The organism is Amycolatopsis sp. NPDC003865, assembly GCF_053605345.1.
The window spans coordinates 56,167-166,875 of record NZ_JBSGJA010000014.1; the positions used below are offsets into that span (position 1 = coordinate 56,167).

At 71.5% G+C, this 110,709-nt stretch carries 112 protein-coding genes (2 of these 112 cut by a window edge); 48 read left to right on the plus strand and 64 right to left on the minus strand.

Annotated elements, in window-relative coordinates; all coding sequences use genetic code 11:
• Positions 1–152: the 3' portion of a peptidoglycan recognition protein family protein gene (locus ACWEVP_RS29990; protein ID WP_452065919.1), read on the plus strand. Its footprint begins 715 nt before the window's first position; only the last 152 of its 867 coding nucleotides appear in the window; its start codon lies beyond the left edge, outside the window; the stop codon is at positions 150–152.
• Here ACWEVP_RS29990 and ACWEVP_RS29995 read toward each other — a convergent pair.
• The 3 genes from ACWEVP_RS29995 to ACWEVP_RS30005 all read right to left on the minus strand — a co-directional run bounded on the left by ACWEVP_RS29995 (position 141) and on the right by ACWEVP_RS30005 (position 2,738).
• Positions 141–1,208: an alpha/beta fold hydrolase gene (locus tag ACWEVP_RS29995; RefSeq protein WP_452065920.1), complete on the minus strand. Its 1,068-nt coding sequence runs from the start codon at positions 1,206–1,208 to the stop codon at positions 141–143. The two genes, ACWEVP_RS29990 and ACWEVP_RS29995, sit on opposite strands and share 12 nt — an antisense overlap.
• Before the next feature lie 112 nt (positions 1,209–1,320).
• On the minus strand, positions 1,321–2,166 hold the full coding sequence (locus ACWEVP_RS30000) for an SDR family oxidoreductase (protein ID WP_452065921.1): 846 nt from the start codon (positions 2,164–2,166) through the stop codon (positions 1,321–1,323).
• A 59-nt stretch (positions 2,167–2,225) separates the two neighbouring features.
• Entirely contained in the window at positions 2,226–2,738 is a 513-nt protein-coding gene (locus ACWEVP_RS30005; protein ID WP_452065922.1) for a GNAT family N-acetyltransferase, read from the minus strand.
• Between the two features lie 147 nt (positions 2,739–2,885).
• Between ACWEVP_RS30005 and ACWEVP_RS30010 the strand changes: the two genes are divergently transcribed.
• From ACWEVP_RS30010 to ACWEVP_RS30020, 3 genes are read left to right on the plus strand one after another with little or no spacing between them, the layout of a single operon-like run.
• Complete coding sequence (locus ACWEVP_RS30010; RefSeq protein ID WP_452065923.1) at positions 2,886–3,467, plus strand: YbaB/EbfC family nucleoid-associated protein; 582 nt, start codon at positions 2,886–2,888, stop codon at positions 3,465–3,467.
• 15 nt (positions 3,468–3,482) lie between these two features.
• Positions 3,483–3,818, plus strand: a complete 336-nt coding sequence (locus ACWEVP_RS30015; protein WP_452065924.1) for a hypothetical protein — start codon at positions 3,483–3,485, stop codon at positions 3,816–3,818.
• A complete protein-coding gene (locus ACWEVP_RS30020; protein WP_452065925.1) occupies positions 3,815–5,155 on the plus strand; it encodes a hypothetical protein in 1,341 nt (446 codons plus the stop codon). Before ACWEVP_RS30015 ends, ACWEVP_RS30020 begins: the two co-directional genes overlap by 4 nt.
• A 48-nt stretch (positions 5,156–5,203) precedes the next feature.
• Here the strand turns inward: ACWEVP_RS30020 and ACWEVP_RS30025 are convergent, their stop codons facing one another.
• From ACWEVP_RS30025 to ACWEVP_RS30040, 4 genes are all read right to left on the minus strand, one after another.
• A complete protein-coding gene (locus tag ACWEVP_RS30025; protein ID WP_452065926.1) occupies positions 5,204–6,358 on the minus strand; it encodes an acyl-CoA dehydrogenase family protein in 1,155 nt (384 codons plus the stop codon).
• On the minus strand, positions 6,355–8,340 hold the full coding sequence (locus ACWEVP_RS30030) for an acetyl/propionyl/methylcrotonyl-CoA carboxylase subunit alpha (protein ID WP_452065927.1): 1,986 nt from the start codon (positions 8,338–8,340) through the stop codon (positions 6,355–6,357). Before ACWEVP_RS30030 ends, ACWEVP_RS30025 begins: the two co-directional genes overlap by 4 nt.
• Positions 8,341–8,342: 2 nt before the next feature.
• Positions 8,343–9,956 (minus strand): carboxyl transferase domain-containing protein, encoded by a 1,614-nt coding sequence (locus tag ACWEVP_RS30035; protein WP_452065928.1) that lies wholly within the window; start codon positions 9,954–9,956, stop codon positions 8,343–8,345.
• 133 nt (positions 9,957–10,089) lie between these two features.
• Complete coding sequence (locus tag ACWEVP_RS30040) at positions 10,090–10,860, minus strand: SGNH/GDSL hydrolase family protein (RefSeq protein ID WP_452065929.1); 771 nt, start codon at positions 10,858–10,860, stop codon at positions 10,090–10,092.
• 265 nt (positions 10,861–11,125) lie between these two features.
• Between ACWEVP_RS30040 and ACWEVP_RS30045 the strand changes: the two genes are divergently transcribed.
• Positions 11,126–11,716 (plus strand): SACE_7040 family transcriptional regulator, encoded by a 591-nt coding sequence (locus ACWEVP_RS30045; protein WP_452066090.1) that lies wholly within the window; start codon positions 11,126–11,128, stop codon positions 11,714–11,716.
• Between the two features lie 46 nt (positions 11,717–11,762).
• The gene (locus ACWEVP_RS30050; protein ID WP_072476527.1) at positions 11,763–12,263 is read left to right on the plus strand and encodes a hypothetical protein; all 501 of its coding nucleotides are present in this window, start codon (positions 11,763–11,765) and stop codon (positions 12,261–12,263) included.
• Here the strand turns inward: ACWEVP_RS30050 and ACWEVP_RS30055 are convergent.
• The gene (locus ACWEVP_RS30055; protein WP_452065930.1) at positions 12,260–12,817 is read right to left on the minus strand and encodes a TetR/AcrR family transcriptional regulator; all 558 of its coding nucleotides are present in this window, start codon (positions 12,815–12,817) and stop codon (positions 12,260–12,262) included. The genes ACWEVP_RS30050 and ACWEVP_RS30055 overlap by 4 nt on opposite strands.
• Positions 12,818–12,891: 74 nt before the next feature.
• On the opposite strand from ACWEVP_RS30055, the gene ACWEVP_RS30060 reads away from it, so the two are divergent.
• The gene (locus ACWEVP_RS30060) at positions 12,892–13,632 is read left to right on the plus strand and encodes an SDR family oxidoreductase (protein WP_452065931.1); all 741 of its coding nucleotides are present in this window, start codon (positions 12,892–12,894) and stop codon (positions 13,630–13,632) included.
• Position 13,633: 1 nt separating this feature from the next.
• On the opposite strand, the gene ACWEVP_RS30065 is transcribed toward ACWEVP_RS30060, so the two are convergent.
• Positions 13,634–14,260, minus strand: coding sequence for a TetR/AcrR family transcriptional regulator (locus ACWEVP_RS30065; RefSeq protein ID WP_452065932.1), 627 nt, complete (start codon positions 14,258–14,260; stop codon positions 13,634–13,636).
• A gap of 69 nt (positions 14,261–14,329) precedes the next feature.
• Here ACWEVP_RS30065 and ACWEVP_RS30070 point away from each other — a divergent pair, with 69 nt between their 5' ends.
• Positions 14,330–15,208, plus strand: coding sequence for an AurF N-oxygenase family protein (locus ACWEVP_RS30070; protein WP_452065933.1), 879 nt, complete (start codon positions 14,330–14,332; stop codon positions 15,206–15,208).
• A gap of 13 nt (positions 15,209–15,221) precedes the next feature.
• Positions 15,222–15,440 carry a hypothetical protein gene (locus ACWEVP_RS30075; RefSeq protein ID WP_452065934.1) on the plus strand — a complete coding sequence of 73 codons (219 nt, stop codon included), beginning with the start codon at positions 15,222–15,224 and terminating at the stop codon, positions 15,438–15,440.
• Here the strand turns inward: ACWEVP_RS30075 and ACWEVP_RS30080 are convergent.
• The 3 genes from ACWEVP_RS30080 to ACWEVP_RS30090 are packed head-to-tail and all read right to left on the minus strand — an operon-like array spanning position 15,368 to position 18,437.
• Entirely contained in the window at positions 15,368–15,970 is a 603-nt protein-coding gene (locus ACWEVP_RS30080) for a DUF2306 domain-containing protein (RefSeq protein ID WP_452065935.1), read from the minus strand. The two genes, ACWEVP_RS30075 and ACWEVP_RS30080, sit on opposite strands and share 73 nt — an antisense overlap.
• A gap of 53 nt (positions 15,971–16,023) precedes the next feature.
• Complete coding sequence (metX, locus tag ACWEVP_RS30085) at positions 16,024–17,130, minus strand: homoserine O-acetyltransferase MetX (protein WP_452065936.1); 1,107 nt, start codon at positions 17,128–17,130, stop codon at positions 16,024–16,026.
• Positions 17,127–18,437, minus strand: a complete 1,311-nt coding sequence (locus ACWEVP_RS30090) for a bifunctional o-acetylhomoserine/o-acetylserine sulfhydrylase (protein WP_452065937.1) — start codon at positions 18,435–18,437, stop codon at positions 17,127–17,129. Before ACWEVP_RS30090 ends, metX begins: the two co-directional genes overlap by 4 nt.
• A gap of 162 nt (positions 18,438–18,599) precedes the next feature.
• On the opposite strand from ACWEVP_RS30090, the gene rdmE reads away from it, so the two are divergent.
• On the plus strand, positions 18,600–20,144 hold the full coding sequence (gene rdmE, locus ACWEVP_RS30095) for an aklavinone 12-hydroxylase RdmE (protein ID WP_452065938.1): 1,545 nt from the start codon (positions 18,600–18,602) through the stop codon (positions 20,142–20,144).
• A gap of 184 nt (positions 20,145–20,328) precedes the next feature.
• On the opposite strand, the gene ACWEVP_RS30100 is transcribed toward rdmE, so the two are convergent.
• Positions 20,329–20,745 (minus strand): hypothetical protein, encoded by a 417-nt coding sequence (locus ACWEVP_RS30100; RefSeq protein ID WP_452065939.1) that lies wholly within the window; start codon positions 20,743–20,745, stop codon positions 20,329–20,331.
• Positions 20,746–21,040: 295 nt separating this feature from the next.
• On the opposite strand from ACWEVP_RS30100, the gene ACWEVP_RS30105 reads away from it, so the two are divergent.
• Together ACWEVP_RS30105 and ACWEVP_RS30110 are read left to right on the plus strand one after the other, a co-directional pair.
• On the plus strand, positions 21,041–21,922 hold the full coding sequence (locus tag ACWEVP_RS30105; protein WP_452065940.1) for a hypothetical protein: 882 nt from the start codon (positions 21,041–21,043) through the stop codon (positions 21,920–21,922).
• Positions 21,923–21,947: 25 nt separating this feature from the next.
• Positions 21,948–22,370 (plus strand): hypothetical protein, encoded by a 423-nt coding sequence (locus ACWEVP_RS30110; protein WP_452065941.1) that lies wholly within the window; start codon positions 21,948–21,950, stop codon positions 22,368–22,370.
• Here ACWEVP_RS30110 and ACWEVP_RS30115 read toward each other — a convergent pair.
• Positions 22,351–23,043 carry a class I SAM-dependent methyltransferase gene (locus tag ACWEVP_RS30115; protein ID WP_452065942.1) on the minus strand — a complete coding sequence of 231 codons (693 nt, stop codon included), beginning with the start codon at positions 23,041–23,043 and terminating at the stop codon, positions 22,351–22,353. The two genes, ACWEVP_RS30110 and ACWEVP_RS30115, sit on opposite strands and share 20 nt — an antisense overlap.
• Positions 23,044–23,093: 50 nt before the next feature.
• Here ACWEVP_RS30115 and ACWEVP_RS30120 point away from each other — a divergent pair, with 50 nt between their 5' ends.
• A complete protein-coding gene (locus ACWEVP_RS30120; RefSeq protein ID WP_452065943.1) occupies positions 23,094–24,641 on the plus strand; it encodes a PucR family transcriptional regulator in 1,548 nt (515 codons plus the stop codon).
• Positions 24,642–24,805: 164 nt separating this feature from the next.
• Positions 24,806–25,717 (plus strand): zinc metalloprotease, encoded by a 912-nt coding sequence (locus tag ACWEVP_RS30125; protein WP_452065944.1) that lies wholly within the window; start codon positions 24,806–24,808, stop codon positions 25,715–25,717.
• Positions 25,718–25,768: 51 nt separating this feature from the next.
• Here the strand turns inward: ACWEVP_RS30125 and ACWEVP_RS30130 are convergent, their stop codons facing one another.
• Positions 25,769–26,704, minus strand: coding sequence for a zinc-binding dehydrogenase (locus tag ACWEVP_RS30130; RefSeq protein ID WP_452065945.1), 936 nt, complete (start codon positions 26,702–26,704; stop codon positions 25,769–25,771).
• Positions 26,705–26,876: 172 nt separating this feature from the next.
• Here ACWEVP_RS30130 and ald point away from each other — a divergent pair, with 172 nt between their 5' ends.
• Positions 26,877–27,992, plus strand: coding sequence for an alanine dehydrogenase (ald, locus tag ACWEVP_RS30135; protein WP_452065946.1), 1,116 nt, complete (start codon positions 26,877–26,879; stop codon positions 27,990–27,992).
• Between the two features lies 1 nt (position 27,993).
• Here the strand turns inward: ald and ACWEVP_RS30140 are convergent, their stop codons facing one another.
• The 3 genes from ACWEVP_RS30140 to ACWEVP_RS30150 are packed head-to-tail and all read right to left on the minus strand — an operon-like array spanning position 27,994 to position 31,168.
• Positions 27,994–29,103: an acyltransferase family protein gene (locus tag ACWEVP_RS30140; RefSeq protein WP_452065947.1), complete on the minus strand. Its 1,110-nt coding sequence runs from the start codon at positions 29,101–29,103 to the stop codon at positions 27,994–27,996.
• A 45-nt stretch (positions 29,104–29,148) separates the two neighbouring features.
• Positions 29,149–30,498 carry an ATP-binding protein gene (locus ACWEVP_RS30145; protein WP_452065948.1) on the minus strand — a complete coding sequence of 450 codons (1,350 nt, stop codon included), beginning with the start codon at positions 30,496–30,498 and terminating at the stop codon, positions 29,149–29,151.
• Entirely contained in the window at positions 30,491–31,168 is a 678-nt protein-coding gene (locus tag ACWEVP_RS30150) for a response regulator transcription factor (RefSeq protein ID WP_452065949.1), read from the minus strand. The genes ACWEVP_RS30145 and ACWEVP_RS30150 overlap by 8 nt, the downstream gene beginning before the upstream one ends.
• Positions 31,169–31,613: 445 nt before the next feature.
• On the opposite strand from ACWEVP_RS30150, the gene ACWEVP_RS30155 reads away from it, so the two are divergent.
• The 4 genes from ACWEVP_RS30155 (at position 31,614) to ACWEVP_RS30170 (ending at position 37,896) form a co-directional block, all read left to right on the plus strand.
• Entirely contained in the window at positions 31,614–32,636 is a 1,023-nt protein-coding gene (locus ACWEVP_RS30155) for an ABC transporter ATP-binding protein (RefSeq protein ID WP_452065950.1), read from the plus strand.
• Positions 32,636–33,520 (plus strand): ABC transporter permease, encoded by an 885-nt coding sequence (locus ACWEVP_RS30160; RefSeq protein ID WP_452065951.1) that lies wholly within the window; start codon positions 32,636–32,638, stop codon positions 33,518–33,520. Before ACWEVP_RS30155 ends, ACWEVP_RS30160 begins: the two co-directional genes overlap by 1 nt.
• A gap of 96 nt (positions 33,521–33,616) precedes the next feature.
• Entirely contained in the window at positions 33,617–37,363 is a 3,747-nt protein-coding gene (locus ACWEVP_RS30165; RefSeq protein WP_452065952.1) for an ABC transporter ATP-binding protein, read from the plus strand.
• Between the two features lie 50 nt (positions 37,364–37,413).
• The gene (locus tag ACWEVP_RS30170) at positions 37,414–37,896 is read left to right on the plus strand and encodes a DUF4291 family protein (protein ID WP_452065953.1); all 483 of its coding nucleotides are present in this window, start codon (positions 37,414–37,416) and stop codon (positions 37,894–37,896) included.
• Here the strand turns inward: ACWEVP_RS30170 and ACWEVP_RS30175 are convergent.
• Positions 37,893–38,165 carry a hypothetical protein gene (locus ACWEVP_RS30175; RefSeq protein ID WP_452065954.1) on the minus strand — a complete coding sequence of 91 codons (273 nt, stop codon included), beginning with the start codon at positions 38,163–38,165 and terminating at the stop codon, positions 37,893–37,895. The genes ACWEVP_RS30170 and ACWEVP_RS30175 overlap by 4 nt on opposite strands.
• 258 nt (positions 38,166–38,423) lie before the next feature.
• Here ACWEVP_RS30175 and ACWEVP_RS30180 point away from each other — a divergent pair, with 258 nt between their 5' ends.
• The gene (locus ACWEVP_RS30180) at positions 38,424–42,128 is read left to right on the plus strand and encodes a multifunctional oxoglutarate decarboxylase/oxoglutarate dehydrogenase thiamine pyrophosphate-binding subunit/dihydrolipoyllysine-residue succinyltransferase subunit (protein WP_452065955.1); all 3,705 of its coding nucleotides are present in this window, start codon (positions 38,424–38,426) and stop codon (positions 42,126–42,128) included.
• A 60-nt stretch (positions 42,129–42,188) separates the two neighbouring features.
• Here ACWEVP_RS30180 and ACWEVP_RS30185 read toward each other — a convergent pair whose 3' ends face one another.
• The gene (locus ACWEVP_RS30185) at positions 42,189–42,893 is read right to left on the minus strand and encodes a hypothetical protein (protein ID WP_452065956.1); all 705 of its coding nucleotides are present in this window, start codon (positions 42,891–42,893) and stop codon (positions 42,189–42,191) included.
• Positions 42,894–42,948: 55 nt separating this feature from the next.
• A complete protein-coding gene (locus ACWEVP_RS30190; RefSeq protein ID WP_452065957.1) occupies positions 42,949–44,490 on the minus strand; it encodes a S8 family peptidase in 1,542 nt (513 codons plus the stop codon).
• 232 nt (positions 44,491–44,722) lie between these two features.
• Between ACWEVP_RS30190 and ACWEVP_RS30195 the strand changes: the two genes are divergently transcribed.
• Together ACWEVP_RS30195 and ACWEVP_RS30200 are read left to right on the plus strand one after the other, a co-directional pair.
• A complete protein-coding gene (locus tag ACWEVP_RS30195; protein ID WP_452065958.1) occupies positions 44,723–45,241 on the plus strand; it encodes a GNAT family N-acetyltransferase in 519 nt (172 codons plus the stop codon).
• 10 nt (positions 45,242–45,251) lie between these two features.
• Positions 45,252–46,217, plus strand: a complete 966-nt coding sequence (locus ACWEVP_RS30200; protein WP_452065959.1) for an LLM class flavin-dependent oxidoreductase — start codon at positions 45,252–45,254, stop codon at positions 46,215–46,217.
• 3 nt (positions 46,218–46,220) lie between these two features.
• Here ACWEVP_RS30200 and ACWEVP_RS30205 read toward each other — a convergent pair whose 3' ends face one another.
• Positions 46,221–46,901 (minus strand): TetR/AcrR family transcriptional regulator, encoded by a 681-nt coding sequence (locus ACWEVP_RS30205; RefSeq protein WP_452065960.1) that lies wholly within the window; start codon positions 46,899–46,901, stop codon positions 46,221–46,223.
• A gap of 69 nt (positions 46,902–46,970) precedes the next feature.
• Between ACWEVP_RS30205 and ACWEVP_RS30210 the strand changes: the two genes are divergently transcribed.
• Positions 46,971–48,080 (plus strand): FAD-dependent oxidoreductase, encoded by a 1,110-nt coding sequence (locus ACWEVP_RS30210; protein ID WP_452065961.1) that lies wholly within the window; start codon positions 46,971–46,973, stop codon positions 48,078–48,080.
• Positions 48,081–48,089: 9 nt separating this feature from the next.
• Here the strand turns inward: ACWEVP_RS30210 and ACWEVP_RS30215 are convergent, their stop codons facing one another.
• The 4 genes from ACWEVP_RS30215 to ACWEVP_RS30230 are packed head-to-tail and all read right to left on the minus strand — an operon-like array spanning position 48,090 to position 51,401.
• On the minus strand, positions 48,090–48,974 hold the full coding sequence (locus tag ACWEVP_RS30215) for an ABC transporter substrate-binding protein (protein ID WP_452065962.1): 885 nt from the start codon (positions 48,972–48,974) through the stop codon (positions 48,090–48,092).
• Positions 48,971–49,654, minus strand: coding sequence for an ABC transporter permease (locus ACWEVP_RS30220; protein WP_452065963.1), 684 nt, complete (start codon positions 49,652–49,654; stop codon positions 48,971–48,973). The genes ACWEVP_RS30215 and ACWEVP_RS30220 overlap by 4 nt, the downstream gene beginning before the upstream one ends.
• Positions 49,651–50,319: an ABC transporter permease gene (locus ACWEVP_RS30225; protein ID WP_452065964.1), complete on the minus strand. Its 669-nt coding sequence runs from the start codon at positions 50,317–50,319 to the stop codon at positions 49,651–49,653. The genes ACWEVP_RS30220 and ACWEVP_RS30225 overlap by 4 nt, the downstream gene beginning before the upstream one ends.
• Positions 50,316–51,401: an ABC transporter ATP-binding protein gene (locus ACWEVP_RS30230; protein ID WP_452065965.1), complete on the minus strand. Its 1,086-nt coding sequence runs from the start codon at positions 51,399–51,401 to the stop codon at positions 50,316–50,318. The genes ACWEVP_RS30225 and ACWEVP_RS30230 overlap by 4 nt, the downstream gene beginning before the upstream one ends.
• A 92-nt stretch (positions 51,402–51,493) precedes the next feature.
• On the opposite strand from ACWEVP_RS30230, the gene ACWEVP_RS30235 reads away from it, so the two are divergent.
• Positions 51,494–52,900, plus strand: coding sequence for a bis-aminopropyl spermidine synthase family protein (locus ACWEVP_RS30235; protein ID WP_452065966.1), 1,407 nt, complete (start codon positions 51,494–51,496; stop codon positions 52,898–52,900).
• 49 nt (positions 52,901–52,949) lie between these two features.
• Here the strand turns inward: ACWEVP_RS30235 and ACWEVP_RS30240 are convergent, their stop codons facing one another.
• Positions 52,950–54,131, minus strand: coding sequence for an NAD(P)-dependent malic enzyme (locus tag ACWEVP_RS30240; protein WP_452065967.1), 1,182 nt, complete (start codon positions 54,129–54,131; stop codon positions 52,950–52,952).
• 362 nt (positions 54,132–54,493) lie between these two features.
• Between ACWEVP_RS30240 and ACWEVP_RS30245 the strand changes: the two genes are divergently transcribed.
• Genes ACWEVP_RS30245 through ACWEVP_RS30255 form a run of 3 tightly spaced genes read left to right on the plus strand, consistent with a single transcriptional unit; the run spans position 54,494 to position 55,997 of the window.
• A complete protein-coding gene (locus tag ACWEVP_RS30245; RefSeq protein ID WP_452065968.1) occupies positions 54,494–55,099 on the plus strand; it encodes a dTDP-4-dehydrorhamnose 3,5-epimerase family protein in 606 nt (201 codons plus the stop codon).
• A gap of 53 nt (positions 55,100–55,152) precedes the next feature.
• Positions 55,153–55,566 (plus strand): SRPBCC family protein, encoded by a 414-nt coding sequence (locus ACWEVP_RS30250; protein ID WP_452065969.1) that lies wholly within the window; start codon positions 55,153–55,155, stop codon positions 55,564–55,566.
• Positions 55,563–55,997 (plus strand): MarR family winged helix-turn-helix transcriptional regulator, encoded by a 435-nt coding sequence (locus ACWEVP_RS30255; RefSeq protein ID WP_452065970.1) that lies wholly within the window; start codon positions 55,563–55,565, stop codon positions 55,995–55,997. Before ACWEVP_RS30250 ends, ACWEVP_RS30255 begins: the two co-directional genes overlap by 4 nt.
• Here the strand turns inward: ACWEVP_RS30255 and ACWEVP_RS30260 are convergent.
• Positions 55,987–57,597 carry a GMC oxidoreductase gene (locus ACWEVP_RS30260; RefSeq protein WP_452065971.1) on the minus strand — a complete coding sequence of 537 codons (1,611 nt, stop codon included), beginning with the start codon at positions 57,595–57,597 and terminating at the stop codon, positions 55,987–55,989. The genes ACWEVP_RS30255 and ACWEVP_RS30260 overlap by 11 nt on opposite strands.
• Before the next feature lie 136 nt (positions 57,598–57,733).
• Between ACWEVP_RS30260 and ACWEVP_RS30265 the strand changes: the two genes are divergently transcribed.
• A complete protein-coding gene (locus tag ACWEVP_RS30265) occupies positions 57,734–58,390 on the plus strand; it encodes a hypothetical protein (RefSeq protein WP_452065972.1) in 657 nt (218 codons plus the stop codon).
• On the opposite strand, the gene ACWEVP_RS30270 is transcribed toward ACWEVP_RS30265, so the two are convergent.
• Positions 58,387–58,860, minus strand: coding sequence for a hotdog fold domain-containing protein (locus ACWEVP_RS30270; RefSeq protein ID WP_452065973.1), 474 nt, complete (start codon positions 58,858–58,860; stop codon positions 58,387–58,389). The two genes, ACWEVP_RS30265 and ACWEVP_RS30270, sit on opposite strands and share 4 nt — an antisense overlap.
• Positions 58,861–58,943: 83 nt before the next feature.
• Between ACWEVP_RS30270 and ACWEVP_RS30275 the strand changes: the two genes are divergently transcribed.
• Entirely contained in the window at positions 58,944–59,534 is a 591-nt protein-coding gene (locus ACWEVP_RS30275) for an acid phosphatase (RefSeq protein WP_452065974.1), read from the plus strand.
• 1 nt (position 59,535) lies between these two features.
• Complete coding sequence (locus ACWEVP_RS30280) at positions 59,536–60,018, plus strand: N-acetyltransferase family protein (RefSeq protein WP_452065975.1); 483 nt, start codon at positions 59,536–59,538, stop codon at positions 60,016–60,018.
• Here ACWEVP_RS30280 and ACWEVP_RS30285 read toward each other — a convergent pair.
• Positions 60,015–60,485 carry a hypothetical protein gene (locus tag ACWEVP_RS30285; protein WP_452065976.1) on the minus strand — a complete coding sequence of 157 codons (471 nt, stop codon included), beginning with the start codon at positions 60,483–60,485 and terminating at the stop codon, positions 60,015–60,017. The genes ACWEVP_RS30280 and ACWEVP_RS30285 overlap by 4 nt on opposite strands.
• Before the next feature lie 311 nt (positions 60,486–60,796).
• Between ACWEVP_RS30285 and ACWEVP_RS30290 the strand changes: the two genes are divergently transcribed.
• Both ACWEVP_RS30290 and ACWEVP_RS30295 read left to right on the plus strand, forming a co-directional pair.
• The gene (locus tag ACWEVP_RS30290) at positions 60,797–61,723 is read left to right on the plus strand and encodes a diacylglycerol/lipid kinase family protein (protein WP_452065977.1); all 927 of its coding nucleotides are present in this window, start codon (positions 60,797–60,799) and stop codon (positions 61,721–61,723) included.
• A gap of 274 nt (positions 61,724–61,997) precedes the next feature.
• A complete protein-coding gene (locus ACWEVP_RS30295; RefSeq protein WP_072481920.1) occupies positions 61,998–62,252 on the plus strand; it encodes a WhiB family transcriptional regulator in 255 nt (84 codons plus the stop codon).
• A 317-nt stretch (positions 62,253–62,569) separates the two neighbouring features.
• On the opposite strand, the gene ACWEVP_RS30300 is transcribed toward ACWEVP_RS30295, so the two are convergent.
• Together ACWEVP_RS30300 and ACWEVP_RS30305 are read right to left on the minus strand one after the other, a co-directional pair.
• Positions 62,570–64,090 carry a sensor histidine kinase gene (locus ACWEVP_RS30300; RefSeq protein WP_452065978.1) on the minus strand — a complete coding sequence of 507 codons (1,521 nt, stop codon included), beginning with the start codon at positions 64,088–64,090 and terminating at the stop codon, positions 62,570–62,572.
• A gap of 3 nt (positions 64,091–64,093) precedes the next feature.
• Positions 64,094–64,306, minus strand: a complete 213-nt coding sequence (locus ACWEVP_RS30305) for a biotin/lipoyl-binding carrier protein (protein WP_364453189.1) — start codon at positions 64,304–64,306, stop codon at positions 64,094–64,096.
• A 99-nt stretch (positions 64,307–64,405) separates the two neighbouring features.
• On the opposite strand from ACWEVP_RS30305, the gene ACWEVP_RS30310 reads away from it, so the two are divergent.
• A complete protein-coding gene (locus ACWEVP_RS30310) occupies positions 64,406–64,480 on the plus strand; it encodes a 50S ribosomal protein bL37 (RefSeq protein ID WP_098515123.1) in 75 nt (24 codons plus the stop codon).
• A gap of 64 nt (positions 64,481–64,544) precedes the next feature.
• Here the strand turns inward: ACWEVP_RS30310 and rsrA are convergent, their stop codons facing one another.
• Complete coding sequence (gene rsrA, locus ACWEVP_RS30315; protein WP_003059781.1) at positions 64,545–64,865, minus strand: mycothiol system anti-sigma-R factor; 321 nt, start codon at positions 64,863–64,865, stop codon at positions 64,545–64,547.
• Positions 64,862–65,485, minus strand: a complete 624-nt coding sequence (locus ACWEVP_RS30320; protein ID WP_125312718.1) for a sigma-70 family RNA polymerase sigma factor — start codon at positions 65,483–65,485, stop codon at positions 64,862–64,864. The genes rsrA and ACWEVP_RS30320 overlap by 4 nt, the downstream gene beginning before the upstream one ends.
• Before the next feature lie 193 nt (positions 65,486–65,678).
• On the opposite strand from ACWEVP_RS30320, the gene ybaK reads away from it, so the two are divergent.
• Complete coding sequence (gene ybaK, locus ACWEVP_RS30325; protein ID WP_452065979.1) at positions 65,679–66,155, plus strand: Cys-tRNA(Pro) deacylase; 477 nt, start codon at positions 65,679–65,681, stop codon at positions 66,153–66,155.
• A gap of 1 nt (position 66,156) precedes the next feature.
• Here ybaK and ACWEVP_RS30330 read toward each other — a convergent pair whose 3' ends face one another.
• Positions 66,157–66,765 carry an alpha/beta hydrolase family protein gene (locus ACWEVP_RS30330; protein WP_452065980.1) on the minus strand — a complete coding sequence of 203 codons (609 nt, stop codon included), beginning with the start codon at positions 66,763–66,765 and terminating at the stop codon, positions 66,157–66,159.
• Positions 66,762–67,520: an SOS response-associated peptidase gene (locus tag ACWEVP_RS30335; RefSeq protein WP_452065981.1), complete on the minus strand. Its 759-nt coding sequence runs from the start codon at positions 67,518–67,520 to the stop codon at positions 66,762–66,764. The genes ACWEVP_RS30330 and ACWEVP_RS30335 overlap by 4 nt, the downstream gene beginning before the upstream one ends.
• A gap of 113 nt (positions 67,521–67,633) precedes the next feature.
• Here ACWEVP_RS30335 and rsgA point away from each other — a divergent pair, with 113 nt between their 5' ends.
• The 3 genes from rsgA (at position 67,634) to ACWEVP_RS30350 (ending at position 70,453) form a co-directional block, all read left to right on the plus strand.
• Positions 67,634–68,656, plus strand: coding sequence for a ribosome small subunit-dependent GTPase A (rsgA, locus tag ACWEVP_RS30340; RefSeq protein WP_452065982.1), 1,023 nt, complete (start codon positions 67,634–67,636; stop codon positions 68,654–68,656).
• A 102-nt stretch (positions 68,657–68,758) separates the two neighbouring features.
• Positions 68,759–69,646, plus strand: coding sequence for a hypothetical protein (locus tag ACWEVP_RS30345; protein ID WP_452065983.1), 888 nt, complete (start codon positions 68,759–68,761; stop codon positions 69,644–69,646).
• 63 nt (positions 69,647–69,709) lie between these two features.
• The gene (locus ACWEVP_RS30350; protein WP_452065984.1) at positions 69,710–70,453 is read left to right on the plus strand and encodes a hypothetical protein; all 744 of its coding nucleotides are present in this window, start codon (positions 69,710–69,712) and stop codon (positions 70,451–70,453) included.
• Between the two features lie 134 nt (positions 70,454–70,587).
• Here the strand turns inward: ACWEVP_RS30350 and ACWEVP_RS30355 are convergent, their stop codons facing one another.
• Together ACWEVP_RS30355 and ACWEVP_RS30360 are read right to left on the minus strand one after the other, a co-directional pair.
• The gene (locus ACWEVP_RS30355) at positions 70,588–71,079 is read right to left on the minus strand and encodes a DUF6912 family protein (protein ID WP_452065985.1); all 492 of its coding nucleotides are present in this window, start codon (positions 71,077–71,079) and stop codon (positions 70,588–70,590) included.
• Positions 71,076–72,482, minus strand: coding sequence for a WS/DGAT/MGAT family O-acyltransferase (locus ACWEVP_RS30360; RefSeq protein ID WP_452065986.1), 1,407 nt, complete (start codon positions 72,480–72,482; stop codon positions 71,076–71,078). Before ACWEVP_RS30360 ends, ACWEVP_RS30355 begins: the two co-directional genes overlap by 4 nt.
• Positions 72,483–72,516: 34 nt before the next feature.
• Here ACWEVP_RS30360 and ACWEVP_RS30365 point away from each other — a divergent pair, with 34 nt between their 5' ends.
• The gene (locus ACWEVP_RS30365; protein WP_452065987.1) at positions 72,517–73,278 is read left to right on the plus strand and encodes a TrmH family RNA methyltransferase; all 762 of its coding nucleotides are present in this window, start codon (positions 72,517–72,519) and stop codon (positions 73,276–73,278) included.
• 3 nt (positions 73,279–73,281) lie between these two features.
• Here the strand turns inward: ACWEVP_RS30365 and ACWEVP_RS30370 are convergent, their stop codons facing one another.
• The gene (locus ACWEVP_RS30370; RefSeq protein ID WP_452066091.1) at positions 73,282–73,656 is read right to left on the minus strand and encodes an HAD-IA family hydrolase; all 375 of its coding nucleotides are present in this window, start codon (positions 73,654–73,656) and stop codon (positions 73,282–73,284) included.
• Positions 73,657–73,887: 231 nt separating this feature from the next.
• Here ACWEVP_RS30370 and ACWEVP_RS30375 point away from each other — a divergent pair, with 231 nt between their 5' ends.
• A complete protein-coding gene (locus ACWEVP_RS30375; RefSeq protein ID WP_452065988.1) occupies positions 73,888–74,334 on the plus strand; it encodes an Rv3235 family protein in 447 nt (148 codons plus the stop codon).
• Between the two features lie 71 nt (positions 74,335–74,405).
• Here ACWEVP_RS30375 and ACWEVP_RS30380 read toward each other — a convergent pair whose 3' ends face one another.
• The 8 genes from ACWEVP_RS30380 to ACWEVP_RS30415 form a co-directional block, all read right to left on the minus strand.
• A complete protein-coding gene (locus ACWEVP_RS30380) occupies positions 74,406–75,593 on the minus strand; it encodes a cytochrome P450 (protein ID WP_452065989.1) in 1,188 nt (395 codons plus the stop codon).
• Positions 75,594–75,656: 63 nt separating this feature from the next.
• Entirely contained in the window at positions 75,657–78,545 is a 2,889-nt protein-coding gene (gene secA / locus ACWEVP_RS30385; RefSeq protein WP_452065990.1) for a preprotein translocase subunit SecA, read from the minus strand.
• Positions 78,546–78,750: 205 nt separating this feature from the next.
• Positions 78,751–79,431 (minus strand): ribosome hibernation-promoting factor, HPF/YfiA family, encoded by a 681-nt coding sequence (hpf, locus tag ACWEVP_RS30390; protein WP_452065991.1) that lies wholly within the window; start codon positions 79,429–79,431, stop codon positions 78,751–78,753.
• Positions 79,432–80,251: 820 nt separating this feature from the next.
• Entirely contained in the window at positions 80,252–80,893 is a 642-nt protein-coding gene (locus tag ACWEVP_RS30395; RefSeq protein ID WP_452066092.1) for a ComF family protein, read from the minus strand.
• A gap of 43 nt (positions 80,894–80,936) precedes the next feature.
• Complete coding sequence (locus ACWEVP_RS30400) at positions 80,937–82,649, minus strand: LpqB family beta-propeller domain-containing protein (RefSeq protein ID WP_452065992.1); 1,713 nt, start codon at positions 82,647–82,649, stop codon at positions 80,937–80,939.
• Positions 82,646–84,370, minus strand: a complete 1,725-nt coding sequence (mtrB, locus tag ACWEVP_RS30405) for an MtrAB system histidine kinase MtrB (protein ID WP_452065993.1) — start codon at positions 84,368–84,370, stop codon at positions 82,646–82,648. The genes ACWEVP_RS30400 and mtrB overlap by 4 nt, the downstream gene beginning before the upstream one ends.
• A gap of 7 nt (positions 84,371–84,377) precedes the next feature.
• A complete protein-coding gene (mtrA, locus tag ACWEVP_RS30410; protein WP_005150760.1) occupies positions 84,378–85,055 on the minus strand; it encodes an MtrAB system response regulator MtrA in 678 nt (225 codons plus the stop codon).
• A gap of 167 nt (positions 85,056–85,222) precedes the next feature.
• Entirely contained in the window at positions 85,223–85,537 is a 315-nt protein-coding gene (locus tag ACWEVP_RS30415; RefSeq protein ID WP_452065994.1) for a bifunctional 3-phenylpropionate/cinnamic acid dioxygenase ferredoxin subunit, read from the minus strand.
• Positions 85,538–85,702: 165 nt separating this feature from the next.
• Here ACWEVP_RS30415 and ACWEVP_RS30420 point away from each other — a divergent pair, with 165 nt between their 5' ends.
• From ACWEVP_RS30420 to ACWEVP_RS30430, 3 genes are read left to right on the plus strand one after another with little or no spacing between them, the layout of a single operon-like run.
• Positions 85,703–86,488: an IclR family transcriptional regulator gene (locus ACWEVP_RS30420; protein ID WP_452065995.1), complete on the plus strand. Its 786-nt coding sequence runs from the start codon at positions 85,703–85,705 to the stop codon at positions 86,486–86,488.
• A gap of 33 nt (positions 86,489–86,521) precedes the next feature.
• Complete coding sequence (locus ACWEVP_RS30425; protein WP_452065996.1) at positions 86,522–87,358, plus strand: hypothetical protein; 837 nt, start codon at positions 86,522–86,524, stop codon at positions 87,356–87,358.
• Positions 87,355–87,666: an ArsR/SmtB family transcription factor gene (locus tag ACWEVP_RS30430; protein WP_452065997.1), complete on the plus strand. Its 312-nt coding sequence runs from the start codon at positions 87,355–87,357 to the stop codon at positions 87,664–87,666. The genes ACWEVP_RS30425 and ACWEVP_RS30430 overlap by 4 nt, the downstream gene beginning before the upstream one ends.
• Here ACWEVP_RS30430 and ACWEVP_RS30435 read toward each other — a convergent pair.
• A complete protein-coding gene (locus tag ACWEVP_RS30435) occupies positions 87,663–88,631 on the minus strand; it encodes a helix-turn-helix transcriptional regulator (RefSeq protein ID WP_452065998.1) in 969 nt (322 codons plus the stop codon). The two genes, ACWEVP_RS30430 and ACWEVP_RS30435, sit on opposite strands and share 4 nt — an antisense overlap.
• 64 nt (positions 88,632–88,695) lie before the next feature.
• On the opposite strand from ACWEVP_RS30435, the gene ACWEVP_RS30440 reads away from it, so the two are divergent.
• The 3 genes from ACWEVP_RS30440 to solA all read left to right on the plus strand — a co-directional run bounded on the left by ACWEVP_RS30440 (position 88,696) and on the right by solA (position 92,415).
• Entirely contained in the window at positions 88,696–89,145 is a 450-nt protein-coding gene (locus tag ACWEVP_RS30440; RefSeq protein WP_452065999.1) for a hypothetical protein, read from the plus strand.
• Positions 89,146–89,233: 88 nt separating this feature from the next.
• The gene (locus ACWEVP_RS30445; RefSeq protein WP_452066000.1) at positions 89,234–91,288 is read left to right on the plus strand and encodes an FAD-dependent oxidoreductase; all 2,055 of its coding nucleotides are present in this window, start codon (positions 89,234–89,236) and stop codon (positions 91,286–91,288) included.
• Positions 91,285–92,415, plus strand: a complete 1,131-nt coding sequence (gene solA, locus ACWEVP_RS30450; protein WP_452066001.1) for an N-methyl-L-tryptophan oxidase — start codon at positions 91,285–91,287, stop codon at positions 92,413–92,415. The genes ACWEVP_RS30445 and solA overlap by 4 nt, the downstream gene beginning before the upstream one ends.
• On the opposite strand, the gene ACWEVP_RS30455 is transcribed toward solA, so the two are convergent.
• The 3 genes from ACWEVP_RS30455 to ACWEVP_RS30465 form a co-directional block, all read right to left on the minus strand.
• Positions 92,404–93,057: a dTMP kinase gene (locus ACWEVP_RS30455; protein WP_452066002.1), complete on the minus strand. Its 654-nt coding sequence runs from the start codon at positions 93,055–93,057 to the stop codon at positions 92,404–92,406. The genes solA and ACWEVP_RS30455 overlap by 12 nt on opposite strands.
• Before the next feature lie 69 nt (positions 93,058–93,126).
• On the minus strand, positions 93,127–93,882 hold the full coding sequence (locus tag ACWEVP_RS30460; RefSeq protein ID WP_452066003.1) for a hypothetical protein: 756 nt from the start codon (positions 93,880–93,882) through the stop codon (positions 93,127–93,129).
• A complete protein-coding gene (locus ACWEVP_RS30465; RefSeq protein ID WP_452066004.1) occupies positions 93,879–94,454 on the minus strand; it encodes a papain-like cysteine protease family protein in 576 nt (191 codons plus the stop codon). The genes ACWEVP_RS30460 and ACWEVP_RS30465 overlap by 4 nt, the downstream gene beginning before the upstream one ends.
• A 247-nt stretch (positions 94,455–94,701) precedes the next feature.
• Between ACWEVP_RS30465 and ACWEVP_RS30470 the strand changes: the two genes are divergently transcribed.
• Positions 94,702–95,700 (plus strand): hypothetical protein, encoded by a 999-nt coding sequence (locus ACWEVP_RS30470; protein WP_003085563.1) that lies wholly within the window; start codon positions 94,702–94,704, stop codon positions 95,698–95,700.
• 1 nt (position 95,701) lies between these two features.
• Here ACWEVP_RS30470 and ACWEVP_RS30475 read toward each other — a convergent pair whose 3' ends face one another.
• The 5 genes from ACWEVP_RS30475 to ahcY form a co-directional block, all read right to left on the minus strand.
• Positions 95,702–96,127: a YjdF family protein gene (locus ACWEVP_RS30475; RefSeq protein WP_452066005.1), complete on the minus strand. Its 426-nt coding sequence runs from the start codon at positions 96,125–96,127 to the stop codon at positions 95,702–95,704.
• Positions 96,128–96,256: 129 nt separating this feature from the next.
• The gene (locus tag ACWEVP_RS30480) at positions 96,257–96,598 is read right to left on the minus strand and encodes a VOC family protein (RefSeq protein WP_452066006.1); all 342 of its coding nucleotides are present in this window, start codon (positions 96,596–96,598) and stop codon (positions 96,257–96,259) included.
• Positions 96,595–97,038, minus strand: a complete 444-nt coding sequence (locus tag ACWEVP_RS30485; RefSeq protein ID WP_452066007.1) for a type II toxin-antitoxin system VapC family toxin — start codon at positions 97,036–97,038, stop codon at positions 96,595–96,597. Before ACWEVP_RS30485 ends, ACWEVP_RS30480 begins: the two co-directional genes overlap by 4 nt.
• On the minus strand, positions 97,032–97,319 hold the full coding sequence (locus ACWEVP_RS30490; protein WP_400894586.1) for a FitA-like ribbon-helix-helix domain-containing protein: 288 nt from the start codon (positions 97,317–97,319) through the stop codon (positions 97,032–97,034). The genes ACWEVP_RS30485 and ACWEVP_RS30490 overlap by 7 nt, the downstream gene beginning before the upstream one ends.
• 110 nt (positions 97,320–97,429) lie before the next feature.
• Positions 97,430–98,902 carry an adenosylhomocysteinase gene (ahcY, locus tag ACWEVP_RS30495; RefSeq protein ID WP_452066008.1) on the minus strand — a complete coding sequence of 491 codons (1,473 nt, stop codon included), beginning with the start codon at positions 98,900–98,902 and terminating at the stop codon, positions 97,430–97,432.
• Positions 98,903–98,995: 93 nt separating this feature from the next.
• On the opposite strand from ahcY, the gene ACWEVP_RS30500 reads away from it, so the two are divergent.
• Entirely contained in the window at positions 98,996–101,254 is a 2,259-nt protein-coding gene (locus tag ACWEVP_RS30500; RefSeq protein WP_452066093.1) for a hypothetical protein, read from the plus strand.
• Between the two features lie 48 nt (positions 101,255–101,302).
• Here ACWEVP_RS30500 and ACWEVP_RS30505 read toward each other — a convergent pair whose 3' ends face one another.
• The 5 genes from ACWEVP_RS30505 to ACWEVP_RS30525 all read right to left on the minus strand — a co-directional run bounded on the left by ACWEVP_RS30505 (position 101,303) and on the right by ACWEVP_RS30525 (position 105,556).
• Positions 101,303–101,995, minus strand: coding sequence for an LPXTG cell wall anchor domain-containing protein (locus ACWEVP_RS30505; protein ID WP_452066009.1), 693 nt, complete (start codon positions 101,993–101,995; stop codon positions 101,303–101,305).
• A 275-nt stretch (positions 101,996–102,270) separates the two neighbouring features.
• On the minus strand, positions 102,271–103,797 hold the full coding sequence (locus ACWEVP_RS30510) for an amino acid permease (RefSeq protein WP_452066010.1): 1,527 nt from the start codon (positions 103,795–103,797) through the stop codon (positions 102,271–102,273).
• Between the two features lie 80 nt (positions 103,798–103,877).
• On the minus strand, positions 103,878–104,795 hold the full coding sequence (locus ACWEVP_RS30515; RefSeq protein WP_452066011.1) for a cation diffusion facilitator family transporter: 918 nt from the start codon (positions 104,793–104,795) through the stop codon (positions 103,878–103,880).
• Positions 104,796–104,879: 84 nt separating this feature from the next.
• Positions 104,880–105,197 (minus strand): helix-turn-helix domain-containing protein, encoded by a 318-nt coding sequence (locus tag ACWEVP_RS30520; RefSeq protein ID WP_452066012.1) that lies wholly within the window; start codon positions 105,195–105,197, stop codon positions 104,880–104,882.
• The gene (locus ACWEVP_RS30525) at positions 105,194–105,556 is read right to left on the minus strand and encodes a type II toxin-antitoxin system RelE/ParE family toxin (protein ID WP_452066013.1); all 363 of its coding nucleotides are present in this window, start codon (positions 105,554–105,556) and stop codon (positions 105,194–105,196) included. Before ACWEVP_RS30525 ends, ACWEVP_RS30520 begins: the two co-directional genes overlap by 4 nt.
• A gap of 131 nt (positions 105,557–105,687) precedes the next feature.
• Between ACWEVP_RS30525 and ACWEVP_RS30530 the strand changes: the two genes are divergently transcribed.
• Positions 105,688–108,621, plus strand: coding sequence for a BTAD domain-containing putative transcriptional regulator (locus ACWEVP_RS30530; RefSeq protein WP_452066014.1), 2,934 nt, complete (start codon positions 105,688–105,690; stop codon positions 108,619–108,621).
• Between the two features lie 99 nt (positions 108,622–108,720).
• On the opposite strand, the gene ACWEVP_RS30535 is transcribed toward ACWEVP_RS30530, so the two are convergent.
• The 3 genes from ACWEVP_RS30535 to ACWEVP_RS30545 form a co-directional block, all read right to left on the minus strand.
• A complete protein-coding gene (locus ACWEVP_RS30535) occupies positions 108,721–109,272 on the minus strand; it encodes a hypothetical protein (protein WP_452066015.1) in 552 nt (183 codons plus the stop codon).
• A 105-nt stretch (positions 109,273–109,377) separates the two neighbouring features.
• On the minus strand, positions 109,378–110,607 hold the full coding sequence (gene manA, locus ACWEVP_RS30540) for a mannose-6-phosphate isomerase, class I (RefSeq protein WP_452066094.1): 1,230 nt from the start codon (positions 110,605–110,607) through the stop codon (positions 109,378–109,380).
• A gap of 54 nt (positions 110,608–110,661) precedes the next feature.
• Positions 110,662–110,709, minus strand: the end of a protein-coding gene (locus ACWEVP_RS30545; RefSeq protein WP_452066016.1) for a hypothetical protein. The gene runs 1,047 nt beyond the window's last position; only the last 48 of its 1,095 coding nucleotides appear in the window; the start codon falls outside the window, past its right edge; its stop codon occupies positions 110,662–110,664.

The window sequence follows — 110,709 nt, forward strand, 5'->3', positions numbered from 1 at the left end:
CCGACCACGCCGGCATCGGCCACGACCCCGCGCAGCAGCCGGGCTACGACGCGCGGCTGACCTCGCACCGGCGGTACGACGTGCCCGGCGCGGTATGGGCGGACGTCCGCTACAGCGCCGCCGAGCCGTTCGAGATCGACCTAGTCGGCTGAGGCCGCGATCCGGTCGTCGAGGAACTCGTCGAGGTAGCGCCACGTCGTCCCGCGGGCCTTGCGGCCGGTCAGGACGCCCAGGTGGCCGCCGGGCGCCGTCTTGAACCGGACCTCCGGGGCCTTGTCCAGCAGCTCCACCACCCGCTCCACCGACGGCCGCGGCGCGATCGTGTCGTTCTCGCCCGCCACCACCAGCGTCGGGACCCGCACCGACGACAGGGAAATGATCCGCCCGTTCAGGTCGACCTTGCCCTCCGCCAGATCGTTCGTGCGGAACAACCGGTGGTACAGCTGGCCGAACGTCCGCCCGGGATAGGCGTACATGTTGCTCATGAAGTGGTCGACGGCCTCGATCTGGGCGAGGTAGTCGCGGTCGTCGAGGTTCTTCAGGATCGCGATCGGTTTCGTGATCTCCTTGCTGATGCCCGTCGCGCGGAACACGCGGCTGACCAAATAGGACGGTGCGCCGCCGAACGCGCGGTAGATCGGGGTCAGCAGGTGGCCGTTCGTCAGGTCGACCAGCGGCCGGAACGGCGCCACGATCGGGATCGCCGTGAAGTCCACCGGGGAGCCGATCGCGGTGATCGACGCGATCGGGAGGTCCGGCTGGTCGGCGTTCACCAGCAGCGAGAAGATCCCGCCCAGCGACCACGACACCAGGTGCACGTCCTGGCCGCCCGCGTCCTGGCTCACCTTGCGGATCGCGCGCGGCAGCACCTCGTCGATCCAGTGCTCGATGCCCAGGCGCCGGTCGGAGAACGCCACCATGCCGTAGTCGACGAGGTAGGCGTTGCGGCCGCGCTCGACCAGGTGCTCGATCAGGCTGCAGCCGCGGCGCAGGTCGAAGCAGATCGCCGGCGCGGCCAGCGGCGGCACCAGCAGGATCGGCGGCCCGGACACCGGACGGCTGCTGTGCGTCATCCGGTACACCGAGCGGTTGGGGCCCTGGTCGATCAGCACCCGCGGCATCGGGCGCAGGTCGGCGACCCCGCCGTGCAGCACCTTGCCGACCACGTTCGACGCCGCCGCGGCCAATCGTGCGGGCGGTGAAACCATTTCGAAAGCCTCCTGCGACGTCCCCCGGGCACTTCCGGTCAATCTTGCCCGGTCAGGCCGGTGGACTCAACACCGCCCACGTCCAAATCGGACAGTCGCTAGGCCGTCCGAGTTACTCCTGGGACGCTCCCGGAGCGCTTTCCGCCGCGCGCGCCTCGTACTCCGCGCGAGCCGGGGAACGGGCCGCTGAAGCCAAAAGCTGGTCCGCCTTCAACGCACGGGCGAGCGCTTCACCGGCTCGCCGCGGCAGCAACCGGGTGAGCTTCCCCATAGTTCCCACGGACCGGGGCACGAAGACCTCGAAACGAGGTTTGCGCAGCGTGGATACGATGGCGTCGGCCACATCCTCCGGGCGCGAGGACTTGAACAGCTTCGCCTCGCCGAGGCCGGTCGCGAGCTCCGTCCGGACGATCGCGGGCATCACGCACGAGATGTGCACGCCGGATCCGTGCAGTTCCAGGTGCACCGCCTCGGACAACCCGACGACCGCGTGCTTGGTCGCGCAGTACGTCGCCGCGCCCGGGAAACCCGCCTTGCCCGCGAAGGAAGCGACGTTGACGATGTGCCCGGACCGCCGCGGCCGCATCCGCTTCATCGCCTCGCGCGTCCCGTGGATGACGGCGTGCAGGTTGATCTCCAGCTGCCGCCGGGTCGTCGCGTCGCTCTCCGCCTCCAATTCGCTGAGCGGCATGATCCCGGCGTTGTTGATCAGCACGTCGATGCGGCCGTGCCGGCGTTCGACCTCGTCGAGGAACCCGGTGAAGCCGGCGATGTCGGTGACGTCCAGCGGGAGCGCCTCGGCGTCCAGCTCGCCGGCGGTTTTCTCGGCCCGGACCTGGTCGAGGTCGCCGATCACCACCTTCGCGCCCAGCCGGGACAGCGCCGACGCGGTCGCCGCGCCGATCCCCTGTCCGCCGCCGGTGATGACGACGACCTTGCCCGCGAGCTCCTCGGCCATGGCGACTCCTTCGTCTGTTGGCACTGCGTCAACAGTGTCACCCCTGGCCCGCGATCGCGCTACCCCACGCGTTGCTCCAGCACCTGCCCGACCCACTCGTCGACGTGGAACTGCACGGTCGGCTTGAAGCCCTGGCTCTCGTAGTAGCGCTGCAGGTCGCCGTCGCCGCCCGCCCAGCAGTCGACGCGCACGAGGTCGATGCCGCGCCGCCGCGCCTCGTCGAGGGCGTATTCGATGAGGCGCCCACCGACGCGCCGCCCGGTGAACCGCCGCGAGGTGATCAGCAGCCGGACGTACAGTTCCCGCTCGTCGACCGGCGGGACGTGCGGGTCGTGCTCCTCCGACACGATCAGCGCGCCGGCCGGCTCGCCGTCGACCACCGCGATGCGCAGCCCCGGGTCCGCGGCCATGCCCTTGACGCGTTCGACGCGCTTCGGGACGCGGCTCCACGGCTCGGTTCCCCACTGCTTCGAGCTGCCGCGCGCGACGAGCCACTCGACGGCCTCGTCGAAGAAGCGCAGCAGCGTTTCGGCATCCCCAGAATCACCCGATCGGATGACGGTGTTGTCCATGCCCTTGTTTACCGCACCACGCGTACGCGCGGGCCGACTTCGGCGATCCACGCCGCGTTCAGCCGTCGGCTCGGTTCGCGTCATCCGAGCTTCAAAAAGCGCTGATTGACTTTCTCCGTTCCCCACCTCTCCGGCGACGAGGACGAAGTGACCCAGTCTGTGCCCCCGGGCGATCCGTTGGCCGCGTTCACCGTGGAACTCGAAGAAATCCGGGCAAAAGCCGCAACCGCGCAAGAAGCTCTCCGATCCGCCACCGCCAGCGCGCAGTCGCCGGACGGAGCGGTCTCGGTGACGGTCGGTCCGAGCGGCGTGCTGCAGGAGCTCCGGTTCGGCCCCCGCGCGTACGAACGCCCGCCGCAAGCCTTGTCCGGCTTGGTGATGCAGTTGATCGGCCGCGCGCAGCAGAAGGTCTCGGCGCAGGTCGCCAGTGCGTTCGACGGCATGGTCGGCGAGAGCTCGGCCGCCCGTGAGCTGCTGGACGAGTTCCTGCCCACGCCGCCCGAGCCGGACGCGGGACCGCCGCCGGACAAGAGCGACGTGTTCATGCCGGAGCAGGAGGCGGACGACCGGCCGCCGCGGCCGCCGCACCGCCCGCCGCCGCAAGGCCCACCGCAGCAAGGCCCGACGCGCCAAGGCCCCCCGCAGCAAGGTCCACCGCAGCAAGGTCCGCCGCGCCGTCGTCCCCGGCCCGCGCCGGACGAGGACGACGGCGAGAGCAACCCCTGGTAGTACGGAGGAGAACCGGTGGTTTCCGGAGAAGGATTCACGGTCGACCCGGCCGAGCTGCAGAAGTTCAGCCAGTTCCTGTCGGGCACCACAAAGCCCGCGGTGCAGGAGGCCGCGAACCGGATGCAGGCCGCGAACGGGTTCGACAACGCCGCGTTCGGCATCCTGCTCGCCCAGGTCCTCGCCGTTCCCTCGCGGGTCACGATGGCCGTGATCACCGGCGAGATCACCAAACTCGTCGGCGACATCGGCAAGTCCGCCGAAGACGTCAAGAAGGCCGCCGAGACGTACGCGACCCACGACTCGAACACGGCGCAGAGTTTGAGCACCTTCGAAACGGAGCTGGGCAAGTGACCGTCCCCATCACGTCGGCGAACTCCACGACGGGCGCCGGCGTCTTCGACAGCTGGAAGCAGGTCGGCGACTCGATCGGCAAGGTCCAGACCGAACACGGCGGCGACCTCGCGGCCGTCAGCGTCGAGCTCGGCATCAACGTCATCAGCGCCGTGCTCGACACCGTCGCGTTCGCCATGGACCCCCTCGCCAAGCTGATCGCGGCGGGGCTGGGCTGGCTGATCGAGCACGTCTCGTTCCTGAAGTGGCCGCTGGACCAGGTCGCGGGCAACCCGTCCGAGGTCACGAAGGTCGCCAACGAGCTGCACAAGATCGGCGAGTCGCTGCGCAACACCAGCACCGAGCTCGACGAGACGCTCAAGTCGACGATCACCCAGTGGTCGGGCAAGGGCTACGACAGCTTCCTCAAGTCGATCAACGACCGGAAGGGCTGGATCGACGCCAACGCCAAGGCGGCCGACGTCGCCGGCTACATGGTCGAGACCACCGGGGCGTTGATCGGCGCGGTCCGCGCGCTGCTGCGCGACATCATCACGACGATCCTCGGGGACATCATCTCCACGATGCTGATCGCGCTCGCGCTGGCCATCCCCACCTTCGGCGCGTCGATCGCCGTCGGGGTGACCAAGTGCGTCGCGACCGTCTCGGTGCAGGTCGCGGCGATGATGGCGAAGCTCGCCAAGGTCGTCGCCTACGCCGGCCGCACGCTGGCGCGGCTCACCGGGCTGTCGAAGCTGGTCAAGGGCAAGCCGGGCTCCTCCTCGAGCGCCGGGCACGAAATGACGCCGATGCCGCCGCCGGGCACCGCGATCACCCACGACCGTCCCGGCGGCGGCGCGACGCCGAGCACCCGGCCGCCGGGCGACGGCACGACCCCCAACTTCTCGCGGCCGCTGCCCCCGCCCGGCACGGCCATCACCCACGACGGTCCCGGCGGCGGCGCCACGCCGAGCACCCGGCCCCCGGGCGACGGCACCACGCCCAACTTCTCGCGGCCGCTGCCGAAGCCACCGGAGCCGCCGAAGCCGACGCCGCCGAAGTCGCACCTGAGCGACCACGACATCTCGACCATCAAGAAGCACGAGGACTGGCTGAAGACCAAGTTCGGCGACAGCTACAAGAAGATGAAGTTCGTCGACGACTGGCTGAAGGCCAAGGCCCCGGACTACTACCCGATGCTGAAGGCCCTGTCCGACGCCAAGAGCTCCAAGAACTTCGTGGGCTGGGCGGGCAAGGACATCGTGCAGGTCGACCGCGGCCTGACCGACATCCAGATGCAGGCGGAAGCGGCGTGGGCCGAGGAAGACAAGAAGGAACAGCAGCAGCAACCGCAGTGAGACGACGGAGGGGCTCGTCACCGGCCGGTGACGAGCCCCTCCGTCGGTTCAGGCCACGCCGAGGTGGCGAGAGATCAGCATCTTCTGGACCTCGCTCGTCCCCTCGCCGATCTCGAGGATCTTCGCGTCGCGGTAGAAGCGGCTCACCGGGAACTCGTTCATGAACCCGTAGCCGCCGAAGATCTGCGTCGCGTCGCGGGCGTTGTCCATCGCCGCGTTGGAGGCCACCAGCTTCGCGATCGACGCCTCCTTCTTGAACGGCTCGCCGCGCAGCATCTTCGACGCCGCCTGGTAGTACGCCAGGCGCGCGGTGTGCGTGCGGACCTCCATGTCGGCGATCTTGAACTGGATCGCCTGGTACTCACCGATCCGCTTGCCGAACGCGACGCGGTCCTTCACGTACTTCAGGCATTCGTCCACGCAGCCCTGCGCCAGACCCACCGACAGCGCGGCGATCGCGACGCGGCCCTCGTCCAGGATGGACAGGAACTGCGCGTACCCGCGACCGCGCGTGCCGACCAGGTTCTCCGCCGGGACGCGGACGTCCGAAAAGGACAGCTCGTGCGTGTCCGAGCAGTTCCAGCCGACCTTCGAGTACTTCGGCGCCACCTCGAAGCCCGGCGTGCCCGACGGGACGATGATCGCCGAGATCTCCTTGCGGCCGTTCTCCATCACGTCCGTCACCGCCGTGACCGTGACCAGCCGCGTGATGTCCGTGCCCGAGTTCGTGATGAACGCCTTGCTGCCGTTGATGACCCATTCGTCACCGTCCAAAGTGGCACGCGTGCGGGTCGCGCCCGCGTCCGAGCCGCCGCCCGGCTCGGTCAGGCCGAAGCCGCCCAGCGCCGTGCCCTCGCACAGTGACGGCAGCCACTTCTCCTTCTGCTCCTGGGAACCGAAGCGGAAGATGGGCATCGCGCCGAGCGAGACGCCGGCCTCCAGGGTGATCGCGACCGACGAGTCGACCCGCGCCAGTTCCTCCAGAGCCAGGCACAGCGCGAAGTAGTCGCCGCCCATGCCGCCGAACTCCTCGGGGAACGGCAGTCCGAACAGGCCCATCTCCCCCATCTTCGCGACGATGGCGTACGGGAACTCCTCCTTCTCGTACAGCTCGCCGATCACCGGCGCGACTTCGGCGTGCGCGAAGTCCTCGACGGTCTTGCGGAGGGACTCGTACTCCTCGTCCAGGCGGAAGTCGATCACTGCTGCTCCTCGTGGGGCGTCACTACGGCAAGGGTTTCGTCCAGCGCGACCTGGTGGCCGGCCCGGACGGGGAGTTCACTGACGACGCCGTCGATCGGCGCGGTGACCGTGTGCTCCATCTTCATCGCTTCGACGACCAGCAACGGCGTGCCCGCCTTCACGACGTCACCGGCCGCGACCTTCACGACCAGCACCGTGCCCGGCATCGGGCTGGTGACCGGCCCGGCCCCGGCGGCCTCGCCGCGGGACGACAGCACGAACTCCTGCTCCCCGAAGGGAAAGCTCAGGCCGTCGCGCGCGAGCCAGACCGTCCGGTCCGGACCGCAGGCCTGGCGGTAGCGGTCGAACCCGCCGGCGTGCCGGATCTCCAGGACGTCGCCCGCACGCCGGGCCGAGACCTCGACCGGCTCGGCGTCGTCGACTCGGACGACAGCGGCGGACGGCGTGCCCTGCACCCGGACCACGGCGCGCGCGGCGCCGGACTTCAGCCGGAACACCACCCCGCCGGAACCGCCCATCCGCCAGCCGTCCGGCACGTCCCACGGGTCCACGACGGACCCCGACGGCTGCAGCTCCAGGAACCGGTCCAGCGCGGCCGCGACGAAGAACTCCTGGGGCACGTCGGAAGAGACCAGCCCGGCCAGCCGCCGGTCGACCAGCTCGGTGTCGAGCCGGCCCGCGCGGACGTCGTCGTCGGCCAGCAGTCCCCGCAGGAACGCCGTGTTGGTGCCGACACCGAGCAACGCCGTGTCGGCCAGCGCGCGGTCGAGGCGGTGCAGCGCCGCCGCGCGGTCCGGGCCCCAGGCGATGACCTTGGCCAGCATCGGGTCGTAGTTCGAGCCGATCACCGCGCCACGGGTCATCCACGAGTCGACGCGGACACCGTCGCCGGACGGCTCGTGCACCGCCAGGACCGTCCCGCCGGTCGGGATGAATCCGCGCGCCGGGTCCTCGGCGTACACGCGGGCTTCGACGGCGTGTCCCTTGAGGACGACGTCTTCCTGTTTCAGCGAAAGGTGTTCCCCCGCCGCGACCCGGACCTGCCACTCGACGAGGTCGAGGCCGGTCACCAGCTCGGTGACCGGGTGCTCGACCTGCAGCCGCGTGTTCATCTCCATGAAGAAGAACTCGTCGGGGTTCTTCGCCGACATGATGAACTCGACGGTGCCGGCGCCGACGTACCCGACCGAGCGCGCGGCTTCGGCGGCCGCCGAGCCCATCTTCTCGCGGGTGGCCTCGTCCAGCAGCACCGACGGCGCTTCCTCGATGATCTTCTGGTGCCGCCGCTGCAGGCTGCACTCGCGCTCGCCGAGGTGGATGACATTGCCGTGGCGGTCGGCCATGACCTGGATCTCGATGTGCCGCGGCGTGGTGACGAACCGCTCCATCAGCAGCGTGTCGTCCCCGAACGACCCCTTGGCCTCACGCCGTGCCGACTCGATGGCGGCGGCCAGCTCCTCGGGCGCGTGCACCAGCCGCATACCCTTGCCACCACCGCCGGCGGACGGCTTGAGGAGCAACGGGTACCCCACGCGAGCGGCGGCTTCCGCGAAGCCGCCTTCGGGAATGTCCACATCGGACGCGCCGGGCACGACGGGAACACCGGCCTTCGACACCGTCGCCTTGGCCCGGATCTTGTCGCCCATGGCGTCGATCGCCTCGACCGGCGGGCCGATGAAGACCAGACCGGCGGCCTCGCAGGCGCGCGCGAACTCCGCGTTCTCCGCCAGGAAGCCGTAGCCCGGGTGCACGGCCTGCGCGCCCGACGACACAGCGGCGTCCACGATGGCCGGGATGGACAGGTAACTGCGGGCGGCTTCCGCCGGGCCGATGCGCACCGCCGCGTCCGCCTCGCGGACGTGCCGGGCGTCGGCGTCCGCGTCGCTGTACACCGCGACCGCGCGGATGCCGAGCGCCCGCAGCGTGCGGATGACGCGGACGGCGATCTCGCCCCGGTTCGCGACCAACACTGAGTCGAACATCATCACATCCGGAAGACGCCGTAGTTGACATCGGAAAGCGGCGCGTTGGCCGCGGTCGAGAGCGCGAGCCCGAGCACCGTGCGGGTGTCCGCCGGGTCGATCACGCCGTCGTCCCACAGCCGCGCCGTCGAGTAGTACGGGCTGCCCTGCGCCTCGTACTGCTCGCGGATCGGGTCCTTGAACGCCTCTTCGTCCTCGGCGGACCACTCGCCGCCGCGCGCCTCGATCGAGTCGCGGCGGACCGTCGAGAGCACCGACGCCGCCTGCTCGCCGCCCATCACCGAGATCCGCGCGTTCGGCCACATCCAGAGGAACCGGGGCGAGTACGCCCGGCCGCACATCGAGTAGTTGCCGGCCCCGAACGAGCCACCGATGACGACCGTCAACTTCGGCACGCGCGCGCAGGCGACGGCGGTGACCATCTTCGCGCCGTGCTTGGCGATGCCGCCCGCCTCGTACGCGCGCCCGACCATGAAGCCGGTGATGTTCTGCAGGAACAGCAGCGGGATCGAGCGCTTGTCGCACAGCTCGATGAAGTGCGCGCCCTTCATCGCGGACTCGGCGAACAGCACGCCGTTGTTCGCGACGATCCCCACCGGGTGGCCGTGGATCCGGGCGAAGCCGGTGACCAGGGTGGCGCCGTACTCCTTCTTGAACTCGCCGAACCGGCTGCCGTCGACGATCCGCGCGATGACCTCCCGCACGTCGTAAGGCACGCGCGGGTCGGTCGGCACGACGCCGTACAGCTCGGCCGGGTCGACGGCCGGCTCCTCGGTCGGCAGGACGTCCCACGGCCGCGGCGTGCGCGGCCCGAGCGTCGAGACGATCTGCCGGACGATCCGCAGCGCGTGGGCGTCGTCGTCGGCCAGGTGGTCGGTGACGCCGGACTGGCGCGCGTGGACGTCGCCACCGCCGAGCTCCTCGGCCGTGACGACCTCGCCGGTCGCGGCCTTCACCAGCGGCGGGCCGCCGAGGAAGATCGTGCCCTGGTTCCGGACGATCACGGCTTCGTCGCTCATCGCCGGGACGTACGCGCCGCCGGCGGTGCAGGACCCCAGCACCGCGGCGATCTGCGGGATGCCGCGCGCGGACATGGTCGCCTGGTTGTAGAAGATCCGGCCGAAGTGTTCACGATCCGGGAAGACTTCGTCCTGCCTGGGCAGGAACGCGCCGCCGGAGTCCACCAGGTAGACGCACGGCAGGTTGTTGTGCAGCGCGACCTCCTGGGCGCGCAGGTGCTTCTTCACCGTCATCGGGTAGTACGTGCCGCCCTTGACGGTCGCGTCGTTGGCGACGACCACGCACTCGCGGCCGGAGACGCGCCCGATCCCGGTGATGATGCCCGCGGACGGCGCTTCGTCGTCGTACAGTCCGGTCGCGGCCAGCGGCGAGAGCTCGAGGAACGGCGAACCCGGGTCGAGCAGCGTGTCGACGCGGTCGCGGGGCAGCAGCTTGCCGCGCTCGACGTGCCGGGTGCGCGACTTCTCCGGCCCGCCGAGGCGGGCGCTTCCCAATCGTTTGCGGAGGTCCTCGACCAGCTCCGCGTGTGACGTCGCATTGCGGGCGTAGGCCTCGCTGTCCGGGGCAGCAGACGTCCCCAGTGCCGGCGTGTCCATGGGCTCCCTCGAAGTTAGCAGTCGTTAACCGCCGCCTCGATGTTAGCGACCGCTAACGTGGGTGTCCAGTCGCCAGAACGCGGAAAAGGCCACCCCGGCGAACCGGGGTGGCCTCCGTTCCGCGGGAGGAACGTCAGCCGATGGCGCTCCGCAGCGGGGCGTAGTAGCCGCCCGACTGCCCGGCCACCGTCGGGTGGTACGACTCGATCACCGGCCAGGTGAGGCTGTGCAGGTAATCGTCGGCCGAGGAACAGATGTTGTGCCCGACGAAGGACGGCCGGACGTCGACGAACGTCGCACCCGCCGACGCCGCGCGGGACTGGATCACCGAGGCGAGCGTGTCCGCCCCGGAGTTGATCGCGGACCGCTTGGTGTCACTGAGCCCGACCCAGCAGGAGCCGGGCACGGTGTAGAAGCGCGGGTAGGACAGGACGACGAGGCGGGCACCGGGCGCCTTGGCCTTGATCGCGTTGTAGGTGTTGGTCAGCAACGGGGGCAGGGTGTTGTTGACGTAGGTCTTCGCGGTGTTGACGCGGTTGGTGCAGTCCGCGTCGCTGCCGAGGGTGCAGGTCTGGATCACGTCGCTGAAGCCGGCGTCGTTGCCGCCCACGGTGACCGTGACCAGGGTCGCGTTGGAGGGGATGGAATTGGCCTGGTTGATGACGTCGCCGGTCTTCGCACCCGAGCAGGCGAGGAAGGTGAACGACGTGCCGCTGTGGGCGTTGGCCCACAGCTGACCGTAGGCGTTGGAGCTGCGGTAACAGCTCCCGGAACTGCCGTAGCTGCCGGCCCCGACTCCCGAGGAGTAGGAATCGCCGAGCGCGGCGTAGACGGTCCCGGCGGCGTGGGCGAGGCCCGTGACGCCGAGAGTGGACAGGACTACGGCCCCGAGAGCCGTGCTCAACCTCTGCAAAAACCGTCGCGAAAGACGGATCGGAACCCCCATGGGCCACTCCTTTGTGACAGAACCGACCTGAAAATCACAGCAGGTGGAAGCCCCACAAGGAACCCCTAGTTACCTGTAAGTAACCCACTCGGCCCACGCCGGAAGACGGGAACAGTGTTAGCGCTCGCTAACCCGCGGATCCGTTCACGTTCCGGACGCCTCCCGGCGAGGTGGGCACCACAGGGTGTTAGCGCTCGCTAACCTGTCGCTCTACTATGACCGGATGCCGGGCAACTCCATTCCTCTCGTGAACGGCGAGAAGGCGAGCAGGCGCGAGCAGATCCTGGCCGCGGCCGCCGAGCTGTTCGCCCACCACGGGTTCCACGGCGTGGGCATCGACGACATCGGCGCCGCCGTCGGGATCTCCGGGCCCGCGCTCTACCGGCACTTCCGCAGCAAGGACGCGATCCTCGGCGAGATGCTGAACTCGATCAGCCGCTACCTGCTCGACGGCGGCACCACGTGGGCGGCCCGGCCGGGCACGCCGCACGACACGCTGGCCGGCCTGGTGGCGTTCCACGTCGGCTTCGCGCTCAACCACCCGGCGTTGATCACCGTTCAGGAGCGCAACCTCGCGAACCTCACCGACACCGACCGCAAGCAGGTCCGCGCACTGCAGCGCCAGTACGTCGAGGTGTGGGTCAGCGCGATCCGGGAAGCCATGCCGGAGCTGGGAGAACGGCACGCGCGGTCGGCGGCACACGCCGTGTTCGGACTGATCAACTCGACGCCGTACAACCGCCATCTCGGTGACTCGGAACTCGCCGAACTGCTCGCCCGGCTCGCACTGGGTGCGCTCCACGCGGCCGGATGACCGACCCGGATCAAGGTATCCCCACGACCGCCGTCGCTGGTGTTTGATGGGGCACGTGGATGCGGACTGGAACGAGCAGGAGCTCGTCGAAAAGGCTCAGCGCGCGCTGACGGCGTTGAGCCTCGGAGACGACGCCGAAGCCCTCGTCGAGGTCGCGCCGACGGCCGTCGAACCGCAGGCCCGCGCGGACGAGACGAAGGCGTTGATGCTGCTGCTGTTCGGCGAGTGCAGCGCGATGGTCGCCACCCTCGGCGACGGCGGCAGCGCCCCGGTGAAGGTCCAGGTCTTCGACGAAGACGGCGAAGAGGTCTCGATCGACCAGGCCGACCCGCCGGTGCGGACGGCGGTGCGAACGCTGCTGGCGGAGGTCCACGGCAACACCGAGGCCGCGCAGGAGCAGGTCGAGATCGCCCTCGCCAACGCCGCGCCCGACGAGGTGGACAGCCTGGTGCTGCAGGCCCTGCGCTGGACGATCCGGCTGTCGGTCGAATGCCTGGACCGCGACCTGCCGGTGGCCCCCTGGATCTCCGAAGCCGTCTCCGACTAGGCGCGCAGGCCGTCGACGATCACTGACACGATCCGCGGCGCCCGGTCGTCCCACTCGGCTTCCGGGATCCGCGACAGCGCCCCGAGGAGCAGGATGACGTCGGCCGCGTCGACGCCGTCGCGGATCTCCCCGGCGGCCTTTCCGCGGTCCAGCAGCGTTTCGAGCGCCTCGTCGAGCCGGTGGTGCTGGCCGGAGTAGAGGTCCTGCCACGCCGGCACCTCGATCGCCGCCATCACGCCGCGTTTGACGCGCGCGTACTCGACCAGCCGCTCCAGCCAGCGGGAGAGCGCGTCGAGCGGGGAGTGCTCCGCCAACAGGGGTGCCACGGTGTCGACGAGCTGGGTCAGCTCGGCCCGGTACACCTCCGCCAGCAGGTGTTCGCGCGTCGGGAAGTGCCGGTAAAGCGTGCCCTGCCCGACCCCCGCGGCCTTGGCGACCCGGTGCAGCTTCAGGTCGTCGGCCGCCCCGTTGGACTCGCTCAGTTCCGCCCGCGCGGCCTCGACGATCCGGTCGCGGTTGGCGACGGCGTCCGAACGGCGCTCACGACCGGCCACGGCACTCTCCTCGCATAAGTGGACAAGTGTCCGGTAGGCTTAACCGGACAGTTGTCAGTTTAACGGAGGAAGTCATGACCAACGGACTGGACAAGGTCGTCGCGATCACCGGCGCGAGCAGCGGGATCGGCGAGGCGACGGCCGTCGAGCTGGCGTCCCGCGGCGCGGCGGTGGTGCTCGGCGCCCGGCGCACCGACCGGCTGGAGGCGCTCGCGCGCAAGATCCGCGACGACGGCGGCCGCGCGGAAGTGCTGGACGTCGACGTGACCCGGCGCGCCGACCTCGAGCGGCTGGTCGCACTGGCCGTCGACCGCTTCGGCCGCCTCGACGTCCTCGTGGCCAACGCCGGCGTCGCCCGGATCGCGCCGGTGAGCGCGCTCGACGTCGACGACTGGGACGCGATGATCGACGTCAACCTCCGCGGCGTCCTGCACGGCATCGCCGCCGCGCTCCCGGTGTTCCGCGCGCAGGGCCGCGGCCACTTCGTCACGACCGTCTCGACGTCGGGACTGAAGATCGTCCCGGCGCAGGCCGTCTACGCGGGTACCAAGAACGCCGTGCGGACGCTGCTGGAGGCGCTGCGCCAGGAGTCGACCGACGGCGTCCTGCGCACGACGTCGATCTCCCCGGGGTACGTGCGCACCGAGCTGGTCGACTACGTCGAGGACCCGGCAGAGCGCGAGCAGGTCCAGCAGGCGATGGCGGCGCTCGGCATCAGTCCCGACGCCGTGGCGCGGGCGATCGCGTTCGCCATCGAGCAGCCCGACGACGTCGAGATCGGCGACCTCACCATCCGGCCCACCCGGCAGGGCTGAGTCAGGGACGCAGCGAGCGGACGATCGGCGCGAGGTACAGCTCGGCCAGCCGGCGGCGCTGGGCGTCGTCGTCGACCGGCAGGACCGTCTCCTGGGTCAGCACCAGCGACACGACGATCCGGATCAGCAGCTCGGCCATGCCGTCGATGTCCTCCGCGGGCAGCCTGAGCCGGCCCGCCGCGATCTCCGCGTGGAAGTGCGCCGCGATCCGCGCCCGGGCCGCCGCGAACAGGCCGCCCGCCTGGACCGTCAGGTGCGGGAGGATCAGCTCCGGCTCGGTGCGCAGCAGCCGGTTGAGCAGCCGGTGCCCGCGCAGGTACCCCAGGGAGAAGCTCAACCCCTCGATGAGCTTCTCCTCCGGGGTCGCCTGCGCCTCGACGACGGCGTCGACCTTCGTCAGGAACCGCTTCATCTCCCGCTGGATCAGCGCGCCGAGCAGCTGGTCCTTCTTCGGGAAGTAGCGGTAGATCGTCACCCGCGAGAGGCCGACGCGGCGCGCGACGTCGTCCACGGTGAACCGGCGCAGCCCGAAGTCCTCGGCCTGGGTGAGCGCCGCGCCCATGATCCGTTCCGCGGTCTCGTCGCCGGGCAGTTCGGCTTCGAGTGCGTGTTTCAGGAGGTCGCGCATGCACCGACTTTACATCTTGACGGAGATTGTTTCATGCGTTCTAGTGTTAAACGACACAGGGAGGCACGGATGGGTGATCGCGAAGCCACCGCCGAACGGCTGCTCCGCTCGAGCGCCCGGCTCTCCTACGACCCCGACGTCGACGTCCACTGGGCCGCGCCGCTGAACGACGACCAGTTCTTCATCCCCGAGAAGCTGGTTTCCCTGTACGGCACGCAGGTGTGGGACACGCTGAGCCGCGCGCAGCGGATCGAGCTGTCGCGCCAGGAGCTGGTGAACACCGTCAGCGTCGGGATCTGGTTCGAGCTGATCCTCATGCAGATGCTGCTGCGCGCGTCCTACCGCCAGGACCCGACGACCCGGCACGTGCACTACGCGCTGACCGAGGTCGCCGACGAGTGCCGGCACTCCACGATGTTCGCGACGCTGATCGAGCGCGTCGGCGGCCGGCCGTACCGCAACAACCGGTGGCTGCAGCTGTCCGCGCAGGCGCTCCCGGCGATCCTGCACGGCCCGGCGATGTGGGTGGCGACACTGATCGGTGAGGAGATCTTCGACGCGCTCCAGCGCGAACACCTCGACGACGAGTCCGTGCAGCCGGTGGTCCGCGCGGTGATGCGCATCCACGTCACCGAAGAGGCGCGGCACGTCCGGTACGCGCGCGACGATCTGGTCCGTGAGCTGGCGGACGCACCTTGGTGGCGCAAGGAGTTCGCGCGGGTGGTCGTCGCCGTCGGCGCGTTGCTGATGTCACGCCTGCTTTCGCGGCCGCGGCAGTACCTGCGCGCGGGGATCGACCCCGGCGTCGCGGTGACCGCCGCGCGGACCAGCCCGCACCGGCGGGAGACCCTGGCCTTCGGCGCCCGGAAACTCGTCCGGTTCCTGCGGGAGAACGACCTGATCGGCGGCCCGAGCGCGGTGCTGTGGCGCCGCGCCGGGATGCTCTAGCGGAGGGGAAGTCATGGCGCTCAAGGATCTGCTCGCCGCGGGCACCGGCAGGCTCGCCGACCGGATCACCACGGCCGGCGACGAAGCGGGCCACCGCGCGGACGACGTCGCGTGGCGGGTCGCGAAGCTGTCCGACCGCGCGGCCGAACGCCTCGGCGACTACGCGGCCGGCGCGTCGCGGCGGGTCGCGAACCGCCTGGTGCGCCTGGGAGAGCGCGTCGCCGGGCGCTGACGGAGCAGGATCTCGACGACGACCAGGTCGACGACCCAGCCGAGCGTCTGCCCGACCGGGATCAGCGTGGCCGGGTCGGCGTTGCCGAACGGCGCCTGGGCCAGCAGGAGCACCGGAACGAGCACGCGCGAGGTCACGGCGAGGAAGGTCAGCGCGTAGTTCCGCAGCATCCACGCGCGGTGGGCGGCGAAGTCGCGCCGCCGGGCCGCACGGTACGCGAGGACGGCGGTGACCAGCCACAAAACCGCCGCCAGCGTCAGGCTGACCTGCGTCAGCGGACGGCCGGACCACACGGCGACCGGCATGGCGGCCAGCGCCGACGGCACCACCCCGGCCAGGAGGTAGACCCGGCCGAGCGTCCGGTGCAGCCGCCCGCGCGCCCGCACCTTCGGCACGAACTGGAGCGGGCCGAGCACGAGCGCGACGGTGGCCGTGAAGACGTGCGCGACCAGAACCGCGTACTGGACGCCGTCGCGCACGTCGAGCCGGCTGTCGGCGATGTCGAGACCCAGGTACGGGTAGACGAGCACGCCGCGCGGTCGTCCGCCCGGGGACGGCAGGTGGTCGTACGACCGGGGACGTACTAACCCAGCAGCGCCTTCACCAGCGCCGCGATCTGGTCGGTCTCGATGAGGAACGAATCGTGGCCGTACGGCGAGGAGACCACCGACGGCTCCGGCGCCCCGGGGATGCCCGCGGCGATCTCCGCCGACTGGTACAGCGGGTAGAGCCGGTCGCTGTCCACGCCGCCGATCACCGTTCGCGCCGTCACTCGCCCCAGTGCCGCCGCCACGCCGCCGCGGTCGCGGCCGACGTCGTGGGTGTTCATCGACTCCGTCAGCACCAGGTAGCTGTTCGCGTCGAACCGCCCCACCAGCTTGTCCGCGTGGTGGTCCAAATAGGACTCCACGGCGAACCGGCCGCCCCGCAAGGGGTCTTCGTCGCCTTGGTACGCCCGGCCGAACCGTTCGGCCAGCTCCGGCTCACTGCGGTAGGTGACGTGCGCGATCCGCCGGGCGATGCCGAGACCCCGAAAAGGGCCTTCGGGCGACGAGTAGTAGTCGCCGCCGTGGAAGTGCGGGTCCGACCGGATCGCGTGCAGCTGCGGGGCCGCCCAGGCGATCTGCTCGGCCGACGCCCGCGCCGTCGACGCCAGCACCAGCACCGACGCCACCCGCGAGGGCAGCGTCACCGCCCACTCCAGCGCGCGCATCCCGCCCATGGACCCGCCGACCACGGCCGCCCAGCGGTCGATGCCCAGTGCGTCGGCCAGCACGGCTTCCGACGCCACCTGGTCCCGGACCGTCACGACCGGGAACCGGCTGCCCCACGGCTTGCCGTCCAGCTCGGAAGCGGGTCCGGTCGAGCCCTGGCACCCGCCGAGCACGTTCGGGACCACGACGAAGAACTCCTCGGTGTCCAGGGCCTTCCCCGGCCCGATCAGCCCGTCCCACCAGCCCGCGCTGGGGTGTCCCGGCACCCGCGGCCCGGCCGCGTGGCTGTCGCCGGTCAGCGCGTGCTCGACGAGGACCGCGTTGGACGCGTCGGAGTTCAGCGTCCCCCACGTTTCGTACGCGAGGGTGAAGGACGGCAGCACGCCACCGGCCTCCAGCGCGAGCGCGCCGGGGCCGGTGACGAACTGCCGGCGGCCCGGCGGGTCCCCGACCCGCCAGGCACCGGTAACGGTCACAGTTCCGCCTTGGCCGCCCGGAATCCGGCTTCCAGGTCGGCCTTGAGGTCCTCGATCCCCTCCAGCCCGACGGCGATCCGGACCAGGCCCGGCGTCACGCCGCTGGCGAGCTGCTCCTGCGGCGCGAGCTGGCTGTGCGTGGTCGACGCCGGGTGCACGATGAGGCTGCGGACGTCGCCGAGGTTGACCAGCTGGCTGTGCAGCTCGGTGCCGTCGACGAACTTGCGCCCGGCCTCGACGCCGCCGCGCAGCTCGAACGACAGCACCGCGCCCGCGCCGCGGGGCAGGTACTTCTGCGCCGCCGCGTGGTACGGGCTCGACGGCAGGCCGGCGTAGTACACCTTTTCGACCTCGTCGCGCTGCTCGAGCCACTCCGCGAGCGCCTGCGCGTTCTGCACGTGCCGCTCGATGCGCAGCGACAGCGTCTCGATGCCCTGCAGGATCAGGAAGCTGTTGAGCGGGGCGATCGCCGCACCGGTGTCGCGCAGGAGCTGCACGCGCGCCTTCGCCGCGAACGCGCCCGGGCCGAGCGCCTCCCAGTACTTCAGGCCGTGGTAGCTCGGGTCGGGCTCGGTGAAGCCCGGGAAGCGGCCCGGGTCCTTGCCGAAGTCGAACGTGCCGCCGTCGACCAGCACGCCGGCGATCGTCGTGCCGTGGCCGCCGAGGTACTTGGTGGCCGAGTGGATCACGACGTCGGCGCCGTGCTCGATCGGGCGCACCAGGTACGGCGTCGGGATGGTGTTGTCGACCAGCAGCGGGACGCCGGCTTCGTGCGCGGTGTCGGCGACGCCGCGGATGTCGAGGACGTTGCTGCCCGGGTTGGCGAGCGTCTCGGCGAAGAAGAACTTCGTGTTCGGCCGGACGGCGGCGCGCCACTGCTCGAGGTCGTCCTGGTCGTCGATGAACGTGACCTCGATGCCGAGCTTCGGCAGCGTGTAGTGGAAGAGGTTGTAGGTCCCGCCGTAGAGCGACTGGCTGGAGACGAAGTGGTCGCCCGCGCCCGCGAGGTTGAGGATCGCCGCGGTGGTCGCCGCCGAGCCGGACGCGAACGCGAGCGCCGCGACCCCGCCTTCGAGCGAGGCGACGCGCTGCTCCAGCACGTCCTGGGTCGGGTTCATGATCCGCGTGTAGATGTTGCCGGGCTCGGCGAGGCTGAACAGGTCGGCGCCGTGCTGGCTGTCGCGGAAGACGTACGACGTGGTCTGGTAGATCGGCGTCGCCCGCGCGCCGGTGGCCGGATCCGGCGCGGCGCCCGCGTGGATCTGCCTGGTCTCGAAGGACCACGCCGAGGTGTCGTCCGCGCTCATCGGTTTCTCCTTGCGGCTCAAGGGGTCTGATGGACCGAAGCTACTTCGGCCGAACGGAGTACCCAACCGTTCCCACGGTCTGGGAGAGCGGTCTCCTTGTCAGTCGAATCTCTTTGTGTCTAAGATACTTACACAGGGAGATTCACTGACTGGGAGGAAGTCATGACGGAGCGGGTGCAGGTGCTGGTCGTGGGGGCCGGGCTGGGCGGGCTGTCGGCGTCGCTGTTCCTGGCGCGGGAGGGGGTGGACGTGCTGACCGTCGAGCGGCACGCCGGTACGTCGGTCCACTCGCGGGCCGCCGGGCAGAACTGGCGGACGATGGAGCTGTTCCACTGGGCGGGAATCGACCGCGAAGTGCTCGAGGTGAGCCCGCGGGCGTCGCAAGGGCTGCGGATCACCGTCGCGACCAGCCTGGCCGGCCGCGTGCTGCACCGGCTGATGGAGGACGGCAGCGAGTTCGACGTCTCGGCGTCGACGACGCTGCCGGCCGGGATGGCCGGGCAGGACGTCGTCGAGCCGATCCTGCTGGCGCACGCGGAGAAGGCGGGCGCGCGGGTGCGGTTCCGCACCGAACTCACCGACCTGACCCAGGACGACGACGGCGTCACCGCGACCCTGCGGCACCGCGACTCCGGCGAGGAGACGGTGGTGCGCGCGGACTACGTCGTCGCCGCCGACGGCGGCCGCAGCGGCATCCGGGCGCGGCTGGGCATCGGGACCACCGGCCTGGACGCGCTGAGCCACTGCCTCGGCGTCGTGTTCGACGCCGACCTCGGCGACCGCGTCCAGGCCGGCGTGACGGACCTGTTCTACCTGCAGCACGGCGATTTCACCGCCGGGCTGGTCAACACCGACGTGCCGAACCGGTACGTCTTCGCGCCGGACTACTTCCCCGAGAAGGGCGAAAGCCCGGCTGACTTCACCCACGACCGGCTGGTTTCGATGATCCGCGCGGCCACCGACCTGCCGGGCCTGGCGCCGGAGATCGTCTGGACCGGCTCGTGGGAAGTCGCCGCGCGGCTGGCCGACCGGTTCCGCGACGGGCGGGTCTTCCTCGTCGGCGACGCGGCGAAGGTGACGCCGCCGACCGGTGGTCAGGGCGGCAACACCGCGGTCGGCGACGGCGCGGACATCGCGTGGAAGCTCGCCGCGGTGCTGCGCGGCGAAGCGGGTCCGGCGCTGCTCGACACCTACGAGGCCGAGCGCAAGCCGATCGCGCGGATGATCATCGACACGTCGCTGCACAACATGAAGCAGCGCATGCACCCGGACCTCGACGTCTCCGGGATCGGTGAGCCGGAGGACATGCTGAACGCCATCCTCGCGTTCCGCTACCGCTCTGCCGCCGTGCTCTCCGAAGAGCCGGACGACGGCAGCCGCGTCGAGGACGTCCACGCGCCGACCGGGCGGCCCGGTTTCCGCGCGCCCGGTCTCGCGTCCACTGTGGACCTGCTGGGACGGTCGTGGGTGCTGCTGTGCGCGGGCGACGGTTCGCGGTGGGCACCGGCCGCGGCGGACATCGCCGCCGAAACCGGCGTCCGCCTCGAGTGCCACGCGCTCGACGACATCGCCTCCCGCTACGGCCTTTCGACGGGCGGCGCGTCCCTCGTGCGTCCGGACGGCATCGTCGCGTGGCGGGCGAAGGAGCCGGTCGACGACCCCGCCGGCGAGCTGTGGCGGGCGTTGACGGCCGTGCTGTCGCGCTAGTCGCGCGGCTACCGGGCGAAGACTTGCGCCGCCGCTGCCACCGGATCACCCCGGCGGGCCGCGCCGCGTCGAGGAGCCGGCGCAACGGCTCCTCCTCGCGCGCGGCGGCGGCGCGGGCCCGCTCACCCGCCCGGAGCCGGCGTGAGCCGCCCCGCTCGGCCCGGGGCCCCACCTGTCCGGCTCCTCACCGGGAGGCCGGCCGCGGGACGGCGCTCACGAAGTGTTCGTGCAGCTCGCGGACGTGGTCGGCCCAGAACAGCCGCCGGCCGCCGCGGGTCCGGGGCACGGCAAGACCCTTCCGGCTCGCGAGCCGGTAGAAGCCGGGCCCGGCGTCGTCCGCGCCGAGGTCGCGCACGTACGCGCCGAGCAGCCGGCCGCCCGCTTCCTCGAAGGCGGCGCCGGAGATCCGCTCGACCAGGTACGCCATGCCGGCGCGGCCGTCCGCGGTGGTGAAGTCGAACCGGGGGTGGCCGGTGCAGCGGGCCAGCGCGGCGGCGAATTCGCCGTAGGAGATCGTCCGGTCCACCACCGCCCGCGCGATCAGGATCGCCTTGCCCGCCACGACCAGCCTTTCCCATTCCGCTTCAGCACGCCCGTACACCCCGACCACCTCGCACTTTCGAAATCGATCGCTCCGAACAAGCGCGAGAGAATGCCACAAGATCAACCGCCGCACACGTGGGGTCAGGTTTGTTGCGCCGCAACGAGATCTCGCACAACCACCACGTCGTCGGTCGGTTCTTTTCGATCCCTCCGCGTCCACGGCAGGAATTTACGGCGATTGCGAAAATCGGGGGAACGCGCTGGGAAACCGGTGACGTGTGCCATAGAGTCGGCCACCTCCTCGGGCCTGAAATCGATCAGTCCCGCCATTTCCGGAAAAGCCAGGGAGCGCGGTGAGCGGTACCCGAGATCGGTCTTCTTTCGACCTCCTCGCGTGGGTGCTCGGCGAGTGCCGGACCGACCGGGTCACCGGCTCGCTCTACCTCGCGGGCCGTCCCGGCGGCGTGTTCCACCTGCGGAACGGGGCGGTGGTGGCGGTCGACACCCCGGGCGCGCCCGGCGCACACGCGCTGCTGCTGCGCTCGGGCCGGATCAGCGAGGCGGACTGGTCCGCGGTCGTGCGGGCCGGCGCCGACCCGCACGGGGAGCTGCTCGCCCGCGCCGGGATCGGCGGCACGGAGCTGCACCTGATCACCTCGACGGCCGCGCACGACGGCGCGTTCGCCGTGGTGGCGGGCACGATCGACGAGTACGCCGTCGACCACGAACCGCTGGACGTCCCCCTGCCGATCACCCGGGGCATCGACCTGGACCGGCTGCTGGCGGAAACCGCGCGGCGGCTCGACGCGCTCGCGTCGCTGCCCACACCGGTGGCCCCGCACCGCGAGCGCCTCGAGCCGGCCGCGGACCCGCGGACGGCCGCGCTGAACGCCATGCGCCGCGCGATCATCGCCTGCGCCGATGGCCGCCGCTGCGCCCGTGACATCGCGTTCGTGCTGGGGCGCAACGTCTTCCCGGTGACGGTCGAGGTGTCCAGGATGGTCGGCGACGGGCTGCTGGCCGTCGCCGGCGCGGCAGCGGTGGGCGCCCCTCGCCCGCACCCGCAAGTCCAGCCACGCGTCCGCGAAACCGGACCGAGGCCGCCCCTCCCCCGGCGCGAACCCGGCGCGAGCGGCGTCAACGAAAGCCGGTTCGCCGGCTGGCCGGTGCTGCCCCGGCTGTTCACCCGCGCCCGCGCCGGCCCGGGTGCCGCCGAAGACCCACCGACCCCCTGAAACCCCACCCGAGAAGGAGACCGCCGTGCAGGGTCAAGGCCAGAACATGTCGGACCAGATGACCATCATGGTCAAGCGGATGCGGCAGGAGGTGCCCGACTGCCTGGCCTCCGGCGTCGTCGACCTGGCGACCGGCATGCTGCTGGCCGTCGAAACCACCGACGCGCATCCCCCGGAAGTGCTGGACCTGCTCGCCGGCGCAACCCTCGACCTGTTCCAGGGCCGCACCGTCGTGATGATCGAAGACGTCTTCAAGGAACGCCGCGGCGTCGCCAGCCACGAGCACTACTTCCAGGAAATCCTGGTCAACAGCGCCAACCTGACGCACCTGTTCATCCGCAACAACCAAAACGAAGACGTGGTCGCGGTCGTCGTCTGCCCGAGATCGGTGAACATCGGCATGCTCTTCGCCGGTGCCCGCCGAGCGGTCAAGAGCCTGGCGCTCTGACCCCCTGATCGCCTGCCGGGGCGGCGCGTCCGCCCGCCGCCGCCCCGGTAGGCCCGGACGTCGCCAGTACCCAGTGGAAGGTCGCCGGGCCTTCGGGTTCGTGCATGGTCACGGTTTCGTCGACGACGAGGGTGAACCCGGCCGCCGCCAGCAGGCGCCGGTTGCCGTCCGGGTCGTGGCTGCTGAAGAACATCGGCGTGCCGAGCCAGTCGTCCTCGACCCCGTTCGCTTCGCTGCAGCCCAGCGCGGCCAGGAACCAGCCACCGGGGCGCAGCCAGCGCGTGATCCGCGCGAACAGCGCGCCCTGCTCCTCGCGCGGGACGTGCAGCACCGAGTAGAACGCCGTGACGGCGTCGAAGCTCCCGTCCGGAAAGGACACCGCGGCCATGTCCGCCCGCTCGAAGCGCGCGTCCGGGACGTTGCGCCGCGCGAGGTCGAGCTGCGCCGCGGAGAGGTCGATGCCGAGGACGTCGTGCCGCCGCGCCAGCAGCGCCGTGCAGGGGACACCCGCACCGCAGCCGAGGTCGAGGACCCGGGCGCCGTCGTCGAGCCGTCCGGTCAGCCCGGCCAGGAAGCGCAACCGCGGGTCGCCGGTGATCCGAGTGCTCCACTCGAGGTACCGCTCAGCCGCGCTGTCGTAGCCGGATTCGACGATCCGCCGCGCGTCGCTCACCGTTTCGACCCTACCGAGCCGTCCAGCGGTTTCTCGGCCAGAATGGCCCCGTGGTCTCGGTGCGCAGCGTGGTCGACCGGGTGGGGCCGACGCTGCTCCACGCGCTCCAGGTGCCCGACGACTCCCCCGCCGTCGCCGACGTCGTGATCGCCGAGCCCGGTGGCGCCGTCGCCGCCGGCGACCTCGTGCTCGGCGTCGCCACCACCGGACCCGAAGACGCCGCGCAGCTGGTGAAGCAGAGTGCCGAGCAGGGCGCCGCCGCCGTGCTGCTCAAGCCGCCGCTCGCCGGGAAGCCGTCCGTCAAGCGCGCCGCGAAGGCCAGCGGGATCGCGCTCGTCCAGGTGCACGCCGCGACGTCGTGGGCGCAGCTGGTGTGGCTGCTGCGGACGGTCCTCGACGCGCTCGCGGACGAGTCCGAGGACCTCGACCCGGGCTCCGGCGACCTGTTCCGGCTGGCCGACGCCGTCGCGTCCGTTGTGGACGCGCCGGTGACCATCGAGGACACCAACTCCCGCGTGCTCGCCTACTCCGCGCGCCAGGACCTCACCGACCCCGCCCGCGTCGCGACGATCATGGGCAGGCGCATCCCGGACGACGTGCTCGCGCGGTTCCGGTCGCGCGGGGTGTTCCGCGAACTGTCCCGCGGCCGGCAGACGATCTTCGTCCCCGCCCAGCGCGACGGGACGCTGCCACGGCTGATCGTGCCGATCCGGATGGGCGGCGAGCTGCTCGGGTCGATGTGGGCGGTGGTCGCCGGACCGGTGTCCGACGAGCGCGCGGCCGCCTTCGCCGACGCCGCCCCGGTCGTCGCGCTTCACCTGCTGCGGCGCCGCGCGCACACCGACGCGCAGCGCCGCGCGTCGGCCGAGCTGCTGCGCGGGGTGCTCGAAGGCCGGGCGAACCCGCGCAAGGCGATGGCCGAGCTGGACCTGTCCGACGAGCCGCACCGCGTCGTCGTCATCGAGGTGACCGGCGGCGACGGGCGGGACGCCGAAGGCCTGCGGCTCGCCCTGCTCGAACGGATCTCCCAGGGCATCGGCCGCCGCCCGGTGGCGACCGAGCTGGGCGGACTGCTCTACGCCGTGGTGCCCGACCGGCCGGGCCCCGGCGGCTGGGCGGAGCTGCGCGAGGCGTTGAAGTCGACGTCGTCCCGGCGCGGCGGCGCCCCGCGGGCCGCGGCCGGAGCGCCCGGCGAGATCGGCGATCTCTCGGCGTCGCGCCGGCAGGCCGACGAAGCACTCGGCCTGCTGCGCGCGGAGCTGCTCGGCGAGCGCGTGATCACCTTCGACGAGGCCTGGACGGCGTTGACGCTGCACCGCGGCGCGACGGCGGCGGCCGGGGCGAAGGTCGCGGAGCTCGGCCCGCTGGGTGCGCTGCGCGCCCACGACGAGTCGGGCAAAGCCGGTTACGTCGAGACGCTCTACGAATGGCTGCGCCACCCCGGCGACCCGCGCGCGGCGGCGCGGGAGTTGCGGATCCACCCGAACACCCTCCGGTACCGGATGCGCAAGCTCCTCGAACTGGTCCCGATGGACCTGGACGACCCCGACGTCCGGCTGGCCTTGATCACCCAACTGGTGGCGCTGCGCTGGAGCTGACGTTGGGCCGTTCGGCGCAACGCACGTCGTATGCACTACTCCGCATGGATCGCGCCGAACGTACCGATTGTCTTTTCCAGCCGAAAGGTGGTGGATTCCGGCGATCGCCTGACGCACCTTCTTCGCAGCACCCGGGGTAGCCGGGTCGTCGCAGAGGAGTCTCCATGAGCAGTTCGGAGCGGTTCCGCAGGGCCGTCAAGCTGGGCGCGGTGTCCGCGCTCTCCCTGGTCGCCCTGGTCGTCCCGGGCACCACGACCGGCAGCGCCGTCGCGGCGCCGTCGGGCGACTGCTTCACCCCGACCCAGTCGGCCGACCGCAGCAAGGACGGGCACGCCGACAGCCTGTCGCCCGCCGAAGCGGCCCGCGTCGAAGCGGACATGCAGAGCAAGCTCGCCGGCAAGCGGACGGCGTTCGCGGCCGCCGCGGTCTCGATCCCGGTGTACTTCCACGTGATCACGAGCGGCTCGACGGGCAACCTGCCGGCGTCGGCGATCACCAAGCAGATCTCGGTGCTCAACAGCGCGTACGCCTCCAGCGGCTTCAGCTTCTCGCTCGTCAGCACCGACTACACGAACAACTCCACCTGGTACAACGGCATCACCGACGGCACGTCGGCCGAGCGCAACATGAAGAACGCGCTGCGCAAGGGCGGCAAGAACGCGCTGAACATCTACACCGCGAACCTCGGTGACAGCCTGCTCGGCTGGGCGACGTTCCCGTGGAACTACAGCTCCCAGCCCAAGCTGGACGGCGTCGTGATCCTCGACGAGTCCCTTCCGGGCCGCTCGGCGACGAACTACAACGAGGGCGACACGGCCACCCACGAGGTCGGCCACTGGATGGGGCTCTACCACACGTTCCAGGGCGGCTGCTCGGGTTCGGGCGACTACGTGTCGGACACGCCGGCCGAGAAGACGGCGACGTCCGGGTGCCCGGCGAACAAGGACACCTGCACCTCGACGGGCAAGGACCCGGTGCACAACTTCATGGACTACAGCTACGACAGCTGCATGTACGAGTTCACCGCGGGCCAGGGCACGCGGATGAACAGCTCCTGGTCGGCCTACCGCGCCTGACGTCCGGTCCGTGAAGGGCACCCTCGTGGACGGGGGTGCCCTTCACGGCGTTCAGGCCACCAGCAACGTCTTGCCGATCGTCGCGCGGGACTCGATCGCCGCGTGCGCGTCGGCCGCCTTCTCCAGCGGGAACCGCCGGCCGATCACCGGGACCAGCCGGCCCGCCGCCGCTTCCGCCAGCGCCGACTCCGTGAACGCCCGCATCTGCGCCGGGCTCCCGATCGAACGGACCAGGGACACCCCGCTCGCCGAAGCGTCCTCTTCGGACACTTCCGCCCAGGAGCCGGCCGCCAGGCCGTACACCGCCATCCGGCCGCCCGGGCGCAGCAGCCCGAACGCCGCCGTGCCGATCGCCCCGCCCACGCCGTCGAACACGACGTCCACCTCGCCGGCGCGGGCCGTCCAGTCCGGCGCCAGGTAGTCGACGACGACGTCCGCGCCCTGGACGCCGGCCACCTTCGCCGGCCCGCCCGCCGCGCCGACCACGAACGCGCCCGCCGCTTTCGTCAGCTGCACCAGCAGGCCGCCGACGCCGCCCGCCGCCGCCTCGACCAGGACTCGATCGCCCGGGCGCACCCTGGTGGCATGCACCAGGCCGGTCGCGGTGCGGCCGTCGGCGAGCAGCGCCACCGCCGCGTCGAGGTCGAGCGCGGCGGGCACCGGGAACACCGCCTCCGCGGCCACCGCCACGCGCTGGGCGTACCCGCCGGAACCCCCGGTCGACGTCACCACCCGCTGCCCGGCCAGGCCCGGATCCACGCCTTCCCCGACCGCGCTGATCACGCCGCCGACGCCGTTGCCCGGGATCAGCGGCGGCTCCGCGCGGAACGGCCCGGGAGCGCCCGCCCGGAACTGCGTCTCGACGAACGTGGTGTTCGCGAACACCACTTCGACCAGCACCTGACCGGGTCCGGGGACGGGGTCGGGCGCGTCTCCCGGGACCAGCACTTCCGGCCCGCCGAACTCCCGCATCCACACAGCTCTCATGGCGCCACGCTGCAACCTCCAGCGAGGTCGAAGTCAACACACTTGTCCGCTGGGAACCACGAAACCGGCGGAGAAATGTCCGCTCAGCACGATGACACCGCCGTCCGGGTGGTTCACCGTGAGTGCCAACACCGCCTTGCATCCGGACGCAGACCGACCCAGGAGGCCGACCGTGCGTATCGCCGTTCCCCGTGAAATCAAGAAGCACGAGTACCGGGTCGCGCTGACCCCGGCGGGGGTGCACGAGCTGGTCGGCCGCGGGCACGACGTCTTCGTCGAGACGGGCGCCGGCGCCGGTTCGTCCATCACCGACGAGGAGTACGTCGCCGCCGGCGCGAAGGTCCTCGCCACCGCCGACGAGACGTGGGCCGAGGGCGAGCTCGTCCTCAAGGTCAAGGAGCCGATCGCCGAGGAGTACCCCCGGCTGCGCGCCGACCAGGTCCTCTTCACCTACCTGCACATCGCCGCCGACCGCCCGCTGACCGACGCGCTGCTGGCCGCCGGCACCACCGCGATCGCGTACGAGACGGTGCAGACCGCCAACGGCGCGCTGCCGCTGCTCGCCCCGATGTCCGAGGTCGCGGGCCGGCTGGCCCCGCAGGTCGGCGCGTTCTCGCTGATGAAGCCGAGCGGCGGGCGCGGTGTCCTGCCCGGCGGCATCCCCGGCGTGCACCCGGCGCGCGTCGTCGTCATCGGCGGCGGCGTCGCCGGTCTGAACGCCGCCCGCGTCGCTTTGGGCCTCGGCTCGGACGTCGAGATCCTCGACACGAACGTCGACCGCCTCCGCCGGATCGACAACGACTTCGGCGGCCGCATCCGCACGGTGACGTCGAACCGCCTGTCGGTCGAGGAGTCGGTGCTGCAGGCCGACCTGGTCATCGGCGCGGTGCTGGTCCCCGGCGCGAAGGCGCCGAAGCTGGTCTCGAACGAGCTCGTGTCGCGCATGAAGGCGGGCAGCGTGCTCGTCGACATCGCGATCGACCAGGGCGGCTGCTTCGCCGACTCGCGCCCGACCACCCACGACGACCCGACCTACACCGTGCACGAGTCCGTCTTCTACTGCGTCGCGAACATGCCGGGCGCGGTGCCGCGGACGTCGACCTACGGCCTCACCAACGTCACGCTGCCCTACGCCGTCCAGCTCGCCGAGCACGGCTGGAAGGCCGCGCTGCAGGCCGACGCGGCGCTGGCGAAGGGCCTCAACACGCACGCGGGCGTCCTGACCAACGGCCCGGTCGCGGTGGCCCACGACCTGCCCCACACGGCGCTGGAGACGGTGCTCGCCTGAGCTACCCCACCCGAGCGGGCCCCCGTCGTTCTCCGGCGGGGGCCCGCTCCCCGTTCAGCAGCTTCCGCCCGAACGCGATCGCGGGCAGCTCGACCCACTTGCGCAGCGCACAGGCGAAGAGCAGCGCGACGGCGGACGTCGCCGCGGCCTTCGCCAGACCGGTCGGCACCAGCAGGCCGGTCACCCCCGCCGCGCCGGTCTGCGCGAGGTAGAGCGCGTAGGACCGGTCCCCGATGAAGGTGAGGGGACGGCTCGAAAGCAGCCGCCGCACCGGCCCCTGGCCGAGCACGGCCACGAGCAGCAGCGCCGACCCGGCCGCGTAGACCGGCACGACGAACTGCCAGTTCCCGCCGAGCGCCTGTCCGAGTGGCTTGACCGACAGCTGCAGCACGCCGAAGCCGAGCGCGACCAGCACCGCCGCGGCCGGGCTGGTCAGCGGCCGCAGCACCGCGAACCCGCGCGGGTGGTGCAGGACCAGCGCGAGCAGGCAGCCGGCGACCAGCGAGCCGTAGTGCACCGTCAGGCTCGCCCACTGGTGGGACGGCGCCAGCGGCAGCACGGCGAGCACGGCACCGATCGCGCCCGCGCCGATCAGCACCCGCAGCGCGGTCTTGCCGGACTTCGCGAACGACGTCAGCACGAGCAGCGCGGGCCAGCCGAGGTAGAACTTCTCCTCCACGCCGAGCGACCACGAGGTCGGGTACGGCGTGTTGAAGTCGACGACCTCGTTGAGGAACGTCAGGTAGTACGGCATCGCGTCGGCGAGCCTGCTGCTGCCGTACGCCCCGGCGAGCGTGACCGCCAGCGCCGTGAGGCCGAGGAGCAGAAAGTACACCGGCAGGATCCGGAAGACGCGCCGGACGGAGAAGGCGCGCAGCGAGATCCGGCCGGTGCGGTCCTCTTCGCGCAGCGCCAGCGTGGTGATGAGGAAGCCGGACAGCACGAAGAACAGCTGGACGGCGATCCAGCCCTGCAGCCGGTCGACGACGGGGCCGCCGTAGTGGAAGAACACGACGGCCAGCGCGGCGAGCGCGCGCACGCCGGTCAGGCCGGGGAACCACGACGACGAGCGGTATGCGGCGTGGTCGAGGGGCCGCCAGGAGCTGATCATGCGCGCAGCGTCGGGTCCGGACGCTGAACGCAGCCTGAAGCCGGCTTAAGACGTCTTCAGCTCCGGCAGCCGGATGACGAACCGGCTGCCGCCTTCGAGCGTGGCCGTGCCGCCGTGGGCGCGCGCGATGTCCGCGACGATCGCCAGGCCCAGGCCCGATCCGCCGTCGTCGCGGGCGCGGGCGTCGTCGAGGCGGACGAACCGGTCGAAGACGCGTTCGCGGTCGGCTTCGGTGACGCCGGGCCCGTCGTCGGTGACCGAGAGCACGGCCCAGCCGTCCACAGCGGACACCTCGACGACCACCCGGGCCCGCGCGTGCCGCTCGGCGTTGTCGACGAGGTTGCGCAGGAGCCGTTCGAGCCGCGACCGGTGGCCACGCACGACGGGCTCCCCGCGCACCTCGATCTCCGCGCGGCCCGCCGCGACCGTCCGGGCCACTTCGGACAGTGCGACGGGTTCGAGCCGGTCCGGCCCGGCGTGGTCGAGCTTGCCGAGCAGCACCAGGTCGGCGACGAGGTCCTGCAGCCGGGTGACATCGAGCAGGGCGTTGTCGCAGGCGTGGCGCCAGTCGATGCGGTCGGGGTGGGCCAGCAGCACTTCGAGCTGCGTCCGCAGGGACGCGAGCGGGGTGCGCAGCTCGTGCGACGCGTCGGAGGTGAACCGGCTCTGCCGCGTGACGGCCTCGTCGAGCCGCGCGAGCATGGTGTTCATCGTCCCGGCGAGGCGGGCGATCTCGTCCCCGGTGCGCGGATCCGGAACGCGGCGGCTCAGGTCGTGCGCGCCGATCTCGGCGACCTCGCCGCGGATGGCGTCGACGGGACGCAGCGCGCGCCGCACGGCAAGCCACGCGATGAGGCCGATGAGCAGCGCGACGGCGGGGACGCCCACGGTGAGCACGGTGCGCACGGAGTCAACCGCCGCCTGCCCCTCCGGATCGACCTCGGCACCGGCGTAGACGTCGTACGCGCTGTCGCCACTGTCGGCGTGCACGACGTGCAGCGTGAGGTCGTCGTCGAGCCCGGGCAGCTGGGGCGCACAGCCGACGGACGCCCGCGCGGACCGGTCGTACGCGTAGGGCCGCAGGGTGATCTCGGTGCCGGCGGCCAGCGTCATTCCGCGCAGAACCGGGCAGGACGCGACCGACGCACCACTCCGGTCCTTGACCTCGTAGACCGAGTCGCGCACCAGCAGCGCCAGGTCTCCAGGCCGGGCACCGGTGTCGAGCAGCTGCACGATCGCGTCGGCATGGGCGCCGGCGAGCTGGGCGGCGGCGTCCTCCAGCCGGTCCTGCGCCTGAAGCACGAACCAGAGCGAGACCGCACCGAGCGCGACAGCGGAAGCGACGAAGGAGCTCACCGCGACGCGGAAGCGAGTGGCGCGAAGGAAGCTAGGCACCTGCCGGCACCACGTGATACCCGGCACCCCGAACGGTCCGAATGGTCTCGACACCGAAGGGAACATCGATCTTACGCCGTAAGGCACTGACGTGGACTTCGACGAGGTTGGCGCTGACGGAGGCGGCGAAGTCCCAGAGGTTGTCGACCAGTTCGGCTTTGCTGACAACCTGCCCGGGCCGGCTCAAGAGGTAGGCGAGAAGAGCGAATTCCTTACCGGTGAGCGCGATGTCCACGCGGCCGCGCCGACAGGTCCGCCCGGCGAGGTCGAGTTCGAGATCACCCACTTTGAGGACCCCCGCCCGAGTGGCACCCCCACGCCGGATGAGCGCGCGAAGCCGCGAAAGCAGAACCCCGTAGGAGAAGGGTTTGGGCAGGAAGTCATCGGCCCCGGTGTCAAGGGCCTCGATCTCGTCGTCCTCGCCATCCTTGGCGGTGAGCATGAGAACCGGGGTGAAGTCCCCCCGTTCCCGAAGCCGCCGACAGACGCGAAACCCGTTCAGCCCAGGCAACATGATGTCGAGAACAATGGCGGAGTAGGGATGCTCCCCGGCAAGCCAGAGAGCATCCCGCCCATTACGGGCAAGATCAACGGCATAGCCCTCAGCCGCAAGCCCAGCCCGCAGAGCCTCACCAAGCCGCGGTTCATCTTCAACAAGCAAGATCCGCACAAGGCAAAGATGCCACACGGAGAACCCCAGAACCCACGGGAGAGAACCGGCGGGACCCGAGAGGCCGCGAGGGAGGCACCGTGGGGGGTCCGGGGGGCTCGGCCCCCCGGGTAACACGGGATGAGTCGAGCGAAGGGCGAAGCCCGAAGCGGAGACGAAGGGGCGACCCGCTCAACCAGCCTGGGGGTCACTGGGAGCGGGCCGCCGGTACCTAGCTTAGAGGTGTCCGGCGGTCTTCGCTGCACCGGGTCGGCAAGTCGCACGAATTCTTTACCAAGTTGATCTGAGCGTGCCGGGGAATCCTGAGGTCAGGGCGTCGTGGCGGGCTCGGGTCGGTAGCGGAACGTGACGAAGGTCGCTTGCCGCGGGTTCGGGCGTTCCGTGCGCGCGGGTCGCGCGGGTAGGGCAGGATGACGCCGCATCAGCGGGAACGTTAGGGGATGGTATGCACGACGGCAGTGGCCGGATTGTGGTGCAGAACCTGAGCAAGCAGTTCGGCGCGGTGAACGCGGTGCAGAACCTCAGTTTCACGGTCGAGCCGGGTTCGGTGACGGGTTTTCTGGGTCCGAACGGTGCCGGGAAGACGACGACGTTGCGGATGTTGCTCGGGTTGGTGACGCCGACGGCGGGGCAGGCGACGATCAACGGGCGGCCGCATTCGCAGCTGGGGAATCCGGCGCGGGTGGTGGGTTCGGTGCTGGAGAACGAGGGGTTCCACCCGAGCCGGACGGCGCGTAACCACTTGCGGGTGTACGCGGCGGCGATCGGGGTGCCGGATCGGCGTGCGGACGAGGTGCTGGGGCTGGTGGGGCTGGGGAGTGTCGCGGACCGGAAGGCGGGCGGGTTCTCGCTGGGTATGCGGCAGCGGCTGGCGCTGGCGACGGCGTTGCTGGGTGATCCGCAGGTGCTGGTGCTGGACGAGCCGACGAACGGCTTGGACCCCGAGGGCATTCTGTGGCTGCGGAACTTCCTGCGTTCGTACGCGCGGGAGCAGCGCCGGACGGTGCTCGTGTCGAGCCATCTGCTCAACGAGGTCGAGCAGCTGATCGACCAGGTCGTGATCATCAGCCAGGGTGTCACGCGCTACTACGGTTCGCTGGAGCAGCTGCGCAAGAGCCAGCAGTCGCGCGTGCTGGTGCAGCCGGCGGATCCGGGTGCGCTCGTGAAGGCGTTGCAGGAGAACGGCATCACCGGGGTTTCGCCGACGCCGGACGGCCGGGTCGCGGTCGCCGGGTCGAGTGTGCAGCAGATCGGGGACATCGCCGCGAAGGCCGGGATCGCCGTCTACGGGATGCAGGAGGACCACGCCGATCTGGAGCGGATGTTCTTCCAGCTGACGCAGGGTCAGTACGCCGGTGGCGCGCCGGGTTACCCGCCGCAGCCGCAGTACCAGGGTCCGCCGCCGCCCGGCTATCCGCCGTCGGGGCCGCAGCAACAGCAGCAGTACTGGGGAGGACCGCAGCGGTGATGGGCAACCTGATCAAGGCGGAGTTCCGCAAGACGCTCTCGCTGAAGACGTGGTGGGTGCTGCTGATCCCGCTGGCGCTGGTGGCGTTCTGGCTGACGTTCGCGTGGGGCAAGATCACCAACGACTTCGCGGACTTCCTGAGCACCGACAGTGATGCTCGGCAGGTCACCCGGCTGATCGGCCTGGACCCCGGCAGCGTGCCGGTGGGGCTGCTGGCGCTGGCGCACGGGGTGAACATCGCGCAGCTGGTGCCCGGGCTGTTCGGGATCTTCGCGCTGGCGGGCGAGTACCGCAGCAAGACGATCACGACGACGTTCCTGACCGCGCCGAACCGGATTTCGGCGCTGACGGCGAAGATGCTCACCTACATCGGGTGGGGCGCCATCTACGGGCTGGTCAGCTTCGGTGTCTCGGCGATCGCCGTGATGTCGTCGGTGGACTCGGGCCGCTGGCCGTCGGCGGGCCAGTGGCTGGCCGCGCTCGGCGGGACGGTGCTGGCGTCGGTGCTGGTGACGTTGTTCGGCATCGGGTTCGGCGCGGTGCTGCGGAACGTGCCGCTGGCGGTGGTGCTGTTCCTGGTGTGGTTCCTGATCGTCGAGAACGTGCTGGTGATCCTGCTGTGGGGGCAGACGACCCTGCTGGGTGGGATCCTGCCGAACGGGACCGCGAACGGGATCGTCGGCGGGATCGCGGCGGACGCGTTCGGGTTCAACTCGCTGAACCTGCCCGACGACGTCAACTCGGGCGCGCAGCTGTTGCTACAGTACACGGCCGCGGCGCCCGGCGTGCTCTCGTGGTGGGCCTCGGCGTTGATCTTCTTCGCCTGGACGATGGTCTTCTTCGGCCTGGGCTGGGCGGGCAACCAGAAGCGCGACATCACGTAGGTTCACCCGTCCGTGAAGGCCGTCTCGATGTCTTCGAGACGGCCTTCACGGCTTTCCGGGAAATATTTTGTCGGTGGCGGCGCTTAGTGTTGCAACGTGACCACCGCTCCGCCCCGCTCCCGTCAAGAGCTCCCGCCCGTTGAGACCGCCGGCTGGGTTCGCCGGCTGTCCGCCGCGGCCTGGGAGCACCGCGGCATCGTCGTGCTGTCGCTGCTCGCCGCCGTGTTCAGCGTCGGCGTGCAGGCCGCGAGCCCGCTGCTGGTGCGCTCGGCGGTGGACGACGCCGTGGCGGGGCGCACGGGCGCGCTGCCCGGGATCGCCGTCTTCCTGGTGGCGCTGCAGCTGGTCGCGTTCGGCACCGCCTTCCTGCGCCGGTACTTCGGCGGCAAGCTCGCCCTCGACGTCCAGCACGACCTGCGCCAGCGCGTCTTCAACGCGGTCTCGCGGCTGGACGGCGGCAAGCAGGACGCGCTGCGCACCGGCCAGGTCGTCTCGCGCGCGATCTCGGATCTGCAGCTGGTCGTCGGGATCCTCATGCAGATCCCGCTGTCGTTCGGTTCGGTGATCTTCGCGGTGCTGTCGTTCGCGGCGATGCTCTGGATGTCGCCGGTGCTGACGCTGATCGCGCTGGTCGTCACGCCCGCCGTCGGTATCGTCATCGCCCGCAGCCGCAAGCGGCTGTTCCCGGCGACGTGGTCGGCGCAGCAGCGCGCGGCGGACGTGGCGCAGCAGGTCGAGGAGACCGTCACCGGCGTCCGGGTGGTCAAGGGCTTCGGTCAGGAGGCGCGGGAGGTCTCGAAGCTCGAGGGCACCGCCCGCAAGCTGTTCGCGGAGCGGCTTCGCGCGGCGAAGCTGTCGGCGGTGCCGACGGCGACGACAGCGGCGCTGCCCGCCGCCGGGCAGGTCGCCGTGCTCGGCATCGGCGGCGTCCTGGCGTTGAACGGCTCGATCACCCTCGGCACGTTCCTCGCCTTCGCGACCTACCTCGCGACGCTGATCGGGCCGGCCCGGATGCTGTCCGGCCTGGTCGTGCAGGCCCAGCTGACCCGCGCGGGCGCCGAGCGCGTCTACGAGCTGATCGACGCGCAACCGGAGGTCGTCGACTCCCCGGACGCGCGGCCGTTGCCGTCCGGCCCGCTCGGCGTCGAACTCGACGACGTCCGCTTCGGCTACACGCGCTCCGAACCGGTGCTGGCCGGCCTCTCGGTCGCCGCCAACCCGGGCGAGACTCTCGCGCTGGTCGGCACGGCAGGGTCCGGGAAGTCGACGATTTCCTTGCTGCTGCCCCGGTTCTACGACGTGCACGCGGGTTCGGTGCGGGTCGGCGGCCTCGACGTCCGCGACGTTCCGCTGCGGCAGCTGCGGCAGGCGATCGGCGTCGTGTTCGAGGAGGCGTTCCTGTTCTCCTCGTCGATCCGCGAGAACATCGCCTACGGCCGCCCGGACGCGAGCGAGGAGGAGATCGTCGCGGCGGCGCGCGCGGCCGAAGCGGACGAGTTCATCCGCGCCCTGCCGGAGGGGTACGACACGCTGGTCGGCGAGCGGGGGCTGACGCTCTCGGGCGGCCAGCGGCAGCGGCTCGGGCTGGCCCGCGCGCTGATCACCGACCCGCGGATCCTGATCCTCGACGACGCGACGTCGGCCATCGACACCGTCACCGAGGCGGCGATCCACGAGACCCTGCGCTCGGTCACGGCGAGCCGGACGACGCTGCTGATCGCGCACCGGCGCTCGACGCTGGCGCTGGCCGACCGGATCGCGGTGCTGGACGAGGGCCGCGTCGTCGACGTCGGCACCGAAGCCGAGCTGATGGCGCGCTGCCCGCTGTTCCGCGAACTGGTCGCGGGGCCGGGCGACGACGTCGAGGAGAAGCACCGCTGCGAGGGCCTCGACTGCGGCCAGGACGGCGTCACGCCGGCGCTGTGGCCGCGGGACGAGAGCCGCGACGAAGTCGACGACCTGGCCGACGCGGCGCGCTCGCGCAGCGGCAACCCGAACAACAGCGGTTTCGTCGGCGGAGGCGGCGGCCTCGACGTGCCGCCGACGCCGGAGCTGATCGAAGGCGTGCGCAAGCTGCCCGCGGCGGCGGACGAACCGCGGCTGTCCGATGTGGACGTCACCGCGCCCGACCCCGGCTTCCGGCTGGCCCGGCTGCTGCGGCCGGTCCGCTGGCCCCTCGCGGTGGTCATCGGGCTGGTGGCGGCGGACGCGCTGGCGTCGATCGCGCTGCCGGGGCTGTACCAGTTCGGCGTCGACCACGGCGTCAAGCCGGGCATCGAGTGGATGGTGTGGCTCGCCGCCGGGATCGGCGCGCTGGTGATCGCGGCCGACTGGCTGGTCGTGTTCGCGCAGACGCGGCTGACCTCGCGGGTCGGCGAAACGGTGCTGTACGCGCTGCGCGTCCGCAGTTACGCGCACCTGCAGCGGCTCGGGCTCGACTACTACGAGCGGGAGCTGTCCGGGAAGATCATGACCCGGATGACGACGGACGTCGACGCGCTCTCGACGTTCCTGCAGACCGGCCTGGCCACCGCGGTGGTCAGCGCGCTGACGCTGGCGGGCATCACGGCGGCGCTGCTGGTCACCGACGCCGGGCTGGCGCTGTTCGCGCTGGCCATGGTGCCGGTGCTGGCGGTGGCCACGGTGATCTTCCGGCGGGCGGCGTCGAAGGCCTACAACGAGGCCCGCGAGCGGGTCAGCGTCGTCAACGCGGACATGCAGGAGAACGTCAGCGGGCTGCGGGTCGCCCAGGCGTACACGCGCGAAGACCGTTCCGCGGAGGCGTTCGCTTCGCGCAGCGACGACTACCGGCGCTCGCGGCTGCGGGCGCAGCGGTACGTCGCGACGTACTTCCCGCTGGTGGCGCTGCTGTCCGACCTGGCGACCACGACGGTGCTGGTCGCGGGCGCCAACCGCGTCTCGGCGGGGACGCTGTCGGCCGGCGTGCTGCTCGCGTTCCTGCTGTACCTGCAGCAGTTCTTCTCGCCGATCCAGCAGCTGTCGTCGGTGTTCGACGGGTACCAGCAGGCCCGCGTCGGCCTGAACCGGATCGGCGACCTGCTGCGGACGCCGACGTCGGTGCCGGCGGCGGAGAACGCGGTCGCGGTGCCGCCGCGGCTGCGGGGCGAGGTCTCGTTCAAGGAGGTCGACTTCGCCTACGCCGGCACGGACGCGCCGGCGCTGGCGGAGTTCTCGCTGGACGTCGCGGCGGGCGAGACGATCGCACTGGTCGGCGCGACGGGAGCGGGGAAGTCGACGGCGGTGAAGCTGGTGGCGCGCTACTACGACGTCACGGGCGGCGAGGTCCGGATCGACGGCACGGACGTCCGCGAGTACGAGCTGGCCGGACTCCGGCGCCGGATGGGCGTGGTACCGCAGGAGGCGCACCTGTTCTCGGGCACGGTGGCGGACAACGTCCGCTACGGCCGCCCGGAGGCATCGGACGCGGAGGTCGAGGCGGCGGTCCGCGCGGTGGGGGCGTTCGACGGGGTGGCGGCCCTGCCGTCGGGCTTCCTGCAGCCGGTGGGCGAGCGCGGCCGTTCGCTGTCGGCGGGCCAGCGCCAGCTGGTGGCGCTGGCGAGGGCGGAGCTGGTGGACCCGGACGTGTTGCTGCTGGACGAGGCGACGGCGGCCCTGGACCCCTCGACGGAGGCGGCGGTACTGCGGGCAACGGAGACGGTGGCCCGCCGCCGGACGACGTTCGTGGTGGCCCACCGCCTGGCAACGGCGGCGAAGGCGGACCGCATCGTGGTCCTGGACCACGGCCGGATAGCGGAGACGGGGACGCACGAGGAGCTGCTGGCGGCCGACGGCCTGTACGCCCGCCTCTGGGCGCTGGGCTGACCGCCGAAAGTCCGTGGCCGGGCGGCCGGGCCGCTGGGAGCATGGCGGGCATGTTCGAGCAACAGCGAGCCCCCGACCGGCAGATTCGCGCGGCGCAGACCGACAAGACCGTGCGCGTCTACCAGGCCTGCTCACCCGCGATCGCGGACGCCGCGCTCGAGAAGCAGACCGTCGAGCCGGGTGGGACGACGTGGTTCACCCCGTCGTTCCGCCTCGCCGCCTACCTCAGCGGCAACGGGAGCAAGCCCGGCCACGAGCGCATCCTGGCGATCGACCTCAGCCGCGAGGGCTTCGAACGCGCCCTCGCGGAACACGTCGAGTGGGTGCCGGAACGAGATCTCGACCACACGGCGCTGAACTTCCAGGCGATCCGGATCACCGGCGATCCCGCCGGCGAGTGGATCACCGCCATCACCGATGTCACCCCGGTCATCCGGGACATCACCGGTCTGCTCGCCACCGACCAGCTCCACAAGGCGGTCAAACTGGTCCCCCACGAGCCGCCGTTCGAACCACCCGGAGACCCCGGCTAAGGCAGCGCCCGCCACTTCAGGGAGCCCATCCCCGCCGCCTCGACGTCCGGGCGGGATGCCCAGCGGACCGTCCCCGGCCGCACGTGCACCCCGGCTCCGACCAGCCAGTCCGGCTCGTCCGGCTCGACCCACTCCATCTCTTCGAAGTCCGCCAGCGTCGGCCACACGGCCGAGCACGAATCGCACGTCAGCACCACCGCGCCGGACTCCGTCACCAGCGGCCGCACCAGGCCCTGGTCCCAGAACGAAGGACATTCGACCAGCCACATCCCACCAGTGGAACCCGCCGCGGTGAACGGCCCCGCACCGAGGAGCGAACCGGAGGACAAGAGCCCGCGAACCCTGTACCGGGTCCAGCGCTTAAGGTTCCCTTAGCACATCTTGATCGAGTCAGTGACCGATCCCCTAGTGCGCCACGCCTCACACAGGCCGGTTCCATCACATCGCGGTCACCGAGGGGGTTAGCCTGGTAGGCGCATCAGCGGATTCATGATCGAGATCGAGACGGATAGAGGCGAGCCCAAGCCGTGTCCAGCAGCAGCCCTGCGTCGCAGTTCGGCCCCAACGAGTGGCTGGTCGAAGAGATGTACGACCAGTTCCTCGCCGACCCATCCTCAGTCGATGCCGCATGGCACGACTTCTTCGCGGACTTCAAGCCGACGCAGAACGCGCAGGCCAAGGCGGACAACGCCCGGCAGCAGGCCGACGCCAAGCCGGCCACCAACGGCCAGGCGGCGCAGCCGTCGGCCTCGGCCGTGCGGAACGCGGAGTCGGCGGCCAAGCAGGCCGCGCCCGCGAAGGCGGCGCCCAAGCCGGCCGCGAAGGTGGAGCCGAAGGCCGCCCCGAAGCCCGCCGCCAAGGCGGAGCCGAAGGCCGAGGCCAAGAAGGACGAGCCGGAGTCGAAGCAGCTGCGCGGCGCCGCGGCCGCCATCGCCAAGAACATGGACGCCTCGCTGAGCGTCCCGACCGCGACCAGCGTGCGCGCGGTCCCGGCCAAGCTGATGGCCGACAACCGCATCGTCATCAACAACCACCTCAAGCGCACGCGCGGCGGCAAGATCTCCTTCACGCACCTCATCGGCTACGCCATGGTGCGGGCGCTGAAGAACTACCCGAACATGAACCGGCACTACCAGCAGATCGACGGCAAGCCCTTCGCGATCACGCCGGAGCACGTGAACTTCGGGCTCGCGATCGACATGAAGGGCAAGGACGGCTCGCGCAACCTCGTCGTGGCTTCGGTGAAGTCGGTCGAGGACATGACGTTCCTGCAGTTCTGGCAGGCCTACGAGGAGATCGTCAAGAAGGCCCGCAACAACAAGCTGACGGCCGACGACTTCTCCGGCACCACGATCTCGCTGACCAACCCCGGCGGCATCGGCACCAACCACTCGGTGCCGCGCCTGCAGGCCGGCCAGGGCGCCATCATCGGCGTCGGCGCCATGCAGTACCCGGCCGCCTTCGAGGGCACCAGCGAGAAGACGCTGGTCGACCTCGGCATCAGCAAGATCATGACGCTGACCTCGACCTACGACCACCGCATCATCCAGGGCGCGGAGTCGGGCGAGTTCCTCAAGCGCATCCACGAGCTGCTGCTCGGCGAAGACGGCTTCTACGACGACGTCTTCACCAGCCTGCGCCTGCCGTACGAGCCGATCCGCTGGGTCGCCGACATCCCCGAGGGCCCGGTCGACAAGACCGCCCGCGTCATCGAGCTGATCGACGCCTTCCGGATGCGCGGCCACCTGATGGCCGACACCGACCCGCTGAACTACCGGCAGCGCAGCCACGCCGACCTCGACGTCCTCTCGCATAACCTGACGCTGTGGGACCTCGACCGCGAGTTCCCGGTCGGCGGCTTCGCCGGCCAGGAGCGGATGAAGCTGCGCGACATCCTGGGCGTGCTGCGCAACTCCTACTGCCGCACGGTCGGCATCGAGTACACCCACATCCTCGACCCCGAGGAGCGCCGCTGGATCCAGGAGCGCGTCGAGATCCCGCACGAGAAGCCGGACCCCGCGGTCCAGAAGTACGTGCTCTCGAAGCTGAACGCCGCCGAGGCGTTCGAGACGTTCCTGCAGACCAAGTACGTCGGCCAGAAGCGGTTCTCCCTCGAAGGCGGCGAGACGGCGATCCCGCTGCTCGACACCATCCTCGACAAGGCCGCCGAGCACGAGCTCGACGAGGTCGTCATCGGCATGCCGCACCGCGGCCGCCTGAACGTGCTGGCCAACATCGTCGGCAAGCCGATCAGCCAGATCTTCCAGGAGTTCGAGGGCAACCTCGACCCGGGCCAGGCGCACGGCTCCGGTGACGTGAAGTACCACCTCGGCGCCGAGGGCAAGTACTTCCGCATGTTCGGCGACGGCGAGACGAAGGTGTCGCTGACCGCGAACCCGTCCCACCTGGAGACGGTCGACCCGGTCCTCGAGGGCATCGTCCGCGCCAAGCAGGACATCCTCGACAAGGGCGGCGAGGGCTACACCGTCCTGCCGGTCCTGATGCACGGCGACGCGGCCTTCGCGGGCCAAGGCGTCGTGGCCGAGACGCTGAACCTCGCGCTGCTGCGCGGGTACCGCACCGGCGGCACCGTGCACGTCATCGTCAACAACCAGGTCGGCTTCACGACCGCGCCGGAGCACTCGCGCTCGTCGCAGTACGCCACCGACGTCGCGAAGATGATCGGTTCGCCGATCTTCCACGTGAACGGCGACGACCCCGAGGCAGCGCACTGGGTGGCCAAGCTGGCCGTCGAGTACCGGCAGGCGTTCCACAAGGACGTCGTCATCGACCTCATCTGCTACCGCCGCCGCGGGCACAACGAGGGCGACGACCCGTCGATGACGCAGCCGGCGATGTACGACATCATCGACACCAAGCGCTCGGTCCGGAAGACCTACACCGAGTCGCTGATCGGCCGCGGCGACATCTCCGTCGAGGAGGCCGAGGCCGCGCTGCGCGACTTCTCGAGCCAGCTGGAGCACGTCTTCAACGAGGTCCGCGAGCTGGAGAAGCACCCGGCGAAGGCCAGCCCCTCGGTCGAGGAGGAGCAGCCGATGCCGGCCAAGGTGCCGACGGCGATCACCGCCGAGACGCTGGAGCACATCGGCGACGCGTTCGTGAACGTCCCCGAGGGCTTCACGCCGCACCCGCGTGTCAAGCCGGTCATGGAGCGCCGCCATAAGATGTCGCGCGAAGGCGACATCGACTGGGCCTTCGGCGAGCTGCTGGCCTTCGGGTCGCTGGCGATGGAGGGCCGGCTGGTCCGGCTGTCCGGCCAGGACTCCCGGCGCGGCACGTTCACCCAGCGGCACTCGGTGTTCATCGACCGCAAGACCGGCCAGGAGTACGCGCCGCTGCAGAACCTGGCCGACGGCCAGGGCCGCGTGATGATCTACGACTCGGCGCTGTCGGAGTACGCGGCCGTCGGCTTCGAGTACGGCTACTCGGTGGCCAACCCCGAGTCGCTGGTGATGTGGGAAGCGCAGTTCGGTGACTTCGTCAACGGCGCGCAGACGGTCATCGACGAGTACATCTCCTCCGGCGAGGCCAAGTGGGGCCAGCGCTCGGACGTCGTGCTGCTGCTGCCGCACGGCCACGAGGGCCAGGGCCCGGACCACACCTCCGGCCGGATCGAGCGGTTCCTCTCGCTGTGCGCGGAGGGCTCGATGACGGTGGCGGTGCCGTCCACCCCGGCGAACTACTTCCACCTGCTGCGCCGGCACGCCCTCGACGGCATCCAGCGCCCGCTGATCGTCTTCACGCCGAAGTCGATGCTGCGCAACAAGGCCGCGACGTCGGCGACCACGGACTTCACCGGCGAGAGCCGCTTCATGTCCGTCATCGACGACACGACGCCGGACCCGGCGAAGATCCGCAAGGTGCTGCTGACCTCCGGGAAGCTGTACTGGGAGCTGGTGGCGGAGCGGACGAAGCGCGAGGCCGACGACGTCGCGATCGTCCGGATCGAGCAGTACTACCCGCTGCCGAAGAAGAAGCTGGTGGCGGCGCTCGAGCGCTACAGCAACGCTTCGCAGGTCGCGTGGGTCCAGGAGGAGCCGGAGAACCAGGGCGCGTGGCCGTTCTTCGGCCTCAACCTGCCGCGGAAGTTCCCGGAGCTGTTCTCGAAGCTGGAGGTCGTGTCGCGGCGCCCGATGGCGGCGCCGTCGGCCGGCTCGTCGAAGGTCCACGAGGTCGAGCAGAAGGCGCTGATCTCGAAGGCGTTCGACTGATCGCTTGAGCCACGGCGAAGGCCCCCGCACTTCCGGTGCGGGGGCCTTCGCCGTTCCGGCCTACTCGAGGGATTCGGAAGCGGCCTTCGCCAGGCTGTGGGCGTTGCGACGGCAGCGCTCGATGTTCTTGTCCGAGGTGTCCGCGGCCGTCACGATCACCGTCGCGTCCACGTTGCCCTGGTAGAACCGCACGCCGCACTGCATGGTGCCGCTGCTGTCGTAGTCGACGTCGGCCGCCTTCGTCGCCTTCCCGATCTTCTCGGTGATCGGCTTCGCGCCGCGCTCGACCTCGATGTCGTAGCCGGCCTTCGCATACCCGGGGCCGTTGCCCGAGCCCGGCTGGTTCGACTTCGCCAGCATCATCGACACCGTGCCGGACGACGAGCCCGCCTTCGACCAGGAGCAGCTCAGCTGGGACAGCTGGATCTTGTCGTCGGAGGTGGTGGCCGGCTCGGCCGGGGAGTCGCTCGACAACGGCGGCAGGTTGTTCATCCGGCTGCCGACCTCGCTGCAGCGCGGCAGTGACGTGTACCTGTCCGGCTCGCCCGCCGCGGACGTCGTGGGCGGCGCGGCCGTCGAGCGCCGATCGTCCGAGGTCAGGAGGAGGAACGCGCCGACGCCCGCCCCGGCCAGGACGAGCACGCCGACCACGACCAGCACGACCACCAGCGCCGTCTTCCCGCCGGGCTTCGGCGGCGGGTAGCCGGGGTACTGCTGCTGGGGGTAGGGCTGCTGCGGGTACGGGTACTGGGGTCCTTGCTGCACGAACCGGACACTAGGCCATTCGTGCGACCGGGGCGGGCGATTCCGCGCAAACCACTCAGACGGTCAGCGACCAGGTGTCGATGCGCCCGGTGTCGATGGCGGCGACGTCCTGGACCCGCAGTGTCCAGGTGCCGTTGGCCGCCTCACCCGAGACGTTCGCACTGTAGGTCGTGTTGATGTCGTTGCTCGAGTCGTTGCTGGAGTTCTTCAGCCGGTAGGCCGACCCGTCCGGCGCGACCAGGTCGATGACCAGGTCGCCGACGTAGGTGTGGACGATGTGGACCTCCACGGCCGTCGTCGCGGACGCGTTGCGGTTGCAGCCCGACACGCTCACGGCGCTGGTCACGGCGGCGCCGTTGTCGGGGATGGCGACATCGGTGCCGTTGGTGACGGTGCCGCAGGTCGGCGGCGGCGGGGTGGTGCCGGTGCCGGTGTAGAGCAGGACGTTCGGCGAGCCCGAACCCGGGTTCGTCACCTTGCCGGTGGTGCCGTTCGCGACGAGGGCGTCCCGGACCTGCTGCGGCGTCGCGCCGGGGTTGGCGGCCAGGTAGAGCGCCGCCGCGCCGACGACGTGCGGGGTCGCCATCGACGTGCCGCTGATCGTGTTGACGGCGGTGGTGCTGCCGATCCACGACGAGGTGATACCGCTGCCCGGCGCGAAGATGTCGAGGCAGGAGCCGACGTTCGAGTAGCTCGCGCGGGCGTCGGTGGACGTCGTCGCGCCGACCGTGATGCCGGCGGCGACGCGGCCCGGGGATCCGTTGCACGCGTTGGCGCCGTTGTCGTTGCCCGCCGCGAGGCCGTAGGTGATACCCGCGTTGATCGAGCGCTGCACCGCGGAGTCGAGCGTGCTCGACGCGCCGCCGCCGAGGCTCATGTTCGCCACCGCCGGCTTGATCGCGTTCGCCGTCACCCAGTCGACGCCGGAGATGACGCCGGCCGTCGTTCCGGAGCCGCTGCAGTTGAGCACCCGCACGGCGACCAGCTTGACCTCCTTGGCCAGGCCGTACTGCGAGCCGCCGATGGTGCCGGCGACGTGCGTGCCGTGGCCCTGGCAGTCGGTGGCGTTGCTGTCGTTGTCGACGAAGTCGTAGCCCGACGTCGCCCGGCCGCCGAAGGTGCTGTGGGTGAGGTTGATGCCGGTGTCGATCACGTACGCGTGCACGGTGGACGCGGTGGTGCTGTAGCTGTACTTCTGGTCGAGCGGCAGGTTCCGCTGGTCGACCCGGTCCAGCCCCCACGACGGCGGGTTCAGCTGGTCGGCGCTCGCCCGCACGACCTTGTTCTGCTCCACATAGGACACCGCCGGGTCGGCCGCGATGCGCTTCGCCTGCGTTTCGGACATCGTGCCGGCGAAGCCGCGCAGGGCCGCCGAGAACGTCCTCGCGATCGTGCCGCCGTGGCGGCCGGTGACGGTCCTCGCCACGCTCTCCACCGCGGTGCCGTCCTTGAACACGACGATGTAGCTGTCTTTCACCGCGTCGGCACCACCGGCCCCGACGATGCTTCCTTCGCTCGCGGTCGCGACGGCGTTGCCGCCCAACGCGGTCAGCGCCGAGACAGCGGCGACGACCACCGATTTGGCCAACAGGCGCATGGTTCGTCCCTTTCTGGGCAGGGTCGACCGGGCGACGCGTGGCCGCCGGATCGCCAGGGGTGAGACGTGAAGCGCGTTCACGTGGAACGTGAGCGGAACTGTAGGTCGAGGTTTCCGAGATCGGTAGATCGTCCGGTTTGCCCTGTTCAGCAACCACTCGAACGGTCCCCTACCAAAGTCGGCCCGCGAAAACGATTTCCACTCGCCACCGGTTCGCGGCAAGGTGGCGACCATGCTGATCCGCCGCGAGACGCCCGCCGACCGGACCACCGTGCACACCATCCACAGCGAAGCCTTCCGGCGCGAACCCGGCGCCACGCCGGTCGAGGCACCGCTGGTCGACGAGCTGCGCGCGGACGGCGACCTGCTCGACGCGCTCTCGCTCGTGGCCGTGCGCGACGGCGCGGTCGTCGGGCACGTGTGCTGCAGCCGGGCCCGCGTCGGCGAGGACACGACGTCGGCGGTCGGCCTGGGCCCGCTCGGCGTGCTGCCGGCGCAGCAGGCGAGCGGCGTCGGCTCGGCACTGGTGCACGCGGTGCTCGGCGCGGCGGACGCGCTGGGGTACGGCCTGGTCGTCCTGCTCGGCGACCCGGCGTACTACTCGCGGTTCGGCTTCGTCACGGCGTCGACGCTCTCGATCACGGCGCCGGATCCCGCCTGGGGCAAGCACTTCCAGGCCCGCACGCTCACCGGCTACAAACCCACGCAAGCGGGCGCGTTCGAGTACGCGCCGGCGTTCTCCCGGATCTGAGGAGCCTGGCATGTACGCACCGAGCACGTCCGTCGGCGTCCGCATCAACCGCGAGCAGCACCCGGCGAAGCTGGTCGACCTGGCGCGGCAGGCCGAGGACGCGGGTCTCGACGAAGTCTGGCTGGTCGAAGACTGCTTCTGGGCGGCCGGGATCGCGACGGTCGCGACGGCGCTGGCGGTGACGTCCACGATCAAGGTGGGCATCGGCGTGCTGCCGGCGGTGGCCCGCAACCCGGCGATCGCGGCGATGGAGCTGGCCGCGCTGGCGGAGCTGCACCCGGGACGGCTGATCGGCGGGCTGGGCCACGGGGTGGCGTCGTGGATGCGCCAGATCGGCGCGTACCCCGAGTCGCCGCTGGCGGCGCTGGACGAGACGCTGGTGGCGGTCCGCCGGCTGCTGGCGGGCGACCGGGTTTCGGTGCGCGGCCGGCACGTCACCCTGGACGAGGTCGAGCTGGTGTTCCCGCCCGCCACGGTGCCGCCGGTGCTGGCGGGCGTCCGGCGGCCGAAGTCGCTGGCGGTGGCGGGCGCCTCGGCGGACGGCACGATCCTGGCCGAGCCGTCCCCGCCGGAGTTCGTGCGGACGGCGCTGGCGGGCATCGCCGCCGGGAAGCCCGCCGAGCACGCTGTGGTGACGTACAACTGGCTGGCGCTGGGCGACCGCGAACGCGCGCGGCTCACCGTGGCGGAGTCGCTGACGCCCGGCGCGCGGGTCCAGGTGGCGGACTTGCCGTTCGCCGCCGAACTGCTGGCGCTGGCCGACTCGGCGTCCACAGTGGACGAACTGGCGGCGGGCCTGCGGCCGGAGTGGCTCGACCGGCTCGCGATCTGCGGCGACCTCGATCGGTGCGTGGCGTCGGTGCGCGCGCTGCACGCGGCCGGCAGCGGGTCGGTGGTGCTGCTGCCGCTGCCGGAGGAGCCGCCGGAGCGCGGCATCGAGGACGCGGGCAAGGTCGCGGCGGCCCTGCGAGCCTGACCGTCAGCGCGACAGGCTCGCTTCGATGCCGTCGAGGAGGTAGCCGAGGCCCATCCGGAAGGTCTCGTCGACGTCCCAGTGGACGGCCTCGCGGACGACCTTCTCCAGCGCCGGGTACCGGCCCGTGGCGAAGGTCCGCTCCAGGTAGGGCCCGTGGGTGCGCTGCCACTCCGACTCGTTCAGCCCGGTGGCCCGCTCGTCGCGCCGCTCGGTGATCTCCCTGCGCACCGCACCGGCCACGTACGCGTTGACGGCCTTGACCACCGGCATCACGTCGTCCACGTCGATGCCCTTCAGCCCGGCGACGACCGCCTCTCCCCTGGCCAGCGCGTTCGGCCCGAGCTGCGGCCGGCCGCCGAGCAGGTCGGCGAACCACTCGTGCCGGTGCGCGGCGCGCCGGGTCAGCTCGGCCAGGGACAGCAGCACCTCCCGCCAGCTGCCGCCGGACGGGCGGATCCCCGCGTAGACGTCGTCCAGCATCAGGTCGAGCAGCTCTTCCTTGGTGGCAATGTAGCCGTAGAGCCGCATCGGCCCGACGTCCAGCACGCCGGCAACCTTGCGCAGCGACACCGCCGCCAGGCCGTCCGCGTCCGCGAGCCGGATCGCCGCGCGGACGATCAGTTCCCGGCTCAGCGGAGCCGGCGTCGGCCTCTCCGGCGGCTCCGGCCGTTCCCACACCGTCACGCCGCAGACCATACAGCGCATGGTGCGATACGGTGTATCGAGAGATACAGTGTATCGAAGGGGGATTCCATGACCATCGCCATCATCGGAGCCGGGCCGGGCGGTCTGGCACTGGCCCGGGTGCTGGACGTCCACGGCATCGACTCCGCCGTGTACGAGCGGGAGGCCTCGCGCGACGCACGCGGCCAGGGCGGCATGCTCGACATCCACTCCGGACAGCGCGCGCTGCGCGAGGCCGGCCTGCTCGACGAGTTCTTCGCGATCGCCCGCGGCGAAGGCCAGGACATGCGGCTCCTGGAGCCGGACGGCACGCTGCTGCTCCAGGAGGACACTCCGGACGACGCCCCGATGCTGCGACCCGAGGTGGACCGCGCCGACCTGCGCGACCTGCTGCTCGATTCGCTGCCCGCCGGCACGGTCCGGTGGGGGCGAGCGTTCGAGTCCGCCGGCGACGGCGTCGTGCGGTTCGCCGACGGCAGCAGCGCGGAGTACGACCTGCTGGTCGGCGCGGACGGCGCGCAGTCCCGGGTCCGCGCGCTGGTCACCGACGCCCGCCCGGCGCACACCGGCCAGAACGTCGTCGAGGTCGGCATCCCGGACATCGACCGCACGCACCCGGACCTGGCGGCGATGGTCGGCCGCGGCACCTACTGGGTGGTGGGCAGGGGGACATCGCTGGCGGCGCAGCGCAACGGCGACGGCCGCGTCCGCATCGGCATCAGCTTCTACGACACGGCCGAGGACTGGTTCGCCGGCAGCGGAATCCCGTTCGACGACCCGGCGGCCGCCCGCGCGCGCCTGATCGAGCTGCTCGACGGCTGGGACGCCCGGTTCACCGCGCTGATCGAGGCCTGCGACGACACGGTCGCCCGGCGGTCGATGAGCACGCTCCCGATCGGCCTGACGTGGCCGTCGAAGCCGGACGTGACGCTGCTGGGCGACGCGGCGCACCTGATGCCGGCGGTGGGCGAAGGCGCGAACCAGGCGCTGATCGACGGCGCGATGCTGGCCCTGGCGGTGGCGGCGCACCCGGGTGACTACGCCGCGGCCGTCAAGGAGTACGAAGGCGAGATGTTCGAGCGCACCGGCGCGGCGGCCCGGATGTCGGCGGGGATACAGGAGATGCTGCGGTCACCGGACGCGGCGCAGAAGCTGCTGGAGTTCTTCCAGCCGGGCTGACTCGCCGGGCTAGGACTTCAGGTTGTTGCGCGCCAGGAAGTCCTCGGCGATGTCCAGCGGGTTCCGCTTCTGCTCGGTGAACTCCACGTTGAGCTGCGTGAGCTGCGAGGTGGTCAGCGCCGCCGAAATCCGGTTCAGCGCAGCCACTTCGGACGGCGAAAGCGTGCCGCGCGCCACCAGCGGCACGATGTTCTGCGCCGGGAACATGTTCTTGTCGTCGACCAGCGGCACGAACCCGTTCGCCGCGATCGTCGACGACGTGCTGAACAGGTCCGCCACCTGGACATCGCCCGACTTCAGGGCCGCCACCGTCACCGGGCCGCCCGTGTCCGTCGTGCGGATCTCCTTGAACTCGCAGCCGTAGAGCGTCTTGATCTTGTCCTTCCAGCGGCTGCTCCACTGGCCCGGCCCGCCGAACACGAGGTCACGGCAGCGCGGCCCCAGGTCCGAGAACGTCTTGACGCCGGAAGAAGCCAGCTGCGGGCCGACGACGAGCAGGTCCTTGTCCTCGGCGGGCGCCTGGTCCAGCACCTCGAACTCCGCCGGGATCTTCTGCCGCAGCTGCGCGTAGACGTCCTGCGGCGTCGTCGCGGTCGTGTCCTTGTCGAAGTACCGCAACAGGTTCCCGCTGTAGTCCGGCACCACCGACAGCGACTTGTCCTGCAGCGCCTTGACGACGACCTCGCGGCTGCCGACCGGCGGCCGGACCGTCACGTTCGAGGCACCGGCGTTGCGCAGCGCCCCGGCGTAGATCTGGGCCAGCAGCAGGCTTTCCCCGACGTCGGACGCGCCGATGATGATGTCGCCGGACGCGCCGCCCTCGCCGCCGCCCGCCAGCGGGTTGCCACAGCCCGCCGCCAGCACCAAAGCAACCAGCACGACCAGCCGTTTCACGCCGTCACCTTCCTCACGGCCGCCGCGAGCCGGACACCCCGCGGCACCAGAGCGCGGTTCAGCAACGCGAACAGCAGGTCGAGGACGATCGCGAGCAGGGTCGTCAGCACGGCGCCCGCGATGACCTCGGAGTAGTCCAAAATGGCCAGTCCGTCGAGCAGGAACTGGCCCAGGCCACCGAGTCCGACGTACGCGGCCACCGCGGCGGTCGCGACGAGCTGGAGCACGGCGTTGCGGATGCCGCCGAGCACGAGCGGCAGCGAGATCGGCACCTCGACCTGCCACAGCCGCTGCCAGCCGGTCATCCCGATGCCCTGGGCGGCGTCGACCACGCCGTGGTCGGTCGCCTGCAGCCCGGCGTACGTGCCGGCCAGGATCGGCGGCACCGCGAGCACGACGAGCCCGATGATCGTCGAGGTGACGCTTTCGGTGAAGAGCAGGAACAGGAACGTCACGAGCCCCAGCGTCGGCAGCGCGCGGATCACGTTGCCCGCGCCCACCAGCGCGACGCCGCCGCGGCCGGTGTGGCCGACGAACAGGCCCAGCGGGACGGCGACGACCAGCGCGATCACGAGCGACAACGCCGTGTAGCCCAGGTGTTCCAGCAACCGCTGCGGGATGCCGTCCGGGCCCGACCAGTGCGCCGGGTCGCCGAACCAGTGGACGAGATCGGTGATCATGCGGCACCCACCCGGGTCCACGGCGTCAGCAGGTTCCGGAGGCCGATCAGGACCAGGTCCACGACCAGCGCCAGCAGCAGCGTCAGCACGATGCCGACGACGATCGGCGAGAAGTACTCGCGCTGGAAGCCGTCGGTGAACAGCACACCGAGGCCGCCGGTGCCGATCAGCGCGCCGACGCTGACCAGGCTGATGTTGCTGACCGACGCCACCCGCACCCCGGCCGCCAGGACCGGTACCGACAGCGGCAGCTCGACGGCGAAGAACCGGCGCACCGGCTTGTACCCGACGGCGGTCGCGGCCGCGATCACCGGCGACGGCACGGCGTCCAGCGCGTCGAGCACCGGCCGGACCAGCAGGGCCGTGGTGTAGATCGTCAGCGCGACGACGACGTTGACGCTGTCCAGGATCTTCGACCCGATCAGGCCGGGGATGACGACGAACAGGGCCAGCGACGGGATCGTGTAGAGCAGGTTGGCGAGCACCACCAGCACCCGCCGGGCGGGCGCCCAGCGGTGGCCGAGCCAGCCGGCCGCGAGCGCGAGGACGATGCCCAGCACCAGCGGGAGCAGCGCCAGGTAGACGTGGTCGCCCAGGTCGCCCAGGACCTCCCCGCGCGTGTTGGCGCTGCTCAGGTACTGCCCGAGCTCGTCGAAGAAGTTCATGACGCCTGGGGCGTCGCCTCGATCACGTCGAGCACCTGCCGCGCGACCACCCCGCCGAGCACGCGGTGGTCGTCGTCGACGACCACGCCGAGGCTGGCGGGCGAGGACAGCGCCGCGTCCAGCGCGCCCCGGATCGGCGTCCCGCGCACCCACAGCGAGCCGCCGGCCACCAGGTCGGCTTCGGACAGTGGACCGTCCACAGTGGAGTTCGGCGGCAGCCAGCCGCGCGGCTGCTTGTCGGTGTTGACCGCGAGCCGCCAGCCGTCGCTCGCCGGGACCGCCGAGCCGATCTCGACCAGCTCCAGCTCCTTGACCTCGACGCCCTCCGCGGAGAGGAACGACAGGCCGCGGTAGCCGCGGTCACGGCCGACGAACGACGCCACGAAGTCGTCGACCGGGTGGCGCAGCACGTCGGCGGGCGTGCCGTACTGGGCGAGCTTGCCGCCGACGCGCATCACCGCGACCTTGTCGCCGAGCCGGACGGCCTCGTCGATGTCGTGGGTGACGAACACGATGGTCTTGCCCAGCTGCGACTGCAGCCGCAGCAGCTCGTTCTGCAGGTCTTCGCGCACGATCGGGTCGACCGCGGAGAACGGCTCGTCCATCAGCAGCACCGGCGAGTCCGCGGCGAGCGCGCGGGCGACGCCGACGCGCTGCTGCTGGCCGCCCGAAAGCTGGGCCGGGTACCGCTTGCCGAGCTCGGCCGGCAGGCCGATGGTCTCCAGCAGCTCGGCCGCCCGCTTGCGCGCCTTCGCCTTGTCCCAGCCCGAGAGCAGGGGCACGGTGGCGATGTTGTCCAGCACCGTCCTATGTGGAAAGAGCCCGGCGTGCTGGATGACGTAGCCGATGCCGCGGCGCAGCAGCGCGGGGTCGCCCTCGGCGACGTCCTTGCCGTCCAGCAGCACCTGCCCGCCGGTCGGCTCGACCATCCGGTTGATCATCCGCAGCGACGTCGTCTTCCCGCAGCCGGACGGGCCGACGAACACGGTGATCGTGCCGTCCCCGACCGTGAGGTTCAGCTTGTCGACGGCGACCGTCCCATCCGGATACTGCTTGGTCACGTCGCGGAATTCGATGGTCACTGCCCACTCCCCATGTCCGGTGGAACCGACCGTAGCCGAGTCGGCGGCGGTTGGCACGGTGTTCCGCGGGGTGGCCACTAGGCTGAATGCCCGTGAAGGCACTCGACGACGTCCTCGCCGCGCACGGCGTCGGCGTCCGCCCGCTGCACCGCGTCATCGACCTGCTGCGCACCGGCGACCACGACCTCGGCGAGCTGGTGCGGCTGTCCACGGCGCCGCGCCGCAGCGTCGAAGACGTCCTCGCCGCCCTCGGCGACGACCTCGACCGCAGCGGCGACCGGCTGCGCATCTCCCCCGGCGTCGCCGCCGCGTACCTGCAGTACAGCGCGCCCCGCTACGCCGACCCGCTCGACGAGGCCGTCGCGAACCACGAGCTGCTGCCGACGGTCGCCGAGTGGGTCGCGGAGGTGCCACCGCCGCTGGCCGCCCTCGACCACGTGCAGGCGACGCCGGAGACGGTGCTGCGCCGCGCGTTGTGGCTGGACGCGCGCTACGACCTGACGTCGGCGCGGCTGCTGTTCCTCGGCGACCACGACCTGACGTCGCTGGCCGTGCGGGCGGTCTGCCCGGCGGCGTCGCTGACGGTCGTCGACCTCGACGAGCGCGTGCTGGCCCACCTCGACGACCGCGGCGGCCGTGAGATCGCCACCGCGCACGCGGACCTGCGCGTCGGCCTGCCGCCGGCGGTCACCGGCGGCTTCGACCTGGTGTTCAGCGATCCGCCGTACACGCCGGAGGGCATGGGCCTGTTCGCGGCGCGCGGCGTGCAGGCGCTGCGGAACCCGGGCGAGGGACGGCTGCTGTTCGCCTACGGCTACAGCCCCCGCCACCCGGCGCTGGGCGCGCAGGTGCAGCGGTCGCTGGCCACGCTCGGGCTGACGTTCGAGGCGATCCTGCCGGGCTTCAACCGCTACTTCGGGGCGCAGGCGATCGGCAGCGCGGCGGACCTGTACGTCTGCCAGCCGACGGCGAAGGCCAAGAAGGTCCGCGCCGGCAAGGCGATCTACACGCACGGGCCGCAGTCCGTGGAGTCCGCCGGGACGAAGCCGGCGCTGCTGGAGAAGCTGAAGGAGATCGCCGGAGCCGGCGGGCTCGCGCTGGAGTCGCGGCCGGTGGACTGGTCGATCTCGGGGCCGGAGGGCGACGCGGTCGCGATGGACCTCTCGGCCGACCCCGGCCCGTGGCTGCTGCGCACCTTGCTGGGCACGAACGCGCGCCGGCTCGCGCTGCTGGTCCCGAACGCGCACCCGGACCTGGCCGACCAGGCGTCGCAGGAAGCGCTGGCGTCCCTCGTCCGGGGGAAGTACGCGCTGCGGTACCTGCGGAGCACGCCGGACAACCGGCACGCGGTGGTGGTCGCGGACGCGGTGGAGAACCAGGACGAGGTCCTCACGCGCGCCCACGCCCGCCTGGCGAACGTTTCGCTGGACGTCCCCGGGGACCTGGTGAACCTGCGCCTGGTCGACGTCCCCCGCCACCGCCTGGCCGAACTCCTCTGAGACGCCGAAAGCGGCACTTTCACGTGAAAGTGCCGCTTTCGGATCGACGTCAGGCCGTGACGCCGTCGGCTTCCGCCGCCTTCGCCACCGCCGCCGCGACCTCGGGGGCCACGCGCGGGTCCAGCGGGGAGGGGACGATCCGGTCCGGGCCCAGGTCGTCCATCGCCACCGACACGATCGCCTCGGCGGCCGCCAGCTTCATGCCCTCGGTGATCGCCCGCGCGCCGGAGTCCAGCGCACCGCGGAACACGCCGGGGAACGCCAGCACGTTGTTGATCTGGTTCGGGAAGTCGCTGCGCCCGGTGGCCACGATCGACGCGTACCGCGCGGCCACGTCCGGGTGAACTTCGGGGTCCGGGTTGGACAGTGCGAACACGATGCCGCCGCCCGCCATCCGGCCCAGCAGCGACTCGTCGATCGTCGCGCCGGACAGGCCGAGGAACACGTCGGCGCCTTCGAGCGCCTCCGCCAGGCCACCCTTCAGGCCGGCCTTGTTCGTCGTCGCGGCCAGGCGTTCCTTGACCGGGTTCAGGCCGTCACGGCCGGAGTGGATGATGCCGCGCGAGTCGAGGACGGTGACGTCGCCGATGCCGGCCTCCTGCAGGATCCGGGCGCACGCGACCCCGGCCGCGCCGGCGCCCGAGACGACGACGCGCTGGTCGGCGATCGCCCGGTCGAGGACCAGGTTGGCGCCGCGCAGGGCGGCCAGCGTGACGATCGCCGTGCCGTGCTGGTCGTCGTGCATGACCGGGCAGTCCAGCGCCTCCTTGAGCTTGTCCTCCAGCTCGAAGCAGCGGGGCGCGGAGACGTCCTCCAGGTTGACCGCCCCGTAGGACGGCCGCAGCCGCACCAGCGTCTCGACGATCTCGTCGACGTCGGTGGTGTCCAGCACCAGCGGGATCGAGTCGAGCCCGCCGAAGGTCTTGAACAGGACCGACTTGCCCTCCATGACCGGCAGCGACGCGCTCGCACCGATGTCGCCGAGGCCGAGCACCGCCGTCCCGTCGCTCACCACGACGACGAGCCGGTCCGCCCACGTGTACCGCTTGGCCTTGGCGGCGTCCTCGGCGATCGCGCGGCTCACCTTCGCCACCCCGGGGGTGTACGCGATCGAAAGGTCACGCGGGCTGGAGATCGGGCGGGTGGCCGCCACCGAGAGCTTGCCGCCCTCGTGCCCGGTGAAGATCTCTTCGTCGGTGACCGGCGCGGGCGCACCGGTGGGGTCGCTCATGGGGTTTCCTGTCGTCGTTTCCGTCATTCCCCTAGTGGGAATGACGGAACTCGCGGATCGGACTTGGGTCACTGGAATTTCTCCTGGGCATGCGAGCGGGGGACCACGGCTGCAAGGGGAAACCGTGGGCTTGGTCCTCCGGCACGGCAGCCCAGCGCGGTAGCGCCGGCCTGTCGGCGAGGCGTCACGTCGGCCATCGGTGCCGTGGGTCTGGCGATGGCCGCGGACGCGGCGGTCCACTCATTGTGACAGGTCCGGTCCGGAAGGGGACCCCTCGGTGCGGCTGATGTCACACCGGCCCCCTATTCCCGCAATTGCCAAGACGTCCGTTCGGTTTTTTAGCCGCCCGATAAGGTGACGCCATGGAATTCCGCCGGCTGAGCGTCCCGGACGCCTTCGAGTTCTCCCCCCGGGCGTTCCCCGACGAGCGGGGCCTGTTCGTCGCCCCCTTCCAGGAGGAAGTCCTGCGCGCGGCGACCGGCCACCCCCTGCGGCTGGCGCAGGCGAACCACAGCGTGTCCCGGCGGGGCGCGATCCGCGGCATCCACTTCGCCGACACCCCGCCCGGCCAGGCGAAGTACATCTACTGCGCGCGCGGCTCGCTGCTCGACGTCGTCGTCGACATCCGCGTCGGCTCGCCGACCTTCGGCACCTGGGACGCCGTCCAGCTCGACTCGGGCCGCTACAACGCCGCCTACCTCGCCGAGGGCCTCGGGCACGGGTTCATCGCCCTCGAGGACGACACGGTGATGGCCTACCTGTGCTCCGAGGGCTACAACCCGGCGGGCGAGCACGGCATCACCCCGCTCGACCCGGCGCTCGGCCTGCCGTGGCCCGCGGACATCGAGCCGATCCTGTCCGAGAAGGACCGCGACGCCCCCACGCTGGCCGAAGCGCTCGAGCAGGGCCTGCTGCCGTCCTACCAGGACTGCGTCGCCTACTACGACAAGCTGCGCTCCGCGCACTGATCACCCGCGAGAAGCACTGGCGCTGATAGCCAGCGCGCATATAGTATGCGCGCATGGCACTTTACGAGTACGAGCACACCGAGACTTCGACCGCGCCCGCCGCCGCGATCTGGCCGCTTTGGGCCGACACCGGCCGGTGGCCCGAGTGGGACGCGGGCGTCCGCTCGGTCGTCCTGGACGGCGCGTTCACCGCGGGGACGAGCGGGACCATGACGATGGACGGGATGCCGCCGATCCCGTTCACCCTCACCGAGGTCACCGAGGGCCGGAGCTTCACCGACGAGACCCGGCTGCCGGACGCGTTCCTGCGGTTCGAGCACCTCCTGACCGACGTCGACGGCGGCACGCGCATCACCTACCGCGTCGCCATCGACGGGCCGGAAGGCTTCGGCCCGCAGGTGACCGAGGACACCCCGGACGCGATGCGCGCGCTGGCACGCCTCGCCGAGGCAAGCTTGCGGGCATGAGCGCCCCACAGTCCCGCCTGCCCGGCCCCGAGCGCAGCCCCGGCTTCCTGCTGTGGCGCGTGACGCTGGCCTGGCAACGGGCGATGCGGGCCGCGCTGGCCCCGCACGACCTCACGCACGTCCAGTTCGTGCTGCTCACGACGACGTGGTGGCTCACCCGCTCGGGCGAGCTGCCGACCCAGCGGCAGCTGGCCGAGCGGGCCGGCACGGACACGATGATGACCAGCCAGGTCGTCCGCAAGCTGGCCGATCGCGGCCTGCTCGCCCGCGCCGACGACCCGGCGGACGCCCGCGCGAAGCGTCTCAAGATCACCGCGGACGGCCTGGAGCTGGTCGCGCGGGCCCTGACGGACGTCGAAGCCGCCGACGCGTCCTTCTTCGCGGACGTCGACGACGGCTTCACCGGCTCGCTCGCGAAGCTCAGCCCCTGAGGTCCTCGGCGACGACCCGCTCGATGTTGCGCTCGGCCAGCGCCGTGATCGTCACGAACGGGTTGACGCCGGTGCTGCCCGGGATGAGCGAACCGTCCGTGACGTAGAGGTTGCGGTAGCCCTTCACCCGGCCGTAGTCGTCGGTGGCCTCGCCGAGCACCAGGCCGCCGAGCGGGTGGTAGGTGAAGCGGTTCTCGAACGTGCGCGTGTCGCCGAACAGGTCGTAGCGGTAGATCGTCTTGTTCGCCCGGTTGATCTTGTCGAACAGCGCCTTCGCGGCGTCGATCGACGGCTGGCCCTGCGACGCCGTCCAGCGCAGCTTCGCCGAGTCGCTCGCGGCGTCGTAGGTGAAGTGCCCGCGTTCGGGGTTCTTCGTGATCGCCAGGTACAGGCTGACCCACGTCTCGAGGCCGGCCGGCACCGGCGCGATCTCGGCGAACGCGGGGTGCACCGGGTCGGCCCAGTTGTCGATGCCGAGCGCCGGCATGCCCGACTGCAGGCTGCCGGTGGTGTCCCAGACGTGGTTCGCGCGGCCGCACATGACGTTCCCGTTCGTCCCCCAGCCCTGTCCGACCGCGTCGTTCAGCTCGGGCAGCCGTCCGGTCTCGCGGGCGCGCAGCAGCAGTTCGGTCGAACCGACGCTGCCGGCGCCGAGGAACAGGGACCTCGTGGTCACGTGCCGGGTGCCCAGGACGGTGCCGTGCTCGTCGATCTCGCGGACGACCAGCGTGTACGTCCCGTCCGGCTGGTGGAGGATCTCGCGGACCTCCCGCAGCGTCTCGATGGTCACGTTGCCGGTGCCGAGCGCGGCGGCCAGGTAGGACCGGTCGAGCGAGCGCTTCCCGTGGTTGTTGCCGTAGATGACCTCGGACGCGTCCGCCGAGCGCGGGACCTCGCCCGCTTCTTCGCGGCGCAGGTAGTCCAGGTCGTACACGCTGGGCACGAACACCGTGCCGAACCCGGCCTTGCGCGCGGCCTTCCGGGAGACGCGCGCGTACTGGTACGACCGGCACGTCTCGAACCAGTCCGGGTCGACGACGTCCACGCCGAGCTGCGCGTTCGCGCGCGGGAAGTACTTGCCGTACATCTCGCCGGCGTCGACGCGCGGCAGGATCTCCTCGAAGTAGGACCGTTTCGGCGTCACCGCCATCGCGCCGTTGACCAGCGACCCGCCGCCGACACCGCGGCCGAGGTACACCGCCATGTCGCCGTAGCTCACCCGGTCGAGCACGCCGGCGTACCGCCCGATGTCGCGGTTGGCCAGGTCGAGCCAGAGGAACGACGCCAGCGGCGCCTCGGTGCGGTCCTTGAACCACATCGCCCGCTCGTCCGGCGCGAGCATCGAGCAGAAGACGTTGCCGTCGGCGCCGGGCGTGGTCCACAGCCGGCCCATCTCGAGCATCAGCGTCGGGACCCCGGCCTCGCCGAGCCGCAACGCCGTGACGGCGGCGCCGTAGCCAGTGCCGACGACCACCGCCGGCACGTACTCCGGCAGCGGCGACGCGGCGGCGGGCCGCGTCGAGACCGTGGTCAGCCCGAGGGCGGCGGCGGAGTTCAGGGCGGCGAGGCCGAGGAACCGGCGGCGGGAGAAGGCAGACATGGGTCCGAGCATGCCCGACATCGGTAAACGCCGTTAACTAAATGAAACACGTTTCACCCAGTCGAGGGAAATTCCGGACTTCCCCTGGGGGCGATCCCGGATGTCCGCGCCCCGCCGCGCGAGCAAGCTCACCGGCATGAAACTTCTCGCACTGGGGGCGGCCGCGGCCGCCGTGGCCGCACTGGGGGTCGTGCCCGGGACGGCGTCCGCGGACGAACTGCCGGCGTTCGACTTCTCGGACTGCCCGGCGCCGCCCGCGAACGCCGACCCGGGCACGTGGCGCTGCGAAGCGTTTGTCTCGCAGGGGAAACTGACCATCCACGACCGGGAGGTGCCACTCGGGGAGATGCGGCTGACCTTCAGCGAAGGCAAGGTCGGCGGCCAGTACGCGCAGGTCTTCGGCGCGCTGCGACACGAGCCGGTGCGCGTACCCGGGCTGGCGGGCACCACGCTCGAGCTGCGCTACGGCGGGTATTCCGACTTCCAGGGCAACGACGAGCGGCGCGGCGAGCTGGACGTCTACGCGGTGCTGCGGCACCCGTTGCTGCGCAAGGACTGCCGGATCGGCGTCCTGCACACGGTCGTCCACGACGACCCGGCCGTGCCGCCGACGGTCATCTCGAAAACCCCGCCGACCATGCACTTCGGCGTCGTGGACCCGGATCTGGCCGTGCCGGCGACCACCGGCTGCGGCCCGCTGGGCGGGCTCGTCGACCGGCGGCTGGGCCTGCCGTCGCCGTCCGGCGAGAACACGTTCCACCAGACGACGTACGTGCAGTACAAGCCGCTCTAACGCTTCTTGGGCGTCACCCAGATCGTGATCGTCCCGGTGACCACGGGCTTGCCGCTCGTGTCCGAAATGGTCACCGGGACACCCAGCTCGAAGCCCTCGTCGCCGAACTCCGGCAGCTCCGGCAGCGAAGCGACCGCCCGCAGACCCGTCTCGGCCTTGGCGACGTACTGGACGTTCATGCCCTTCGGCAGCCAGCGGTGCGTGCCGGGGACCGTCGCTTCGGCAAGCATGCCCATCGCGATCTCGGCGAGGTTGCAGGCCGCGATCGCGTGGAACGTGCGGATGTGGTTGTAGACACCCCACCACTTCGGCGCGGTGACTTCACAGTGGCCCGGCCGCAGCTCGCGCACCGACGGCAGCACCGTGCGGAAGTACGGCACACGCAGGCACATCGCGGCGCTGAACAGCTGTTTCCCGCCCGGCTTCGCGGCCAGCTTGTGCCACAGCGCGAACGTCGGCGTCTCGGGCATCGGCGTCTCCTCGAACTAAGCTACTGTTCAGTAGCTAAGCAGACGACCGGCCGCCGGGCAAACCGCCGGATATATTCGCCCGTGTGGCGAACCGTCTCTTCCTCCTCCGGCACGGCCAGACCGAATGGTCGGTGAACGGGCGGCACACCGGCCACACCGACATCCCGCTGACACCGGCGGGCGAAGGGCAGGCGCTGGCCGCGGGCGGCACGCTCCGCAGCCTCGTCGGCGGGCCGTCGCTGGTGCTGTCGAGCCCGCGGAGCCGGGCGCTGCGGACGGCCGCGCTGGCCGGTCTGCGCGTCGACGAGGTCACCGAGGACCTCGCCGAGTGGGACTACGGCGAGTACGAGGGCGTCACCACCCCGAAGATCCGCGAAACCGTGCCCGGCTGGACGGTCTGGACGCACCCGATCCCCGGCGGCGAAAGCGCTTCGCAGGTGTCCGAGCGCGCGGACCGCGTGCTGACGCGCGCCCGGCGCGACATCGAAGCCGGCGACGTGATCCTGGTCGGGCACGGGCACTTCAGCCGCGTGCTGGTGGCCCGCTGGCTCGGCCTGCCCGCGACGGCCGGCGTCCACTTCGGACTCGACGCGGCCGGCATCGCGGTGCTCGGCGACGAGCGCGGCGAACCCCAGATCGAACACCTCAACCTGCCGCCCGCACTGGAGGACTGACGTGCCCGACGACCGCATCCGCCGGATCCGCCCCGACGACGTCGAGGCCGCCGTCGGCCTGGCGTACGCGCTGGCCGAGTACGAACGCGCTCCGGACGACTGCCACCTGACGGTCCCGCAGCTGCACGAGGCGTTGTTCGGCGAGGCGCCCAAGCTGTTCGGGCACGTGGCCGAAGTGGACGGCGAGATCGCCGGCTTCGCGGTGTGGTTCCTCAACTACTCGACCTGGCGCGGGGTGCACGGGATCTACCTGGAGGACCTGTTCGTCCTGCCGTCCCACCGCGGGTCCGGCCTGGGCAAGGCGCTGCTGGCCGCGCTGGCGGCGGAGTGCGTCGAGAAGGGCTACGCGCGGCTCGAGTGGTCGGTGCTGGACTGGAACCCGGCGACGGAGTTCTACAAGGCCCTGGGCGCGGTCCCGATGGACGAGTGGACGGTCAACCGGCTGACCGACGAGCCCCTGCAGGCCCTGGCCGCCCAGGCTTAGTCCTCTTCGTGGCCTTCGCGCTCGGCGCGGCGGCCGGCGAGGCCGCCGCGTTCGGCGGCCTCCGTCTCCGTCTCGCCCTCGCGCAGACCCAGCGCCCACGCCCGGGACGGCGCGCGGAACAGCAGCACCAGCGCGACGACGCCGAGCAACGCGACCGGCACCCCGAAGAGCGGCTCGCCCGACGGGCCGAGCAGGTACCAGCCGAGGCCGATCACGATCAGCGCGATCACCACGCCCGGCGAGCGCGCCCACGTCTGCCCGAGGACCAGCCCCGCCGAGGCGGCCAGGAACGCCAGCGCCACCACGATGAACGTGCCGGACTCGACGTAGACGTTGTTGCCCGGCTGCGCGGGCGAGCCCAGCCCGTTCACCAGCACGACCACCCCGAACACCAGCAGGGCGAGCGACGGCACCGCGGTGACCGCGCCGGCCAGCCGGACCTCACGGGGAGCGGGCGAGAGCTTCACGGCGGGGCCTTCCGGGGGTCCTTTGCGGGAGCACAGTGGACTCGACCAGGGCGAGTCACCGTGCGTGAGCTGATTCGATCGTATGCCACCCGGTCGGCCGTTTTCGCGGGACCGCCCGGGCGCTGAGAATTCAAGAGTCGTCGATGAGCGGGCGGTCGGCCCGGGTGCACTTGTCACGACGAGCGGACACTCGCACGTGAAGGAGGGCCGCCCGGCACAGGGTCTCGAAGGTGCTGTTCGTCAGGGTTGCGCCCGTCACCATGCGGGTCCGGAAGGTTCTCGGGCCGCCGGAAGTCACCTACCCTGCGGTGGTGCGCGCAATCCTCGTCGTGAACCCCCAGGCCACCTCGACCACCGCCGGTGGCCGGGACGTCCTGGCGCACGCGCTGGCCAGCCAGGTGAAGCTCGACGTGGTCGAAACCGACTACCGCGGGCACGCCATGGCGGTCGCGCGCTCGGCCGCGCGGGACGGCATCGACCTGGTCGTGGCGCACGGCGGCGACGGCACGGTCAACGAGGTCGTCAACGGCCTGCTGGCCGACTCGGACGGAGATCCCACGCAGATCGGGCGCGTCCCCGCCCTGGGCGTCGTGCCCGGCGGCTCGGCCAACGTCTTCGCGCGCGCCCTCGGCATCTCCTCCGACCCCGTCGAAGCGACCCACCAGCTGCTGCACGCGCTGGAGAACGACCGCTCGCGCCGCGTCGGGCTCGGCCTGGCCGACGGGCACTGGTTCACCTTCAACTCCGGCCTCGGCTGGGACGCCGACGTCGTGGGCCGCGTGGCCAAGCGCCGGGGCAAGCAGACGACCGCCGGCCTCTACATGCGGGCCGCCGTCCGCTCCTACTTCCGGCCGCCGCTGGGCCGGCCGGCCCTCACCATCCGCGTCCCGGGTGAGGAACCCGTCGAGGCGCTGACCGCTTTCGTGTCGAACACCGATCCGTGGAGCTACCTGGGCGAGCGGCCGGTCCACCTCAATCCGGGTTGCTCGTTCGAGACGGGATTGGGTCTGTTCGCGCTGAACGGTCTCGGGTTGCCCACGGTGTTCAAGCATGTACGCCGTGCTTTGGCTACGAAGAGCAACCAAAAGGGCAAACGTCTCGTGCGTCACGACGACGTGCCGATGATCCGCATCGACGCAGCTGAACCGGTAAACTTCCAGGTGGACGGCGACCTCGTCGGCCAGCGGACCCGAGTGGAATTCTTCAGCGTCCCGAACGCACTCACGGTAATCGTGTGACGACGGGACCGCTGATCGCCTGCGGCAAAGTGCAATCTGCCGTTCGTCGACGCAGAAGCTCCACTCACCGCATCAGCCTTCCCTTCGAGTGGCTGTTTCGGAGAGAAACCGCAGGTCAGAAGCGTCGCTCGGCCGGGTGAGCTGACTCACCGATCTTCCGGAAACCCTTGTCGAAAGCGGTGCTTCGTGAAAGCATTCACAAGCACCCAAGAACACGACCGCCATTGACGACTGTGGCGCGGCCCTCCCGCGCCATATGAAGGAGCTCACGAACATGGACTGGCGCCACGACGCGGCCTGCCGAGACGAGGACCCCGAGCTGTTCTTCCCGGTGGGAACCAGCGGGCCGGCTCTGTCGCAGGTTGCTCAGGCGAAGGCCGTGTGCCACCGCTGCACCGTCGCTTCCGACTGCCTGGCCTGGGCTCTGGCCAGCGGCCAGGACGCCGGCGTGTGGGGCGGCATGAGCGAGGACGAGCGACGCGCGCTCAAGCGCCGCCGTACGCACATCGGCACGCGTACCAACGCCTGACGTATCTCCCCAAAGAAACACCCGAACCGCAGCGGAATTCTCCCGGCGGAGCACTGTTGTGCCCACGCCGTCTGGGGTGATACCTACCCGGTTCGAGCTTAACAACCGAGGCGAAACCACCTGACGACGGGTGTGCTGAAACCTCACCAGGACTTCAAGTCCTCGCACAACGTTGAACGGCCCGGCACCGAGCACCAGGTGCCGGGCCTTCAGCGTTCGTCCCTCCGCGACCCGCACCCGATCGCTTCCGCCGCACCGGATATGCCCGCCGGCGATCAAGTCCAAACGCGACAGTCCGGGCCGGCCTCGAACGGGAACTAGAGCCGTCGGGACAGCGGGATGCGCAGTGCGGCTTCCGTCCCCGTCACGCGGGTCGACGACGTCTCCGCCCGCACCTTCCGCAGCGACAGCGAGCCCCGCAGCTCGGACTCCACCAGCGTCCGCACGATCTGCAGGCCCAGGCCGTCCGAGCGCTCCAGCGAGAACCCCGACGGCAGGCCGCGCCCGTTGTCGCGGATGACGACGTCGAGCCAGCGGGCCGAGCGCTCCACGATCAGCTCGACCTTGCCCGACCGGCCGGCCGGGAACGCGTGCTCGATGGCGTTCTGCACCAGCTCGGCCAGCACCATCACCAGCGGCGTCGCGATCTCCGCGACCACCACTCCGAACGAACCCTTCCGGGTCAGCCCGACCTGCGACTCCGCGGTGGCGACCTCGCCGACCATCGGCAGCACGTTGTCGAGCAGCTTGTCGAGGTCGACGCGCTCGTCCACCGAGATGGACAGGGCCTCGTGCACCAGCGCGATCGACGTCACCCGGCGCACCGACTCCGCCAGCGCGAGCCGCGCTTCCTCCGACGACGTGCGGCGGGACTGCAGGCGCAGCAGCGCCGCCACCGTCTGCAGGTTGTTCTTCACCCGGTGGTGGATCTCGCGGATGGTCGCGTCCTTCGACAGCAGCGCGCGGTCGCGGCGCTTGACCTCGGTGACGTCGCGGACCAGCACCAGCGCGCCCGCCGCCTGCCCGGCCGGCCGCAGCGGCAGCGCGCGGAACAGCACCACCGCGCCGCGTCGTGAGTCGGCCTCGGTGCGGCTCGACGGCTTTCCGTCGAGGGCCTCGATGATCCGGTGGGACACCTCGGTCGCGTCGAACGGGTCGCGGATCAGCGACCGCGTCAGCGGCGCCAGGCGCGTGCCGACCAGGTCGGACTCGTGCCCCATCCGGTGGTAGGCGGACAGGCCGTTCGGGCTGGCGAAGACGACCGTGCCGCTCGAATCGAGCCGGATCAGCCCGTCACCGACCCGCGGGGACGTGTGCGTGTCGGTCGCGTTGCTGCCGTTCGGCGGGAAGGTGCCGTCGACGATCATCTGGCACAGGTCGCCGGCGCTGCCCAGGTACGCGATCTCCAGCGGCGACGGCACGCGCGGCGCCGCCAGGTTCGTCTCGCGGCTCATCACGGCGATGACCTGGTCGTGGAAGCGCACCGGGATGGCCTCGCGCCGCATCGGCAGGTCGCGGTACCAGTGCGGGTCCTCTTCGCGGCAGATCCGCACCTCGCGCATGGCCTTGGCCAGCTGCGGGTGCTCCTCGACCGTGAACCGCGTGCCGACGACGTCTTCGGGGTGCGCGGTCGGGGCCGTCGTCGGGCGGGCGTGCGCGACGCAGACGAAGTCGCCGCCGTCGGGCTGCAGCTCTTCGGTCACGGGGACCCAGAGCAGGAAGTCGGCGAAGGACAGGTCGGCCAGCAGCTGCCACTCGGCGACGACGGTCTGCAGGTGGTCCGCCGCCTCGCCGGGGAGACCGGTGTTGTCGGCGAGCAGTTCGGCGAGCGTCGACACGGGTTACTCGACCGTCCCGAGGACGTCGCCCTGCTGGACCCGGTCGCCCTTCGCCACGGCGAGGCTGGTCAGCGTGCCGCTCCGCTCGCTGACGGCGGGCAGCTCCATCTTCATCGACTCCAGGATCAGCACGGTGTCCCCGGCGTTCAGCGCGGCGCCCGGCTCCGCGACGACCTCGAGCACGGTGCCGACCATTTCGGCCCTGATCTCCGCCATCGACACCCTCCTCGCGCTCGCCCGACCACCCCATCCAACCAGAACGGGACGTCATGACACACTTGAGAGGTTGACCAGCTTTGACGACGAGGAGTGAGCATGTCGAAGCGCGCCCGCAAGCGTCGCGACCGGAAGAAGAACGGCGCGAACCACGGCAAGAAGCCCAACGCCTGATCCGGCGTCCGGCATGACGAAGGCCCCCACCCGATCGGGTGGGGGCCTTCGTCGTGCTCAGGCGCTATTCGGACCGCTGCTCGAGGGTGATCTCGGTGCGTTCGACGGTGACGCCACCGCGCGTGGCGACGGTCTGGCGGATCGACGCGCGCAGCCGGCTCTTCAGCTCGGCCGGGGCGTGGTCGCCACCGCACTTGCGGGCCAGCAGCTGCTTGATGTGCTCGTCGATGCCGTACTCCTCAAGGCACGGCGGGCAGTCCTCGATGTGGGCGCGCAGCGCGGCGTCGCGCTCGGGGCTGCACTCGCGGTCGAGGAGCAGGTAGATGTCGGCGAGCGCCTCCTCGCAGCGGACCTTGTCCGACGCGCCTTCGCACATGTCGTTCATCGCCCCGCCACCTCCTCCTTGGCACCACGGATGAAGCCGCGTTCGCGGGCGACGTCGGCGAGCAGGTCGCGCAGCTGCGCGCGCCCGCGGTGCAGGCGGGACATCACGGTGCCGATGGGCGTGTCCATGATCTCGGCGATCTCCTTGTACGCGAAGCCCTCGACGTCGGCCAGGTAGACGGCCAGCCGGAACTCCTCGGGCAGCTTCTGCAGGGCGGCCTTGACGTCGGTGTCGGGCAGGTTGTCCATCGCCTCGACCTCGGCCGAGCGCAACCCGCTGGAGGTGTGGCTCTCCGCCTTGGCGATCTGCCAGTCGGTGATCTCCTCGGTGGGCTGCTGCACCGGCTGCCGCTGCCGCTTGCGGTAACCGTTGATGTAGGTGTTGGTGAGGATGCGGTACATCCACGCCTTGAGGTTCGTGCCCGCCTTGAAGGAGGCGAAGGCCGCGTACGCCTTCAGGTAGGTCTCCTGGACCAGGTCCTCGGCATCGGCGGGGTTGCGAGTCATCCGCATCGCGGCCGAGTACAGCTGGTCGAGCAGCGGCATGGCGTCCCGCTCGAAGCGCTCGGCGCGCTCGGCCTCGGTCGCTTCTTCCGGCGCTGAGTTCTGCGTGCTCGGCAAACCGTTCCCTTCCCGCTCGGCGTCGATGCGCGTACGCGCATACGGCGGACCCGAGTTTACGCGGGGGCCGGGCACACCGCGGTTCGCCGGTGCCTCGGGGCGGCGGCGGCTGCGAGAGCGTGTGGTAGCGAGCGTTGTGGTCACGCCCCGTACAACCGATCGGGGCACGCGGGCATTCCCTAGACTCCGCCGCATGGCTGGCAAGGGCACCCCCGCGACGGCGTTGCTGGGGAAGCAGAAAGTCGCGCACACGCTGCACGCGTACGACCACGACCCGCGCGCGGAGTCGTACGGGCTGGAGGCGGTGGAGGCGCTGGGCCTGGACCGCGCCCGGGTGTTCAAGACGCTGGTCGCGGACGTGGACGGCCGCCTGGTCGTGGGCGTGGTCCCGGTCACGGGCCAGCTGGACCTGAAGGCGCTGGCGGCCGCGGCGGGCGGCAAGAAGGCGAAGATGGCCGACCCGGCGGCGGCCCAGCGGGCTACCGGGTACGTCCTGGGCGGGATTTCGCCGCTGGGTCACCGCAGCAGGCTGCCGGTGGTGATCGACGTCTCGGCTTCGACGTTCGAGACGGTGTTCTGCTCGGCCGGGAGGCGGGGGCTGGAGGTCGAGCTGGCGCCGGGCGAGCTGATCCGGCTGACCGGTGCGGTCGTGGCGCCGATCGGCGCCTGAGTCAGGCCAGCGGGCGCAGCACCCGGGACAACCACTCGGTCGCCGCCCGGGACACGGTCTCCAGATCCTTCGACAGGCTGTGGTCGCCGTCCACCAGCACGATCTCGTGGTGCGGGCCCGCCTTCGGGCGCCCGAACGGATCGCGCTCCCCCTGGACCACCAGCACCGGCACCTCGACCGCGTCCAGCTCAGGCTGCCGCGTCTTCTCCGGCTTGCCCGGCGGGTGCTCCGGGAACGCCAGGCAGAGCACCGCCACGGCCTGGCCGGCCGCGGCCGTCCGGCAGGCCACCCTGGCCCCCGACGACCGGCCGCCGAACACCAGCGGCAGCGAGTCGAAGCGCTCCGACAGCTCGTCCGCGACCGTCAGCCACGCCGTGTCCAGCTGGTTCGCCGGTGCCGGCGCGCGGCGGCCCGCCACCCGGTACGGCTGCTCGACCAGTGCCACGTGCACGCCCGCCGCCTGGGCCGCGCGCGTCACCGCCACCAGGTCCTTCGCCCCGAGGCCGCCGCCCGCGCCGTGGCCCAGCATCAGCACCGCCTCGCCCTCCTCGGCGCAGTGCAGGTAGGCCCGCGCCGGACCGTACGCGGTGTCGATCTCGACGGCGCTCATGACTTCGGCACGTCGAACAGCGCGCCCTCGTGCGCCGGCTCGACGCGCTCCAGCAGCTCGGGGCCGTTGTTGCGGACGTTGTTGACCAGCGTCGAGATCGGCCGCAGCTCCAGCGACTCGACGATGTCGTCCGGCGTCGGCACCAGCAGGTCCTTGACGTCTTCGCGGTCCGGGTCCAGCCAGCCGTCCCAGTGCGCGCGCGGCACGATCAGCGGCATCCGGTGGTGGATGTCGGTGAGCTGGCCCGCCGCGTCGGTCGTGATGATCGAGAACGTGATCAGCGGTGCCGCGTCCTTGTCGTCCTTCGGGTGCCAGCTCTCCCAGATCCCGCCGAACGCGAGCGACGAGCCGTCCGGCTCCGTCATGTAGAACGGCTCCTTCTCCTTGCCGGTGCGGCGCCACTCGAACCAGCCGTCGGCGGGCACCAGGCAGCGGCGGGACACCAGCGCGCGGCGGAAGGCGGGCTTCTCGGCCGCGGTCTCGGCGCGCGTGTTGATCATCCGCGAGCCGACCGAAGGGTCCTTCGCCCAGAACGGCACCAGGCCCCACTTCATCATCCGCAGCGAACGCTCGGCGGGCTCGTCCTCGAGGACCTGGCCGTCTTCGTCACGCGGGTGCCGCTGCACGACCGTGACCACGTTCTTCGTCGGCGCCACGTTGTGGTCGGCGCGCGCGTGTCCCTCGGTGAGGTCGATCGCGTCGAACTCCTCGATCAGCTTCGCCGGGTCCTTCGTGGCGGCGTAGCGGCCGCACATGACCAACCTCCTCTGCCGGATACGTCCGGGACGCCATCGTTACACGCAGGCCAGGGCGCTGGCGAGCGACGTGGGATCATTCGGGTGGCACCGGCGCACGAGAGGACGAGGGTTTGGCGCGCAACGACTGGAGCAGGCTGGACGAGTCCGACGTCCGCGTGCGTCCGGGCAAGGGCACCCGCCCCCGCAGCAAGCGCCGTCCCGAGCACGCCGACGCCGTCACCGCCATGGTCGTCGGCAAGGACCGCGGGCGCTGGACCTGCGCGGTCGACGCCGATCCCCAGCAGGTCGTCACGGCGATGCGGGCCCGGGAGATGGGCCGCACCCCGGTGGTCGTCGGCGACCGGGTCGGGATCGTCGGCGACGTCTCGGGCAAGCCGGACACCCTCGCCCGGATCGTCCGCGTCGACGAGCGCACCAGCTCGCTGCTGCGCACGGCCGACGACACCGACCCGTACGAGCGGCTCGTCGTCGCCAACGCCGAGCGCCTGCTGATCGTCACCGCGCTCGCCGACCCGCCGCCGCGCACCGGCTTCATCGACCGCTGCCTGGTCGCCTGCTACGCCGGCGGCGTCGAGCCGGTGCTGTGCCTGACGAAGGCGGACCTGGCCAGCCCGGACGAGCTCTTGGCCGGCTACGCGGGCCTGGACATCCCGGTCATCGTCAGCCGCTTCGACGAGGAGCCCGAAGGCCTCGACGAGCTGCTGAAGGACCGCGTGACGGCGCTGGTCGGCCACTCCGGTGTCGGCAAGTCGACATTGGTCAACCGGCTGGTCCCGGACGCCGATCTGGCCGTCGGCGTGGTGAGCGGCGTCGGGAAGGGGCGGCACACCTCCGTCGCCGCGGTGGCGCTGCCGCTGCCCGGCGGCGGCTGGGTGATCGACACGCCCGGCGTGCGGTCCTTCGGGCTGGCCCACGTCACCGCGGACGACATCGTCGACGCCTTCGAGGAGTTCGCCGAGGCCGCCGAGGAGTGCCCGTCGGGCTGCGGGCACCTCGGGCCGCCCGAAGACCCGGGCTGCGCGCTCGACGACGTCGTCACCGAAGGCCGGGCGAGCGCGGAACGGCTCGCGTCGCTGCGGCGCCTCCTGGCTTCCCGCGGCGGCCACGAAGTGACCCGCGCGACAGAATCCTGAGGCAACCGGGAACCCGTCGCGGATCGTCACCGTCAGAGATGTAACCATTCGCCCGTTCGGGCGATATGCCGAGCGGACCCATCCGACTCTGAGGGGATTTCGATGCGCAAGACCACCTTGGTCGCCGCGAGCGCCGCCGTGCTGGCGCTGACGCTGACGGCGTGCAGTGGCAACTCCGGCACCGCCCAGCCCGCCGCCGGCACCCAGGCCCAGGCCGAGGGCGGCAGCGGCCTCGCTTCGCCGTTCACCGACGCGATCCAGCTGGCGTCGGCGTCCAAGCAGGGCACCGAGAAGTCCAAGTCGGCGAAGTTCACGATGGAGGGTTCGGCCGCCGGCCAGACCATCAGCGCGACCGGCGCGATGGCCATCGACGGTGCGAACACCAAGTTCTCGATGACCAGCACCGCGGCCGGCGAGACCACCGAGATGCGCATGGTCGACAAGGTCATGTACATCAAGCTGCCCGCCGAGCAGCAGAAGCAGATGGGCACCGACAAGTCGTGGGCCAAGATCTCGGCCGACGGCGACGACCCGATCTCGCAGGCGCTCGGCAGCTCGCTGTCGCAGTCGGCCGAGCAGAGCGACCCGAGCAAGATGCTCGACCAGATCTCGAAGGCCGGCCGGATCATCTCCTCCGACCAGACCGAGCTCAACGGCGAGAAGGTGAACCACTACAAGGTCGAGCTGGACGTCGCCAAGGCGGTCGACCAGTTCACCGGCTCGCTCCCGGCGGCCTCGCGCGACAAGCTGACCGAGATGCTCAAGGGCAAGGACGTCAAGATCCCGGCCGAGCTGTGGCTGGACAAGGACAACCTGCCGGTGCAGGTCACCATGGACCAGGGCCCGATGATGCAGGCGCTGGGCGCGCCGGCCGGGGACGCGAAGTTCACGATGAAGTACAGCGACTGGGGCACCACCGTCGACGTGACGGCCCCGCCGGCCGAGCAGGTCGTCGACCTCGGCGAGCTGATGAAGAAGGCCGGTCGCTGAGACTCTGAGTAAAGGCGGCTCCCCCGAACGGGTTCGGGGGAGCCGCTGTGTTTTTGTTGCGCCATGCGCAAAGCCGCCGTCGTGCTGCTGCTCGTCCTGCTCACCGGCTGCTCCGGGCCGCCGTCGCCGCCCCCCGCGTTCACCGACGCGCGGGCGCTGGCCGACGCCGCCGCGGCGGCGACCACGAGCGGCGGCTCGGCGAAGTTCGGCACGGACGTCGCGGTCGGCCAGGTCCGGTCCAAGAGCCGGGGCCAGGCGAAGTTCGGCGCGGGCGGGACGGCGCAGGTGCTGACCACCGACGTCATCGGCGAGCCGATGGAGGTGCGGCAGGTGGCCGGGAAGCTGTACGCGAAGGTGCCAGAGGGCTCGCGCGACGAGGTCGGCGCGGGCAAGCCGTGGGTCGCGGTCGCCGCGGACGGCACCGACCCGTTTTCCCAGGTGCTCGGCGGCAGCCTGGCGCAACTGGCGGCGCAGAACGACCCGGCGCACACGCTGGGCGAAATCCGCACGGCGGGCTCGATCGTCTCGGCCGAGCGCGGGCAGCTGGACGGGGTGACGGCGGAGCACTACCGCGTCGAGCTGGATCTTTCGCGGCTGGGCGCGGACCTGCCCGCGGGTCTGCCCGCGGACGCGGCGCCGGGCAAGTTCCCGGTGGAGCTGTGGCTCGACGACGCGCACCGGCCGTTGCAGGTCGTGCTGGACCTTTCGCCGATCCTGCAGGGCTCCGACGCCCGCATCACGACGCGGTATTCGGACTGGGGCGTGCCTGTCGACGTCCAGCCGCCGCCCGCGGGCGAAGTGGGGTAGTCCGGCGGTGCCGCCTGCTGGAGGCCGAGCCCGGGCGCTGCCGAAGTGGCTGGTCTCGCGGATCCCGCCGGCCCAACTGGTTCACCGAGGACTGATCCCCAGGTTGTCCACAGGTGCCCCCACCTGTGGACAACTCAGAGCAGCTCCAGCAGGAACGGCAGTTCCTGCGGCGCGTACCAAGCCAGTTCGTGGTCCTCGGCATCCCCCAAGGTGAACTCCGCGTCCGGGTCACCCAGGTCCGCCGCGTCGATCACCGCCGCGGCGGCCGCGACCGCCTCCGCCGCCTCCGCCGCGTCCACGTGGATCGCCGCCACCGCCTTCAGGGGGATCGGGCCGCCGATCCGGACGACCGGTGCGTCCAGGTCCGGCCGCAGCGTCACGCCCTCGACGTCCGCCGACACCACCACCCGGCGCGGCTCGCCCTTCTCCTCCGCCGCGATCAGGCGCAACGAGGCACGGGCCGCGTCCAGCAGTGCCGCGTACTCCAGCTCCTCGTCCGAACCGCTCACGTACGCCTCGCGCAACGCCGGCGTCAACGCGAACGCCGTTCCGCTGCGGGCGCGGAACTCCCCCGAGGATTCGAGGTCGCGAAGCATCGCGATGGTCGCAGGCAGATAGACCCTCACCAGTGCGCACCCTTCAGCTCTTCCAGGGACTCTTCGATCATCCCGGCCACGAGGTCCACGTCGAAGGCGGCCTTGCGGTCGCCGTTCAGTCCGAAGTAGACGCCGCCGTGGTAGGACGTCACCCCGATCGCCAGCGCCTGGGTGCGCATCAGCGGCATGACCGGGAACATCTCGACCAGTCTGGCCTCTCCCGCGTACATCGGCACCTGCGGGCCCGGTGAATTCGTCACCATGACGTTGAAGATCCGCCCGGACAGCGACCCCGCCGCCCGCGCGCCGAGCGAATGGAGCGTAGCCGGGGCGAAGCCGCCCACCTTGAGCAGCCCGCGCGCCGCCACCGGGCGGCCCGAGTCGAGGTGCTCGGCCATCGCGTGCCCGATGTGCTGCAGCCGCAGCACCGCGTTCGGCTCGCCGACCGGCAGGTCCACCAGGTAGGCCGCCACCTGGTTGCCGACGAGCGCCGGGGTCGAATACTCCGCCGTCTCCGCGTCGCGGACCGCCAACGGCACCAGCGCGCGGATCGTCGTCGACGGCGTCAGCTGCTCCTCGCGCGAAAGCAGCCACTCGCGCAACGCGCCCGTGATCGCCGCGAGGACGACGTCGTTGACCGTGCCGCCGTGCGCCGCGCGGATCTTGCGGAAGTCCTCCAGCCGCGTGCGCACCACCGAAAACACGCGGCCGCCGGACACCCGGACGTTCAGCGGCCCGGTCGGCGCCGGCTTCACCAGCGTGCGCAGCGTCGACGTCACGCCGCCGACGGTCTCGGCGAGCTTGCCCGCCGCCGCGAACGCGTCGTTCGCCGCCGACCGGACGTTCTCCACGACCTCGCCCGGGCGCTGGACGCCCTCGCTGACCGCGTCCAGCACCAGCTGCGTGCGGCTCGGCTCGCGCCGCGGCGTCCAGAGGTCCTCGAACGGCTCCGGCTCGGCCGGCGTCGGGTCGAGGATGAGCTGGCCGAGCTCGATCGTGCCGACACCGTCCACAACGGACTGGTGCGTCTTCGTCACCAGCGCGACGCGGTCGCCGGCCAGGCCCTCGATGAAGTACGCCTCCCAGAGCGGCCGCTCCGGGGCCAGCCGGCGCGACATCAGGCGCGCGACCAGGTCGAACAGCTGCTCGTCGCTGCCCGGCTGGGGCAGCGCCGAGCGCCGGACGTGGTAGTTCAGGTCGAAGTCGACGTCGTCCACCCAGACCGGCCGCGCGAGGTGGCCCGGCACCTCCGCCACGCGCTGGCGGTAGCGCGGCAGGTACGCCAGCCGCGCGCCGACGAGGTCGAGCAGCTGCGCGTAGCTGAACCCGGACCGGGGGCGCTCGAAGATCGCCACCCCGCCGACGTGCATCGGCGTCGCGTGGTCCTCGAGGTAGAGGAACGAGGCGTCCAGCGCGGAAAGGCGGTCGGGCATGAGCCGATCGTCGCACAGTGCGAGACTGCCCGGTGTGGGTGATGAGTCGACGATCTCGCCGAAAGACCGCTTTCTCACGGTGTACGGCCGGAAGCCGGTGCTCGAAGCGCTGGCCGACGACGGCCTGCGCGTGGACAAGGTGATCCTCGCCGACACCGCACGCGGCCCCGGCGCCGCGGAAATCCAGCGCGCCGCGAAGGACGCCGGCGTGCCGGTGCAGCGCGCCAGCGCGCACCGGGTCAAGGTGCTCGCCGGCAACGGCAAGCAGGACCAAGGCGTGCTCGCCGACGTCGTCGCGCCGCGGATGCGTGCGCTGTCCGCGGCGCTGGCCGACCGGCGGCCGCCGTCGCGGGTGCTGCTGCTCGACGGCATCACCACGCCCGCGAACGTCGGCATGATCCTGCGGACGGCGACCGCGGCCGGGCTCGACGGCGTGATCGTGCCGCGCCGGGGCGTCGCGGCGCTGGACCCGCTGGTGGTCAAGGCTTCGGCCGGTGTCGCGTTCCGCGCGCCGGTGCTGCGGTGCGGCTCCGCGCGCGAAGCCGCCGAACTGCTCACCGAAGCCGGTTACAGCCTTTACGCGCTGGGCGCGTCGGCTCGCACCACGGTGTTCGACGTCGACCTGCCGCAGCGCGCCGCGTTCGTGCTCGGCGGCGAGACGGCAGGCGTCGGCGCCGAGGTCGGCGAACTCGTCACGGAATGGGTGTCGATTCCCATGCCGGGTGACGTCGAGTCGCTGAATGTCTCAGCAGCGGCGGCGGTCCTGTCGTTCGAGCTGGTCCGCCGCGCCCGCTGACGCTCACCGTTCGGGGAAAAGCACGTCGAGCTCGGAGAGCGTTTCCCCGACCGACCGGTGGTGCACGCCGACCATGCCCGCCTGCACGGCGCCGCGGATGTTCGCGGCGGAGTCGTCGACGAACGCGCAGCGCACGGCGGGCAGGCCGAGCCGCTCGGCCGCGATGAGGTAGACCGCCGGATCCGGTTTGGCCACCCCGACCTCACCGGAAAACACGAGCGCGTCGAAATAGTCGAACATCGTGTTCTTGACCTCGTCCGACGCCCCGAGGGCGTTCGACAGCAGCGCGGTGCGGACGCCTCGCTCGCGCGCGGCCGCCAGGTAGTCGTAGAAGCGGCCGGCGTCGGGATCCGTGAGAACTCCGGCGAAATCGACCAATAACCCCTTCAGCACCCGGCACACCATAGCCGGGGCGGCGACGCGTTGTCTCGCATAGCGCAACAACGCGACACCGCGCTTACCGCACGTGCTCGCGCGAATCCACAGCTTCGGCGGTTCTTTGCCGAATCGGGCGATTCCCGTCGCCTTTCCGGCCCGTTCCCGCCTCTAAGCGGTGGCGGCGGCGAAATGCCGCGCCCGGGAGGGGAGGAAATGTCCGAGGAACACCGCGTGAGAACGCTGATCCACGCCGAAGTGCCCCGCCGCGCCGAGCGGCCACCGTCGGTGTCCCCGCACGCGAACGGCGGGGGCGACGCCCGGTGGCCGACACCGAGGCAGCTCGAGGCGAGCGAGGTGGGCCGGCTGCTGGCGATGCTGCTGGAGGCGTACGACGGGCGCCGCCCGGTGCCGCAGATCCGCGGGCTGGTGGCACCGGAGGTGTACGCGAGCCTGAGCGGGCCACGGTGGACGCGGCCCCGGCACCGGTTGTGCCGGGTCCACACGTGCACCCCGGCACCGGAGGTGATCGAGGCGTGCACCCGCGTGGAGGCGGACGGCCGCTCGTTCGCACTGGCGGCCCGCTTCACCCGCACCCCGGCGGGGTGGCTGTGCGTGCGGTTCGCGTTGCTCAAGCCGAGCGGCCCGGCCCGCCGGGCGAGCCGGCAGGCGGCGGCGTGAGACGCGCCCGCTCACCCCGAGCACCGCCGGCCCCGAGCCGCCGGTGCCGGTCGTGAGTGCCGAGGAGGGTTCTATCCCTGCTGAACACTCACGACCGGCAGAGTTGCCAGGCCGCGCAGCGTGGTTGTCGGGTTCCACGTCGGGTCGCCCGCCAACTTCAGTTCCGGCATCCTTCGTGCCAGCTCGCGGAACGCGATGCGGGCCTCCAGGCGCGCCAGTGGGGCGCCCAAGCAGAAGTGGATTCCCTGGCCGAACGCCAGATGGCGCCCCGGTTCCCGGGACGGGTCGAACGACTCCGGGCCCGTCGCCGGGTCTCGGTTGGCCGCTCCGATGAGGACGATCACCTGGCTGCCCGCCGGCACCGCGAACGATCCCAGCTCCGTGTCCCGCACGGCCGTCCGGGCCGTCAGCTGGACCGGGGAGTCGTAGCGCAGCACTTCCTCCACCACCCGCGAGGGGTCCGCCACGCCGACGCCGCCGTGGCGCAGCAGCGCCAGGACTCCGTTGCCGATCAAGTTCGTCGTCGTCTCGTGGCCGGCGATCAGCAGCAACGTCAGCGTCACCAGCAGCTCACCCTCGCTGAGCACGTCGCCCGCGTCCGACACCGCGACCAGTGCCGACAGCAGGTCTTCCCCCGGCGAGCGGCGGCGCCGCTCCGCCAGCGAACGGAAGTACGCGACGAACGACTGCCGCGCCTTCACCGCCGGCTCGATCGTGTCCGGGTGCTGCAGGAACGGCGGGTCCAGCGCCCGCGCCATCGCGTGCGACCACGCCGCGAACCGCTCGCGGTCGTCCAGCGGGACGCCCAGCAGCTCCGCGATCACCTCCACCGGCAGCGGCTTCGCCAGCGCCGTCATCACGTCGAACGACGACCCGCGCACACCGTCGACGAGCGACGCGGTGATCTCCTCGATCCGGGGCGTCAGCCGCTCGACCATCCGCGGCGTGAACGCCTTCGCCACCAGCCGCCGCAGCCGCGTGTGGTCGGGCGGGTTCAGCGACAGGAACGCCCGGACCACGCGTCCCGACTCGTCGACCGGCTGGTCCGGAAGCCGGTCCGCCGGATCCAGGTACTCCGGTTCGGGGTGGCCGAACGCCGGGTCGCGCAGCACCTGCGTCGCTTCGGCGAAGCCGCTGACCGCGAACATCCGCTCGCCCAGGGCCGCGACCGGCCACCGCTCGCGCCACCGCCGGTACGCCGGGTACGGGTCCGGCCGCCGCTCGGCGGCGAACAGCGCGAAGAACTCCTGCGGATCCACCGGTTTCTCCCCCTCACAAAAACAGGGCCGGGGTGCGTGTGCACCCCGGCCCCGGAAACCCCGTCAGCGACGCGGGCCCTTCTTGCCCTTCTTCGCGGCGTCACGCTGGGCGGCGCGACGATCCCGGCGCGTACCGCCGGCGCCACCGCCCGCGGCCTGCGCCGCCCCGCCCTCGGCGTGGGACTCGACCTCGCCGTCCTCGCCCGGCCCGGACAGCGTCATGCCGGACTGCTGGCCACCGCCGCCGAGGCCCTTGCCGCGCAGCGCGGCCGGGACGGACTCGGTGTCGGTCGTCGGCGGCTGCGGCGGCGCCGGCCGCGCGTGGCGGCCTTCGGTCGCCTGGCCGTTGCCCGAACCGACGCCCGTCGGCACGGCGGCCGCGGCCTCGGCCGGCGGCGCCTCGGCCCGCTCGACCTGCAGGTTGAACAGGAAGCCGACGGCCTCCTCCTTCAGCGAGTCGAGCATCGCGCGGAACATGTCGAAGCCCTCGCGCTGGTACTCGATCAGCGGGTCGCGCTGCGCCAGCGCCCGCATGCCGATGCCCTGCTTGAGGTAGTCCATCTCGTAGAGGTGCTCGCGCCACTTGCGGTCGAGGACCGTCAGCATCACCTGGTGCTCCAGGGTCCGCATGCCGTCCGGGCCGACGAGCGCGTTGATCTCCGCCTCGCGCTTGTCGTAGGCGTCGCGGGCGTCCTGCAGCAGCGCCTCGCGCAGGCCCTGCGCGTCGAGGTCGCCGTCCTCCATCAGGTCGTCCCACTCGATGCTCACCGGGTAGAGCTGCTTCAGCGCCGACCACAGCTTCTCGTGGTCCCAGTCCTCGGCGTAGCCGTTGGCGGTCGCACCGTCCACATAGGCGTTGACGACGTCCTCGAGCATGCCCTCGATCTGGTCGCGCAGGTTCTCACCGGCGAGGACGCGGTGGCGCTCGGCGTAGATCACCTTGCGCTGCTCGTTCATGACCTCGTCGTACTTGAGGACGTCCTTGCGCTGCTCCATGTTGATCTGCTCGACCTGGGTCTGCGCGCTCTTGATGGCCTTGGAGACCATCTTGTGCTCGATCGGCACGTCGTCGGGCAGCCGCATGGTCGTCATGACGCGCTCGACCATGGTCGCGTTGAAGCGGCGCATGAGCTCGTCACCGAGCGAGAGGTAGAAGCGGGACTCGCCCGGGTCGCCCTGACGGCCGGAGCGGCCGCGGAGCTGGTTGTCGATGCGGCGCGACTCGTGCCGCTCGGTGCCCAGCACGTAGAGCCCGCCCGCCTCGCGGACCTCCTCGGCCTCGGCCTTCGACTCGGCCTTGACCTGCTCCAGGACCTCGGGCCACGCGGCCTCGTACTCCTCGGAGTGCTCGACCGGGTCGAGGCCGCGCTCGCGCAGCACCTGGTCGGCGATCAGGTCGGGGTTGCCGCCCAGCACGATGTCGGTACCGCGGCCCGCCATGTTCGTGGCGACCGTGACCGCGCCCTTCTGGCCGGCGCGCGCGACGATCAGCGCCTCCCGGTCGTGGTGCTTCGCGTTCAGCACCTCGTGCGGGACGCTCAGCTTCACCAGCAGCTTCGACAGGTGCTCGGACTTCTCGACGCTCGTGGTGCCGACCAGGACCGGCTGGCCCTTCTCGTGCCGCTCGGCGATGTCCTCGGCGACGGCCTCGAACTTGGCCTGCTCGGTCTTGTAGATCAGGTCCGCCTGGTCGACGCGGATCATCGGCCGGTTCGTCGGGATCGGCACCACACCCAGCTTGTAGGTCTGGTGGAACTCGGCGGCCTCGGTCTCGGCCGTACCGGTCATGCCGGACAGCTTCTCGTAGAGGCGGAAGTAGTTCTGCAGCGTGATCGTGGCCAGCGTCTGGTTCTCGGCCTTGATCTCGACCTTTTCCTTGGCCTCGATCGCCTGGTGCATGCCCTCGTTGTAGCGGCGGCCGACCAGGATGCGGCCGGTGAACTCGTCGACGATCATGACTTCGCCGTTGCGGACGATGTAGTCCTTGTCGCGGTGGAAGAGCTCCTGCACCTTCAACGCGTTGTTCAGGTACCCGACCAGCGGCGTGTTCGCGGCCTCGTACAGGTTCTCGATGCCGAGCTGGTCCTCGACGAACCGGACGCCCTTCTCGGTGACGGCGACGGTGCGCTTCCGCTGGTCGACCTCGTAGTGGTACTTCGAGTTGATCAGGTTCGCCTTCTCGGTGCGCTCCCGCGACCCCATCGTGGTGGTGTCGATGCCCTGCATCAGCGGGGCGAGGCGGGCGAACTCGACGTACCAGCGCGACGACTGGTCCGCCGGGCCCGAGATGATCAGCGGCGTCCTGGCCTCGTCGATCAGGATCGAGTCGACCTCGTCGACGATGGCGAAGTTGTGCCCGCGCTGCACGCAGTCGTCGAGGCTCCACGCCATGTTGTCGCGCAGGTAGTCGAAGCCGAACTCGTTGTTCGTGCCGTAGGTGATGTCGGCGTTGTACTGGGAGCGCCGCACGTCCGGCTGCTGCTCCGACAGGATCACGCCGACCTCGAGGCCGAGGAAGCGGTGGATGCGGCCCATCCACTCCGAGTCGCGCTTGGCGAGGTAGTCGTTCGTCGTGACGACGTGGACGCCCTTGCCGGGGATGGCGTTGAGGTAGGCCGGGAGGACGCAGGTGAGCGTCTTGCCCTCGCCGGTCTTCATCTCGGCGACCTGGCCGAGGTGCAGCGCGGCGCCGCCCATCAGCTGGACGTCGAAGTGGCGCTGCCCGAGCACGCGCTTGGCCGCTTCCCGGACGACCGCGAAGGCCTCCGGGAGCAGGTCGTCGAGGGATTCGCCGTCGCCGTTCCGCTTGCGGAACTCCTCGGTCTTGGCCCGCAGCTCGGCGTCGGTCAGGTCCTTGACGTCGTCTTCGAGGGTGTTGATGTGATCGGCGATGTTGCGCAGCCGCTTCACCATCTTGCCCTCACCCGCGCGGAGCAGGCGGTTCAGCACCATCCGGTCGACCTCACTAGCTGAATATGAGCACGCCCAGGCCGGTCCCGGGCAGGTTCTCCCGCGGTGGCGGCCGTGTTCGGCGCCACCTTCCCACCCCCATCGTAGGGAACGGTGGCCGTCGTGTGCACACGCCGTAGGTCCTGACATGCGGATGGCCCGCACGCGAGCCGCGTGCGGGCCATCCGGCGGGCCTCCTTAGACCGGCTCAGCCGAGCCGGATCACGCCGTAGTCGAAGCCTTTCCGCCGGTAGACCACGCTGGGCCGGCCCGCTTCGGAGTCGTTGAAGAGGTAGAAGTCGTGGCCGACCAGCTCCATCTCGTAGAGAGCCTGGTCCACCGTCATCGGTTCCGCGGTGTGCTGCTTCTCGCGAACGACGCGACCGGGCTGGTGACCCAGGTCGTCGTCGGCCCAGCTCTGCTGCTGGGGCAGGTGTATTTCGTCGGCACTCGCGAAGCCGTTCGCCTGCGGTTCCGGTGCTTCGAGCACCGCGGTTCCCGCGACAGGACTGGCTGCGGCCGGGGATCCGCCACCCGGCAGTGCCGAGGTCGCTTCGGCGACCGATTCCGGGCGGCTGCGGCCGTAGTGCACGCGCCTCCGGTCGTGTGTCCTCCGCAGCCGGTTTTCGAGCTTGGTGACTGCGGAATCGAGCGCTGCGTAGAAGTCGGCGGCACACGCTTCAGCGCGTACGGCCGGGCCTCGCCCCTTTCCGGTGATTTCGACGCGCTGGCAGCTCTTGGCCTGGCGCCGGTTGGGTTCGTGGAACAGTTCCACGTCGTACCGGATGACTTTCCTGTCGTAGCGCTCGAGCCGGGCCAGCTTTTCGCTGACAAGCGCCCGATAGTGGTCGGGCACCTCCACGTTGCGGCCCTTGACGACGATATCCATACACGACCTCCCTCGCTTCGATGACTGCGAGCTGTTGAGTTCACACACGGCGCCGGTATTGCGGGGACGTAAGCCCGGATCGCGGGCTGAGAAGGAACTCGGGAGCGGTTCACGACGTCTCGTGCCGGGAGCCCGAGCGCGGACTCAGCGCACCTCCGGCGCCAGGGACATGGGCTCGTCACCTCCCTGCCTGCGGGGATTGCTGATTGCGGAGCACGTTAGCTTCCTCACGCCCGTTGCAACAGCCCCCGAGCCGGGGGATGTCGAGGAATGAGACTCCGTCACCCCGCGCAGTGAGCGGAGGGTGAACACCGGAAAACACCCGCTGGTCGGACGCTCGCTGCGGAGCGTGACTTCACACGGACGGCGCAGCACCGCCCGCTGATGGACGCCGAGGGTGACGGCCAGGTCTCCGGCAGCCGCCACTCCGGTGGAGTGGTGTGGCGGCCAGGTGGTCTTGATCGACACCCTCATGCCCGGACAACGGGCGGGAGGCTGGGTGCGTTCCCGGCGAATGTCACTCGTGTAGGTGACGAATGGCTTCACCCGGGGGCGGGTGAAGTGAGGGTCGGCCGGGTATGCGGTGATCATGGCCGGTTCCGGAGACGCAGGCGGCGCTGGTGGGATCGCGGCTGACGGGCAGGCCGCGCAGGCCCGCCGGGCCGGGCGCGGGCCGCCAAGCCGGGCGCAGGCCAGGCGGGCCGCCAAGCCGGGCACGGCCCGCGGCAAACCGGAACGCCCCAGATCCCCGCCGCGCAGGCTGCCAGCCCAGGTGCAGCCGGCAGCGCACCGGATCCGCCCGCAGCCGCCGCCCCGGGGCTCACCCGGCCGCGAGCAGCGTCAGCACCGCCGCCACCTCGATCCCCTCCGCCGCCAAAGCCCGCACACAGGCCGCAGCAGTGGCTCCCGTCGTGATCACGTCGTCCAGCACCACCACCGGCAAGCCCGGCGGCGGCCGGCCCGCGCGCCGGAACCGCAACCGGCCCGCCAGGTTCGCCGCCCGCGCCGCGCGGTCCAGCCCCACCGCGTCCCGTGCGCCGCCCGCCAGCTCCAGCGCCGGGGCCACCGCCACTTCGAACCCCCACCCGGCCAGTACCCGGGCGGCCGCCGCGGCCAGCAACTCGACGTGGGGACCGCCTCGCACCCGCGCGGCCGACCGGCGGCTCGGCGCCGGCACCAGACACAACGCCGCGCCCGGCAGCGGCAACGCCACCAACGCCCGGGCCAGCGCCAACCCCAACGGCGCGGCCAGGTCCCGCCGCCCGCGTTCCTTGAACGCGATCAGCAACCGGCGCGCCACCCCGCGGTAGCGGGACAGCGCGAACACCCGCACCGACCCCGCCACCGGCACCCGCACGACCTCGGACAGCGAACCCCACACCCCCGCGCACCGGGCGCAGCACGGCGCCCCGCGGGCCCCGCAGCCGGCGCACCGGGCGGGGATCAGCAGATCGAGCAGCACCACACGGACAGTGTCCCCGGCACCACCGACAGTTTCCGGAAACCTAGCCCGGATAGAAGGGATCCGCGTCCTTCATCGAGTGGCTCTGCGGCCGCCACACCTCGCCCAGCACCGACGCCGTCCACAGGCCGCTCGCGTCCGCCACCACGATCGGGCGGCTCGGCGCCGCCGTCACGCCGTGGACCTGGGGCGTCAGGTTGGAGCTGTTGAACGCGTCCATCCGCTGGCCGTCCACCGTCACGCGGACCACCGGCTGGGACGTCGACTTCGTCGCCGCCACCAGCGTGTCCTGGGCCAGCCAGTCCACGTCGACGACGTCCTTGAGGTCGTGGGGCTGCAGCAGCCGCGGCTCGCGCAGGGCCACCGAATCGCCGCTGCCGGTCACCGACGCCACCCACAGCTGGCCGTTCACCACCGCCGCCACGCGGGCGCCGTCGCGGGAAAAGCGCAGCTCGGTGATGCCGCCCTGCTGGATCAGGTCCGTCGCGTTGACCGACAGCGCCGTCCACTGGTTGTTCTGGTTGACCACCATCCGGCCGATCGACGTCTGGTCGACCACCGTCCACACCTCGCCGGTGCCGGGCCGCCACGTCGGGCGGCTCAGCGTCGTCCCGCCCAGGCCGACCAGCGCCAGGTCGTGCCCGAGGTCGCCGATCCGCAGGCGGACCTTGCCGTTGTCCCGCTCGACCACCGCGAGGTTCTTGCCGTCGATCGACTGGGCCGCGCTCACGACGTCGTAGCCGCCGTTGCCCGCCGGGCCGCCGACCGGCTCTCCGGTGTCCAGCGACCGGACCTTGCCGCCGACCGTCATCAGGCCCGGCAGCTCCCGGCGCGGTGACAGCGCCGCGTCGTACGCGGGCAGCTCGTTCGCCCGCCAGTCCGGGTGGTTGGCGACCAGCGGGGCGCCGTCGGCGAGGATCCGGATCCGCGCCGACGTCACGTACTGCAGCGTGAGGACGATCTGGGCGGCGATCAGGTTCCGGATGTCGTCGGCGGCCCCGGACAGGCCGGTCAGCGGCACCACCAGCGTTCCGTCGTCGAGGCTCTTGACGTTCGTGTCGATCTCGATCGGCTCGGCGAGCAGGTTCTTCACCGACCCGGCCAGGCTCGTCGACGGCCCGCTGACCAGCAGGTTCACCACCCGGCTCGGCAGGCCGGACTGCGGCTTCGCGATGACGTAGCGCCGGTCGGGAACGAAGGTGGCCGTCTGCTCGGAGTAGAAGTTCACCGGCACCGCGGTGTAGTTCTCGCTGAAGTCGGACTCGGTCGCGTACAGGTCGGGCGGCGGGTCGGTGATCCGCCACTGGCCGTTCGCCTGCTTGCGCACCTTGATCCGGAGCGCCGCCGAAGGGTTGTAGTCCGGGACGAACGCGCTGCTCTGGTCGAGCGTGCCGACGCCGAACCCGCGCACGTTGACGACCAGCGTGTTCGGGTCGGGCTGCGGGGCCGGGTCGTAGACCGTGCCGAAGGTGTTCTGGATGATCGTCAGGCTGCGGTTCGGCCGCCAGGCCGCGCGGCTCTGGTCGTCCAGGTAGGCGCGGGCGGCCGCGTTGTTCTGGCCCGGCTTGAGCGTCGCGCCGATGAAGCCGCGCACCAGCGTCAGCGGGTCGATGTCCTTCACCGGCTCGGGGACGACGTCGCCCGAGCCCTGCCCCTGGCGCTCACCCGAGACGACGACGGGTTGCGATTCCAAGGGGACGTTCGCGCACCCCGCCACCAGGACCAGGCACAGCAAAGCGAGCAGAAGCCGTTTCAATGACCGATTTCCTCACGTTCGGCGAAGATCGCCTCCGGCGCCGGCGTGATCTCGATCAGCCCGAGGGGCACCTCGGCGGCGACGCGGTCGGGCGGCGGCAGCACGAGCGGCGGGTCGCCGACCGGCACGTCCTGGCGGCGCGGCAGCACGAGCCGGAAGCAGGCGCCCTGCCCCGGCTCGCCCCAAGCGTCGAGCCCGCCGCCGTGCAGGCGCGCGTCCTCCTGGCTGATCGCCAGGCCGAGCCCGGTGCCGCCGGTGCGCCGGTTGCGCGAGGGGTCGGCGCGCCAGAACCGGTTGAACACCAGGTCGGCCTCGCCCGGGCGCAGGCCGACGCCGTGGTCCCGGACGGTCACCGCGACCGCGGTCTCGTTGGCGCCGACGGTGAGCACCACCGGCTTGCCTTCGCTGTGGTCGACGGCGTTGCCCAGGAGGTTGCGCAGGATCCGCTCGACGCGCCGGGCGTCGACCTCGGCGATGACCTCCTCGTCGGGCAGCACGAGCTCCACCGAGCTGCCCGCGTTGCCGGCGATCACCCGCACCTGCTCGACCGCGCGGGTGGCGATCGGGCGGACGTCGATGAACTCGGCGGACAGCTCCTCGACGCCGGCGTCGAGCCTGCTGATCTCCAGCAGGTCGCCGAGCAGCGACTCGAACCGGTCGAGCTCGTCGACCAGCAGCTCGGTCGAGCGCGCGAGCCCGGCCGGGAACTGCTCGCGCGACGCGTGCAGCACGTCCGCGGCCATCCGGACCGTGGTCAGCGGCGTGCGCAGCTCGTGCGAGACGTCGGAGGTGAACCGGCGCTGCAGCCCGCCGAACTCCTCGAGCTGGCGGATCTGGCCCTGGATGCTCGCGGCCATCCCGTTGTAGGACACCGCGAGCTTCGCCAGGTCGTCCTCGCCGAGCACGGCGAGCCGCTGGTCGAGGTCGCCGCCGGCGAACTGCTCGGCCGCCGCGGCGGCCTGCCGGACCGGCCGGACCACCTGCCGCGTCACCAGGTTCGTGATGCCGGCCAGCAGGAGCAGCAGCACGAGCCCGCCGACGAGCAGCGTGTTCTGCACGGTCGCGACGGTGTTCTGCTCGGTCGTCAGCGGGAACAGCAGGTAGAGCTGCAGCGGGCTGGCGACGGTGTTGAGCGGCGTGCCGACGATCAGGTACGTGGTGCGGCCGCCGTCGGGGTCGGTGACCGTGTGCTCGAGCCAGCTCATCTCGTTGGCTTCGACGAACTGGCGCAGCCGCGGCGGCACGTTGTCGAACGGCCCGGCGGACGCGGGGTCCTCGCCGGACTGGTCGCGGCCGCCGCTGGCGAGCACCGGGACGAACGTGCCGGCCGCCGAGCCCGCCGCGTCCTGGCTGGTCGGCGTGATAGCGATCTTCTTCAGCGCGTTCTGCAGCCGGTTGCTCAGCGCTTCCGGCGTCTCGCCGCCGAGGCCGACCAGCTCACCGGCGGCGGTGTCGGCGGCCGCGCGGGTCTGCGCGATCGCGGCGTCGCGCTTGGTGTCGAGCAGCCGCTCGGTGATCTGGTTCTGCAGGACCATGCCCAGCACGAACACGACGGCCGAGGACAGCGCGAGCGTCGACACGGTGACGCGGAACTGCAGCGAGTGCTTCCACAGCTCATTGAACGCGACCGCGCGGCGGCGCGCGAAAACGACGACACGCCGCACCAGGCGTGCCGTCGAACGCGCGAACGCGGGGATCCGTCTGCCGGAAGCGAGAGTCATCGACTCATCACGGCGGGCCGGCCTTGTACCCGACACCGCGAACGGTCAACACCACCTCGGGGTGCTCCGGGTCCTTCTCCACCTTGGAACGCAGGCGCTGGACGTGCACGTTGACCAGCCGGGTGTCGGCCGCGTGCCGGTAGCCCCACACCTGCTCGAGCAGCACTTCGCGGGTGAACACCTGGCGCGGCTTGCGGGCCAGCGCGACCAGCAGGTCGAACTCCAGCGGGGTCAGCGGGATGGCCTTGCCCTCGCGCGTGACCTCGTGGCCCGGCACGTCGATCGCCAGGTCGCCGATGGTGAGCGACTCCGCGGGCTCGGCCTCGGTGCGGCGCATCCGGGCGCGGACCCGGGCGACCAGCTCCTTCGGCTTGAACGGCTTCACGACGTAGTCGTCGGCGCCGGACTCCAGGCCGAGCACGATGTCGACGGTGTCGCTCTTGGCGGTCAGCATGACGATCGGCACCCCGGACTCGGCGCGGATCGCCTTGCAGACGTCGATCCCGTTCATCCCGGGCAGCATCAGGTCGAGCAGGACGAGGTCGGGCTTCAGCTCGCGCAGCGCGGGCAGCGCGCGGGAACCGTCGGCGACCACGGCCGTGTCGAACCCCTCCCCGCGGAGCACGATGGTGAGCATCTCCGCGAGTGCGGGGTCGTCGTCGACCACGAGAACACGTGCCTTCATGTCCACATATTCGCACTAGTTCCGGCGCCCGCACGCACGACCCGCGTGTTTGACCACCAGAAAGATCAAGATCGCCGCGGGTGCCTGCTCCATCCGGGTGCCCCTGGACGGTCCGCGGAGGCCGCCCCGGAACCCCGGCGCGACCTCCGCGGACCTGCGATGAAGGGTCAGGGGACGGCCGGCACGGGCACGTCGACGTGGACCACGCCGCCGTCGACGACGACGCGGTAGGTGCGCACCGGCTCCTTGGCCGGCAGGCAGGTGGGCGCGCCGGTGCGCAGGTCGAACTGCGCGGCGTGCAGCGGGCACTCGACGAAGCAGCCTTCGACCCAGCCGTCGGCGAGCGAGGCGTCCTGGTGGGTGCACGTGTCGTCGATGGCGAAGAAGCCGGCTTCGGTGTGGAACACCGCGACCGGGACCGGGCCGTCGAGCCGCACGGCTTCCCCCACGGGCAGATCGGCGACGGCGCACGCTCGGATCATCGAGGCCTCCGGAGAACAACTGACGGGGTGCCGGGACGGTTCGTAAAAGTTGCGCATGGCGCGACACTGCGCTTCCTGCGCAACAATCCGGCTCGGGTGGCGCCCACGTCAAGAGATTCGCCCACTCAGCCGATAGGAACGGCGCGAAACGGATACTGTTGCGCTATGCGGAACCAGGACTCGGGCAACGCAACTCAAAGCCAGGTGCAGTCGGTCGACCGGGCGATCAGCGTGCTGGAACTGCTCGCCCGCAACGGCGAAACCGGCATCACCGAGATCGCGGGCGAGCTGGGCGTCCACAAGTCGACGGCGTCGCGGCTGCTCAGCGTCCTGGAGGCGAGAGGCCTGGTCGAGCAGCTGGGCGAACGCGGGAAGTACGCGATCGGGTTCGGGATCGTGCGGCTGGCCGGCGCCGCGACCGGCCGGATGGACCTCGCCAAGCTGGGCCGCGCCAGCTGCCAGTCGCTCGCCGAGGAGCTGGGCGAGACGGTGAACATCGCCATCGCCGACGACGGGGTCGCGATCAACATCAGCCAGGCCCGCGGCTCGGCGGCGATCACGACGCAGAACTGGACCGGCCAGCGCACGCCGCTGCACGCGACCTCCAGCGGCAAGATCCTGCTGGCGTACATGGCCGAAACCGAGCGCAAGCGGGTGCTGAAGCGGAAGCTCGAGCAGTACACCCCGCGCACGACGGTCGAGCCGGACGAGCTGATGACCGAGCTGGACCGGGTGCTCGAGGACGGTTTCGCGGCCTGCTACGAGGAACTCGAGCTCGGCATGCACGCGGTCGCCGTGCCGATCCACGGCCCGGGCGGCGACGTCGTCGCGGCGATGAGCGCGTCCGGTCCGTCGTACCGGCTTTCGAAGCAGCGGGTGAAGCAGATCGTGCGGCCGATGACCGAGGCGGCGGACGAGCTTTCCGCGCAGCTGGGCTACTTCCGGGACTAGCCGAACATCCGGATATCCGGATATGTTGTGGGCATGCGTGTTCTCGTGATCGGGCGCGGCCCGGTGGCCAGGGTGCTGGTGACGTCGATGGCACCGGCCCATCAGGTGACGCTCGCGGTGCGCGAGCCGGGAGCGGATTCCCTGCTAGTCACGACCCGCCGGCTGCGTCGGGGCGGGCGCGTCGAGCGCCGGGTCGGCGTGGCTCCGGTCGACGGCCCGGCCCAGGACTGGGACGTCGTCGTCAGCACGGCGTCGCCCGCCGAACCCGCGGTGGCCCGGCTGCTCGGCGGGTCCGGCGCGGTCGTCGCCGCGGTCACGCAGGTGCCGTCGGAGGTGGCGCGGCTGCGTGAGCTGGCGGGTGCGCGGCCGTGGGGCCTGGTGGTGCCCGAGTTCGTCGCCGCGGAGGACTGGTGGTGGCAGCCGGGCCGGTTCCGGGTCACGACCACCGGTCCCGCTTCCCTGGGCTCCTTGTTCGCCCGGTCGCGCAGCGCGTCTTCGGCCGCACCACTGATCTCCGCCGCGGGCATGATGCCGGTGGTGGCCGGGCTCCAGGCCGCGGGCTTCGACCTCGCGGCGGCTCGCCGGGCTTCGCGGCCGCTGGCGACTGCCGCGAGCCAGGCCCGCGCCGCGGTCGCGGCGGAGTTCGGGGTCCGGCGGCCGAAAGCCGTCCGCCCGGCCGCTGTCCGTGCCGCGCTGACGGTGTTGCCGCGCCTCGCGCCTTTCGACGTGCCGGAGTACCTGCGAAGCCACTTCGGCGGACACAGCGCGCAGACTGCCCGCATGCTGCACGACTGGATCGAACTGGGCCGACGGCACACTCTTCCGGTGCACGAACTCGAAGCGCTGCTTCCCTCGGCGGTGGCCGGATGATCCACGACGCGCTCACGACCGCGTTGCCGGTCATGCGGGCGCTCGGCGAGGAGACGCGGGTGCAGATCATCGGCGCGCTCCTCGAACGCGACGGCGTCGCGACGGTCGGCGAGCTCCAGTCGGCACTCGGGCTCCCGCAGTCCACAGTGTCGCGCCACCTGCGGATCCTGCTGGACGCGCACCTGCTGGCGGTCAACCGGGCGGGCGCGCAGCGGGTCTACCGCCTCGACGTCCCCACCGCCGCGCTCGACGCTCTCGACGACCTCGTCGGCGAAGTGCGCAGGTGCCAGGCGGAGCCGCACGCCTAGGGGTACAGCCGCGCCATCGCCCGGATGGTCTTTCCCATGTGCGCCACCAGTTCCGCCGGCTCCAGCACCTGCGCGTCCGCGCCGAGGCGCAGCAGTCCGGCGGCCGCGTGGGGCACGCTCTCCAGCGGCACGCGAGCGCGCTGCCACCCGTCGGCGTCCGCCGGTTCGAGCGTGCGCGCGACCAGCCGGGCGGCTCGCGGGCCCAGGATGTCCGGCAGGGCCTCGATTCCCGCCGGCGAGAGCCGCACGACGGCGGTCTCGCCGGCCTCACCCCCTTCGTAGCTTTCGACGTTGGCGCGCCAGAATTCCGCCAGGTCGAACCCGTCGGGCCGGGTGAAGTGCTCGTCGAGCGGCCGCAGTTCCCCGACGTTCCCGACGCGGTAGGTGCGCACCCGCGGCCCGGCGACGAGGTACCAGACGCCCGCCTTCAGCACCAGGCCGAGCGGGTGCAGCCGCCGTGTCACCACTCCCGGCGCCGGCGACCAGCGGCGGTAGGAGACTTCGACGACCTGGTCCCGCCACAGCGCTTCGGCGGCCGCGAGCAGCTGCGGCACCGGGTCGGCCTCGCGGTACCAGCCGGGCGCGTCGAGGTGGAAGCGCTGCCGGATGCGCGCCGACGCGTCGCGGTACGGCGTCGGCAGCGCCGCCATCAGCTTCAGCTCGGCCGCGGCCACCTGCGCGCCGAGGCCCAGTTCGGCGGCCGGCTGCGGCAGGCCGGTGAGGAACAGCGAGCCGGCCTCCCCCGCGGTCAGCCCGGTCAGCCGGGTCCGGTAGCCGTCCATCAGCTGGTACCCGCCGTCCGGACCGGTCTCGGCGTAGATCGGCACGCCCGCCGCGGCGAGCGCTTCGACGTCCCGGTACACCGTCCGCGCGGTCACGCCCAGCTCGGCCGCCAGCTTCGCCGCGCTCATCCGCCCGCGGTTCTGCAGCAGCAGGAGCAGGGACACCAGCCGGCTCGCGCGCACCCGGCGAAGTCTGCCAGTCACCACTGACAAAAGGTGTCAGTGGCGGCGGCCCAGGATCGCCGTCATGAACGACTTCGACTTCTTCATCGGCTCCTGGACCGTGACGAACCGCCGGCTCGCCAAGCCGCTCGCCGGCGGTGACGACTGGGACGTCTTCCCCGGCACCTCGACCTGCTGGTCGCTGTTCGAGGGCGGCGGCAACGTGGACGAGATCGTCTTCCCGACCCTCGGCAGCCGCGGCTGCACCCTCCGCCTCTTCGACGTCGAGCGCAAGGAGTGGTCGCTGTACTGGGCCAACAGCCGCACCGGGGTGCTCCAGCCGCCGGTCGTCGGCGCCTTCGACGGCGGCCGCGGCGACTTCTACGGCGACGACACCCACGAAGGCGCGCCGATCAAGGTGCACTACGCGTGGACCGGCATCGAGACGGCCACGCCGCGCTGGGAGCAGGAGTTCTCCGCGGACGGCGGCCGGACCTGGGAAGCCAACTGGGTCATGGAGTTCGCCCGCGCCTGAGCGGGCACCTTTTCGGGCGCTTGACACCGCGTCTCGCATCACGCACGTTGTTGCCGAAGACGCAACTTCGTCGCCCGGAGGGAACGCGATGGCAGGACGGCCCCGGGTGGTCGTCGTCGGCGCCGGCCTGCTCGGCTGCGCGCTGGCCGACGAGCTGACCGAGCGCGGCTGGACCGACGTCACCGTGCTGGGCGGCGGCGAGGTGGCCGACGACCCCGGGCTGGTGTTCCGGGTCGACGCCGACCGCACGCTGACGGAGTTCGCGAAGTACACCGTCGAGAAGTACGCCGGCCTCGACGGCCGGTGGTGCTTCAACCCGGTGGGCAGCCTCGAAGTGGCGACCACGCCCGAGCGGCTCGAAGAGCTGAAGCAGCGCCGCGGCTGGGCGACGTCGTGGGGCGTGCGCGCTTACCCGCGCACGCCCCGCGAGTGCGCCGACCTGCACCCGCTCCTCGACGAAACCCGGGTGCTGGGCGGGCTGCACGTTCCCGGCGACGGCCTGCTGCACGCCCGGCGTGCGGCCGAAGCCCAGGCCCGGCGGGCGAAGGCCCGGGGCGCCCGGTTCGCCACCGAGGACGTCGTGGCGGTCGACCGATCGGGCGGGCGAGTGACCGGCGTCGTCACCGCGGCCGGGCGGTACCGCGCCGACGTCGTCGTGTCGTGCGGCGCGGGACTCCTCGCCGGCTTGACCGTGCCGCGCGTGGCGCGGACCCACGAGTACGCGATCACGGCACCGCTGCCGGAACTGGCCGGGGACAACGACGAACACGTGCAGGCGGGCAAGCCCGTGCTGCGCCACCTCGACTCCGGGATGTACGTCCGCGAGCACGTCGACCGGCTCGGTTTCGGCGTGACCGCGGCGGCCGGGCCGCTCCCCGCCCTCCGCGGCGCCGAGGTCGAAACCACGGCGACGGTGGTGCTGCCCGGCACCCCGGACGGGCAGCCGCTGCTCGGCGAGCACCCGGACCTCGACGGCTTCTGGGTGGTCGAAGAGGTCCGGCCCGAACACTCGGCGGGCGTCGCGCGCGAACTGGCGCGCTGGCTCGTCGACGGGCAGCCGACGCTGGCCCTGCACGGCTGCGACCTCGCCCGGTTCGCGCCGTCGGCCCGGTTCACCGCGGAGCCGGTGCGGACGAGTCCCTTCCACGAACGGCAAGTCGCGCTGGGCGCGCACTTCGCTCCGGCGGACGGCTGGGGACGGCCGGAGCGGTACCGGTCCGACGCCGCGGCGGAGGCGCACGCGGCCCGCGAGCGCGTCGCGATGTTCGACCTGACGTCCGTGCCGCGGCTGGCGGTCACCGGACCCGGCGCACTGCCCTTCCTGCGCGCGATGACGACCGGTGATCCGGCGGAACCTAGCACGGCGGTGTCCACTTTGCTGCTCGGCGAGGACGGCGGGGTGCGTGGACAGCTGGTCGTGGCCCGGCTGGGTCCCGAGCGGTTCCACGTCAGCGCGGGCGGGCGGCTCGACTTCGCCTGGCTGCGGCGGCACCTGCCCGGCGACGGCACGGTGCAGCTCCACGAGACCACATCCGGCACGTGCTGCGTCGGTGTGTGGGGCCCGGCTGCCGGCACCGTCCTGCCCGAACTGTCCACAACGGACTCATCGGCCGAAGAGACCTGCGTCGGGGACGTCCCGGTGGTCGCGTTGCGACTGTCCACTGCGGACGAGCCCGGCTGGGAGCTGCACACGACGGCGGACCTGGGCCGGCGCCTCTGGGACACCCTGCGTGAACGGGACATCGCCGTCGCGGGTCAGCAAGCGCTGGCCAGCCTGCGGCTGGAGGCCGGAACCCCGGTCGCCGGCGTCGACTTCACCACCGAGCACGACCCCTACGAGGCCGGGCTCGGGGCCGCCGTCCGCATGGACAAGGGCTACTTCGTCGGCCGCGACGCGCTGGCGGGACGCTCCGCGGCGACCGTGAGCCGGCGGCTGACCCGGCTGACGACCGATGCCGTCGTGGAGGGCAAGGAACCGGTCTTCGTCGAGGGCCGTCCGGCCGGGTACGTCACCAGCGCGGGCTACGGCCACACCACGGGCCGGGCCTTCGCGTTCGCCTGGCTCCCGTTGGAGCACAGCCGCCCCGGGACACCGGTAGAGGTTGAGCACTTCGGCACGCGCGTGCCCGGGAGGGCCGGATGACGCACTACGACGTGATCGTGCTCGGCCTCGGCGGGATGGGCAGCGCCGCGGCCTACCGGCTGGCGCAGCGCGGCCGGCGGGTGCTGGGCATCGACCAGTTCGCGCCGGTGCACAACCGCGGGTCGAGCCACGGCGGTTCGCGGATCACCCGCCAGGCGTACCTCGAGGGACCCGAGTACGTGCCGCTCCTGCTGCGCGCGCACGAGCTGTGGGACGGTCTCGAGCGCGACAGCGGACGGCGGCTGTTCACCCGCTGCGGCGGGGTCATGGTCGGCGCGGCCGGTTCGCGGACGATCACCGGCAGCCTCGCGTCGGCGCGCGCCTTCGGCATCCCGCACGAGCTGCTCGACGCCGCGGAGATCCGGCGCCGGTTCCCCACGATGACTCCCTCGCCGGAGGAAGTCGCGTTGTACGAGCCGGGCGCCGGGCTGGTGTCGCCCGAAGGCAGCGTCGCCGCCCACCTGCAGCTCGCCGCGCGGTCCGGCGCCGAGCTGCACCACGAGGAGAAGGTGTTCACCTGGAGCGCGACGGCCGGCGGCGTGCGCGTCGGGACGTCGCACAGCTACTACACCGCCGGCCGGCTCGTGCTGTGCCCCGGCGCGTGGGCGGGCGAGCTGCTGCGCGGCTTCGGCGTCGAGTTCACCGTGCGGCGGAAGGTGCAGTTCTGGTTCGCGCCTTCGGGCGGGGTCGAACCGTTCCGGCGGCATCCCGTGTACCTCTGGGAAAGCGACGGCTACACGTTCTACGGCTTCCCCGCGCACAACGCGCCCGCGGACGGCGTGAAGGTCGCGTTCCACACCGGCGGCGGCGAGTGCACCCCGGACGGCATCGACCGGACGGTGTCCGCCGACGAGGTCCACGAGATCGCGTCCGCCGTGAAGCACCACCTGCCGACGCTGCCGGGCGCGTTCCTGCGCGCGGCGACCTGCATGTACACCGACACCGCCGACGAGAGCTTCGTCGTGGCACCGCACCCGGACGAGGAGCGCGTGGTGCTGGCGTGCGGGTTCTCCGGCCACGGCTTCAAGTTCGCCCCGGTGATCGGCGAGATCGTCGCGGACCTGGTGGCCGACGGCGCGACGGCGTACCCGATCGCCCGCTTCGACCCGGCCCGGCTACTGCCCTAGCAGCGTCGTCGCGAGGGCTTCCAGGTCGACGCCCGCGACGCCGTCGAGAACGTGCCACGGCGCCAGCCAGCCCGACGCCGCCAGCTCGTCGTACACCGCCGCACACCGCCGCTGCAGGCCGTCGTCGGTCTCGAAGGCGTCGCGCTCGCGGTCGGTCTCCGCTTCCGCGCGGCGCTCGGCCCGCTCGGCCGCCACCGCGGGAGCGACCCGCAGCAGCAGGTGCGCGTCCGGGCGCGGCAGGCCGAAGCGGTCGACCTCCAGCTCCCACACCCACTTCACGACTTCGCCGGCCGCGTCCTGCCGCAGCCGCGCGGCCGCGTACGCCGCGTTGGACGCGACATAGCGGTCGAGCAGGACGACGTCGTGCGCGTCCCGCAGCGCGCGGATGTCGTCCGCCGCGCCGCTGCGGTCGAGCGCGTACAGCACGGCCATGCCGTACACCGAGTCCGCGAGGTCGCCGTGCCCGCGGTGCAGCGCCTCCTTGACGAGGTCCGCGTGCACGCTCTTGCCGTAGCGCGGGAACGCCAGCGACGCGACGCTCGCGCCCTTCGCGCGCAGCTGCGCCGTCAACCCGTCGGCGAGCGTGCGCTTGCCCGCGCCGTCGAGCCCTTCGATGACCACCAGTCGACCCACGGACGCCACAGTAACGGTGCCGTTGGTGGACCGGCGGGCTCGGTGGAAGGGATCGACGCCGAGCCCGCCGGTTCGTCTTCAGGCGGAGATCCGCCGCAGGTGCAGCACGTAGCCGAGGCCGCTGACCGCCAGGACGCCGACCAGGATCAGCAGCGGCACCCAGCCGGTGTCGTGGCCGGAGGGGGCCGGGCCGCCGTCGCCGCGGGGCATCACCTGCGACGTCGCGTCGTAGCCGCCGGCCTCGCCTTCACGGGCGTAGTCCGAGCCGGGGAGCTTGTCGGCGTACCGCTGCGAGACCGTGCGCTGGTAGTCGGCGACGGTGACGGTCTTCGGCTCCGACAACGACGTGAGCCGGCCGTCGCGCACGGCGTACCAGGCGTCGACCTGCGGCTCGTGCAGCAGCTGCGCGCCCGCGGGCAGCGCGCGGGCGTAGCCGCCCTCGACGTCGCCCGAGGCGATGTTGCCCACCTGCCAGGCACCGTCGTCGCCGCGGACCGACCAGAGCGTCGCGGTCCGGCCGTCGGAGGCGCGGACGGGAACGGCGAAGTAGGCGAAGTCACCCGGCGCCGCGCCCGGCTTGCCCGCGACGAAGTCCGGCGAGAGCTCGTAGACCGGGTACGCGTCCGGGGCGATCTCGACGGTCACCGGGCCCTTCGCGTCCGGTGCCTGCGCGAAGAACCGCACGAGGGTGTCCTGGAGACCGGTGGTCGCGGTGTGCGCGGCCACGGCGTCGGCGCTGCTGATGCCGGCGGCCTGGGCCGCGCCTGACACCGGAGCCGTCATCAGCAGCGCCGCGCCGGTCAGCACGGCGAGCGCCAGTCCTCGCCTGCTCATCGGGCGATCCCGGTGAGCGTGTGCGTCCAGGTGAACGACGAGTTGTGGGTGTAGTAGCCGTAGGTCGACCAGTTGTAGCGCTTGGCCGGCCCCGGATCACCCCAGAACACCCAGTTCCCGCGGGTGTCGTAGCCGTAGAGGACGTGCGCGTGACCGCCGCCCGAGCGGTAGCCGACGCGGGTCTCGACCGGGCGGTTCGCCGCGGTCTGCGTCCGGACGTCGGTGTAGGGGATGCGGTGGTCGAGGTAGCGACCGGGCGAGGCGAACCCGAGCGCGGCGAAGGCGCGCCGCGGGCCGGCGAGGGTGCCGGGCAGGTTCGCGCAGGCTTGCCCGGTCTCACCGTGAGCAAGCTGACAGAACCGCGTCTGGTCGACGGCGACGCCGTTGGCGGCCGCGATGGCGGCGCCGGCGGCGGCCCAGCACCACTGGGTCCGCTGCTGGGCCTGGATGGTCACCTGGGTCCGGTAGGTCGACGGCACTCCGGGCGCGGCTCCGGCGGTGACCGGCGCGACCAGGCACAACATCAGGCTCACGGCCAGTGCGGCGTGCACCCGACTCGACTTCACCAGCACGGACGGCCTCCTGCTCGAACGTGGGCGAACCAGCGGTGGTCACAACGGTGAACAACGCGGTCACAAGGAGCAAGAACGCCATCCGGCGGAACGGACCGTTCCGGGGCACAGCCGGAACGCGGAACAGTCACCATAACGAGGCCAACCACCCTGAACGGGGGTCGGCGGGGGCACTCTACGCTGCTAACGTGAACGTTCCGCGGTGTTCACGCCCAGCGCACACACTGGTCGGGTGAAGGGACGAGCGGTGGCACAAGACGGGAACCTCCCACTGATCATCGATGGCGCCCGCACGACCCGGGCATCGGTCGCCGAGCTGCCGAAAGAGCTGACCGAGGCGCTCCGCACCGGCGAGTTCCACCACGCGCTGAGATTGGCGATCGCCTACCGCGGCCTCTCGCTCGCGCGGCTGCGCGCGCACCTCGCGCTGCGCGGGGTCCAAATCGGACAGTCCACGCTGAGTTACTGGCAGCGCGGGCTGCGCCAGCCCGAGGTGCCGAAGGCGCTCCCGGCGGTCCGGGCCCTGGAATCGGTCCTCCAGCTGCCCGCGGACGCGCTGGTCGTGCTGATCGGACCGCGACTGGTCCGCCGCGGCCACCAGCCGGCGGCGTCGTTCCACGACCTGCGTTCCGGTGACATGGGGTCGATCGTCGAGGACCTGCTGGCCGAGCTCGGCGCGTACCCGTCGTCGAACCACTACAACGCCGACCTCGAGCTGCTGTCGGTGCACGACACGATCACGTTCGACGCGGAACACCGCCAAGTCAGCCTTCGCACGCGGCTGGTGACGCGGGCGCGCCGGCACGGGCCCGACCGGTACCTCACGGTGTACAACGGCGATCCGGGGTGCCGCATCGACGACGTCGAGCTGATCACCGACGAGGGTTGCCGGGTGGGGCGGATGCGCCGCAACCCGGACGCGGACACGATGGCGACCGAGCTGCTGTTCGACCGCAAGCTCGCCGAGGGCGACATCCACGTGTTCTGCTTCGAGGTCCGCGACGACTCCGGGTCGGCGTCGCCGGGGTACTACCGGATGCTGCGCGACCGGTGCGCGAGCTACCTGGTCCAGCTGCGGTTCGACCGCAACGCGCTGCCGGCGCGGTGCACGCGCCAGGTCCGGGCGCGCGACGACGCCCTGCCGGTGGTGGCGGAGGAGCTGGCGTGCGACATGGGCGGCGTGAGCAGCGCGTTCTTCAGCGACGCTGGCCCGGGTCTGGCCGGCGTCGCCGTCGAGTGGAACTGAGCTAACGCCCGCGGTGCCTGGCGCGTGACTTGGCTTTCGCCAGGGTCCGCCGCCGGGTCGCTTCGGCTGCGGCCCGGCGTTTGCGCGCCGCCTTGTTCTCGGCCACGCGCTCGGCGACGGACTCGCGCAGGGCGCGTTGCGCGGCCGTGCCGATGCCCTCGTCCGCCTGGTCTGTCTTGGCCAGCTTCGCGAGGCGCTTGGCGTTGAGCCGCGCCGTCGGCCGCTGCCCCGCCGGCACCGGCGGTGCGTCGCGCGCTTCGTCGGCGAGCCGCACGAAGTCGCGCCCCGCGGCGAAAGCGGCGAGTTCGGCGTTGTTCGGCTCGGCACCGAAGACGTGCCGCGCGGCCCGGACCAGGCCGTCTTCGTGGATTTCGTAGACGCCGACCCAGAACCGGCCGTCGTGGTACAGCGTGAACACCCCGTGCATCGGGAACCTCCAGGCGTGACGGATCAGCCTGGCGCCACCGGTTTCCCTTGCCGGGACAACGAGCCCTTGCGGACCGCCCGGACTACCCACCGGGCCGTGAGGTTCGTGAAGCCAAGAACGTGTTCGAGGTTACGCGGGTCCGCCGCCGATGCCGAGTTCGTTTCCCTCGGGATCGCGGTAGATGATCTTGCGCACACCGTTGCCGTAGGTTTCGCGGTCGGCGGGTTCGATGCCGCGGGCGGCGATCCCTTCGACGCGTTCGTCGAGGTCGTCGACGAAGAGGGTGTGGAAGGCGCGGCCGGCCCGGTCGGGTCGCAGCTCGACGACGACCGAGCCGTGCGGGGTGACTTGCCAGAGGGCTTCGGTCTCGCTGATGACGTAGGTGGGCGGGGCGCCGAAGAGGCGTTCGTACCAAGCGAGCGCACCCGCGTAGTCGCGGACGGCGATCCCGGCGAAGAGGTCGACGCTCACAGCACCTCGAACCCGTTGGCCTTGGCGGCGTCGGCCTGCCGCTCGTCGCGGGTGACGAAGGTGATCGGCTCGCCGCCGGCGATTTCGGCCGTGTCGTGCATGGCGACGGCGATGTGGATCGCGTCCAGGGTGCGCACCGGGTAGTTCTCGGTGACCAGCCTCCGGGCCGCCGCGAAGATCCGTTGCGGGGCAAACGGGATCACTCCCAGGATCGTCCGCGAGTCCCGGTCGAACTGGGCCAGGAACTCGCGGGCATCGGGAATCCGCCCGGTTCGTTTGGCCGCGGTGAACGCGCTGGCGCACTCGAGCCGGGTCAGTTCGCTGGTAAGCACGAGGTGCCCGCCGTCGATCAAGAGCTTTCGCAGTTCGGCGTGGTCGGCCTCGTCGGCGAGGTAGGCCCCGACCACGGCACTCGTGTCGGCGTAGAAGACGGTCACCATTCACCTCGGGTCCAGTCGAGCGCCTCGCTGACAGCAGTCCCCCAGCCACGCGAGCGTTCTTCCAGCACGTCGTGCCCCGGCGCTTCGCCCTCCGGCTCGAAAGTGATCAGCTTGCCTTCCGCCACCAGGCGGTCTCTCCGCTCGAGTGCGGTTTCGGTCTTTGCCACAACGCCCCTCAACGCTTCCGTGACCAGGTCGTTCATGCTGCGTCCTTCGGCTTCGGCTCGGGCCTTCAGCCGGGCGTGCAGCTCGTCGTCGATCCTCGTGATCAACTGCTTCACCACTCCATGATAGTACGTCACCCATTCGTGCTATCACTGTGCGGAGCGCAGAACAAAGGGCCGCCCCGAACACTTTCGGGGCGGCCCTGACCAGCTAAAACGCGAGAACCTCAGTACCGGTAGTGCTCCGGCTTGAACGGCCCTTCGACATCCACATCGATGTACTCGGCCTGCTCCTTGGTCAGCTTCGTCAGCTCGCCACCAAGAGCCTGGAGGTGGATCTTCGCGACCTTCTCGTCCAGCTTCTTGGGCAGCCGGAAGACCTCCTTGTCGTACTCCTCGTGCTTGGTGAACAGCTCGATCTGCGCGATCACCTGGTTCGAGAAGCTGTTCGACATCACGAAGGACGGGTGCCCGGTCGCGTTGCCCAGGTTCAGCAGCCGGCCCTCCGACAGCACGATGATCGTGTTGCCGTTCGGGAACACCCACTCGTCGACCTGCGGCTTGATGTTCACCCTGCGGATGCCCGGGTACCGCGCCAAGCCCGCCATGTCGAGCTCGTTGTCGAAGTGGCCGATGTTGCCCAGGATCGCCTGGTGCTTCATCTTCGCCATGTGCTCGACCAGCACGACGTCCTTGTTGCCGGTCGTCGTGATGACGATGTCGGCCTCCGGCAGCGCGTTCTCCAGCGTGCGGACCTGGTAGCCGTCCATCGCCGCCTGCAGCGCGCAGATCGGGTCGATCTCCGTCACGATCACGCGCGCGCCCTGGCCGCGCAGGGACTCCGCCGCGCCCTTGCCGACGTCGCCGTAACCGCAGACCACCGCGACCTTGCCGCCGATCAGGACGTCGGTGCCGCGGTTGATGCCGTCGATCAGGCTGTGGCGGATGCCGTAGCGGTTGTCGAACTTCGACTTCGTCACCGCGTCGTTGACGTTGATCGCCGGGAACAGCAGCTCACCGGCCGCGGCGAGCTGGTAGAGCCGCAGGACGCCGGTCGTCGTCTCCTCGGTGACGCCGCGGATGCCCGCGCCGATCTTCGTCCACTTGTCCTTGTCGGCCGCCACCGAGTCGCGCAGCAGCTCGAGGAACACCTTGAACTCGTCCGAGGTGTTCTCGTCCGGGGTCGGCACGACGCCCGACTTCTCGAACTCGGTCCCCTTGTGGACCAGCATGGTGGCGTCGCCGCCGTCGTCGAGGATCATGTTGGGACCCTCGCCGTCCCAGGTGAGCATCCGCTCGGTGCACCACCAGTACTCCTCGAGCGACTCGCCCTTCCACGCGAAGACCGGGACGCCCTTGGGCTCCTCGGGCGTGCCGTGCGGGCCGACGACGACCGCGGCCGCCGCGTGGTCCTGCGTCGAGAAGATGTTGCAGGACGCCCAGCGCACCTCGGCACCCAGCGCGACCAGCGTCTCGATCAGGACGGCCGTCTGCACGGTCATGTGCAGCGAGCCCGAGACTCGCGCGCCGCGCAGCGGGTAGACCTCCGCGTATTCGCGCCGCAGCGCCATCAGTCCGGGCATCTCGTGCTCGGCGAGGCGGATCTCCTTGCGGCCGAACTCGGCGGCCTCGAGGTCGGCGACAGCGAACTCGATGCCGCCCGAGGTCTGGTGCCGCTTGGCAACGCTTTCGGGGGTCATAGTGGCGATTCCTCCAAGACTCGATGACGTCCGAACACTACCGTTGTCCGCTCGACCTTCCCTAGGATCACGTAGGAGGCCTGCACCGTGCCCATGCCCGGCCCGGACACCCGCGTCGTCGAAATCCGTGTCGCCGGGCTGGTCGGCACCAGCGGCGAGACGCTGCTCGACGCGGTTTCGACCGTCGACGTCGCCGGCGACGGGCTGGGCCGCGTGATCCGCCCGGCGGACCGGCTGCGGCGGCCGGCGCCCGGGCCCGTGCTGCCGGCGCTGGGCCGGTCGATCCCGCGGACCCTCGAAGGCTACCTCTGGAGCGGCATGACGTCCGGGGGTGCCGCGAAGGCCACCTGGGCGCTGCTGTTCCCGTTCTCCCTGGCCAACGTCGCGTTCTGGATGCTGCCGCCGGCCCCGCCGGGCCGCCGCCTCGCGCGCGGGCTCGGCGCCGTGTGCCGCGGCCTCCTGCGCGTCAGCGCCCTGCTGCTGACCATGCTGCTGATGGGCCAGCTCGCGACGATCGCGCTCGACCTGATCGCCGCGCAGTGCCTCGCGCCCGGGTCGGGCTGCCTGCCCGCGGTCCCCGACGCCGTTCGCTCGGTGCCGGCCCGGATCGCCGTCGGCGTGCTGCCCCTGCTGCTCGTGATCTTCGTCCTGCACCGGATCTCGAGCGCGACCTGGGCGGTGCACGCCGACGGCGACCTGACCGACGGGCCGCTGCGGATGCGCGCCGACCCGGAGACGCCGGCGCTGCGCTGCCTGCACACCGTCGCGGCGCTGACCTCGGTCGCCCTGCTGCTGCTCGGCGGGCCGTTCCGGGTGCCGGGGAACGGCTTCGACCTGGTCGTCTGGATCGTGACGCTGGCGCTGGTCGTCGCGACGATCGTGGCCGCCGCGATCGGCGTCGACACCGGGCGGTTCGCCCGGCCCGGCGTGATCGGGCTGGCCGTGGTGCTCGTCGCGCTGGCCGCGGTCCGGCTGCGGCCCTGCGCCGGCCCGCTGCCGGGAACCAACGGCGTCGTCGAAGGGCTCGGCGCGGCCCTGGTCGCCGTCACGGTCCTCTTCGCGCTGTTTCTGCTCCCCGCCGCGCTGCTGGCCCGGCCCGGCTGGGAGCACAAGCCGCGCCGGCTGCGGCCCTGGCTGGGTGGCTGGGCGGCCGCGCCGGTGCTCGCGCTGGCCGGGCTGCTCGGCGGCGGGTTCGGCGCGGGCCTCGCCGAAGCCGTCCGGCGGCTCTCCGGTGCGGGCCTGCTGCGGGTGCCCGACACGTACCTGCTGGTCACGGTCCTGTGGGGCGCCGGGCTGGCGCTGGCCGCGGTGCTCGGCGTGCTGGGCTTCGCGGTCGCTGTCCCGCTTCGCCGGCTGCGGCGGGGCGTCCCGGAGATCGTCGAGCTGATGGAGCACGACGAGCGCCAGGAGGCCCAGGCCGCGGCGGCGTGGGCGCGCTCGGCGTGGGAACGCCGGCACCTGCACCACCTGGCGTTGACGGTCGCGAGCGCGATGTCCGCGGGCGGTGCGGCGCTGCTGGTGCTGCGGTTCGGGTTCGGGCTGGTCCCCGGCTGGTTCGGGCCGCTGTCGGCGATCGGCGTGGTCGCGCTCGGCGCGCTGGCCGCGGGCCTGCTGCGTGTCGTCTACACCGCCGCGCGGACGCCGCAGCGCAGCCGCCACCTCGGGGCGCTGGCCGACCTCGTCTGCTTCTGGCCGCGGGCCGCGCACCCGACCGTGCCACCCTGCTACGCGCTGAAGGTCGTCCCGGAACTGGCCGCGCGGGCGCGCGAGCACCTCGCCGAACCGGGGACGCGGGTGGTGCTCTCCGGCTACAACCTGGGCAGCCTGCTGACGGTCATGGCCGCCGCGCGGCTCGCGGCCGAACTGCCGGCGGGCGACCTCGAACGCGTCGGCGTCCTCACCGCGGGCTCGCCCCTGCAGTGGGGCTACCAGCGCGCCTTCCCGGCCCTGCTCCCCCAGGAAGCGCTCGAGACGCTCTTCGCCGACCTCGACGGCCGGTGGCGCGCCCTGTGCCGCGGCACCGACATCTTCGGCGGCGGCGTGACGACGTGGCGCCACGAGGTCTCCGACCGGCAGCTCTTCGGCGTCGGGTTCCAGCCCGAGGGCGGCTCCGGGCCGCTGAAGGCGCGCGCCGACGAGAACGGCGTCCTCATCCTCGGCGGCGACCACTGGCTGCCGGACCCGCTGCGCGGCCCGACCGGACGCCACCGCTGGGCGCCGGGCGTGCTCAAGCACCAGGACTACGTGGTCGACGCGGAGTGGGACCACGCCGTGGCGATGGCGGCCGGTCTCGGCAAGCCGTCCGGTGGTGAGCAGGGTCTGCTCTTCGGGGACTTCCCCGCGAAACAGTGAAGGCCCCTCGCCGGAGCGAGGGGCCTTCGACCGCGAGCTAGCTCAGCTTCACTCGGAAGCCTTGCGGCGGAACTTCAGCAGCGCGAGCAGGCCGCCGCCGCCGAGGATCAGCAGGCCGGCGATCCAGACCAGCCACATGTTGTCGAACCCGGTGTTGGCCAGGCCACCGCCGGTGCCGGACTCGTTGCCCGCCGGCACGACGGCCGCACCCGTGGTGCTGGTCGGCGCGACCGTGGTCTCCGAGGAGGCCGGAGCGCTCGGCTTCGTGGTCTCGGTCGGCTTGGTCGGCGGCGCGGTGGTGGTCTTCGTCGGCGGGGTGTCCGTCTTGGTGCCGCAGGCAAACCAGTGGCTGATGGTCGGCACGTTCTGGAAGTTCTTGCCGACCATCGGGGCGTGCAGCTTCTCCCACGGCGGAGTGGCCGGCAGGCCCTTCTTGCCCGGACGGTAGGTGTTGTACTCGTTGCCGCCCTTGACCACGATCGCGGCGACCGTGACGCCCTCGGGCACGCCGTTGACGGTCAGGTACTGGTCCTTCTGCGTGCCACCGGTGACCTTGAGCAGGTCGCTCACGTCGATGGCCTTGCGGAGGCCGATGTCCTCGCACTTGGTGGCGTTGCCGACGGTGCCTTCGGCACGGTCGTCACCGGGGACGCACGCCAGCGCGGAGCCGGCGGTGCCGATGAGGGCGGCGGTGGTCAGCGCCATGATCGCGACGGCGCCGCGGAAGGTACGTCTGCGCATTCAGAACTCCTGTACCGGCGGGGAGAGAGCACTTGCGAAATCTGGGGGGTCGCGAAGCCACCGACCGTGTGAATCACGCTGCTGTAATTCACCCGTCAGTGGCGCGCGAAGGATCGAAAGGTATCGCACGTCACTTGGCCCATCACGGGGGGTCCCCCTTTGAGTGCGAAAAGCAAGATCGTCTTAACCGTGCCGTGACCGGGTGTTTCGGTACCATCGCGCGAAAAAGCCCCGCCGACCTGCGGATCCGGTCAGCGGGGCTTTCTCGGCGCAAGTCAGGCTTCGGGTGCCTTGACGGGTTCCTCGACGCCGTCGGCCTGCCGCTTCCCGAGCAGCGAGTGCCGCCGGCTGTAGGCGAAGTAGATCAGCACACCGACGACCATCCAGGCGACGAACCGCAGCCAGGTCAGCACGGTCAGGTTCAGCATCAGCCACAGGCACGCGAGGATCGCCAGGATCGGGATCAGCGGCACCAGCGGCACCTTGAACGCGCGGGGCAGGTCGGGCCGCGTCCGGCGCAGGACCAGCACGCCCGCCGAGACCAGCACGAACGCGAAGAGCGTGCCGACGTTGACCATCTCTTCGAGCTTGTCCGCCGGGAAGAAGCCCGCCGCGAGCGCGACCAGGCCGCCGACGATCAGCGTCGCGCGCTTCGGCGTGCCGTGCTCGCCGGTCTTGGCCAGCCCGCGCGGCATCAGGCCGTCGCGCGACATCGCGTAGATGATCCGGACCTGGCCGAGCATCAGCACCATGACGACCGTGGTCAGGCCGGCCAGCGCGCCGAAGGAGATGATGTTGGCCGCCCAGTCGACGCCGTTCGCGGCGAACGCCGTGGCAAGGGTCTTGTGGCTGCCGTCGCCCGCCGAGGTGGCCAGGTCCTTGTACGACGTCATGCCGACGACCACCAGCGACACCGCGACGTACAGCACGGTCACGATCGCCAGCGAGCCCATGATCCCGCGCGGGACGGCCTTCTGCGGGTTCTTCGTCTCCTCGGCGGTGGTCGCGACGATGTCGAAGCCGATGAACGCGAAGAACACCAGCGAGGCGCCGGCCAGCAGGCCGAAGACGCCGAACGAGCTGCTCGCCCCACCCGCGATCAGCGAGAACAGCGACTGGTCGACGCCGGTCTCGCCCGAGCCGCCGGTCGAGCCCGGCGGGATGTACGGCGAGTAGTTGGCGCCCTTGATGTAGAAAATGCCGAGGATGATCACGAACAGCACGACGGCGACCTTGATGCCGGTGATCACCATCGAGACCCGCGACGAGAGTTTCGTGCCGACGGCCAGCAGCGTCGTCAAGATCGCCACGACGAGCAGCGCGCCCCAGTCGACGGTGACGCTGCCGATGTCGAACGTCGTCTTGGTGCCCTTGCCGAAGAGGTAGCCGAGCACCGTCTCGAGGTAGACCGACCAGCCCTTGGACACCGCGGCCGCGCCGACGGCGAGCTCGAGGATCAGGTCCCAGCCGATGATCCACGCCATGAACTCGCCGAAAGTGGCGTAGGAGAACGTGTACGCGCTGCCCGCGACGGGCACGGTCGACGCGAATTCCGCGTAGCACAACGCCGCCAGCGCGCAGGCGATCGCGGCGAAGACGAAGGCCAGCGAGACCGACGGGCCGGCGTAGTCACCGGCCGTGCGCGCGGTGAGCGTGAAGATACCGGCGCCGATGACGACCGCGACGCCGAAGACCGTGAGGTCCCACGCGCTCAGGTTCCGGCGGAGCTTCGTATCCGGCTCGTCGGTGTCCTTAATGGACTGTTCGATCGATTTAGTGCGCCACAATCCCGTTCCGGGCACCGTTGACCTCCTGCGGCTGGCCTGCATGTATCGCAGTGGGTCACCCTATCGGGTCAGCCGCGTGACGGCTCGTTGAGAAGCTACTTCGCGAGACTGCGGTCGAGGTCCGGCTCGAGGTAGATCAGCTTCGCGACGGGCACCTTGGCGCGGACGCGCGCTTCGGCGTCGTCGATGGCCGTGGCCAGCTCGGCGGTGTCGAGGCCGGGCACCATCGCCAGCTTCGCGGCGACGAGCAGCTCGTCCGGGCCGAGGTACTGGGTGCGGATGTGGATGACGCGCTCGACCTTGCCCGCGGCGAGCTCGTCGACGATCGTCGCGAGGACACCTTCGTTCGCGCCCTCGCCGATGAGCAGGCTCTTCATCTCGACGATCAGGATGACCGCGATCACGCCGAGCAGCAGGCCGATGCCGAGGGTGCCGATCCCGTCCCAGACCGGGTTGCCGGTGACGACGGACAGCCCGACGCCGAGCAGCGCCAGGACGAGGCCGATCAGCGCGCCGGCGTCCTCGAGGAGGACGACGGGCAGCTCCGGCTCCTTGGCCTGGCGGATGAAGCCCCACCAGGTGGCGTCGCCCTTGATCTTCCTGGACTCGCCGACGGCGGTGTAGAAGCTGTAACCCTCCAGGGCCACGGCGACGAGCAGGATGACCACCGCGACGATCGGCGAGTCGAGGGGCTCGGGGTGGCCGATCTTGTGGATGCCTTCGTAGATCGCGAAGGCCGAGCCCAGGGTGAAGAGCATGAGGGCGACGATGAAGGAGTAGAAGTACCGGTCCCGGCCGTAGCCGAAGGGGTGCTCCTTGTCGGCGGCCCGCTTCGACGTCTTCTGGCCGAGCAGCAGCAGGCCCTGGTTCGTGGTGTCGGCCAGCGAGTGCACGGACTCCGCGAGCATCGACGACGACCCGGTGACGAGGAAGCCGACGAACTTCGCGGCCGCGATCCCGGCGTTGGCCCCGAGCGCGGCGATGATCGCCTTGGTTCCGCCTCCAGCTGACACGACCGCTCCCCTGGTTGGTCCCGTATGTCCGGGTGGAGCCTAATAGGGCCGCTCCGGCCGCGGCGTCACCGGCCGGGCAATCGCTCAGGCGATGGCGGCGATGTCCCCGTCGTCGAAGTAGATCGCCTGGTGAAGCCGCCCTCCCAGAGCGACGGCGTAGCGGGCGAGGACCTCCAGGCCGGAGACCTTGCCCTGTTCGATCTGCGAGACGCGGCCCTTGGTGACGCCCATCCGCTCGGCCAGCTGCTGCTGGGTCAGGCCCCGACCGCGGCGGATTTCGGCGAGCCGATGCCCTTGAACCGTCGCGAGGAGCTCCTGCTTGCCCGCTTCGACAGCTTCCTCGCCGCCGGCCCGCTCGACATGCGCCGCGCGGACGTCCTTCCAGCGCGTGTACCCCGTCATGGTTGCCCCTCCTCTGCTTCACGTTCCTTCAGATAGCGGTCATAGCGGTCTTCCGCCAACGGGATCGCCTCTCGGTACCAGGAATTCCATTGTCCTGCCTTGTCGCCGGCGACGAGCAGCACGCTGGACCGCCAAGGGTCGAAGACGAACAGGATGCGAACCGTGCCCGGCCGTAATTCCTTCAGGTTCTGGATCTTCGAGCCGGTGATCGTGTCGACCAGCGGTCGCCCCAGGCCAGGGCCACCCTCCGCCAGCGCGTCGATCGCTTGGACGACGCGAGCGTGCGTCGAGTCATCCAGTTGCCCGATCCACTCGATGACTTCGTCGACGACATAGATTTCCCAATCCTGCCCACCCATCACCCGAGTATAGCGATCACTATACCCCACGAACGGGCGAACGCCGGGCGAGACCGTCACCTTCGGCGAACCACCGGTTTCTGTCGGACCCCTTCGCTACGGTGACCGCTCCGGCACTGGGGTAGGTGGACATGGCTCACTTCGGCGTGCTCGGGCCGCTCGCCATCGAGGGGCCGCCCGGGCACTGGATCACGCTGCGCGGCGACCGGCAGCGCACGCTGCTGGCCGTGCTGCTGCTCAACGCGAACCAGCACGTCCACGTCGACGTCCTGGTCGAAGCGCTGTGGCCGGAGCGGCCGCCGAAGTCCTACGCCTCCAACCTGCACACCTACCTTTCGCGGCTGCGCGAGCGGATCGACGGCCTGCGCGTCGACCACGGGCCGCTCGGCTACCGGCTGTGCGTCGAGCCCGCCGAGCTCGACCTGCTCGTCTTCCGGGCGGCCGTCGCGGACGGGCAGCGGGCCGGAGACGCAGTCGCCGCGTCGCGGCACTACCGGCGGGCGCTCGCGCAGTGGCGCGGGCCCGTGCTGGCCGGGCTGCACGTCCCGCGGCTCGACGCCGACGTCGCGCGGCTGGAGTCCGAGCGGCTCGCCGTGTTCGAGGACTGCGTCGACGCCGAGCTCACCGCGGGGCGCCACGGCGAGCTGACCGGCGAGCTGCAGGCCATGATCACCGAACACCCGCTGCGCGAACGGCTGGCCGCGCAGCTGATGATCGCGCTGCACCGGGCCGGGCGGCAGGGCGACTCGCTGGAGATCTACCGGCGGCTGCGGACGACGCTGATCGAGGAGCTGGGCGTCGAACCGGGTGCCGAGGCCCGCCGCGTGCACGCCGCCGTCCTGCGTGGGGAGGACCCGGTGCCGCGCATGCCGCCGCCGGTCTGGCCGGTGTGCCAGCTGCCGCCGGACATCGCGGACTTCACCGGCCGCGAGGCCGAGCTGGCCGAGCTGACCGGCGTGCTGGGCGGCGACACCGGCGTCCCGGTGGCCGTGCTCAGCGGCGAACCGGGCGCGGGCAAGAGCACCCTCGCCGTCCGCGCGGCGCACCGGCTGCGGGCGCGGTTCCCCGACGGCCAGCTGTACGTGCCGCTGGGGCGTGACATCGGCGAGGTGCTGGCTGACCTGCTGCGTGCGCTCGGGGTGCCCGGCCCGGCGGTGCCGGACGACGTCCGCGCCCGCGCGGCCGTGTTCCGCGGCCGGCTGGCCGACCGGCGGGTGCTGGTGGTGCTCGACGACGCCGTCGACCCCGAGCACGTCCGCGCCCTGCTGCCGGGCACGCCGGGCTGCGCGGTGCTGGTCACCAGCAGGCAGCGGCTGAGCGGGCTGGCCGGCGCGCACCGGCTGGCGCTCGGCCCGCTGTCCGACGCCGAAGCGGCCGAGCTGCTGCACCGCCTCGCCGGGGCGCGCGTGGCCCGCGAGCGCGCGGAGGCGGGGCGGATCATCGCGGCGTGCGCGCGGTTGCCGCTGGCCCTGCGGATCGCGGGCAGCAGGCTGGCCATCCGCCCGCACCTGCGGCTCGGCGAGCTGGCCGACCGGCTGGAGGACGAGGTCCGCCGCCTCGACGAGCTGACCGTGAGCGACCTCGCCGTCCGGAGCAGCATCGCGCTGAGCCACGACGGGCTGCGGCCCCCGGCGCGGCGCGCGTTCCGGCTGCTGGGGCGGTGCCGGCTGGTCGACCTGCCGGCGTGGGCGGTCACGACGCTGATCGGCACCCCGGACGCCGACGAAGCGGTCGAAGAGCTCGTCGAAGCGAGCCTGCTCGAGACGCGCGGCCCGGACGCGACCGGCGAGGGCCGGTACCGGATGCACGACCTCGTCCGGTTGTACGCGGCCGAGGAGCGGGCCGGCGAGGGCGGCACGGCGACGGTGCTGGCGGCGACCCTCGCGCTCGCCGACGCCGCCGCGGCCCGGCTGCCGCGCACGGTGCCGATGCCGGCGGTCGCCCACTCGCCGTTGCCGCAGCCGTTGCCGGACGCGCTGGTGTCGCGGCTGCTGGAGCGTCCGGAGGACTGGTTCTCGGCCGAGCGCGCGAACCTGGCGCGGCTGATCGGCTCGCTGCCCGCCCGGGAAGCGTTGCTGCTGCTGGACAAGCTGAGCGTGTACCTGTACCTGCACGGGCACTACGCGGACCTGCGCGCGGCGTACGAAACGGTGCTGGCGGCCGCGGAAGACCGCGCGACGGCGGTGCTCGCGGAGGCGAACCTGGCCCTGCTGCGGCACACGCGCGGCCAGTACCTCGAGGCGGCGTCCGCGTACCGCTCGTGCGCGAAGGAGCTCGAAGCCATCGGCGACCGGAGTACGCACGCGTGGGTCGCGGCGAACCTGGCGCACTGCCTGATCGGGCTGGGCCGCGCCGAAGAGGCGTTGCACACGGCCGCCGAGGCCCGCGAACTGTTCACTGTGGACGGTCAGCAGGAGGCGCACCTGGTCCGGGCGGCGGAGTCGGCGGCCCTGCTGCGGCTGGGCCGGGTGGCGGACGCGCACGGGGTCGGCGAGCTGGCGCTCGCGGCGGCCCGCGAAACGGACGATCCGCGCCGGATCGGCATGGCATTGCACGACTTCGCGTGGTCGGCCCTGCTGACGGGCGCCGACGCGCAGGCGGCGACGGCGATCGAAGAGTCGGTGGCGCTCCTGCGCGGCACGGTGGCGCGTTCGGCGTTGGCCAAGTCGTTGCGCACGCTGGGCGCGATCTCGGCGGCGACGGGCTCACGGCCCCGTGCGACGGCGGCGTTCGAGGAAGCCCGGGCGCTGGCTCGCGACCTCGACGAGCGCCCCCGGGAGTTGTCGTGCACCCGGGCGATCGCGGCGAGCTGGATCGGCGAAGGCTGCGCGCCGGAGGCGATCCCGGTGTTGCGGGCGTGCCTGGCGGAGTTCCGCGCGATGGGCGGCCGGTCGGCGACGGGGTTGACTTGGCTGGTCCTCGCCCGGGCGTGCGAAGCAGTGGGCGACTCGGCAGCGGCGGCGGAAGCGGCCGAGGAGGCGGAGAGCCTGGCAGACCCCCGGGACGCGAGCGCGGCCGCCTTGCGGCGGGCACTGCTCGCGCTGACCGAGCCGGCCCTCCCGTGACCGCGCCCGGCCGACGCAAAACGGGGTGGTGCCGCCCCCTCGCGGCACCACCCCAGCCCACGGACGCCGGGCCCCGCGACCGGCGTCACCCCCAGAGGGCTAGTGACCCTTGCGGGCCTTCGCGTACCGGTTGATCGCCGGCAGCCACGACAGCACCACGGCCACCAGGCCCGTCGCCAGCACCAGCCACGCCACCGCCCGGATCGCCGCCGTTCCGCCCTCGACGTCCGTCGCCAGGCGCAGAGCCAGGCCCGCGTTGGCCAGGGCGGTCAGCGTCAGCAGCACCCGCACCCACACCGCTGCCCGCAGTGCCAGCAGCGCCCACACCAGGAGCAGCACGCCGAAGAAGATCGCCACCGCGCCGCGGACCTGGAGCGTGCTCTGCACCTCGTCCAGGGCCGCCTGCAGCAGGGCGCCGCCGTCGGCCTTGACCGACTCCGCCGACGCGCCGGTGATCGACGCGATCGTCTCCGCCGCGACGTCGAGCGCCAGGTCGCGGCCGCCGGCGAAGTACAGGACCCCGTCGACGATCGCCGCCAGCGCCGACAGCACGGCCACCCCCACCAGCGCCAGCAGCGCTCCGGGCCGGGACGGTGCCGCGACCGGGGCAGGCTGGGGAAGCCCGGTCGCGGCATCGGGATAGGAAGTCACAAGCTCGTTCTCCTCGAAAATCGACACGAGGGGGCGTAACAACCACCCCCACGAGCGATAGTGGAGAAGAGCACCACACGGAACGCACACAGAACCGCGCGGAAGTCAGTCCTCGCAGGTTCCCGCGGTCGCCCGGAACAGCTGCGCCCGTTCGCCGCCCAGCGGGCGGACGTGCACCGGCGGGTCCGCCGCCGGCAGCCACACCGACTGACCCCGCCGCAGCTCGACCTTCTCGCCGTCGTCGGCCGTCACCAGCAGGTCGCCCGCCGTGCACAGCAGGATCTGCGGGCCCACGCTGTCGACCGAGATCTCGTCGTCCTGGCCCGCGGCCCACTCGACGCGCGACAGCTCGAACTCCGGCGCGTCCGTGTGGTAGACCGCCATCCGGCCGCCGGCGTCGCCGCACTGGACCGGCATCTCGCCGCACGCGAAGTCGACCACGCGCAGCAGCTCCGGCACGTCCACGTGCTTCGGCGTCAGCCCGCACCGCAGGATGTTGTCCGAGTTCGCCAGGATCTCCACGGCCGTGCCGTGCAGGTACAGGTGCAGGTTGCCGGCCGGCAGGTAGATCGCCTCGCCCGCGCGCAGGGTCAGCCGGTTCAGCAGCAACGCCGCCAGTACGCCGGCGTCGCGCGGGTGCGCCTCGCCGAGCTCCAGGATCGTCCGGCACTCGACCGCGAACTCGCCGTGCTCCTGGACGTGCTTCACGCACGCGTCGAGCACCTCCGGCAGCAGCGAGTCCAGCGCGGACTGCGGCAGCGTGATCCACGTCGTGAACAGCGCCCGCAGCCCCGACGGGTCCGGCTGGGCCTCCAGCAGGCCCGTGTACTTCGCCAGCCCGGGCGTCTCGATCGCCTTCAGCAGCTTCACCGTGCGGTCCGGCGCGCGGAACCCGGCCAGCGCGTGGAACTCCGTGAGCGCGCAGACCAGCTCCGGCTTCGCCGTCGGGTCCGGGTAGTTGCGGTTGGCCGCGTCGCGCGGGATGCCCAGCTTCTCCTCGCGGGCGTGCCCCTCCGCGGCCTGCGCCGCCGACGGGTGCGCCTGCATCGACAGCGGCTCCTCGGCCGCGAGGATCTTCAGCAGGAACGGCAGCCGCCCGCCCCACCGCTTCGCGCACCGCTCGCCGAGCTGCGTCACCGGGTCGGCGTCCACCAGCTCGAGCAGGCTCCGCTCGGTCCCGTCGGGGCCGATGACGTGCGACGGATCACCCGGGTGGGCGCCCATCCACAGCTCGGCCTCGGGGTGCGGCGCGGGTACCGGACGGCCCAGCAGCTCGGGGATCGCCGTCCGCGATCCCCAGGCGTAGGGCCGCACCGCGTTGCGCAGCAGCTCCACTGTCACCTCAACTCCACTCCTTCGGCGCCGGCCGGGGCCGGTGCTCGGCGGGTCTCACGCCGTCGCGGGCGCGAAGCGGCCCGCGCCGCCGATGCTCCCCGC

What these genes read in the sequence shown, in the direction of transcription:
- ACWEVP_RS29995 (WP_452065920.1), bottom strand. Translation starts at nt 1,208, where the DNA reads ATGGTTTCACCGCCCGCACGATTGGCCGCGGCGGCGTCGAACGTGGTC.
- ACWEVP_RS30000 (WP_452065921.1), bottom strand. Translation starts at nt 2,166, where the DNA reads ATGGCCGAGGAGCTCGCGGGCAAGGTCGTCGTCATCACCGGCGGCGGA.
- ACWEVP_RS30005 (WP_452065922.1), bottom strand. Translation starts at nt 2,738, where the DNA reads ATGGACAACACCGTCATCCGATCGGGTGATTCTGGGGATGCCGAAACG.
- ACWEVP_RS30030 (WP_452065927.1), bottom strand. Translation starts at nt 8,340, where the DNA reads ATGTTCGACTCAGTGTTGGTCGCGAACCGGGGCGAGATCGCCGTCCGC.
- ACWEVP_RS30035 (WP_452065928.1), bottom strand. Translation starts at nt 9,956, where the DNA reads ATGGACACGCCGGCACTGGGGACGTCTGCTGCCCCGGACAGCGAGGCC.
- ACWEVP_RS30045 (WP_452066090.1), top strand. Translation starts at nt 11,126, where the DNA reads ATGCCGGGCAACTCCATTCCTCTCGTGAACGGCGAGAAGGCGAGCAGG.
- ACWEVP_RS30050 (WP_072476527.1), top strand. Translation starts at nt 11,763, where the DNA reads ATGGGGCACGTGGATGCGGACTGGAACGAGCAGGAGCTCGTCGAAAAG.
- ACWEVP_RS30060 (WP_452065931.1), top strand. Translation starts at nt 12,892, where the DNA reads ATGACCAACGGACTGGACAAGGTCGTCGCGATCACCGGCGCGAGCAGC.
- ACWEVP_RS30065 (WP_452065932.1), bottom strand. Translation starts at nt 14,260, where the DNA reads ATGCGCGACCTCCTGAAACACGCACTCGAAGCCGAACTGCCCGGCGAC.
- ACWEVP_RS30070 (WP_452065933.1), top strand. Translation starts at nt 14,330, where the DNA reads ATGGGTGATCGCGAAGCCACCGCCGAACGGCTGCTCCGCTCGAGCGCC.
- ACWEVP_RS30075 (WP_452065934.1), top strand. Translation starts at nt 15,222, where the DNA reads ATGGCGCTCAAGGATCTGCTCGCCGCGGGCACCGGCAGGCTCGCCGAC.
- ACWEVP_RS30090 (WP_452065937.1), bottom strand. Translation starts at nt 18,437, where the DNA reads ATGAGCGCGGACGACACCTCGGCGTGGTCCTTCGAGACCAGGCAGATC.
- rdmE (WP_452065938.1), top strand. Translation starts at nt 18,600, where the DNA reads ATGACGGAGCGGGTGCAGGTGCTGGTCGTGGGGGCCGGGCTGGGCGGG.
- ACWEVP_RS30125 (WP_452065944.1), top strand. Translation starts at nt 24,806, where the DNA reads ATGAGCAGTTCGGAGCGGTTCCGCAGGGCCGTCAAGCTGGGCGCGGTG.
- ACWEVP_RS30130 (WP_452065945.1), bottom strand. Translation starts at nt 26,704, where the DNA reads ATGAGAGCTGTGTGGATGCGGGAGTTCGGCGGGCCGGAAGTGCTGGTC.
- ACWEVP_RS30140 (WP_452065947.1), bottom strand. Translation starts at nt 29,103, where the DNA reads ATGATCAGCTCCTGGCGGCCCCTCGACCACGCCGCATACCGCTCGTCG.
- ACWEVP_RS30155 (WP_452065950.1), top strand. Translation starts at nt 31,614, where the DNA reads ATGCACGACGGCAGTGGCCGGATTGTGGTGCAGAACCTGAGCAAGCAG.
- ACWEVP_RS30160 (WP_452065951.1), top strand. Translation starts at nt 32,636, where the DNA reads ATGGGCAACCTGATCAAGGCGGAGTTCCGCAAGACGCTCTCGCTGAAG.
- ACWEVP_RS30170 (WP_452065953.1), top strand. Translation starts at nt 37,414, where the DNA reads ATGTTCGAGCAACAGCGAGCCCCCGACCGGCAGATTCGCGCGGCGCAG.
- ACWEVP_RS30175 (WP_452065954.1), bottom strand. Translation starts at nt 38,165, where the DNA reads ATGTGGCTGGTCGAATGTCCTTCGTTCTGGGACCAGGGCCTGGTGCGG.
- ACWEVP_RS30190 (WP_452065957.1), bottom strand. Translation starts at nt 44,490, where the DNA reads ATGCGCCTGTTGGCCAAATCGGTGGTCGTCGCCGCTGTCTCGGCGCTG.
- ACWEVP_RS30195 (WP_452065958.1), top strand. Translation starts at nt 44,723, where the DNA reads ATGCTGATCCGCCGCGAGACGCCCGCCGACCGGACCACCGTGCACACC.
- ACWEVP_RS30200 (WP_452065959.1), top strand. Translation starts at nt 45,252, where the DNA reads ATGTACGCACCGAGCACGTCCGTCGGCGTCCGCATCAACCGCGAGCAG.
- ACWEVP_RS30210 (WP_452065961.1), top strand. Translation starts at nt 46,971, where the DNA reads ATGACCATCGCCATCATCGGAGCCGGGCCGGGCGGTCTGGCACTGGCC.
- ACWEVP_RS30220 (WP_452065963.1), bottom strand. Translation starts at nt 49,654, where the DNA reads ATGATCACCGATCTCGTCCACTGGTTCGGCGACCCGGCGCACTGGTCG.
- ACWEVP_RS30225 (WP_452065964.1), bottom strand. Translation starts at nt 50,319, where the DNA reads ATGAACTTCTTCGACGAGCTCGGGCAGTACCTGAGCAGCGCCAACACG.
- ACWEVP_RS30240 (WP_452065967.1), bottom strand. Translation starts at nt 54,131, where the DNA reads ATGAGCGACCCCACCGGTGCGCCCGCGCCGGTCACCGACGAAGAGATC.
- ACWEVP_RS30245 (WP_452065968.1), top strand. Translation starts at nt 54,494, where the DNA reads ATGGAATTCCGCCGGCTGAGCGTCCCGGACGCCTTCGAGTTCTCCCCC.
- ACWEVP_RS30250 (WP_452065969.1), top strand. Translation starts at nt 55,153, where the DNA reads ATGGCACTTTACGAGTACGAGCACACCGAGACTTCGACCGCGCCCGCC.
- ACWEVP_RS30255 (WP_452065970.1), top strand. Translation starts at nt 55,563, where the DNA reads ATGAGCGCCCCACAGTCCCGCCTGCCCGGCCCCGAGCGCAGCCCCGGC.
- ACWEVP_RS30260 (WP_452065971.1), bottom strand. Translation starts at nt 57,597, where the DNA reads ATGTCTGCCTTCTCCCGCCGCCGGTTCCTCGGCCTCGCCGCCCTGAAC.
- ACWEVP_RS30265 (WP_452065972.1), top strand. Translation starts at nt 57,734, where the DNA reads ATGAAACTTCTCGCACTGGGGGCGGCCGCGGCCGCCGTGGCCGCACTG.
- ACWEVP_RS30270 (WP_452065973.1), bottom strand. Translation starts at nt 58,860, where the DNA reads ATGCCCGAGACGCCGACGTTCGCGCTGTGGCACAAGCTGGCCGCGAAG.
- ACWEVP_RS30295 (WP_072481920.1), top strand. Translation starts at nt 61,998, where the DNA reads ATGGACTGGCGCCACGACGCGGCCTGCCGAGACGAGGACCCCGAGCTG.
- ACWEVP_RS30305 (WP_364453189.1), bottom strand. Translation starts at nt 64,306, where the DNA reads ATGGCGGAGATCAGGGCCGAAATGGTCGGCACCGTGCTCGAGGTCGTC.
- rsrA (WP_003059781.1), bottom strand. Translation starts at nt 64,865, where the DNA reads ATGAACGACATGTGCGAAGGCGCGTCGGACAAGGTCCGCTGCGAGGAG.
- ybaK (WP_452065979.1), top strand. Translation starts at nt 65,679, where the DNA reads ATGGCTGGCAAGGGCACCCCCGCGACGGCGTTGCTGGGGAAGCAGAAA.
- ACWEVP_RS30330 (WP_452065980.1), bottom strand. Translation starts at nt 66,765, where the DNA reads ATGAGCGCCGTCGAGATCGACACCGCGTACGGTCCGGCGCGGGCCTAC.
- ACWEVP_RS30335 (WP_452065981.1), bottom strand. Translation starts at nt 67,520, where the DNA reads ATGTGCGGCCGCTACGCCGCCACGAAGGACCCGGCGAAGCTGATCGAG.
- ACWEVP_RS30345 (WP_452065983.1), top strand. Translation starts at nt 68,759, where the DNA reads ATGCGCAAGACCACCTTGGTCGCCGCGAGCGCCGCCGTGCTGGCGCTG.
- ACWEVP_RS30350 (WP_452065984.1), top strand. Translation starts at nt 69,710, where the DNA reads ATGCGCAAAGCCGCCGTCGTGCTGCTGCTCGTCCTGCTCACCGGCTGC.
- ACWEVP_RS30360 (WP_452065986.1), bottom strand. Translation starts at nt 72,482, where the DNA reads ATGCCCGACCGCCTTTCCGCGCTGGACGCCTCGTTCCTCTACCTCGAG.
- secA (WP_452065990.1), bottom strand. Translation starts at nt 78,545, where the DNA reads ATGGTGCTGAACCGCCTGCTCCGCGCGGGTGAGGGCAAGATGGTGAAG.
- hpf (WP_452065991.1), bottom strand. Translation starts at nt 79,431, where the DNA reads ATGGATATCGTCGTCAAGGGCCGCAACGTGGAGGTGCCCGACCACTAT.
- mtrB (WP_452065993.1), bottom strand. Translation starts at nt 84,370, where the DNA reads ATGACTCTCGCTTCCGGCAGACGGATCCCCGCGTTCGCGCGTTCGACG.
- mtrA (WP_005150760.1), bottom strand. Translation starts at nt 85,055, where the DNA reads ATGAAGGCACGTGTTCTCGTGGTCGACGACGACCCCGCACTCGCGGAG.
- ACWEVP_RS30415 (WP_452065994.1), bottom strand. Translation starts at nt 85,537, where the DNA reads ATGATCCGAGCGTGCGCCGTCGCCGATCTGCCCGTGGGGGAAGCCGTG.
- ACWEVP_RS30420 (WP_452065995.1), top strand. Translation starts at nt 85,703, where the DNA reads ATGCGGAACCAGGACTCGGGCAACGCAACTCAAAGCCAGGTGCAGTCG.
- ACWEVP_RS30425 (WP_452065996.1), top strand. Translation starts at nt 86,522, where the DNA reads ATGCGTGTTCTCGTGATCGGGCGCGGCCCGGTGGCCAGGGTGCTGGTG.
- ACWEVP_RS30430 (WP_452065997.1), top strand. Translation starts at nt 87,355, where the DNA reads ATGATCCACGACGCGCTCACGACCGCGTTGCCGGTCATGCGGGCGCTC.
- ACWEVP_RS30440 (WP_452065999.1), top strand. Translation starts at nt 88,696, where the DNA reads ATGAACGACTTCGACTTCTTCATCGGCTCCTGGACCGTGACGAACCGC.
- ACWEVP_RS30445 (WP_452066000.1), top strand. Translation starts at nt 89,234, where the DNA reads ATGGCAGGACGGCCCCGGGTGGTCGTCGTCGGCGCCGGCCTGCTCGGC.
- solA (WP_452066001.1), top strand. Translation starts at nt 91,285, where the DNA reads ATGACGCACTACGACGTGATCGTGCTCGGCCTCGGCGGGATGGGCAGC.
- ACWEVP_RS30460 (WP_452066003.1), bottom strand. Translation starts at nt 93,882, where the DNA reads ATGAGCAGGCGAGGACTGGCGCTCGCCGTGCTGACCGGCGCGGCGCTG.
- ACWEVP_RS30475 (WP_452066005.1), bottom strand. Translation starts at nt 96,127, where the DNA reads ATGCACGGGGTGTTCACGCTGTACCACGACGGCCGGTTCTGGGTCGGC.
- ACWEVP_RS30485 (WP_452066007.1), bottom strand. Translation starts at nt 97,038, where the DNA reads ATGGTGACCGTCTTCTACGCCGACACGAGTGCCGTGGTCGGGGCCTAC.
- ahcY (WP_452066008.1), bottom strand. Translation starts at nt 98,902, where the DNA reads ATGACCCCCGAAAGCGTTGCCAAGCGGCACCAGACCTCGGGCGGCATC.
- ACWEVP_RS30500 (WP_452066093.1), top strand. Translation starts at nt 98,996, where the DNA reads ATGCCCGGCCCGGACACCCGCGTCGTCGAAATCCGTGTCGCCGGGCTG.
- ACWEVP_RS30505 (WP_452066009.1), bottom strand. Translation starts at nt 101,995, where the DNA reads ATGCGCAGACGTACCTTCCGCGGCGCCGTCGCGATCATGGCGCTGACC.
- ACWEVP_RS30520 (WP_452066012.1), bottom strand. Translation starts at nt 105,197, where the DNA reads ATGACGGGGTACACGCGCTGGAAGGACGTCCGCGCGGCGCATGTCGAG.
- ACWEVP_RS30525 (WP_452066013.1), bottom strand. Translation starts at nt 105,556, where the DNA reads ATGGGTGGGCAGGATTGGGAAATCTATGTCGTCGACGAAGTCATCGAG.
- ACWEVP_RS30530 (WP_452066014.1), top strand. Translation starts at nt 105,688, where the DNA reads ATGGCTCACTTCGGCGTGCTCGGGCCGCTCGCCATCGAGGGGCCGCCC.